106 protein-coding genes, 2 tRNA genes and 2 other RNA genes (2 of these 110 only partly in view) are annotated in these 115,343 nt (G+C 38.8%); 85 read left to right on the forward strand and 25 right to left on the reverse strand.

What is annotated here, in order from left to right; all coding sequences use genetic code 11:
- From JYB65_RS03370 to JYB65_RS03460, 19 genes are all read left to right on the forward strand, one after another.
- Positions 1–410: the 3' end of a cobyrinic acid a,c-diamide synthase CobB gene (locus JYB65_RS03370; RefSeq protein WP_206581200.1), read on the forward strand. It extends 961 nt beyond the left edge of the window; the window shows 410 of its 1,371 coding nt (coding positions 962–1,371); its start codon lies off the left edge, out of view; it ends in the stop codon at positions 408–410.
- Entirely contained in the window at positions 383–1,525 is a 1,143-nt protein-coding gene (cbiD, locus tag JYB65_RS03375) for a cobalt-precorrin-5B (C(1))-methyltransferase CbiD (protein ID WP_206581201.1), read from the forward strand. Before JYB65_RS03370 ends, cbiD begins: the two co-directional genes overlap by 28 nt.
- A 63-nt stretch (positions 1,526–1,588) precedes the next feature.
- A complete protein-coding gene (gene cobM, locus JYB65_RS03380; protein WP_206581202.1) occupies positions 1,589–2,347 on the forward strand; it encodes a precorrin-4 C(11)-methyltransferase in 759 nt (252 codons plus the stop codon).
- Entirely contained in the window at positions 2,347–3,102 is a 756-nt protein-coding gene (gene cobJ / locus JYB65_RS03385; protein ID WP_206581203.1) for a precorrin-3B C(17)-methyltransferase, read from the forward strand. Before cobM ends, cobJ begins: the two co-directional genes overlap by 1 nt.
- Positions 3,095–4,072: an adenosylcobinamide-phosphate synthase CbiB gene (gene cbiB / locus JYB65_RS03390; RefSeq protein WP_206581204.1), complete on the forward strand. Its 978-nt coding sequence runs from the start codon at positions 3,095–3,097 to the stop codon at positions 4,070–4,072. Before cobJ ends, cbiB begins: the two co-directional genes overlap by 8 nt.
- Positions 4,060–5,145, forward strand: a complete 1,086-nt coding sequence (gene cobD / locus JYB65_RS03395; protein ID WP_206581205.1) for a threonine-phosphate decarboxylase CobD — start codon at positions 4,060–4,062, stop codon at positions 5,143–5,145. The genes cbiB and cobD overlap by 13 nt, the downstream gene beginning before the upstream one ends.
- Before the next feature lie 33 nt (positions 5,146–5,178).
- Positions 5,179–6,717 (forward strand): cobyric acid synthase, encoded by a 1,539-nt coding sequence (locus JYB65_RS03400; RefSeq protein ID WP_206581206.1) that lies wholly within the window; start codon positions 5,179–5,181, stop codon positions 6,715–6,717.
- Positions 6,718–6,730: 13 nt separating this feature from the next.
- Positions 6,731–7,372 carry a precorrin-8X methylmutase gene (locus tag JYB65_RS03405; RefSeq protein ID WP_206581207.1) on the forward strand — a complete coding sequence of 214 codons (642 nt, stop codon included), beginning with the start codon at positions 6,731–6,733 and terminating at the stop codon, positions 7,370–7,372.
- Positions 7,373–7,496: 124 nt separating this feature from the next.
- Complete coding sequence (locus JYB65_RS03410) at positions 7,497–8,441, forward strand: catalase (RefSeq protein ID WP_206581208.1); 945 nt, start codon at positions 7,497–7,499, stop codon at positions 8,439–8,441.
- 5 nt (positions 8,442–8,446) lie between these two features.
- Positions 8,447–8,635 (forward strand): catalase-related domain-containing protein, encoded by a 189-nt coding sequence (locus JYB65_RS03415; RefSeq protein ID WP_206581209.1) that lies wholly within the window; start codon positions 8,447–8,449, stop codon positions 8,633–8,635.
- Between the two features lie 140 nt (positions 8,636–8,775).
- On the forward strand, positions 8,776–9,399 hold the full coding sequence (locus JYB65_RS03420; RefSeq protein WP_206581210.1) for a DUF47 domain-containing protein: 624 nt from the start codon (positions 8,776–8,778) through the stop codon (positions 9,397–9,399).
- Complete coding sequence (locus JYB65_RS03425) at positions 9,392–10,381, forward strand: inorganic phosphate transporter (RefSeq protein WP_206581211.1); 990 nt, start codon at positions 9,392–9,394, stop codon at positions 10,379–10,381. Before JYB65_RS03420 ends, JYB65_RS03425 begins: the two co-directional genes overlap by 8 nt.
- A gap of 35 nt (positions 10,382–10,416) precedes the next feature.
- Positions 10,417–11,427, forward strand: a complete 1,011-nt coding sequence (locus JYB65_RS03430) for a deoxyguanosinetriphosphate triphosphohydrolase (protein ID WP_206581212.1) — start codon at positions 10,417–10,419, stop codon at positions 11,425–11,427.
- 156 nt (positions 11,428–11,583) lie between these two features.
- A complete protein-coding gene (gene dnaG / locus JYB65_RS03435; RefSeq protein WP_206581213.1) occupies positions 11,584–13,365 on the forward strand; it encodes a DNA primase in 1,782 nt (593 codons plus the stop codon).
- A complete protein-coding gene (gene rpoD, locus JYB65_RS03440; RefSeq protein WP_206581214.1) occupies positions 13,366–14,514 on the forward strand; it encodes an RNA polymerase sigma factor RpoD in 1,149 nt (382 codons plus the stop codon). It abuts the gene before it with no gap.
- A 93-nt stretch (positions 14,515–14,607) separates the two neighbouring features.
- Positions 14,608–15,345 (forward strand): tRNA (adenine(22)-N(1))-methyltransferase, encoded by a 738-nt coding sequence (locus tag JYB65_RS03445; RefSeq protein WP_206581215.1) that lies wholly within the window; start codon positions 14,608–14,610, stop codon positions 15,343–15,345.
- A gap of 1 nt (position 15,346) precedes the next feature.
- Positions 15,347–16,138 (forward strand): Nif3-like dinuclear metal center hexameric protein, encoded by a 792-nt coding sequence (locus JYB65_RS03450; RefSeq protein WP_206581216.1) that lies wholly within the window; start codon positions 15,347–15,349, stop codon positions 16,136–16,138.
- 101 nt (positions 16,139–16,239) lie between these two features.
- Positions 16,240–16,584, forward strand: an RNA gene (gene rnpB, locus JYB65_RS03455) — RNase P RNA component class A.
- Positions 16,585–16,739: 155 nt separating this feature from the next.
- The gene (locus tag JYB65_RS03460; RefSeq protein ID WP_206581217.1) at positions 16,740–18,155 is read left to right on the forward strand and encodes an MATE family efflux transporter; all 1,416 of its coding nucleotides are present in this window, start codon (positions 16,740–16,742) and stop codon (positions 18,153–18,155) included.
- Positions 18,156–18,368: 213 nt separating this feature from the next.
- Here JYB65_RS03460 and JYB65_RS03465 read toward each other — a convergent pair whose 3' ends face one another.
- Complete coding sequence (locus tag JYB65_RS03465; RefSeq protein WP_206581218.1) at positions 18,369–18,947, reverse strand: hypothetical protein; 579 nt, start codon at positions 18,945–18,947, stop codon at positions 18,369–18,371.
- 160 nt (positions 18,948–19,107) lie between these two features.
- Between JYB65_RS03465 and JYB65_RS03470 the strand changes: the two genes are divergently transcribed.
- The 10 genes from JYB65_RS03470 (at position 19,108) to ssrS (ending at position 30,953) form a co-directional block, all read left to right on the forward strand.
- Entirely contained in the window at positions 19,108–23,355 is a 4,248-nt protein-coding gene (locus JYB65_RS03470) for a 2-hydroxyacyl-CoA dehydratase (RefSeq protein ID WP_206581219.1), read from the forward strand.
- A gap of 40 nt (positions 23,356–23,395) precedes the next feature.
- Positions 23,396–24,124: a YebC/PmpR family DNA-binding transcriptional regulator gene (locus JYB65_RS03475; protein ID WP_206581220.1), complete on the forward strand. Its 729-nt coding sequence runs from the start codon at positions 23,396–23,398 to the stop codon at positions 24,122–24,124.
- A 478-nt stretch (positions 24,125–24,602) separates the two neighbouring features.
- Complete coding sequence (locus JYB65_RS03480; protein ID WP_206581221.1) at positions 24,603–25,070, forward strand: SoxR reducing system RseC family protein; 468 nt, start codon at positions 24,603–24,605, stop codon at positions 25,068–25,070.
- 76 nt (positions 25,071–25,146) lie between these two features.
- The gene (gene rsxC, locus JYB65_RS03485; RefSeq protein WP_206581222.1) at positions 25,147–26,487 is read left to right on the forward strand and encodes an electron transport complex subunit RsxC; all 1,341 of its coding nucleotides are present in this window, start codon (positions 25,147–25,149) and stop codon (positions 26,485–26,487) included.
- Positions 26,488–26,500: 13 nt separating this feature from the next.
- Positions 26,501–27,511, forward strand: coding sequence for an RnfABCDGE type electron transport complex subunit D (locus JYB65_RS03490; protein ID WP_206581223.1), 1,011 nt, complete (start codon positions 26,501–26,503; stop codon positions 27,509–27,511).
- Complete coding sequence (locus tag JYB65_RS03495; RefSeq protein ID WP_206581224.1) at positions 27,501–28,061, forward strand: RnfABCDGE type electron transport complex subunit G; 561 nt, start codon at positions 27,501–27,503, stop codon at positions 28,059–28,061. The genes JYB65_RS03490 and JYB65_RS03495 overlap by 11 nt, the downstream gene beginning before the upstream one ends.
- Position 28,062: 1 nt before the next feature.
- Entirely contained in the window at positions 28,063–28,686 is a 624-nt protein-coding gene (rsxE, locus tag JYB65_RS03500) for an electron transport complex subunit RsxE (protein ID WP_206581225.1), read from the forward strand.
- Positions 28,686–29,267, forward strand: a complete 582-nt coding sequence (locus JYB65_RS03505) for an electron transport complex protein RnfA (protein ID WP_206581226.1) — start codon at positions 28,686–28,688, stop codon at positions 29,265–29,267. Before rsxE ends, JYB65_RS03505 begins: the two co-directional genes overlap by 1 nt.
- 30 nt (positions 29,268–29,297) lie before the next feature.
- Complete coding sequence (gene rnfB, locus JYB65_RS03510) at positions 29,298–30,134, forward strand: RnfABCDGE type electron transport complex subunit B (protein ID WP_206581765.1); 837 nt, start codon at positions 29,298–29,300, stop codon at positions 30,132–30,134.
- A gap of 641 nt (positions 30,135–30,775) precedes the next feature.
- Positions 30,776–30,953, forward strand: a non-coding RNA gene (gene ssrS, locus JYB65_RS03520) — 6S RNA.
- Positions 30,954–31,054: 101 nt separating this feature from the next.
- Here the strand turns inward: ssrS and JYB65_RS03525 are convergent.
- Positions 31,055–31,552 carry a spore coat protein gene (locus JYB65_RS03525; RefSeq protein ID WP_206581228.1) on the reverse strand — a complete coding sequence of 166 codons (498 nt, stop codon included), beginning with the start codon at positions 31,550–31,552 and terminating at the stop codon, positions 31,055–31,057.
- Positions 31,553–31,805: 253 nt separating this feature from the next.
- Here JYB65_RS03525 and JYB65_RS03530 point away from each other — a divergent pair, with 253 nt between their 5' ends.
- The 3 genes from JYB65_RS03530 (at position 31,806) to JYB65_RS03540 (ending at position 35,643) form a co-directional block, all read left to right on the forward strand.
- Positions 31,806–32,636 (forward strand): formate/nitrite transporter family protein, encoded by an 831-nt coding sequence (locus tag JYB65_RS03530; protein WP_206581229.1) that lies wholly within the window; start codon positions 31,806–31,808, stop codon positions 32,634–32,636.
- Between the two features lie 381 nt (positions 32,637–33,017).
- Positions 33,018–34,661 (forward strand): OPT/YSL family transporter, encoded by a 1,644-nt coding sequence (locus JYB65_RS03535; protein WP_206581230.1) that lies wholly within the window; start codon positions 33,018–33,020, stop codon positions 34,659–34,661.
- A 19-nt stretch (positions 34,662–34,680) separates the two neighbouring features.
- On the forward strand, positions 34,681–35,643 hold the full coding sequence (locus tag JYB65_RS03540; protein ID WP_206581231.1) for a P1 family peptidase: 963 nt from the start codon (positions 34,681–34,683) through the stop codon (positions 35,641–35,643).
- Positions 35,644–35,777: 134 nt separating this feature from the next.
- Here JYB65_RS03540 and JYB65_RS03545 read toward each other — a convergent pair whose 3' ends face one another.
- Positions 35,778–36,578 (reverse strand): histidinol-phosphatase HisJ family protein, encoded by an 801-nt coding sequence (locus JYB65_RS03545; protein WP_206581232.1) that lies wholly within the window; start codon positions 36,576–36,578, stop codon positions 35,778–35,780.
- An 81-nt stretch (positions 36,579–36,659) separates the two neighbouring features.
- Between JYB65_RS03545 and JYB65_RS03550 the strand changes: the two genes are divergently transcribed.
- From JYB65_RS03550 to JYB65_RS03695, 30 genes are all read left to right on the forward strand, one after another.
- Positions 36,660–37,235 carry an RNA polymerase sigma factor gene (locus tag JYB65_RS03550; protein WP_206581233.1) on the forward strand — a complete coding sequence of 192 codons (576 nt, stop codon included), beginning with the start codon at positions 36,660–36,662 and terminating at the stop codon, positions 37,233–37,235.
- Positions 37,236–37,308: 73 nt separating this feature from the next.
- The gene (locus JYB65_RS03555; RefSeq protein ID WP_206581234.1) at positions 37,309–38,364 is read left to right on the forward strand and encodes an anti-sigma factor family protein; all 1,056 of its coding nucleotides are present in this window, start codon (positions 37,309–37,311) and stop codon (positions 38,362–38,364) included.
- Entirely contained in the window at positions 38,325–41,069 is a 2,745-nt protein-coding gene (gene polA / locus JYB65_RS03560; RefSeq protein ID WP_206581235.1) for a DNA polymerase I, read from the forward strand. The genes JYB65_RS03555 and polA overlap by 40 nt, the downstream gene beginning before the upstream one ends.
- Before the next feature lie 9 nt (positions 41,070–41,078).
- Positions 41,079–41,672 (forward strand): dephospho-CoA kinase, encoded by a 594-nt coding sequence (gene coaE / locus JYB65_RS03565; protein WP_206581236.1) that lies wholly within the window; start codon positions 41,079–41,081, stop codon positions 41,670–41,672.
- 13 nt (positions 41,673–41,685) lie between these two features.
- Complete coding sequence (locus JYB65_RS03570) at positions 41,686–43,344, forward strand: ABC transporter substrate-binding protein (protein ID WP_206581237.1); 1,659 nt, start codon at positions 41,686–41,688, stop codon at positions 43,342–43,344.
- 86 nt (positions 43,345–43,430) lie between these two features.
- Positions 43,431–43,513 (forward strand) — tRNA-Leu (locus JYB65_RS03575).
- 55 nt (positions 43,514–43,568) lie between these two features.
- Positions 43,569–44,459 carry a DMT family transporter gene (locus JYB65_RS03580; protein ID WP_206581238.1) on the forward strand — a complete coding sequence of 297 codons (891 nt, stop codon included), beginning with the start codon at positions 43,569–43,571 and terminating at the stop codon, positions 44,457–44,459.
- Positions 44,460–44,589: 130 nt separating this feature from the next.
- Positions 44,590–44,676 (forward strand) — tRNA-Leu (locus JYB65_RS03585).
- A gap of 53 nt (positions 44,677–44,729) precedes the next feature.
- Positions 44,730–45,173: a preprotein translocase subunit YajC gene (gene yajC, locus JYB65_RS03590; protein ID WP_206581239.1), complete on the forward strand. Its 444-nt coding sequence runs from the start codon at positions 44,730–44,732 to the stop codon at positions 45,171–45,173.
- Positions 45,174–45,283: 110 nt separating this feature from the next.
- The gene (locus JYB65_RS03595) at positions 45,284–45,649 is read left to right on the forward strand and encodes a TIGR04086 family membrane protein (RefSeq protein ID WP_206581240.1); all 366 of its coding nucleotides are present in this window, start codon (positions 45,284–45,286) and stop codon (positions 45,647–45,649) included.
- A gap of 138 nt (positions 45,650–45,787) precedes the next feature.
- Positions 45,788–47,998 carry a protein translocase subunit SecD gene (secD, locus tag JYB65_RS03600; protein WP_206581241.1) on the forward strand — a complete coding sequence of 737 codons (2,211 nt, stop codon included), beginning with the start codon at positions 45,788–45,790 and terminating at the stop codon, positions 47,996–47,998.
- Positions 47,999–48,031: 33 nt separating this feature from the next.
- Complete coding sequence (locus tag JYB65_RS03605) at positions 48,032–50,227, forward strand: RelA/SpoT family protein (RefSeq protein WP_342366612.1); 2,196 nt, start codon at positions 48,032–48,034, stop codon at positions 50,225–50,227.
- Between the two features lie 81 nt (positions 50,228–50,308).
- The gene (gene dtd, locus JYB65_RS03610; RefSeq protein WP_206581242.1) at positions 50,309–50,758 is read left to right on the forward strand and encodes a D-aminoacyl-tRNA deacylase; all 450 of its coding nucleotides are present in this window, start codon (positions 50,309–50,311) and stop codon (positions 50,756–50,758) included.
- A gap of 19 nt (positions 50,759–50,777) precedes the next feature.
- Entirely contained in the window at positions 50,778–51,398 is a 621-nt protein-coding gene (locus JYB65_RS03615; RefSeq protein ID WP_206581243.1) for an MBL fold metallo-hydrolase, read from the forward strand.
- Complete coding sequence (hemZ, locus tag JYB65_RS03620; protein ID WP_206581244.1) at positions 51,391–52,791, forward strand: coproporphyrinogen dehydrogenase HemZ; 1,401 nt, start codon at positions 51,391–51,393, stop codon at positions 52,789–52,791. Before JYB65_RS03615 ends, hemZ begins: the two co-directional genes overlap by 8 nt.
- 5 nt (positions 52,792–52,796) lie before the next feature.
- Positions 52,797–54,047: a histidine--tRNA ligase gene (hisS, locus tag JYB65_RS03625; protein ID WP_206581245.1), complete on the forward strand. Its 1,251-nt coding sequence runs from the start codon at positions 52,797–52,799 to the stop codon at positions 54,045–54,047.
- A gap of 39 nt (positions 54,048–54,086) precedes the next feature.
- Positions 54,087–55,850, forward strand: a complete 1,764-nt coding sequence (gene aspS, locus JYB65_RS03630) for an aspartate--tRNA ligase (RefSeq protein ID WP_206581246.1) — start codon at positions 54,087–54,089, stop codon at positions 55,848–55,850.
- Positions 55,851–55,874: 24 nt separating this feature from the next.
- Positions 55,875–56,480 (forward strand): nicotinate-nucleotide adenylyltransferase, encoded by a 606-nt coding sequence (nadD, locus tag JYB65_RS03635; RefSeq protein WP_206581247.1) that lies wholly within the window; start codon positions 55,875–55,877, stop codon positions 56,478–56,480.
- Positions 56,458–57,036 (forward strand): bis(5'-nucleosyl)-tetraphosphatase (symmetrical) YqeK, encoded by a 579-nt coding sequence (yqeK, locus tag JYB65_RS03640; protein ID WP_206581248.1) that lies wholly within the window; start codon positions 56,458–56,460, stop codon positions 57,034–57,036. Before nadD ends, yqeK begins: the two co-directional genes overlap by 23 nt.
- Complete coding sequence (gene rsfS / locus JYB65_RS03645; protein ID WP_206581249.1) at positions 57,023–57,376, forward strand: ribosome silencing factor; 354 nt, start codon at positions 57,023–57,025, stop codon at positions 57,374–57,376. Before yqeK ends, rsfS begins: the two co-directional genes overlap by 14 nt.
- Positions 57,377–57,379: 3 nt before the next feature.
- Complete coding sequence (leuS, locus tag JYB65_RS03650; protein ID WP_206581250.1) at positions 57,380–59,851, forward strand: leucine--tRNA ligase; 2,472 nt, start codon at positions 57,380–57,382, stop codon at positions 59,849–59,851.
- 30 nt (positions 59,852–59,881) lie between these two features.
- Positions 59,882–61,558, forward strand: a complete 1,677-nt coding sequence (locus JYB65_RS03655) for a ribonuclease J (RefSeq protein WP_206581251.1) — start codon at positions 59,882–59,884, stop codon at positions 61,556–61,558.
- 80 nt (positions 61,559–61,638) lie between these two features.
- Positions 61,639–61,977 (forward strand): YlbF/YmcA family competence regulator, encoded by a 339-nt coding sequence (locus JYB65_RS03660; RefSeq protein WP_206581252.1) that lies wholly within the window; start codon positions 61,639–61,641, stop codon positions 61,975–61,977.
- A gap of 1 nt (position 61,978) precedes the next feature.
- Positions 61,979–62,665 carry a M24 family metallopeptidase gene (locus JYB65_RS03665; protein WP_206581253.1) on the forward strand — a complete coding sequence of 229 codons (687 nt, stop codon included), beginning with the start codon at positions 61,979–61,981 and terminating at the stop codon, positions 62,663–62,665.
- Between the two features lie 49 nt (positions 62,666–62,714).
- Positions 62,715–63,275, forward strand: a complete 561-nt coding sequence (gene efp, locus JYB65_RS03670) for an elongation factor P (protein WP_206581254.1) — start codon at positions 62,715–62,717, stop codon at positions 63,273–63,275.
- A gap of 110 nt (positions 63,276–63,385) precedes the next feature.
- Positions 63,386–64,438 (forward strand): endolytic transglycosylase MltG, encoded by a 1,053-nt coding sequence (gene mltG, locus JYB65_RS03675; protein WP_206581255.1) that lies wholly within the window; start codon positions 63,386–63,388, stop codon positions 64,436–64,438.
- Positions 64,438–65,139: an O-methyltransferase gene (locus tag JYB65_RS03680; protein WP_342366626.1), complete on the forward strand. Its 702-nt coding sequence runs from the start codon at positions 64,438–64,440 to the stop codon at positions 65,137–65,139. Before mltG ends, JYB65_RS03680 begins: the two co-directional genes overlap by 1 nt.
- 76 nt (positions 65,140–65,215) lie before the next feature.
- Positions 65,216–66,442, forward strand: a complete 1,227-nt coding sequence (locus JYB65_RS03685; RefSeq protein WP_206581257.1) for a peptidase U32 family protein — start codon at positions 65,216–65,218, stop codon at positions 66,440–66,442.
- Positions 66,443–66,647: 205 nt separating this feature from the next.
- On the forward strand, positions 66,648–68,024 hold the full coding sequence (locus tag JYB65_RS03690) for a hemolysin family protein (RefSeq protein WP_206581258.1): 1,377 nt from the start codon (positions 66,648–66,650) through the stop codon (positions 68,022–68,024).
- A gap of 92 nt (positions 68,025–68,116) precedes the next feature.
- Positions 68,117–68,521, forward strand: a complete 405-nt coding sequence (locus tag JYB65_RS03695; RefSeq protein ID WP_206581259.1) for a hypothetical protein — start codon at positions 68,117–68,119, stop codon at positions 68,519–68,521.
- An 82-nt stretch (positions 68,522–68,603) separates the two neighbouring features.
- Here JYB65_RS03695 and JYB65_RS03700 read toward each other — a convergent pair whose 3' ends face one another.
- From JYB65_RS03700 to JYB65_RS03710, 3 genes are all read right to left on the reverse strand, one after another.
- On the reverse strand, positions 68,604–70,148 hold the full coding sequence (locus JYB65_RS03700) for a 4-hydroxyphenylacetate 3-hydroxylase family protein (protein WP_206581260.1): 1,545 nt from the start codon (positions 70,146–70,148) through the stop codon (positions 68,604–68,606).
- Positions 70,149–70,315: 167 nt separating this feature from the next.
- Positions 70,316–70,717: a large-conductance mechanosensitive channel protein MscL gene (gene mscL, locus JYB65_RS03705; protein ID WP_206581261.1), complete on the reverse strand. Its 402-nt coding sequence runs from the start codon at positions 70,715–70,717 to the stop codon at positions 70,316–70,318.
- A gap of 91 nt (positions 70,718–70,808) precedes the next feature.
- The gene (locus JYB65_RS03710) at positions 70,809–71,933 is read right to left on the reverse strand and encodes a M23 family metallopeptidase (protein WP_245156564.1); all 1,125 of its coding nucleotides are present in this window, start codon (positions 71,931–71,933) and stop codon (positions 70,809–70,811) included.
- A 221-nt stretch (positions 71,934–72,154) separates the two neighbouring features.
- On the opposite strand from JYB65_RS03710, the gene JYB65_RS15190 reads away from it, so the two are divergent.
- A complete protein-coding gene (locus tag JYB65_RS15190) occupies positions 72,155–73,075 on the forward strand; it encodes a response regulator (RefSeq protein ID WP_206581262.1) in 921 nt (306 codons plus the stop codon).
- Positions 73,076–73,180: 105 nt separating this feature from the next.
- Here the strand turns inward: JYB65_RS15190 and JYB65_RS03720 are convergent, their stop codons facing one another.
- The 3 genes from JYB65_RS03720 to JYB65_RS03730 all read right to left on the reverse strand — a co-directional run bounded on the left by JYB65_RS03720 (position 73,181) and on the right by JYB65_RS03730 (position 75,152).
- Complete coding sequence (locus tag JYB65_RS03720; protein WP_206581263.1) at positions 73,181–73,810, reverse strand: hypothetical protein; 630 nt, start codon at positions 73,808–73,810, stop codon at positions 73,181–73,183.
- A 239-nt stretch (positions 73,811–74,049) separates the two neighbouring features.
- Positions 74,050–74,211, reverse strand: a complete 162-nt coding sequence (locus JYB65_RS03725; RefSeq protein ID WP_206581264.1) for a hypothetical protein — start codon at positions 74,209–74,211, stop codon at positions 74,050–74,052.
- Between the two features lie 116 nt (positions 74,212–74,327).
- Complete coding sequence (locus tag JYB65_RS03730) at positions 74,328–75,152, reverse strand: EFR1 family ferrodoxin (protein ID WP_206581265.1); 825 nt, start codon at positions 75,150–75,152, stop codon at positions 74,328–74,330.
- 313 nt (positions 75,153–75,465) lie between these two features.
- On the opposite strand from JYB65_RS03730, the gene brnQ reads away from it, so the two are divergent.
- The 8 genes from brnQ (at position 75,466) to JYB65_RS03770 (ending at position 83,468) form a co-directional block, all read left to right on the forward strand.
- The gene (gene brnQ / locus JYB65_RS03735; RefSeq protein ID WP_206581266.1) at positions 75,466–76,764 is read left to right on the forward strand and encodes a branched-chain amino acid transport system II carrier protein; all 1,299 of its coding nucleotides are present in this window, start codon (positions 75,466–75,468) and stop codon (positions 76,762–76,764) included.
- A gap of 335 nt (positions 76,765–77,099) precedes the next feature.
- Positions 77,100–77,426, forward strand: coding sequence for an ArsR/SmtB family transcription factor (locus JYB65_RS03740; protein WP_206581267.1), 327 nt, complete (start codon positions 77,100–77,102; stop codon positions 77,424–77,426).
- A gap of 79 nt (positions 77,427–77,505) precedes the next feature.
- Positions 77,506–77,898: an arsenate reductase ArsC gene (locus JYB65_RS03745; RefSeq protein ID WP_206581268.1), complete on the forward strand. Its 393-nt coding sequence runs from the start codon at positions 77,506–77,508 to the stop codon at positions 77,896–77,898.
- A 12-nt stretch (positions 77,899–77,910) separates the two neighbouring features.
- Complete coding sequence (arsB, locus tag JYB65_RS03750; protein ID WP_206581269.1) at positions 77,911–78,987, forward strand: ACR3 family arsenite efflux transporter; 1,077 nt, start codon at positions 77,911–77,913, stop codon at positions 78,985–78,987.
- Between the two features lie 94 nt (positions 78,988–79,081).
- Positions 79,082–79,681: a gluconate 2-dehydrogenase subunit 3 family protein gene (locus tag JYB65_RS03755; RefSeq protein ID WP_206581270.1), complete on the forward strand. Its 600-nt coding sequence runs from the start codon at positions 79,082–79,084 to the stop codon at positions 79,679–79,681.
- A gap of 32 nt (positions 79,682–79,713) precedes the next feature.
- Entirely contained in the window at positions 79,714–81,429 is a 1,716-nt protein-coding gene (locus tag JYB65_RS03760) for a GMC family oxidoreductase N-terminal domain-containing protein (protein WP_206581271.1), read from the forward strand.
- An 83-nt stretch (positions 81,430–81,512) separates the two neighbouring features.
- Complete coding sequence (locus tag JYB65_RS03765; RefSeq protein ID WP_206581272.1) at positions 81,513–81,989, forward strand: MarR family transcriptional regulator; 477 nt, start codon at positions 81,513–81,515, stop codon at positions 81,987–81,989.
- A gap of 243 nt (positions 81,990–82,232) precedes the next feature.
- Complete coding sequence (locus tag JYB65_RS03770) at positions 82,233–83,468, forward strand: MFS transporter (protein WP_206581273.1); 1,236 nt, start codon at positions 82,233–82,235, stop codon at positions 83,466–83,468.
- Positions 83,469–83,709: 241 nt separating this feature from the next.
- On the opposite strand, the gene JYB65_RS03775 is transcribed toward JYB65_RS03770, so the two are convergent.
- Positions 83,710–84,981: a RidA family protein gene (locus JYB65_RS03775; protein WP_206581274.1), complete on the reverse strand. Its 1,272-nt coding sequence runs from the start codon at positions 84,979–84,981 to the stop codon at positions 83,710–83,712.
- Between the two features lie 208 nt (positions 84,982–85,189).
- On the opposite strand from JYB65_RS03775, the gene JYB65_RS03780 reads away from it, so the two are divergent.
- From JYB65_RS03780 to JYB65_RS03795, 4 genes are all read left to right on the forward strand, one after another.
- Positions 85,190–86,011, forward strand: coding sequence for a MerR family transcriptional regulator (locus tag JYB65_RS03780; RefSeq protein ID WP_206581275.1), 822 nt, complete (start codon positions 85,190–85,192; stop codon positions 86,009–86,011).
- A gap of 114 nt (positions 86,012–86,125) precedes the next feature.
- A complete protein-coding gene (locus JYB65_RS03785; protein ID WP_206581276.1) occupies positions 86,126–86,599 on the forward strand; it encodes an SHOCT domain-containing protein in 474 nt (157 codons plus the stop codon).
- Positions 86,600–86,759: 160 nt separating this feature from the next.
- Complete coding sequence (locus JYB65_RS03790; protein WP_206581277.1) at positions 86,760–87,725, forward strand: helix-turn-helix transcriptional regulator; 966 nt, start codon at positions 86,760–86,762, stop codon at positions 87,723–87,725.
- A 182-nt stretch (positions 87,726–87,907) separates the two neighbouring features.
- On the forward strand, positions 87,908–89,413 hold the full coding sequence (locus tag JYB65_RS03795; RefSeq protein ID WP_206581278.1) for a carboxypeptidase M32: 1,506 nt from the start codon (positions 87,908–87,910) through the stop codon (positions 89,411–89,413).
- An 87-nt stretch (positions 89,414–89,500) separates the two neighbouring features.
- Here the strand turns inward: JYB65_RS03795 and JYB65_RS03800 are convergent, their stop codons facing one another.
- Positions 89,501–90,934 (reverse strand): aminopeptidase, encoded by a 1,434-nt coding sequence (locus tag JYB65_RS03800; RefSeq protein WP_206581279.1) that lies wholly within the window; start codon positions 90,932–90,934, stop codon positions 89,501–89,503.
- A gap of 242 nt (positions 90,935–91,176) precedes the next feature.
- Between JYB65_RS03800 and JYB65_RS03805 the strand changes: the two genes are divergently transcribed.
- Positions 91,177–92,094 carry a DUF2935 domain-containing protein gene (locus JYB65_RS03805; protein ID WP_206581280.1) on the forward strand — a complete coding sequence of 306 codons (918 nt, stop codon included), beginning with the start codon at positions 91,177–91,179 and terminating at the stop codon, positions 92,092–92,094.
- A gap of 639 nt (positions 92,095–92,733) precedes the next feature.
- A complete protein-coding gene (locus JYB65_RS03810) occupies positions 92,734–92,913 on the forward strand; it encodes a hypothetical protein (protein WP_206581281.1) in 180 nt (59 codons plus the stop codon).
- Between the two features lie 89 nt (positions 92,914–93,002).
- On the opposite strand, the gene JYB65_RS03815 is transcribed toward JYB65_RS03810, so the two are convergent.
- The 14 genes from JYB65_RS03815 to JYB65_RS03880 all read right to left on the reverse strand — a co-directional run bounded on the left by JYB65_RS03815 (position 93,003) and on the right by JYB65_RS03880 (position 108,244).
- Positions 93,003–93,461: a hypothetical protein gene (locus JYB65_RS03815; RefSeq protein WP_206581282.1), complete on the reverse strand. Its 459-nt coding sequence runs from the start codon at positions 93,459–93,461 to the stop codon at positions 93,003–93,005.
- 197 nt (positions 93,462–93,658) lie between these two features.
- On the reverse strand, positions 93,659–95,359 hold the full coding sequence (locus JYB65_RS03820) for a sulfate adenylyltransferase subunit 1 (RefSeq protein WP_206581283.1): 1,701 nt from the start codon (positions 95,357–95,359) through the stop codon (positions 93,659–93,661).
- Positions 95,360–95,376: 17 nt separating this feature from the next.
- Entirely contained in the window at positions 95,377–96,177 is an 801-nt protein-coding gene (gene cysD, locus JYB65_RS03825) for a sulfate adenylyltransferase subunit CysD (RefSeq protein ID WP_206581284.1), read from the reverse strand.
- 12 nt (positions 96,178–96,189) lie between these two features.
- Positions 96,190–96,501 carry a 4Fe-4S dicluster domain-containing protein gene (locus JYB65_RS03830; protein WP_206581285.1) on the reverse strand — a complete coding sequence of 104 codons (312 nt, stop codon included), beginning with the start codon at positions 96,499–96,501 and terminating at the stop codon, positions 96,190–96,192.
- Positions 96,485–98,170, reverse strand: a complete 1,686-nt coding sequence (locus JYB65_RS03835; protein ID WP_206581286.1) for an adenylyl-sulfate reductase subunit alpha — start codon at positions 98,168–98,170, stop codon at positions 96,485–96,487. The genes JYB65_RS03830 and JYB65_RS03835 overlap by 17 nt, the downstream gene beginning before the upstream one ends.
- Positions 98,171–98,190: 20 nt before the next feature.
- Positions 98,191–99,072 carry a 4Fe-4S binding protein gene (locus tag JYB65_RS03840; protein WP_206581287.1) on the reverse strand — a complete coding sequence of 294 codons (882 nt, stop codon included), beginning with the start codon at positions 99,070–99,072 and terminating at the stop codon, positions 98,191–98,193.
- A gap of 20 nt (positions 99,073–99,092) precedes the next feature.
- On the reverse strand, positions 99,093–99,866 hold the full coding sequence (locus JYB65_RS03845; protein WP_206581769.1) for an ABC transporter permease: 774 nt from the start codon (positions 99,864–99,866) through the stop codon (positions 99,093–99,095).
- The gene (locus tag JYB65_RS03850) at positions 99,799–100,638 is read right to left on the reverse strand and encodes an ATP-binding cassette domain-containing protein (protein ID WP_206581768.1); all 840 of its coding nucleotides are present in this window, start codon (positions 100,636–100,638) and stop codon (positions 99,799–99,801) included. Before JYB65_RS03850 ends, JYB65_RS03845 begins: the two co-directional genes overlap by 68 nt.
- A gap of 27 nt (positions 100,639–100,665) precedes the next feature.
- Positions 100,666–101,877 (reverse strand): ROK family protein, encoded by a 1,212-nt coding sequence (locus tag JYB65_RS03855; protein ID WP_206581288.1) that lies wholly within the window; start codon positions 101,875–101,877, stop codon positions 100,666–100,668.
- A gap of 48 nt (positions 101,878–101,925) precedes the next feature.
- Entirely contained in the window at positions 101,926–102,975 is a 1,050-nt protein-coding gene (locus JYB65_RS03860) for an aliphatic sulfonate ABC transporter substrate-binding protein (RefSeq protein ID WP_206581289.1), read from the reverse strand.
- Positions 102,976–103,250: 275 nt separating this feature from the next.
- Positions 103,251–104,675, reverse strand: a complete 1,425-nt coding sequence (locus JYB65_RS03865; RefSeq protein ID WP_206581290.1) for a sensor histidine kinase — start codon at positions 104,673–104,675, stop codon at positions 103,251–103,253.
- A 1-nt stretch (position 104,676) separates the two neighbouring features.
- Complete coding sequence (locus JYB65_RS03870) at positions 104,677–105,378, reverse strand: response regulator transcription factor (RefSeq protein WP_206581291.1); 702 nt, start codon at positions 105,376–105,378, stop codon at positions 104,677–104,679.
- A 179-nt stretch (positions 105,379–105,557) separates the two neighbouring features.
- Positions 105,558–105,773: a heavy-metal-associated domain-containing protein gene (locus tag JYB65_RS03875; protein ID WP_206581292.1), complete on the reverse strand. Its 216-nt coding sequence runs from the start codon at positions 105,771–105,773 to the stop codon at positions 105,558–105,560.
- Between the two features lie 26 nt (positions 105,774–105,799).
- Positions 105,800–108,244 carry a heavy metal translocating P-type ATPase gene (locus JYB65_RS03880; protein WP_206581293.1) on the reverse strand — a complete coding sequence of 815 codons (2,445 nt, stop codon included), beginning with the start codon at positions 108,242–108,244 and terminating at the stop codon, positions 105,800–105,802.
- A 300-nt stretch (positions 108,245–108,544) separates the two neighbouring features.
- Here JYB65_RS03880 and JYB65_RS03885 point away from each other — a divergent pair, with 300 nt between their 5' ends.
- The 8 genes in view from JYB65_RS03885 to JYB65_RS03920 are tightly spaced (at most 55 nt apart) and all read left to right on the forward strand, a layout consistent with a single transcriptional unit that may run on beyond the window.
- Positions 108,545–109,075 carry a FixH family protein gene (locus tag JYB65_RS03885; protein WP_206581294.1) on the forward strand — a complete coding sequence of 177 codons (531 nt, stop codon included), beginning with the start codon at positions 108,545–108,547 and terminating at the stop codon, positions 109,073–109,075.
- A gap of 18 nt (positions 109,076–109,093) precedes the next feature.
- Positions 109,094–110,485, forward strand: a complete 1,392-nt coding sequence (locus JYB65_RS03890) for a 4Fe-4S binding protein (protein WP_206581295.1) — start codon at positions 109,094–109,096, stop codon at positions 110,483–110,485.
- Positions 110,486–110,514: 29 nt separating this feature from the next.
- Positions 110,515–111,324 carry an electron transfer flavoprotein subunit beta/FixA family protein gene (locus tag JYB65_RS03895; protein WP_206581296.1) on the forward strand — a complete coding sequence of 270 codons (810 nt, stop codon included), beginning with the start codon at positions 110,515–110,517 and terminating at the stop codon, positions 111,322–111,324.
- Positions 111,312–112,394 carry an electron transfer flavoprotein subunit alpha/FixB family protein gene (locus JYB65_RS15195; RefSeq protein WP_342366613.1) on the forward strand — a complete coding sequence of 361 codons (1,083 nt, stop codon included), beginning with the start codon at positions 111,312–111,314 and terminating at the stop codon, positions 112,392–112,394. Before JYB65_RS03895 ends, JYB65_RS15195 begins: the two co-directional genes overlap by 13 nt.
- On the forward strand, positions 112,387–113,682 hold the full coding sequence (locus JYB65_RS03905) for an FAD-dependent oxidoreductase (protein WP_206581297.1): 1,296 nt from the start codon (positions 112,387–112,389) through the stop codon (positions 113,680–113,682). Before JYB65_RS15195 ends, JYB65_RS03905 begins: the two co-directional genes overlap by 8 nt.
- On the forward strand, positions 113,682–113,975 hold the full coding sequence (locus JYB65_RS03910) for a ferredoxin family protein (protein WP_206581298.1): 294 nt from the start codon (positions 113,682–113,684) through the stop codon (positions 113,973–113,975). Before JYB65_RS03905 ends, JYB65_RS03910 begins: the two co-directional genes overlap by 1 nt.
- A 55-nt stretch (positions 113,976–114,030) precedes the next feature.
- A complete protein-coding gene (menA, locus tag JYB65_RS03915) occupies positions 114,031–114,933 on the forward strand; it encodes a 1,4-dihydroxy-2-naphthoate octaprenyltransferase (protein ID WP_206581299.1) in 903 nt (300 codons plus the stop codon).
- A 16-nt stretch (positions 114,934–114,949) separates the two neighbouring features.
- Positions 114,950–115,343, forward strand: the 5' portion of a protein-coding gene (locus JYB65_RS03920; RefSeq protein WP_425331112.1) for a CPBP family intramembrane glutamic endopeptidase. 239 nt of this gene lie beyond the right edge of the window; the window shows 394 of its 633 coding nt (coding positions 1–394); the start codon lies at positions 114,950–114,952; its stop codon lies beyond the right edge, outside the window.

The following is a 115,343-nucleotide window of genomic DNA, read 5'->3' on the forward strand; positions in this document are numbered from 1 at the left end:
CCATTGAGAACGGTATCCCCTGTATAGCGGAATGCGGGGGCTTTATGTATCTTCATGAAAAAGTTCAGGATATCGAAGGAGATTTTTTCCCGATGGTGGGAGCGATACCTGGAGAAAGCTATTATACCGGGAAACTGGTTCGATTCGGCTATATTGAACTGAAAGCCATGACAGACAATTTGCTGTTGGAGCAGGGAGATACGATAAAGGGGCATGAGTTCCATTATTGGGACAGTACAAATTCAGGAAACAGCTATCAGGCGGCTAAGCCTCTCCGGAAAACGCAATGGAATTGCATCGTAAGCCAAGGAAATTTATATGCGGGGTATCCTCATATTCACTTTTATTCCAATAGGAAGACCGCAGAAAGGTTTGTAAACGCATGCAGAATGAAAAAGATGGAAGAATAAATCAGGGAAAGAAAACCCTTCGAAAAGGATATACCACAGGAACTTGTGCGGCCGCCGCGGCGAAAGCTTCGGCATCCCTTCACTTTGATGAACTACTGACACAAGTAAACATACAAACGCCCAACGCTACAAAACTGACTCTTGATATATTGGATTGTGTAAAAACGCAAGGAAAAACAAGCTGTGCGGTCAAAAAGGACAGCGGGGATGATCCGGATATTACAAATGGAATCTTGGTCTATGCGGAGGTGGAGCTGGACTCATCGCAGTCTCAGGAGATTGAGATTTTGGGAGGAAAAGGAATTGGCAGAGTAACGTTATCCGGACTGGCTTGCGAGGTAGGACAGCCAGCCATCAATCCAACGCCTAGAAAAATGATTCAACAAGCAGTCAGAGAAGTGCTCGATTATTACGATTATGAAGGCGGAGCGAAAGTAACCATTTCTATTCCCGAAGGAGAGGAACTGGCAAAACGCACGTATAATCCACGATTGGGGATTGAAGGAGGCTTGTCTGTTTTAGGAACAAGCGGTATAGTGGAACCGATGAGTGAGCGAGCCTTAGTGGATACCATTAAAGTAGAAATGGACGTCCGGAAGGCAGCCGGTGCCGAATATCTTGTCATCACGCCGGGGAATTACGGTGAAACTTTTTTAAAGCAGCAACTGACAGATCAAGAAATTTATTCCGTGAAATGCAGCAATTTTATCGGTGAAAGCCTTGACTATGCGCAGGAAAAGGAGTTTAAGGGAATTCTTTTTGTTGGACATATCGGCAAATTAGTAAAGGTTGCCGGCGGCATCATGAATACCCACTCGAAATATGCCGACAGCAGAATGGAAGTGTTAGCTGCTCATGCGGCCTTATGCGGCGGGGATCAAGTTTTAATCAAGCAAATCATGAATTCGATAACCACCGATCAAGCGTATGAATTGCTCCTGGAGAAGGGGCAGAATTTTTTAGAGGCAGTGATGAAATCTTTGTTAGATAAAATAGACTATCATTTAGAAAACAGAATACATCACACGATGCACATAGGTGCTATTATGTTTTCCAATAAATATGGGTTATTGGGAAAGACAAAAAATGCAGATGAGATTTTAAACAAGCTGTAATAATGCTGTGGTAACAAATTTTATAATTGAAAGCAATAAAAACAATAATGGGAGAGAAAAAATATGATAAATTTTGTCGGAGCAGGACCGGGAGCAACTGATTTGATTACGGTAAGAGGTCAGAAATTAGTAACAGAGGCAGATGTGGTTATTTACGCAGGTTCTTTAGTCAATCCTGAATTATTAACATTGACAAAAGAAGATTGTGACATATACAACAGTGCCAATATGACGTTGGAAGAAGTCATTGCGGTAATGGAGAAAGCGGAAGCAGAAGAAAAAATGACCGTGCGGTTACATACGGGAGACCCTAGTTTGTATGGAGCAATAAGAGAACAAATAGACCTCTTAGAAGCGAAAGAAATTCCCTTTAAAGTAACACCGGGAGTCAGCTCGTTTTGCGGTGTTGCAGCAGCACTGAATGCAGAGTATACACTTCCCGATGTGTCCCAGACGGTCATCATCACACGAATGGAAGGCCGGACTCCTGTACCGGACAAAGAAGAAATGTCTTTGTTAGCATCGCACCAAGCGACGATGGCCATCTTTTTAAGCACAGGTCTATTGGATTCTCTGAAATCCCGATTGCTTGTCGGCGGCTATTCGGAAGAAACGCCGGCAGCTATCGTCTATAAAGCAACTTGGCCGGAAGAAAAGGTTTTTCGATGTACGGTAGGAACGTTGCCTGAAACGGCAAAAAATAATAACATTACAAAGACTGCTATGATTGTGGTCGGCGGCTTCCTTGGAAATAATTATGAACGGTCGAAATTGTATGATCCGACTTTCACCCATGAATTCAGGGAGGCATCGAAAAAATAATGAAAAAAATATTTGTAGTAGGATTAGGACCGGGCGAATTGAATCAAGCAACCGGACGAGCTCTGGAAGCATTGGAAAACAGTGATATCATCGTAGGATATACGGTGTATATTGATTTGATAAAGGAACACTTCCAGCATAAAAAGCTCCTGTCAACGGCCATGAAAAAAGAAGCTGAACGCTGTATGTTAGCAGTGAAGGAAGCACAAGAAGGGCAAGTTGTATCCATGATCTGCAGCGGAGATGCAGGTGTTTATGGAATGGCAGGACTGATGTTCGAGGTAGCAGAAGCGGAAGGGTTATTGGATGAATTGGACATCGAGATTATCCCGGGTATTACCGCAGCGTGCAGCGGAGCCGCTGTTTTAGGCGCACCTCTTATGCACGACTTTGCCGTCATCAGTTTAAGCGATTTGTTAACCCCTTGGGAGCTTATTGAGAAACGATTGGAAGCAGCAGCATTTGCGGACTTTTCTATTTGTATATACAATCCGTCCAGTATCAAACGGCATGATTATTTGCAAAAGGCGTGTGATATTTTGTTGAAACACCGTTCCCCTGACAATGTAGCAGGTTTCGTTCAGAACATCGGAAGAGAGGGAGAACAAGGCATTGTGATGGATTTACAAACCTTAAGAAATACAAAGGTGGATATGTTTACAACGGTATTTATCGGAACCTCACAGACGAAAAATATCAATGGAAAAATGATCACGCCCAGAGGATATCACTTAAGCGGAGGAAGCAATGAATAATGTTGCCCTTTACCTGCTGCCGCTATTCATCGGATTTCTTCTGGATCTGGCGATCGGTGATCCGCATTGGTTTCCCCATCCGATTCGTCTCATCGGTTGGCTTATTGCACGATGCGAAACGGTTTGCCGGACTGTCTTTCCTAAGACAAAAAAAGGAGAGTATGCCGGAGGAATCTGTTTAACTGTTTTTGTTCTGTGTGTCTGCTTTGCAGTTCCTTCTTTTATTTTGTGGCTTGCTTATCAAATTCATTTTGTACTTGCAATCGTCATTGAAACGATTATGTGCTATCAGATATTGGCGGTGAAAGCACTGGAAACGGAAAGCATGAAAGTGTTCCGTGAGTTAGACAGAGGCGATCTTGAAGCGGCGAAGCAGAAAGTTTCCATGATTGTGGGAAGAGATACGGAGAACCTGACGGAAGAAGGAATCATTAAAGCTGCGGTTGAAACAGTTGCGGAAAACACATCAGATGGTACGGTAGCCCCGATGCTGTTTATGGCGATTGGTGGGGCGCCGCTTGGATTTTTATATAAAGCGGTCAATACCATGGATTCCATGATTGGATATCGAAACGACAGATATCTCTATTTCGGACGATTTGCGGCGAGATTGGACGATGCATTTAATTTTATTCCTGCGAGGCTGGCTGCTGTATTGATGATTGGTGCTGCTTTTCTTCTTCGACTGGATGCTAAAAACGCGGTTCGAATTTTTAGTAGAGATCGATTTAATCACGCCAGCCCGAACAGTGCACAGACGGAATCTGTCTGTGCGGGGGCATTGGATGTGCAATTAGCAGGAGATGCATGCTATTTCGGAAAGCTGTACCCGAAAAAGACGATAGGGGACGATATACGGCCTATCATCAAACAGGATATTATCTTAGCAAATAGGCTCCTTTATGGGACAGCCTGGTTGACTTTATTACTTTGTTTATTAGGAATGGGATTGGTGCGATGGCTGATTTAATACATGGTGGAGATATCTATAGTGCGAAAGAAAAAGGCATTCAGCATATACTGGATTTTTCAGCGAATATTAACCCGATGGGACTGCCGGAACGAGTGAAACAGGCCATTATAGATGGTTTGAATGATTGTGTCAATTACCCGGACCCTCTTTCCCGTGAATTGACAGAAGCGATTGCTGAATTTGAACAAATTCCAAAAGAGTTTATCCTTTGCGGAAACGGCGCGGCGGATATCATATTTCGAATGACCCTTGCATGTAAACCAAAAAAAGCATTGCTGTTAGCGCCTACTTTTGCGGAATATGAAGTTGCTTTAAAAAGCGTTGGCTGTGATGTACAGCATTATTTTCTGGAAGAGACAGAGGGGTTTCTATTAAACGAACGGTTTTTAGAGAGCTTACATGCAGACTTCGATATGATTTTTTTATGTAATCCCAACAATCCTACAGGACAATTGATTGAAAAAAAATTATTGGATGAGATTGCAAAGCAATGTGCAGAAAAGAAAATATGGTTGGTGGTCGATGAGTGCTTCCTAGATTTTGTCTTAGAAGGGGAGCAGTATTCCATGAAACCAGCTATGAAAACGAATGACTATTTGCTGATTCTAAAGGCGTTCACGAAAATTTTTGCGATGCCGGGACTCCGGCTTGGTTACGGAATGACCGGCAATCTGAACCTATTGGATAAACTGACTGATGTGGGACAACCGTGGTCGGTTTCCGTACCAGCACAATTAGCAGGTATTCAGGCATTAAAAGAAAAAGATTATTTAGAAGAATCGTTCAAGATTCTAGCACAGGAAAAAAAATATCTAGTATCAAAACTCAGTAAGTTAAAAATAAAATTCTATCATCCGGCAGCCAATTATATATTTTTAAACTTTAAAATGGCGGAAAAGCCATTCGATCATGCCAGTTTTAAAGAAAGTTTACTAAAACAAGGGATTCTTATACGGGACTGCAGCAATTATATCGGACTGGACGAAGGATTTTACCGAATTGCTGTGAAATCTCATCAAGACAATGAAAGACTGATCCAGGTTTTACATTCCATAAAATTGGGTGTTTAACATGAGAGTCTTTAATACAACGGAGGAATGGTTATGGCAAAAGCTATTATGGTTCAGGGAACCATGTCAAACGCAGGAAAGAGTTTACTTGTTGCAGGATTATGTAGATTGTTCAAGCAAGATGGATATCGCGTTGCGCCTTTTAAATCTCAGAATATGGCATTAAATTCCTTTATTACGAGGGAAGGTTTGGAAATGGGAAGGGCACAGGTCGTGCAAGCAGAGGCTGCCGGAATCGAACCTTCGGTTTTGATGAATCCGATTTTGCTGAAACCTACCAATGACATGGCTTCACAAGTCATTGTAAACGGAGAAGTGTATCGTAATATGAATGCCAAAGAATACTATCAGCATAAAAGAGAAATGGTTCCTGAGATAAAAAAAGCGTATGATACCCTTGCTTCTCAGTACGATATTATCGTTTTGGAAGGCGCGGGAAGCCCGGCAGAGATCAATTTACGAGACAATGATATCGTCAATATGTTCATGGCAAAGCTTGCGCAAGCGCCTGTATTATTAGCCGGAGATATCGACAGAGGCGGCGTGTTCGCTTCCTTAGTAGGGACGATGATGCTGTTTACCGAGGAAGAAAGAGCGATGGTAAAAGGTACCATCATCAATAAGTTCAGAGGGGATAAAACCATTCTTCAGCCCGGGCTGGATCTTTTGGAAGAGATGATACAGGTACCCACAGTAGGCGTGGTGCCTTATCTGCATGTAGATATCGATGATGAAGACAGTTTGACGGACCGATTTAAACGAAAGTCGGAAATCGGTTTGATTGATATCGCTGTCATTCGTTTGCCAAGAATCTCCAATTTTACGGATTTCAACGTTTTTGAATATGCTCAATCTGTTACGCTTCGTTATGTGGACTCTGCATCGGAGCTGGGAAATCCTGATTTAATTATCATACCGGGGACAAAAAATACGATGGAAGACCTTCTGTGGATGAGGCAATGCGGATTAGAAGCAGCTGTTATCAAACATGCTGCCTCCGGGAAACCGTTGTTTGGCATTTGCGGAGGGTTTCAGATGTTAGGTCAGGAACTGTCGGACCCTTATCATGTAGAACATGGCGGCTCGATGAAAGGTCTAGGCTTGCTCCCGGCAAAAACAGTATTTGAAAAAGAAAAAACAAGAACAAGAGTAAAAGGTCATTTTAGTACAAACGGTCAAGGATATTTTGCCGGATTGGATGGGGTGTCTCTGGAAGGCTATGAAATTCACATGGGTCAGACGATTCTTCTGGAAAGTTCGGATTCATCTGAAGTCAATCCGTTGACGGGGTTATCAGAGCTTATCCAAGAAGATGGCGGTGAAGAACCCGCAGGCATGTTTCGGGATAATGTGTACGGTTCTTATGTACATGGTATTTTTGACAGTGAAGATGTGGTTAAAACCATCGTAGCCATTTTACTCCGAAAAAAGGGCCTGGATGAATCGAGTATTGCCGGACTGGATGTGAAAGCTTATAAGGAAAGGCAGTATGACCTTTTAGCAGAAGGACTTCGAAACAGTATGGATATGGAAGCTGTTTACAGAATTTTAAATGACGGCATCAACAAATAGAGAGGAACAATTCATGAAGATAAACTTACAAAATGTATTACCGGAAGATATAGAAAAAAGAAGCTTTGAAATCCTGTCGGATGAATTGGGGGAACGATTTTTTTCTCCTGAACAGGAACCAATTATAAAAAGAGCGATTCATACGTCGGCCGATTTTGATTATGCCGATAATCTAAAATTTTCGGTGGATGCAGTAAAAAAGGCGGCATCAGCCATTCGTAAAGGTGCCTGCATTGTGACGGATACGCAGATGGCAAAGTCCGGAATCAACAAAAAAATGCTCGAAAAGTATGGCGGTGAAGTGTTTTGTTTTATGTCGGATGAAGAAATCGCTCAAAGGGCAAAAGAAAGAGGGACAACCCGAGCAACGGCCTGCATGGATAAGGCGGCGGCGTTGAACAGACCGTTGATTTTTGCGATCGGAAATGCACCGACAGCCTTGGTGCGTCTTTATGAACTGATGAGTGAAGGAGCGCTGCAGCCTGAACTGATCATTGGCGTGCCCGTTGGGTTTGTCAATGTCGTTGAATCAAAAGAACTGATTATGAGTACGGACGTTCCTTACATCGTAGCAGCAGGAAGAAAGGGCGGCAGCAATATAGCGGCGGCTATCTGTAATGCAATTTTATATATGATTCGAGATGAAAAAATTTAACGAGGTAAAACTCGTTGAAATGCACAGAGGCAAGAAAAATTTCTAGAATCGAAATTTTTCTACTTAAGCATTTTAAGGCAAAAATAAATCTGTTGCATATACTATCCTATAATGAGGTGGTAATGTGGCAGATTTTAATTTATTTAATAAAATTGCGAATATGAATAAGGAAATGATTCCTGAGCGATTAATGCATGAACGGGGCGTTGGCGCATACGGCACTTTTTATTTGTATATGCCGTTTTCTGATTATACCAAAGCAGAATTTTTATGCGATAGGGATAATTTCATCGAAGTGTTTGTTCGATTTTCTCGGGCTACGGGAAGAAGAGGTTCGGCAGAAACACTGCGCGATGTAAGGGGAATGGCTGTGAAATTTTTCACAAAACAAGGTGTCTATGACTTAATAGGTCAAAATATGCCGGTTTATTTTATTAAGGATGCAAGTAAATTCCCTGAATTATATAAAGCCTTACGGCCTAATAACGGCACGTCGTTTGATAATGATGCATTTTGGACATTTGTTGCAAACAATCCGGAAAGTCTTCATTTAATCATGTGGCTGTATTCCAATAGAGGAACCATCAACAGCTATCGATTTATGGAGGCCTATAGTGTTAATACTTATCTATGGGAAAATGAACTAAAAGAATCTTATTATGTACGATATAAATGGAATCCTCTTCAAGGGATTCGAGATATTCCTGCAAATGAGGCAGAATTTTTAGCAGGCTATGATCCGGATGCGCTGACAAATGATTTATACTCTGCGATAGAAAACGGAAACTATCCGGAATATGAATTGACCGTTCAGCTTGTACCAAAAGGAAAAGAAGCCGATAATAATGAACTTTTCGATGCGACTTTGGTCTGGCCGGAAAGAGCCTGTCCTCAGATAAAAGTGGGAAAAATTGTATTGAATCGACTTCCTTCTGATTTTCATGACGAGGTGGAGTTGGCTTATTTCAGCCCTTCGAATACAGTGCCGGGTATTTCCCTTCCAGAAGATGATTTGCTAATGACCATGTGTTTTGCCCATGATGATAGCTGGAGAAACCGCAGGAGGTAATGAAAATGGTATATAAACAGGCGAACGAAAAATTTTTATCACTTAGCATCAAAGAAAAAGAGGCCTTTATTCGGAATGTTATCGAGAGCTTGATGTTTGTCAATGAAGATACGCAAAAAAAGGTGGTTGACTGCTTTAAAAAGGTAAATGAAGAATTGGGAGTATCTATTGAAAAGCAGTTATCCTCCTTTTAATTAACATTTTCTTTACAGTTAATTAACATGCATTTAACAGTTAGACCATAAATTAAGTCTATAATGAATAATGTAAAATGAATGTAAACTGTAAAATAGCATAAAATTTAATAAATCAAGGATGTAGAAGAGAGGTAATTATGATAGGTGTAAAGAAAAAAGAGGACATTTTTTACAAACTGTTCAGTGACTATGCGGCAAAGATTGTAAAGGCTGGAGAAGCTTTCCATGATTTAGTTCAAAACTATGAAGATGTGGAGGACAAGGTTTCTAAGATTAAAGTATTCGAAACAGAATGTGACATGGAAGCACATAAGATTTTGAAAGCGCTGAATGGATCTTTTGTTACACCTTTTGATAGAGAGGATATTTATGAAGTTACAAAGCAAATGGATGATATTGTGGATTCCATTGAAGAAGTAGCCAATCGATTTATCGTTTTTGATGTACATGCTCTAAGGCCCGAGGCACTTAAGCTGGCTGATTTAGTAATGCAGAGCATACGTGAAATTGAAATATTGTTTAAGCATTTATCCGAACTGAAGAAAAATCAGGTGGTTCGTGAGCAGATTATTGAAGTAAACAGACTTGAAAATGAAGGAGACTTGATCTATAGAAAAGCGCTGACAAAGCTCTTTAAGGAAGAAAAAGATCCGATCGAACTGATCAAGTGGAAGCACTTGTTTGAACAGCTTGAAGCCAGCCTGGATTCCTGTGAAAATGTTGCAAATATCATGGAAGGCGTGGTTATGAAATATGTCTAGTATTCTAATATGTGTGCTGTTTTTCGCCCTCGTATTTGAATTCATCAACGGGTTTCATGACACGGCAAATGCCATCGCAACTTCCGTATATACGAGAGCCTTATCCGCAAAAAACGCAATTCTTCTTGCAGCCATTATGAATTTTTGCGGAGCTCTTGTGAGTGACAAAGTAGCAAAAACTATTTCAAAGGGACTTGTCAATATCCAGCTGGAGCAATATGTTATATTAGCGGCACTGATCGCTGCAATCATTTGGAATCTAATCACTTGGTGGAAGGGGATTCCAAGCAGCTCCTCCCATGCGTTGATAGGAGGACTGTTAGGGGCTACTATGGTATATTCCGGTTCTACAGAACCGATTGTATGGGACGGCGTGATTCAGAAGGTTATTATTCCGTTATTCACTTCACCACTCATAGGCTTCTTAGTAGGATATTTGTTTATGAGGACGATTTTAACTCTATTTGTCAACTGGTCTCATAACAAGGTGAATAAGTTGTTTTTAAAACTGCAGATTCTTTCGGCAGCTTTGGTGGCCTATTCCCACGGAAATAATGATGCCCAGAAAACAATGGGTATTATGACGTTGGCTTTAATCTCAGGCGGATTGTTAGACAGTTCTGCTGGTGTTCCTGTTTGGATAAAAATTGCCTGTGCTACTACCATGGCAATAGGAACTTCCATCGGCGGGTGGAAAATTATGAAAACAATGGGCGGATCGGTTACCAAGATTCAGCCTTCCAGCGGTTTTGCGGCACAGACTGCAGCAGCTTTGGTTATTGAATTCATGTCTCATTTCGGAGCACCGGTAAGTACGACACAGGTTATTACAACTTCTATCATGGGAGCTGGAAGTGTAAAAAGATTTTCCGCAGTAAAATGGGGTGTTGCTCAAAGTATTGTGGTCGCATGGGTTGTAACCTTACCAATCAGTATGTTTATTGGTGGTCTTGTGTCATTTCTGATAGGAATGTTCATGTAAATGAAGAAAAAGTAGTAGTATTATAGGAAGGATCAATGATAGGAAGAGAAGAATTAGAAAAAAGGGAATATGAGATACTTTCCCCGTTTGCTGCAAAGTCTGCCGAATCGAAAGGGCGGACTTTACCAGAAGAAAAATGTCAGGTTCGAACGGAATTTCAACGGGACCGCGACCGAATTGTTCACTCAAAATCTTTTCGAAGGCTGATGCATAAAACACAAGTTTTTTTAGCTCCTGAAGGAGATCATTTCAGGACAAGATTGACCCATACACTGGAGGTTTCTCAAATTGCCAGAACGATTGCCAGAGGGTTGAGCCTGAATGAAGACTTAACCGAGGCTATTGCGCTTGGACATGATTTGGGACATACTCCTTTCGGACATACAGGAGAAGATATTTTAAATCAAAAATACCCCGGAGGCTTTAAACATAACGTTCAAAGTCTGCGGGTTGTTGAAGTTTTAGACGGAAGTAAAGGCAAATACGGAATGAACCTGACGGCGGAAGTGAAGGATGGGATTCTAAACCATACAGGCCCGGTACTGCCGTATACACTGGAAGGTCAGATTGTAAAAATCAGTGACCGAATCGCGTATATTAATCACGACATTGACGATGCTATCCGAAGCGGCGTCATTGGACTGGAGAATCTTCCTGCGGATTGTATCGAAGTGCTGGGGGATACGCATAGAGGCAGGATTAATACCTTAGTGATGGATATGATCGTAAACAGCGATGGGCAGCAACTCATTAAAATGAGCGATCGATGCAGAGATCATATGGACAAACTGCGAACTTTCATGTTTGAAAACGTTTATCACAATACAAAAGTGAAAAAAATCGAAGACTTACATAAGGTGGAAACGGTAATCAAATACCTATATGATTATTTTTTAGAGCATCCGTACAGTCTTCCTGAAGAATGGCAAAAGATGATCGAGGAATATGGCATTGACGAGGTTGTGAAAGATCATGTGGCCGGCATGACGGATCGATATGCCTTGAATCTATATAATGAAGTAATCACATCCGGCAATTTAAGATAATTTCGACAGGCAAATATTAAATCGACAAAAAATAATAAAATAAAAAAAGGATTTTTTCAAATATGTCGTATATATAACTATAGAGTTGCCCCGTCAAGACTATTGGGGCAGCCTTAAATAAAAATTTGCAATGTTGTTATAATTACGGTGAGAAATTTGAGTGAGTCTTTTCATGATAACGCAGTAGAAGAAATTAAAAGCAGGTGTAACATTGTAGATGTTATTGGACAAGTTGTTTCTTTGAAAAAAATGGGAAACAATTTCAAAGGAGTTTGTCCTTTTCACAATGAAAAAACGCCTTCTTTTGTTGTCTCTGAACCCAAACAGATTTTTACTTGTTTCGGGTGCGGGGCTACCGGCGATGTATTTGAATTTGTGAAGAGATATTATAACCTTGATTTCCCGTCTGCGGTAGAACGTTTAGCAAAAGAGTATCAAGTAGATTATTCCAATCATTTTCATGATGACGGAAAGAAGGAACTTTATTATCAAATCAATCGCGAAGCGGCAACTTTTTTCTATAAAGCGTTTACTCAAACTCAAAATGAGGGTCTGAGTTATATGCGAAACAGAGGTATGGAACCGGAAACTTTAAAACGATTTGGGATAGGGTATGCGGATGAACAATGGGACAGTCTATATAAACATTTTATGTCGAAAAATGTCGATGTGAAAATTCTCATAGAATTGGGATTGATTTCGGAATCCAAGGGAAAATACTATGACAAATTCAGAAACCGTGTCATGTTTCCGATTATCAATACCAGAGGCAAAGTGATTGGCTTTGGTGGAAGAATCCTCGGAGAAGGAAGTCCGAAATATTTAAATTCGCAGGAATCTGCTGTTTTCATGAAAAAAAATAACTTATACGGTCTGAATATCAGCCGGCAGGAGATCAGCAAAGAAAATTATACGATTTTAGTAGAAGGATATATGGACGTGATTTCCCTCTATCAGAGCGGTATCCGAAATGTTGCGGCTTCCTTAGGAACGGCATTGACAGAAAATCAAGCGAAGATGCTGAGACGTTATTCCAAAAATGTTGTTCTCTCTTATGATGCGGATAATGCGGGAAGAGCAGCAGCGTTAAGGGGAATTGAAGTTCTCCGCAAAGAAGGGTGCAAAGCCAAAGTATTACATATTTCGGATGGAAAGGATCCGGATGAATTTGTAAGAAAAAAAGGAAAAGATGCATTTAAGAGTTTAATCCAGCAGTCTTTGGGGTATGTTGATTATAAGATTGAGAACTTGAAGAACCGGTACAATTTGGACTCTTATGAAGAAAGTATTGAGTTTTTGAAAGAAACAGCTGTTGTTTTAAGGGAATTAGGTCCTGTAGAGGCAGATGTTTATATAAAAAAGCTGGCAAATGAAATTAAAATTTCAGAAAATGCAATAAGACTAGAAATTAATGGCAATAATACACAGGTAGAGCCTATCACTACACCACCTCTATCAAAATATGGTGAAAGTGATAGAAAAGCTCAGCAAGATTTTTCCATGAGCATCTCTTTAATTGAGAAAAATCTTATTAAGCTTATGATTCTGGATTATAAGTATTATGAGATCATATCCAATTATGAGAGAGTTTTTAAGACAGATTATGCAAAAAATATTTGGAAAGCGATTACTGAGTTATATGAAGAGAATGAGGTTGATGAAAAAGAAATTGATTTGAAAAAACTACAGGATGGACTTGAAATAGCGGAAGTTAGTATATTAACAGATATTATTGATAATGTTCAACTGGCCGATAAAGAAGAACAAGTCCTGATGGAATGTATAAATAAATTTGAATGGGAAGAATTGACTGAAAAAGAAAATTCATTATTAACTAGGCTTTCTATGGCCGATGAAGAAGAAAATCAAGAGACGATAAAAGTATTAACAGAAGAACTCATGGAATTGCAGAGAAAGAAACTTGGAGGGGATAAATAAATGGGCTTTGAAGAAGGAAACGTTGAGGAAAAAAAGCTTGACTATGTACACGACTTAGCAGAAAAGGCTAAGTCCAAGGGAAGTATATCCTTTAGAGAGGTAGCAGACTACCTGGAAGGAATAGAATTAAATAAGGATCAAATGGATGAAATCTATGATTCTCTCACCGCAATGGGCGTTGAAATCGTTTCCGAGGTGGATCCGGAAGAATTTGAATTGCTGTCTATAGATGATGATGACCAAGAAGATGTGGAAGATTTATTGTCTGTTGCAGATGATGCCGGTGAAATTGATTTAGAAGCCACATTACCAAAAGGAATTGCAGTGGACGATCCGGTTCGAATGTATCTGAAAGAAATCGGTAAAGTACCTCTTCTTTCAGCGGACGAAGAAATTGAACTGGCGAAAAGAATGGAACAGGGAGATATAGAAGCAAAGAAAAGACTTTGTGAAGCGAATCTTCGATTGGTAGTAAGTATTGCAAAGAGATATGTTGGACGAGGTATGCTGTTCCTTGACTTAATTCAAGAAGGAAATTTAGGTCTGATTAAAGCAGTGGACAAGTTTGACTGGAGAAAAGGCTATAAATTCAGTACGTATGCAACATGGTGGATTCGTCAGGCGATTACCCGATCCATTGCCGATCAAGCTCGAACGATTCGAATTCCGGTGCATATGGTTGAAACCATCAATAAATTGATTCGTATTTCCAGACAATTGCTTCAGGAATACGGACGAGAGCCTAGCCCGGAGGAAATTGCCAGGGAAATGGATATTTCCGAGGAAAAGGTGAGGGAAATATTAAAAATTGCACAGGAACCTGTTTCTCTTGAAACCCCTATCGGAGAAGAAGAAGACAGTCATTTAGGCGACTTTATTCCGGATGAAGATGTTCCGGCTCCCGCAGAGGCAGCAGCATTTTCCATGCTGAAAGAACAGCTGGTAGAAGTACTTGATACACTGACTGAAAGAGAACAGAAAGTATTGAAGCTTCGTTTTGGACTGGAAGATGGACGAGCTCGTACGCTGGAAGAAGTAGGCAAACGATTTGACGTAACCAGAGAAAGAATCCGGCAAATCGAAGCGAAGGCTTTGCGAAAGTTAAGACATCCTTCCAGAAGCAAGAAATTGAAGGATTATTTAGAATAAGATGTTCATCATAGCATGGACAGATTGTGATTTTCTAGCCTAAATTCTGTCGACGGCATTAAAATGCCGGACAGAATGTTAAGAGGGAATAAGATGATTAAACTATCTGATAGATTACAAGTGATTGCCAATCTTATAGATAAAGGACAAACCATGGCCGATATAGGTACCGACCATGGTTTTTTGCCACTTTATCTGTTTGAAAGGGATATATCGCCGAAGGTCATTCTTGCAGATATCAGCAAGGGATCCCTTCAAAAAGCGATCGATAATGTAGAAGACAAAGCTTGCGAAGAGGAGAATACGGATTCCGCTTTTCAATTCAGGCTCGGCAATGGAATAGAAGTTCTGGAGGACGGTGAGGTAGATATCGTCGTCATAGCGGGTATGGGCGGCGCATTGATGACACAAATATTAGGAACCAATTTAGAAAAATCAAAAAGTTTCAAAAAAATTATATTGCAGCCACGAAATGCGCCGGGTAAATTAAGATTTTGGCTTCAACATAACGGATTTGAAATTGTATCAGAAAATCTAGTGCGAGAAGGAAAGTTTATTTGCGAGATTTTAGAAATACAACCTTCAGGCAACGAACCGGGGCAAGATCAAGTTCAAAATGGACAGGAAGACGACATAAAATATGAGGTTCCGGTGTCATTACTTATAAGAAATGGTGATTTGGCGATCGAATTTGTACAGAGAAAATTAAATACTGAAATAAATATTCTCGAAAATATGGGGAAAGCGGTTGAAATAGATCAGGAAAAAGTAGAAAAGACAAAGCAGCGAATCGACTATTTACAGAAACTATTGAATAATGAGGTAAGATAGAATGAGTATATCAAAAATTCAACTTTTAGAAGCTATCGAAAAAATTGCACCAATCCATTTAGCTGAATCCTGGGATAACTGCGGAATACAAATTGATTTAGGGAAAATTAAAATTGAAAAGATTCTTATAACTCTTGAAATTACTACCGATGTCATACGTGAAGCAAAAGAAGTCGGGGCAGATTTTATATTAACGCATCATCCGTTAATTTTCGCTCCCCTCAAGAGTATTAACCATAATAATATTACAGGAAAGTTTATTGTTTCTTTAATACAAAGTGGAATTTCTGTTATTTCTGCACATACGAACTTTGACAAAGCGGACGATGGAAATAATGATTATTTAGCTTCTTTAATGAACTTAGAAAATATCAAGTGCTTTGATGAAGGCGAAGATAAATACATCGGTGTCTATGGAGATTTGAAAAAAGAATGTACGTTATTGGACGTATGCAAGATATTAGAAAAGGGTTTGCTTCTCTCTTCCAATGAGATTCGAGCAGTCGGTCCAATGGACAAGAAATTAAGTACAATAGGTGTATGCACAGGGGCAGGAGCGGATATGCTGGAGATCGCTATTCTCAAAAACTGTGATCTGCTCATAACCGGAGATGTCAAATATCATGATGCAATGAAGGCAAAAGAACTTGGTATTTGTGTGATTGATGCAGGACATTATGGTACGGAAAAGATTTTTGTGGAAAATATGTCGGAGCAGTTAAGAAAGATATTTCATGAAGAAGTAGAAATTATTGAATCCAAAGTTAATGTAAATCCTTTTGATTTTTTGTAGATTTTATGGTATAATAAATATCCCATTGAGAAAGACAACTGTTTTATACAAGTGCGATAAGCTTGTATTGATTACAGTTTTGTGATATGATAATGTAGTTTTGGGTAAGCCAGGCAGTTGCGTGCATTTGCATGAGGAAAGTCCGGGCTCCATAGGGTGAGAGTGCCAGATAACGTCTGGCGTAGGTAACTATAGGGAAAGTGCAACAGAAACATTCCGCCGAAACAGGTAATGCTGTGGTAAGGTTGAAATGGTGAGGTAAGAGCTCACCGGCGTTATGGAGACATAACGGCCGTGTAAACCCCACTCGGAGCAAGACCAAATAGGGCACAAAAAGCGGCGGCCCGTCGCTGCCCGGTAGGTAGGTCGCATGAGCGTATCAGCAATGATGCGCCTAGATAGATGATTGCCAAATACAGAACCCGGCTTATAGACTTGCCCAAAACATGTATTTAATAATTAACTTTTTATAAATAGCATTGCTTTAATCAAGCATTGCTATTTATTTTAAGTTCTGAGTTGTTGACATAATATTTCGAAATGATATATTATGTAAGTTTAAATTTAAGTAAGTAATGGATAAAATAGGGGATTGGTATTTATGACACAAGAAACAAAAGACCGGATAGAAGGTATTGAAAAACAGAACGAAACAGAAAGGAAAGAACACAATATAAAGGAAAATAAAATGGCATCTATGCCTGTTGGAAAATTGATGTTAGGTATGGCTTGGCCGGCAATGCTTTCGATGTTTATACAGGCACTTTATAATATAGTAGACAGTATTTACGTGGCAAAGGTAAGCGAAGCTTCTTTGACGGCCGTTTCTTTGGCTTTCCCGATTCAGATGCTGATGATATCGGTTGCGGTAGGAACCGGAGTGGGTGTCAATTCGTTGATTGCCAGAAGGCTTGGGGCAAGAAGATTTGAAGAAGCGAATATGGCCGCCAGCCATGGATTCCGAATAGCCTTTATAAATTGGGCTGTTTTCGCTTTATTTGGATTTTTCTTTTCAAAAATGTATATGGCCGCTTACACGGATTCGCCATACATTCTGGAACAAGGAACTGCTTATTTGGTGATTGTTACGGTTTGCTCCTTATTTGTCTTTGTCCAAGTGAATACGGAAAAAGTATTACAGGCAACCGGAAATATGCTGTTGCCGATGGCTTGCAGTTTAACCGGAGCCATCATTAATATCATCTTAGGATATATTCTTATTTTCGGGCATTTTGGTTTCCCGGAAATGGGCGTGGTCGGGTCGGCCGTGGCAACCGTAGTCGGACAATTTATATCCATGTGCATGGGATTGGTGTTATTGCTGGGTAAAAAGCACGAAGTAACCGTCAAAATAAGAGGATTTAAATTCAGTGGGCAAATTACAAAAGACATCTATTCCGTGGGCTTTCCTTCTGTTGTCATGCAGGCAATCGTGTCGGTCATGTTGTTCTTTGTAAACGGCATCCTGGCTTTTTCAGAAACGGCAGTAGCTGTTTTAGGCATCTACTTTAAATTAAATTCGTTTATATTTTTGCCGATATTCGGATTGAACCAAGGGGCTATGCCGATCATCGGATATAATTACGGAGCGAAAAATAGAGATCGTTTAATGAAGACGTATAAACTGGGGTTTAAGATTTCACTTGTTATCATGTGCATCGGCACTTTACTCTTTCTGCTACTTCCGGCGCAGCTTTTATTACTATTCGATGCATCAGAAAATATGATAATAATAGGAACGCCTGCGCTGAGAATCATAAGCTTATGTTTCTTACCTGCAGCTTTTGGCATCATGACCTCGACTTTATTTCAAGCGACGGGTCATGGTATGCTCAGCCTTTGGATGTCACTCATCAGACAGCTTGTCGGCATTGTACCGCTGGCATTTTTGCTGACCAGTATAGGCGGCTTGGCTTTGGTATGGTGGGCGTGGCCGTTAGCTGAAATATTGGGCACCATATATTGCATCATCTTCTTAAATCGCTTATACAAAAAAGAAATTTCGACATTATCTTGATAATATAAAATAAAAAAATCATCTTCGATGAGCTTTTGGCTCGCATTCTTTCGCATTTCATCTGAAATTTTTTTGATATTCCGTCCATATCACAAGCGATATTTCCTACATAATAAAAAAAACCTGAATCTTTTCCTCCGAATAGGGTATAAAGAATTCAGGTGATTATTTATTTGATGAGAGCTTTTAAAAAAGAGCGGGATATAAAAAATTTTATTCGCAGATCACCTTGATCGTTGTTTCCATAAATTCGCGGTCATTGGAATCCATTTTTACCAGATCATAAATAAGCGGATCACGAATGAGATGCTTCCAAACGGTATAAGTTGCTTTGATGAAATGATCATTTAACTTGAAGTGCCGATCAATCAATGCACAGGAATATGGAAGCTCAGAAGTACATAAAATCAATTGTAGTTTTCCTTCAGGAGAAAAATGAGGAGCCAACGGAAAGAAGCGGCATTGCAAAGGCCGTTGCGCTCTTGGACAAATTGGCGGCGTTTTGCATCTTATGAAATAAATCTTTCCGAACCAAGATTCTGGGAAATCATAATCTTCTGCATATTCAGCGCTCCATTTCAACCATTTCTCCTTCATAGTAAACAGCTTTTCTTCTCCGGGGAGCAAATAAATTCCCAAATCGTAGTCAAGACCTTCTTCGCTTTGACTATCACCGCCGCAGGTACAACAGGCAGCACCGCAAAGTTTGCCGCAATCACTGTCAAGAGGTGACACCCTATCTAACAACCGGTAAATAGCCTTATACGTTTTTTTCTTTATCATACTTTTCATGAAAAGATTATACCATAGAAGATAAAGGGTTTGACAGTAAAAACTTACAGACAGAAAATTTGAAATTGTTTAATGAAAATGTATAAATTTGTGGTATAATGTAAATCAAACACAAACAAATATGTATAACGATAATCGATTTCTTAGAGGGGTAATGACTATGAAATTAGGCATTGATGTAGGATCAACTACCGTTAAAGTAGTGTTAATGGATGAAAACAGCAATATTCTATTTAAAAGATATGAAAGACATATGTCCAATGTATTTTCGAAAGTGGCCAGCTTAATGCAGGAGCTTCATGACAGATACGGAAATAAGCCGATACATATGACTATAACAGGTTCTGGCGGACTGTCTTTATCCAAGCTTTTGAATATTCCTTTTGAGCAGGAAGTGGTTGCGTGCAGTAAAGCTGTAGAGCATCTTATTCCGCAGACGGAGGTAGCCATTGAGCTTGGAGGAGAAGACGCTAAAATAACGTTCTATGGAGTAACTGTAGAGCAGCGAATGAACGGTACTTGTGCCGGAGGCACGGGTGCTTTTATTGACCAAATGGCCGTATTGTTAAATACGGATGCAGAAGGGTTAAATGAGGCGGCGAAAGATCATAAACTGATTTATCCGATTGCAGCAAGATGTGGCGTTTTTGCAAAAACAGATATACAACCATTGATTAATGAAGGGGCTAGTATTGCCGATCTTTCTGCATCTATTTTCCAAGCAGTGGTGAATCAAACCATCAGTGGCCTTGCTTGCGGTAGAACTATAAAAGGTAATGTGGCTTTTTTAGGCGGCCCATTATCGTTTTTATCTGAATTAAGAGCACGTTTCGTTGAAACGCTGCATTTAAATCCTGAAAATATTATATTCCCGGAAGACTCTCAATATTTTGTAGCAATAGGTGCATCTTTAATAGCTGAAAAATATCCGGTAAGAAGAATTGGCTCCATTGTTAACATCTTAAATAATGCAGATTCTTCTATTTTATCAGAAACCAAGCATATCGATCCATTGTTTAAAGATTATAATGAATATCAGGAATTTACGCTCCGGCATGATAACAATAAAATAAGCCGAAAAGATATTAAAAAAGTGAAGGGTAATGTATTTCTTGGCATTGATGCAGGTTCAACGACGACAAAAGCTGCATTAATTGACAATGACAATCATTTATTATACTCGTTTTATAGAAGCAACGAAGGGAAACCTTTGGAAGTTACGATGTCTATGCTAAAAGAACTATACAGTCTGCTTCCTGAAACCGTTGCGATATCAAATACAACCGTTACCGGTTATGGGGAAGGGCTGATTCGTACTGCCTTTAATGTAGATTTAGGTGAGATCGAGACAATGGCTCACTATAAAGCTGCGGAAGCCTTTTTACCAGGCGTAGAATTTATCTTGGATATCGGCGGACAGGACATGAAGTGCATGAAAATCCGAGACGGTGCCATTTATAATATTATGCTGAATGAAGCATGTTCTTCCGGCTGCGGTTCTTTTATTGAGACCTATGCCAAATCTGTCAATCTGGATATCAGACGTTTTGCTAAAGAAGCTTTATTTGCTAAGCGACCGGTGGATTTGGGCACCCGATGCACGGTTTTTATGAATTCAAAAGTAAAACAGTCCCAGAAGGAAGGCGCAACCATCGGAGATATCTCTGCGGGGCTATCTTATTCCGTTATAAAAAACGCTTTATATAAAGTGATCAAGCTGAGAAATACGGATGAGACCGGTGAAAAGATCGTTGTACAGGGAGGAACCTTCCTGAATGATGCCGTACTTCGGAGTCTTGAAAATATTATCGGCAAAGAAGTGGTAAGACCGGATATCTCAGGTCTAATGGGGGCCTATGGAGCGGCTTTGATCGCCAAGGAACACTATGTAGAGGGGACCGAATCTTCTATTATTAAGTTGGAAGATATGGAACTCTTTACCGTGCAAAATATGCATGCACGATGCAAGCATTGTGAGAATCAGTGTCTGCTGACTATCAACAAATTCGGCAACGGGGAAAAGTTTATTACAGGCAATCGTTGTGAGAAAGGGGTCGGCAGGGAATCAAGAGAAAACCAGCTTCCTAATTTATATGAATATAAATATAAACGAATATTCAATTATGAACCGACGGCAGAACTTTACGCAAAACGCGGTGTGATAGGGATTCCGAGAGTATTGAATATGTATGAAAATTATCCATTCTGGTTTACCTTCTTTACAAAATTGGGATTCCGTGTGGTTTTATCACCTGCGTCCTCTAAAAAAATTTATGAGAAGGGAATGGATACCATTTCTTCCGACACAGCATGCTACCCGGCAAAATTGGTTCATGGTCACGTGAAATGGTTGGTGGAGCAAGATATTAAATGGATTTTTTATCCTTGTATCAATTATGAAATGATCGAAGATCAATCGGCTCCGAATCATTATAATTGTCCGATTGTTGCGACTTATCCTGAGGTGATTGCCAATAATATGGATGATCTTTTTGCAGAAAATGATGTGACTTTTTCTCACCCGTTTTTACCGTATGACAATGACGTTGATCTCGCAAGAGAATTGCATACGATGCTGAAAAGACTTGGAATTACTGCTGCAGAAGTAGCAAAAGCAGTGAAGGAAGCAAGGAAAGAAAATAAAAAATTCCATGATGATATCAAGAAACAGGGAGCCAATGCCCTTCGTTATGCTAAAAACAATAAGAAGAAGTGCATTGTATTGGCAGGCAGGCCTTATCACTTAGATCCTGAAATTAATCATGGCATGGATAAACTAATCGAAACTTTTGATATGGTTGTTTTGACGGAGGATTCCGTAGCTCATATGTCCAAAATGAAGAGACCTCTTCGGGTACTTGATCAATGGACCTATCATTCCAGATTGTATAAAGCGGCAATCGTTGCCAGCAAAAATGAAGATATCGAACTGATTCAATTAAATTCTTTTGGCTGCGGTTTGGATGCGGTTACAACCGATCAGGTCGAAGAGATTATGAAGAAAACCAACAATATGTATACGGTATTGAAAATCGATGAAGGAACCAATCTGGGTGCGGCGAAGATTAGAATACGGTCTTTGAAGGCAGCAATTGATGAGAGGGAAAAGAACAATATCAAACCTATTGACAAAGATCTTCAGTTCGCACGAAAAGTATTTACAGAGGAGATGCGTAAACGATACACTATTCTTATACCTCAAATGTCTCCGATTCATTTTCAATTTCTTGCACCAGCACTCCGAAAATGCGGATATAATGTAGAATTACTTCCTTCTGTTGATAAAAACGCAGTGGAAGAAGGCTTACGATACATAAACAACGATGCTTGTTATCCTACTATCGTTTCTTTAGGTCAAATTATATCCGAATTGAAATCCGGTAAGCATGATTTAAACAGGACTGCCGTATTTATGTCTCAAACAGGCGGAGGATGCCGGGCAAGTAACTATGTTGCCTTACTTCGTAAAGCATTAATTGATTTAAATCTGGAAAAGATTCCGGTTATTTCATTTAATATGGTTGGCCTTGAACAAAACACAGGCTTTAAATTAACCTGGCCGATGATCAAAAGAATATTGATCAGTGCGGTATATGGAGATACCTTAATGCGTGTGCTTTATGCCACAAGACCATATGAAGCGGTACCGGGTTCAGCCAATAAGCTGTATGACAAATGGATACGAATTTTGACTCAAAATGTTCAAAGCGGAAGTATTGTAAATTTTAAACGTCTGGTTAAAAAACTGGTTCAGGAATTTGATGAACTGCCATTACTGGATATTAAAAAGCCAAAAGTAGGTGTGGTAGGGGAAATATTGGTCAAATATCACCCTACAGCCAATAATGATATTGTAAGTATCATTGAAAATGAAGGCGGAGAAGCAGTCGTTCTGGATTTAATAGACTTTTTCCTTTACGGTATGCATAGCAAGGAATTTAATTATCATCACTTATCCGGTAAATATGGTACCATGATTGCCAATAAGATGGCCATTCGTTTCATTGAATGGTTTAGAGAACCGGCTCGATATGCATTAGAGGAGAGTGAACGATTCCACGCTCCGCATCATATTGAAGATACTGCTGAAAAAGCGAGCCAACTGCTTTCTTTGGGTAATCAATGTGGTGAAGGCTGGCTTCTGACAGGTGAAATGATGGAACTGATCGACAGCGGCGTAAGCAATATTATCTGTATGCAGCCATTTGGATGCTTACCAAACCATGTGACCGGAAAAGGAATGTTAAAGGCATTAAGGAAGTACAATAGTTTTGCGAATATTACCGCGGTGGACTATGACCCCGGTGCCAGCGATGTAAACCAACTGAATAGAATCAAACTCATGATGGCAACAGCGTATAAAAATATGGAAAAGCTAGATTGTATTTCGGAAGAAGATGTAGTATAATACATGAGTTGAAATTTTTTAGAAGTTAGGAGGTGTCTCCATGGGAAGACACGGTACAATCGCAGGACGTAAAGCCTCACAAGATTCAAAAAGAGCTGCAGTATTCACGAAGTATGCAAAAGCTATTACAGTGGCAGCAAAAAACGGTGGAGATCCGGAGTACAATGCAACTCTGAAGGTTGCAATCGAAAAAGCTAAGGGCATTAACATGCCTAACGATAATATTAATAGAGCGATTAAGAAGGGAACCGGCGAATTAGCAGGGGAAACTTATGAAGAGCTAAATTTTGAAGGATACGGCGTTGCTGGTGTTGCTGTTATCGTGGAAGCATTAACCGATAACAAGAACAGAACAACCGCAGCGGTTCGGTCTACTTTCGATAAGTATGGCGGAAATCTTGGCGCGCCGGGCTGTGTATCTTACATGTTCGCTAGAAAAGGTGTCATCATTATAGAGAAAATAGACTCTATCGATGAAGATGCTCTTATGGAAGCAGCTCTTGAAGCAGGAGCAGAAGATATGATTACGCATGAAGATGCTTTTGAAGTGCGTACCGAACCGGGAGTGTATACCGATGTTCATACCGCTCTTTCTGATGCAGGCTATGAATTGATCGAATCCGACATCGAGTATGTACCTTCCATGGAAAGTGCACCGACCGATGAACACGATATCAAAAAGCTCAAGAAGATGCTTGACATCCTTGAAGAAAACGATGATGTTCAGAAAGTGCATCACAACTGTTCTTTAGATTTAGACGAAGAATAATTGTGAAATTATAATTATAAAACCATTTCAGCCACCTAAATTTAGGTGGCTGTTTTATTTTTTGAAGTAAATCGATTTCGATATGTAATTTTTTAATTATCACACTATTTTTAAAATTTCATTGCTTTTTTAAAAAGCAGTATTTGATTGTTAAATTTATGTTAATTTTTTGTACACTGTATGCAATAGGGTTGCAAAAATAAAATGAAAGCAGTAAAATGATAGGGTTTGAATGATATATTGTTAACGAAATGAACAGAAGTTTAGCAAAATATCGATTTAAACTGAGGGGATTTAACCCGAATAATATCGAATTCAAATTGTAAGGAGTGCCAAAAATCAAGCCTAGAACGTCCGAGCAGAAAAATTAGGCAGGCTAACGTTGTTGAACAAGGAGGAGCAATTATGAAAAATATGAATGTATACCAGTCTGATGGATGATAAACAATTAACTAACAATATATGGAGAAATCGATACATGAAATATAAATTTATAGATGCGAATACTTGTAAAGGGGGATGTAAAGTGTCAAAAGAAGAAGACGGAATTATCATTGAAACCTGTAAGGAAAATATGGCGAAAGTCAAACTGGGCAGACACAATGACTGTAAAAATTGCGGTGCATGCCCAGGTGATAATACATTGATAATAGAAGCTCAAAACTTAATAGGTGCGAAATCAGGACAGAGAGTGATCTTAGAAGTAAAGGAAACAAACATGTTGGTCGCTGCTTTTGTGGTTTATATAGTGCCTCTTTTGGCTATTTTAGCAGGTGTTATGATTGGACATGAAATAGCTGTAAAACTGGGGTATTCGATACAGAGTTTTGAAATCGGAGGAGGCATTTTTGCTTTTTTATTATCTGTATTGAATATAAAAGTTTTTGATAAATTCGCTCATAATAGTAAAAAAATGCAGCCTACTATTACTCGAATCTCATCTTAGAATAGAGTATTTTTAGAAATTTATTTGACTATAATTCATGGTATTTTTAAATAAGCTAGAAGGAGAGAGTAAAAAAGTGTTAAAGAGTTTTCGTGGAGGTATTCATCCAAAAGATTCTAAAAGTTATACGGCTGATAAGCCGATAGAAATAGCCCCACTGCCGAATAAAGTTATCATTCCTGTAAGGCAGCATATCGGGGCCCCTTGTTCACCTATTGTGAAAAAAGGGGATTTAGTCAAGAAAGGACAGATCATAGCCAGCAGCGCTGATTTTGTTTCTAGTCCGGTACATGCGTCTATATCCGGTACGGTGTTGGATGTGGCAGAATATCCGCATGCCATATTCGGAAAGTGCCTTTCTGTTGTTATTGAAAGCGACGGTCAAGACACGTTTATAGAAGGAATTCCTTTTGAAAGAGACTGGCAGAAGTTAAAGGACAATGAGTTAAGAGATATTATCAGAGAAGCCGGTCTGGTTGGAATGGGAGGAGCTACTTTTCCTACCCATGTAAAATTAGCACCGCCGAAAGAAAAGAAAATAGATACGTTTATTTTAAATGCGGCAGAATGTGAACCGTTTTTAACAGCAGATTACAGAATGATGTTGGAGTATTCCGATCGAATTCTTACCGGGGTCCAAATAACGATGAAGGTTCTGGGCGTTTCAAAAGCCTACGTGGGAATTGAAGATAATAAACCCGATGCGGTAACTGCCATGCAGAAAGCCTTTGCAGGAACTAGCGTGGAAGTGAAAGCCATACCAACAAAGTACCCGCAAGGAGCAGAAAAGATGCTCATTAAAGTGCTGACAGGAAGGGAAGTTCCTTCCGGAGCGTTACCTGCGGATATTGGAGTAGTGGTTCAAAATGTCGGTACGGTAGTTGCCATTTATGATGCGGTGGTAAAAGGGATCCCGTTAATCCAACGAGTAACAACGATAAGTGGAAGTGGCATAAAAAATCCTAAAAATCTTTTGCTTCGAATTGGGACAACCTTTTCAGAGGCAGTAGCGCATTGCGGCGGGTTTTCAGAAGAACCGGCTAAACTCATCATGGGTGGTCCGATGATGGGATTTGCCCAATCTAATTTAAATATTTCGATCATTAAAGGGGTTTCCGGTATTCTTGGATTAACCAAAAAAGATGTTCAAAATGGTAAGGAATCTGCCTGCATCAGCTGCGGAAAATGTGTACACGTATGCCCGTGCGGACTAAATCCAAGCATGCTGAGTATTTTGGGACAGAAGAATTTCTATGAAGAAGCAAAAGAAGAACAAAGTCTGTTCGATTGTGCAGAGTGCGGAAGTTGTGTATACGTATGTCCTGCAAAGAGAAATATTGTTCAGTATATTCGATATTGTAAGATGAAAAATGCTGCCAAGGCAGCACAAAAGGCTGCGAAGTCTGTGACAGCATAGGAGGTGACCGTTTATGAACCGTGAAATCAGCATACAAGAGAATTATTTTGCCGTTTCGACATCTCCGCACATACGTGGAGATGAATCTGTTTCTAAAATAATGTGGACGGTAAGTTTGTCGCTGGCACCTGCTGCGCTGTTTGCTATTTATAACTTTGGCATTTCCGCATTAATCATACTGCTGACAGGGAGTCTGTCTGCAGTTGTGTTTGAATATCTCGTACAAAAATTCAGAAGAAAGCCGGTGACCGTTTCGGATGGCAGTGCTTTTTTATCCGGCTTGCTTTTAGCAATGTGCCTGCCGCCCACCATTCCACCCTATATGGCAGTAGTGGGTTCCTTTATTGCTATTGTGATCGCAAAACATTCGATGGGAGGCCTAGGATATAATATTTTTAATCCGGCACATATCGGTCGGTCAGCGCTTATGTTGTCATGGCCTGTATCCATGACAACATGGACAGAATTTAAGACAAATGTAGATGCAGTTACCACTGCAACGCCTTTAAATATGTTAAAGCACCAAGGCTACGAAACACTGATAGCGACCTTTGGCAGTGCGCCTGACATGTATAAAGCCATGTTCATCGGTACTCGAAATGGAAGTATTGGTGAAACTTCAACGATCCTGTTACTTCTAGCTGGTACATATCTAATCTATAAAGGTTATGTAAATTGGATCGTTCCTGTGTTTATGATTGGAACGGTAGGACTTTTAACTTGGGTTTTCGGACCGGCAGGGCTTTTTACGGGAGATCCTCTCTTTCATATGATGGCCGGAGGTTTAATCATAGGAGCCTTTTTTATGGCTACGGATATGGTGACCAGTCCCATTACAAAGAAAGGTCAAATCCTATTTGCCATAGGTGCAGGAATGCTTACGGTCTTAATCAGACTAAAAGGCGGATATCCGGAAGGAGTTTGTTACTCCATCTTGTTAATGAATGCGGTTACACCGCTTATTGACCGATTGGTAAAGCCGGTTAAATTCGGGGCAAGGAGGGTAGTGAAACATGTCAAATAATCACAATAAAGAGTACAGTATCTTTCAAATCGCTATGAATTTAACGGCTGCTTGTTTCATATCAGGTGCCATTATTGCCGTAACTTATCTGGTAACTACACCGGTTGCGGCGGAAAAAGCAGTGATGATGAAAAATGATACCATGAAAGCATTGGTAGAGGATGCGGAAAATTTTGAACCCATAGAAGGAAAAGAGGACTGGTTTTCTGCTCAAAAGAATGGGGAAGTCATTGGTTATGTTGTTCCGGCAGAGAGTAAAGGCTACGGAGGAACTATAAAAATACTGGTAGCAGTGAGTCCTCAAGGGGAAATTATTGACTATGACATATTAGCCCATAATGAAACACCCGGCCTTGGAGACAATGCCGGTAAGGAGCCTTTTAAAAGTCAATTTAAAGGTAAAACAAGTAAAGATTTAGAAGTCGTAAAAGATGTTTCTAAAAAGAATAATATTCAAGCCATGACAGGAGCTACTATTTCATCCAAAGCGGTAACCAAAGGGATCAGAGAAGCAGTAGAACAAGTTGAGCAGTTTGAGGGGGGGAAATAATATGAGAGAACTTTGGAATATATTTAAAAAAGGAATTATTTCAGACAATCCGATTTTTGTCCTCGCACTGAGTCTTTGTCCGGCTTTAGCGGTAACAAGCAGTGCAATCAATTCGCTGACCATGGGGCTTTCCGTTATGTTTGTTATTACAGCCAATAATACGGTTGTATCCCTTACCAGAAAAGTGGTCAATCCGAAGGTTCGTGTACCGGTGTATATCACGTCGGTAGCAACGATCGTTACAGTAGTACAATTAGTATTGCAAGCATACGCCCCTATGCTGTATAAGGAATTAGGGATCTATCTCGCACTGATTGTTGTTTTTGCTATTATTTTGGCCAGAGCGGAAGTGTTTGCTTCAAAGAACTCAGTGGTTCCATCCTTTTTCGATGGACTGGGGATGGGCTGTGGTTTTGGTCTTGCCATGCTGGTGATCGGCATCATTCGAGAACTTTTCGGGGCAGGAACCATATTCGGCATCCAAGTATTCGGCTCTTGGTATAATCCTGCGCTGATTATGATTTTACCGGCAGGTGCATTTATACTCATCGGTTATATGGTAGCCGGAGTCAAGATGCTTAATGATCATTTGGAAAAAGTTAAACTGGAAAGAGGTGAGGCATAATGGGTGAATATTTGACACTGTTTGTCAGTGCGGTCGTTGTAAATAATTTTGTTTTAACACGTTTTTTGGGACTTTGTATTTTCTTCGGAGTGTCAAACAGTTTAAATGCTTCCGTTGGTATGGGGATGGCTGTAACATCGGTTATGACGTTGAGCTCTATGCTCGCTTGGACGGTGCACCACTTTGTTTTGGCACCCTTTCATTTAACGTTTTTAACAACAGCGGTATTTGTGCTTTTAATCGCAAGCTTTGTTCAGCTTTTAGAAATGATTATAAAAAAGCATGCACCTACTTTATACAATATGTGGGGCATTTACTTATTATTAATTGCGACAAACTGCGTTGTGCTGGGTGTACCGCTTTTAAATGCAGAGTCTAATTTTTCTTTTATAAAAAGTGTAGTACATGCCGTTGGATCCGGTATGGGATTTGCGCTGGCTATTATCCTAATGGCAAGTTTAAGAGAAAAATTAAGGTTGGCAGATGTACCTAAATCATTAGAAGGGCTGGGTATTGCATTTATTTTGGCCGGAATGCTTGGCTTAGCTTTTATGGGATTTTCCGGCATGATAGCGGTATAGAAAGGGGCTGAAAAAATGGATATGAGTATTATAAGCATTGCAATTTCAGTGTTAGTTGTAATGACATTAGTTGGATTGGTATTTGGTTTCATATTGGCAGCTGCCAATAAAAAGTTTGCCATTGAAGTCAATCCCTTAATTCATCTTGTTGAAGATATATTACCAAAAGGTCAGTGCGGAGCCTGCGGCTATGCCGGTTGTATGGCCTATGCAGAAGCTGTGGTGATGGATCCGGATATATCACCAAACCTTTGTATTCCGGGGAAAGCAACTGTTGCGAAGCTGGTAGGCGAACTAACCGGCAAAGTAACCGCTGAAATGGAACCAAAAGTAGCCTATGTGAAGTGTAACGGTACAGCAAGCAATGCAGTTAAAGCGTATCAGTATAGTGGCATACAAGATTGTGCGGCAGCAACCTTACTTCAAGGAGGTCCGAAAGGATGTCAATATGGCTGTATCGGGTTTGGAACCTGTGTTAAACATTGTCCTTTCGATGCTATGACTATGAGCGAAGAAGGCTTGCCTATTATTAATTCAAGCAAATGTACGGGCTGCGGAAAATGTGAAAGCGTCTGCCCGAAAAAAGTGATTGAATTAGTTCCTATTGGAAGTCCTGTAACAGTGAGCTGCAACTCAAAGGATAAAGGGGCTTTGGCACGTAAATTGTGTCGAGTTGCCTGTATTGGATGCGGAATCTGTGCTAAAAATTGTCAGCACGATGCAATAAAGATAGAAAATAATCTTGCGATAGTCGACAGCACTATCTGCAGTACAAAATGCAGTGAAACAACTTGCCTTTTTAAATGTCCGACGGGAGCAATCAGAATACAGAATAGTGTTGAGACTGTGGAAAGGTCTGTAAGCTAGTTAAAAATTATTCAAAGACTCCTGGATTCATTCTGTTATCATAGGAGTCTTTTTACGATTTCCTTCCTAATTATTTTATTATTTTACATAGACAACGTCTAAAACAAAAGATAGAATATAAATATAAAAGGTAGTCATATGTTGAGTGGGGGAATCATTATGCGTTGTATACATTGTGGGAAAGAGGTACGAGACGGCGTCGTATTTTGTATTCATTGTGATAGACCGGTTAAGCGGGAATATGCGCACTATGCATGCGAATTTTATGATTCCGTTTCTGTGAGGGAAAGATTGTTCAATATTCTTACTGGGATTTTTAGTTCAGGTAATACTCAAAAGGAATTTAGGAAATATAAGCATCATTCGAATAGGGTAAATAATAAATTAAACCTCAATCAAAAAGTGCATTCAGCCAAAAATGCTTATGGGCATTATTTAAAGTCAATCAGTAATATAAACAGCTCATCTATTTCCTCCAAAAGTGAAGAGAGCATCAACTTGGAAGATTTAGTGAAAAAAGGGAAAAATCTATGGAAATATCTCTCCCAATAAATAGACACCAGTTTAGGGAAAATATACTAGCGTTAAATGCTTGCAAAATTCGAATCAAATAGTATAATATACATATAATAAAGTTGTAAAAAATCCTGAAGTGTTTGTTAAGGTATTATAATTCAACCTACAAAGTGACATTGGGAATTCGAGTTTTTGACAGCCTATGTCAAGCCTCCGTTGCAGTGGAAGACAGAAGCGGAAACAGAGTACCCCCCTATCAATGATAGGGTGTGAATTATAACCTGACGGCATGTTGGGATTTTTATTTTTTTGATCATTTTATAGTACAAGTGATATGTTGGACATGACAAAAGACTATCACTTGAACCAAGTCGATAGTCTTTTCGTATGAAAGTTGAAATTATTTAGTTGTACATCCCATGCTGAGCCATGTAGTTATAAATTTTTTCGCCGTGCTCCTGTTCTTCTTTCTGAATATGATTCAGAACCTGTCTGATACTTGCATCTTTAAATTCAAAAATGGCTGTATCATAAACAGCAGAAACATGTTTTTCGGTAGAAAGCGCATCCGTACAAAGATATGCGTCAGATTTCGATTGATTTCCAGAAACAGCAGACTGAGCCTGTAATTGTGGCATTGCCTGCATCTTTTGTTGCATTTGCTGCTGCATTTGCTGCTGATTACCTTGTCCGCCTGCGTTGACGTTTGGAACCGTTCCGCTTAAGATTTGGTTAATAGAGTTTAAATGTTCTCTTTCTTTGCTGCCTAACTGGCGGAAAAGATCTTGTAACTGCGGATCAGATGCTTCGGATGAATATCTTTCATATTTTTCTATGCAAATTTCTTCCTGTTTCTTACTGTCCTGCAATAACGACGTTTCTTTTTGTGTTAATGTTATCATATAAATCACCTCAACTATAATATGTACCGTATTCATTAAAAAATGTAAAAAAATTTTACAATAGAGGAAATTTCAAATGTTTACTTTTGGTATATGATCTTGCAAATTGCCGGCACTTACACTATAATTAACCTCGAGTCTCTTTCCATACTATGGTAAAGAAGAAAAAACATTGTAAATGTTGTTATAATCGGATGAAGAAAAATTGGATTTTATTTTGTTAAAGATATGATTTATTATCGATGGAGGCGAAATGATGAAACCCTTAAAACCCGCAGAAATCCTGGATTATACGATTGAAACTTCTGTTGCGAAATCTGGTGGCAGCTTTTTAAAGCTATTGGTTCTTGGCATTCTGGCAGGAGCATTTATCGCGTTTGCGGCAGAAGGTTCGAATATGGCGGCTTTTAACTTGTTCTACGATCCTACGACTTACGGGTTAGGGAAAGTGTTGGCCGGTTCTATTTTTGGAACGGGGTTAATGTTAGTCATTCTTTGCGGAGGAGAACTATTTACGGGAAATACCTTGATTTTAGCTGCAGTAGTTGAAAAAAAGGTGACTGTAAGCAAGATGCTTCGAAATTGGCTCATTGTATATATCGGGAATCTAATCGGATCCCTTTTGATTGCTTATATGATGTATCATTCCGGACTATTTGCGAGCGGAGCCGATGTACTTGGGGCCGTTACGCTGAAAATTGCCGTTTATAAAGTGAACCTTTCTTTTTTACAGGCATTTTATTTAGGAATTATGTGCAATTGGCTCGTTTGTTTGGCTGTTTGGCTATCTTTTGGGGCGGAGACCATGGCCGGAAAGATACTGGCTATATTCTTCCCGATATGGCTCTTTATCACTTCGGGTTTTGAGCACTGCGTTGCCAACATGTATTACATTCCGGCGGGGATTCTAGCGAAGGCCAATCCTGATTTTGTGGAATTGTCCCATGTTACTTCGGAGGCACTGAATGCATTGACTTGGAGCGGATTCTTTATAAACAATCTGTTGCCGGTAACGCTTGGGAATATCGTCGGAGGAAGCATTTTTGTGGGTCTGGCATACTGGTTTATTTACAAAAAAGCTTAAATTGATAATGGTATAGATCATTTTTATTGGTGCAATGGGCAATTCTTTATGGAAAATATTGAATTGCTTTTTTTATTGTGATATATTCTTTGTTGCAGACAGTATATCGCGTATAACTGTACTGTGCGACCGAAGGGGAACGAAGACTCCCCCGGAGGAAATTTTTATCTATTTTTTTGAAGCCTATATCCGAAGGAATGGGACTGACGTGTATTAATTTAGAAAATCAATGATTTTTTTGAATTTTTCAGTTCAATGAATATAGGCAGCTGATTGGGCATCAAGCTGCTTTTTTAGTGGGCAGAAAAAATCGTTCGTTACTTCTATTCATTTTTTGTGGCGATTTAGGTGGGCATTTTCGTAGTTGAGAAGGAGTAGAATATGTTGAAAGAAACTACAAAAGTAAATTATGCAAGGTCTTTTAGAGAACAACTCACAATCCGAGGATTGCTGATCGGTAGTATTGGTACGGTTATACTGACGATGAGCTCCATGTTTGTGGCACTGAAACTCAGTTCGCTGCCGTGGCCGATCATGTTTGTGGCGCTGGTATCCATGTTTGCACTCAAGGCCTGCGGTAAGACAAACATCAATGAAATTAATGTAACCCATACTGCCATGTCTGCCGGTTCCATGGTAGCAGGCGGATTGGCTTTTACACTTCCGGGAATTTGGATGCTCAATCCGCATGCGGAAGTGAAAACACTTTCTTTGATTGTGGTAACCGTTTCAGGCGTTATTTTGGGATTGATTTTTACGGCAATGATCCGAAAATACTTTGTGGTAACCAAAGAGCTACCTTATCCGATGGGACAAGCTGCTGCGGAAGCATTGATTGTAGGGGATGCGGGCGGTAAAAAAGCAATCCTGTTATTTGCGTCGATGGCTCTCAGTGCTATTTTTACGCTGCTAAGAGATCAATTTATGAAAATTCCGGCCACCTTTATGAATGCCAAGATGATTTCATTTGGTTCGTATGGCGGGATATGGCTTTCGCCGATGCTGATTTCCGTGGGGTATATCATAGGCCCTGTTTTTATCGGCGTATGGTTTTTAGGGGCAATTATCGGCGACTTTGGCATCTTAATAGGAGGACAGTCCTTTGGCTTATGGGATGCTGCGGCGGCAGCTTCGGTTAAGGCTTCTTTAGGAATCGGGTTAATGGTTGGAACCGGCGTCGGTATTATTGTGAAAGGCATTCTGCCAAAGGCAAAAGAAATCTTTGCACCGATGTTTTCGAAGGACAACATAGGAGACAGCATTATCCGTCTTCGTTGGGCACCCATCGTCATGGTTGTGATTGCATTTTTATTGACGGTTATCACCGGAATGGGTATTGTAGCTTCTATTGTGACCATTGTAGGAGTATGGCTTGCAACTTCTATGTCTTCTCAATGTGTAGGCCAATCCGGTATTAATCCGATGGAAATCTTCGGTATCATCGTACTGATCGCTGCAAAAGCGGTATCCAGCGTAGGTCAAACCGAAGCTTTTTTCGTGGCGGCAGTAGTAGCTGTGGCATGCGGTCTTGTGGGGGATGTCATGAATGACTTCAAGGCAGGATACCTATTAAAGACAGACCCGAAAGCACAATGGATTGCCGAGGCAGTAGGTTCGGTCATCGGTGCCTTGGTGTCGGTGGGTGTATTATTAGTCATCGTCAATGCATACGGTGCAAATGTATTTGGAACGGAAGTATTCCCGGCGGCTCAGGCAAGTGCAGTAGCAGCAATGGTGGGAGGCATTTCAAATATGCCGGCGTTCCTCATTGGGTTAATCGTTGCAGTCATTCTTTATTGTGTAAACTTTCCGGTAATGACGCTGGGATTAGGGGTATACCTTCCGTTTTATTTGTCGGCAACTGCATTCATCGGCGGAATGCTTCGATGGGTAATCGACAAGTTTGCACCTGAATTTGAGAAAAAAGGCACAGGCTCGATTATCGCAGCAGGATTGCTTGGCGGAGAAGCGATTGTCGGCGTTATTTTGGCTTTGATTGTTGCTGCCAAAATTATGTTGGGCTAATAGCCTTTGGGAGGATAAAATGAAAGAAATAAGCGTGAAGGACATAAGAGGCATTCGAGTAGGCCATGCTCAAAACCGAACAGGCGGAACAGGCTGTACAGCTATTATCTGCGAAAACGGCGCATGGGCCGGTGTAGATGTTCGAGGCGGCGGGCCGGCTACCAGAGAAACCGACTTGTTGAAATCCGAGAATCTGGTTCAGCAGATTCACTGCGTGATGCTAAGCGGAGGGAGCGCGTATGGTCTGGATGCTTGTTCCGGAGCGATGCAATATTTAGAAGAACGAAATTGTGGTTTTGATGTAGGCGTAGGGGTGGTCCCTATCGTTTGCGGAGCTTCCTTATTTGACTTGGTGGTAGGGGATGCAGGCTGCAGACCTGACAAAGCCATGGGATATGAAGCCTGTAGAAACGCTGAAGAAGGTATAACGGCAGAGGGAAATGTCGGAGCCGGAACGGGTGCTACGGTGGGGAAATATTTAGGAAGAGAGCGGCTCATGAAAAGCGGACTGGGTATCTATGCCGTTCAAATCGGAGAAGTACAATGTGCGGCAGTTGTTGCCGTGAATGCGCTTGGTGATGTAATAGATATCGAGACGGGAAAAAGACTCGCAGGCATCCTCAATGAAGACAAGACTGCTATCAGTAATACAGAAGAACTTATGTATGAGGAAATCGCAGATACGCGAAACGTTTTCAGCGGAAATACGACAATCGGATGTATTATAACCAATGCGAAAGTGACAAAGCCGCAGGCGAATAAGCTGGCAAGCATCGCACACAATGGGTATGCAAGAGCGATCCGTCCGGTTCATACTTCGGCAGACGGAGACACCATCTTTGTGATGGCAACCGGAGAAGCGGAAGTTTCACAGGAAGCGTTAGGTGCCTTGGCCGCAGAGGTCATGGCAAAAGCCATTAATCGTGCGGTTTTAAACGCCGAATCCGCTTATGGCATCAAAGCAGCCAAAGACTTTCTTTAAATGAAATTTTTTAGCAACAGTAGTTTAAATGTATTTATATGTAACAGGCAACACAGTGTTCAAAATATCCGTCTGTGTTGCTTGTACAAATAAATTATTAAAATATTTTCGCTGTAAATTTCTTCTATAAGTTTTTACAGTTTTACGAAGTCCGGCTTTCGATTTTCAAAGGTTGTTAAGTATTTAAATCCAATATTTTTAAGCATCTCCATGACTTCATCAAAATGATCGGCGATATTTGCGGTGTTATGGGCATCGGAGCCATAGGTGAGGATTTCTCCGCCTAAATCTTTGTATAAGGTGAGAATTTCTCTCGATGGCGTTGTTCTTCCGTCTTTCAAGTATCGGAAGCAGGAAGCGTTGAACTCAATCCCTTTGCCGTTTTCAATTAATAACTTCAAAATAGCCTCTATTTGATCCATATAAGGCGCATAATTTGGTATTTCTTGATTCGGTGCATAACGATCGATCACATTGATGTGCCCCAATACATCAAAATCCTTATATTCCTTTAGGCAGTCGTACACATATTGATAACATCTTTCAAAGCCCTCATGAGTCGTTCGGATCCCGTCAAAATAGCCCGTATATAAGTCCAAATTATCAACACAATGAAAGGAACCTATAATAAAATCATAGGTGAAATCATTGGCTGCTTTTCTGCACTGCGCTAAGGTCTGTCCATGCTGAATGCCAATCTCGATACCTTTTATGATTTTTATTTGATTTACATATTTTTTTTCGACATCTAACAATGTTTCATAATATTTATCAAAATCTATCAAAAAAGGAAAATGAGGATCGGGATAGTCCGGGTCAAAATGATCGGTTATCGCCAATTCCTTGACACCCTTGCGAATAGCAGCTTCTATCATGTCTTGGATAGGGGTTGTGCAATCATCAGAAAAAAAAGAGTGGGTATGATAGTCGTACATTTATGTTATTCTCCTTGTTTATTTGATCTAAATTTTGTATAATAGCTTATCATAAATTGTCGCATTTGAAAAGAGCACTGTATGATGAATTTAGATGAAGAAAAGCGTTTAATAGAACAGGCAAAAAATGGAGACGAGGGTAGTTTTGAGACCCTCATTTTGTCGTGTAAAGGAAAAGCATACAATATAGCGTTTCGGTATATGAACAATGAAAGTGATGCGTTGGACGTCATACAGGAAAGTTTCATCAAAATGTTTCGGCATTTGCCTAAATTTAACGGGGATAGTAAATTTGATACATGGGCCTATCGAATTGTGGTAAATACCTGTCATGATTTTTTGAGAAAAAGTAAAGATAAATATAGGACTGTTCCCCTATTCAGTTCCGAAGAAGAGGAAGAACCTCCGCTCGAAATAGAAGATCAATCACCCAAGCCGGAAGATGTGCTGCTTCATAAAGAAGAAAGTGCATATATTATAGGCTGCTTAGAAAAAATAAATTCGGAACATAAAGAAATTATTATTTTAAGAGATGTAAAAGGCTTTTCCTATGAAGAAATAGCTGAGATTCTGGAATGCAACATAGGAACTGTCAAATCGCGCATATCGAGAGCAAGAAACAAATTAAAAGAAGTATATTTAGCAAATAGAAGCTAAATGAAGGAACTTTTGAGATATATTTTTCGTCAAATAAGTAGATTGATTAAAAAAGAAAGGAAGGAAGTGTCATATGAATTGTACTGAAGTAAAAAAGCGATTGCCTTTATACATGGATCATATGCTTGAATCTCATCAGATGGATCAAATAGACGATCATTTGAATGTTTGTGATGACTGCAAACGGGAACATGAAGAAATGATTCAGATGCTTTCTTTGTTATCAACGATAGAAGACGTTCCGCTTCCTGAGGGATTTGATTTAAAACTTCGTATGGAACTTAAGAAAGAAGCCGAAGAGATTAGGAAGGGTAGACCTGCGTCGCATAAAAAAACAAAATGGAGCGGATGGAGACGATTCACTTCTATTGCTGCAGTTTTTGTGGTTGGTTTATTCTCCGTATTCCTGTATAATAATGTTGATGGGTTCAATTTAGAGAACCTGGGGGATTCCTATCATGCAGTGAACCTGTCGGATCAAGCTTCAAAATCCACTTCGGAAGATGTGAAAGCTTTAAAGAAGGCAGAAGTAATGTCTGAAGATGCGGATACGGATGTAAAATATGATATAAATGCAGCTTTAAAAAATAGTATGGTTCGATCTTCAGCAGAAGACTCAGGTATAAATTCGAAGCAGGAATCCTCAGAAAATGCAGCTTCTGATCAACCCTTTGTGGATGATTCGCAAATGACATTGAAATCTGCGGCGTTAACTGAAAATGCAGCTTCTCAGAGTACCGGCAGTGCGGCAGAGGTTGTGCCGGATGATTCGCAAACAAGGAAAAACTATGCTTTAGCGGAAAACTTTAATCCAAGTCGATTTTTGGAAACGTTAAGTCAAGAGGATGCTCAAATTTATAAGAGACTTCTCAATGCAAATATTTTCCTATCCTCCGGAAGAGATTCCAATGCTGTCATTTATTATATCAAACAAATGAATAAAGTTCTGGGCGATTGTGATTATAAACTAGTATCATGCTACCAAGAGCCGGAAGGACTGTGGAATATAGAGATTTCCATTACTACCACAGACGAGAATGGAAATGAAGTCAAAGAAGACGTAACTTATTGCGGCAAGGACGGAGAACTATGGAAAAAAGAATTGTCATTATCGACGGAAACAGTTTAATTAATCGAGCTTATTATGCCATGCAGCGACCAATGATTACAAAAGAAGGACTGTACACTCAAGGGGTGTACGGTTTTCTTAATATGCTGGCTAAAATTAAAAATGATTATGAACCAGGCTATATTGTAGTCGCTTTTGATAAAAAAGCACCTACTTTTAGACATTTGGAATTTGACGCCTATAAGGCAGGGCGAAAACAGATGCCAACCGAATTGGCGATGCAAATGCCGATTTTAAAAGATGCTTTAGATGCATTAAACATCAAGATGGTTGAATTGGAAGGTTTTGAAGCGGATGATCTGATCGGCACCATCGCAAAGGAAGCAGAAAGATCTGATTTGGAGCCTCTCATCATTACCGGCGATAAGGATGCACTGCAACTGGCTACGGATAAGACGAAAGTTCTGATCACCAAGAAGGGGATTTCAGAATTCGAATTGTTTGATGAGAATTCATTTCATGAAAAATACGGTTTTACTCCGTTACAGTTCATTGATTATAAAGGCTTGATGGGGGATCAATCCGATAATATTCCGGGACTCCCCGGAGTTGGTGAAAAAACAGCACAGAAATTGATTTTGGAATTTGGTTCGATTGAAAATTTAATTGCCAATACGGAACAAATCAGCAATGAAAAATTGAGAGTGAAGGTGGAAGAAAACGCACAGCTCGCTACGATGAGCAAAATGCTTGCCACCATCCATACCAATGTGCCGATTGATATGGATTTTAGCCAGTATTTATCGGAAGAACCAGACTATGAAAAATTAATTGAAATCTATACAAAACTTGAATTCAACAGTTTTTTAAAGAAACTGAAAAATACAAACTTAAATGAAGCGAAAAAAATAAATCAAGGAGAGGCGACTGGCGAGGACGAAGCTGCTGGATCCCCAAGAAATCAACGGAAAAGTTTGATTGTCTGTTCGGAAGCTGAGCTTGCTGACGTTCTCTCAAAACTGAAAGAACAAGAAGAAATACTCCTAAAGGTCTATTCGGACAAGAATCATCGAAATATACCATTGGTTTACGGTATTGGAATTACGTCTACAGAATTCGTCATTTATGTAACCTGCAATCAGGATGAAGCGATTATTCCGACTTTACTCCGGACTATCGTGGAGAAACAATTAAAGATCATCGGGTATTATTTGATTTATGATTATTATGCGCTGCTGTCCAATTGTCTGCATGACGGTTTTCATGTAACGGCATCAAAGGAAGGGTATGTATTTAATACGGTTTTTGATTGTGCCATTGCTGGATATGTTTTGGAACCATCCAAAAGTAACTACGATTTAAAAACCATTGTATATGAAACCCTTCATATCGAGATGGAAAATGAAGATGAATTCATATCGGCAAACGGACAGATGAGCTTACTGGCTGATACAAGTGAAAGCTATTTGGCGTATACGGAAAAATGGGCACAAGCTATTGAAGATATTCGGTTTATTCAACAGAATAGGCTGAAACATGAGGACTTGGAAGAAGTTTATTATACCATTGAACTGCCTTTAATCGAACCGATGGCGTCTATGGAGGTCTATGGGTTTAAACTGGATAAGCATGAGCTGATTACAGCAGGAGAATCGATAGCCCTTCAAATCCACGAACTGACGGCTAAAATTCATGAATTGGCAGGGGAAGAGACATTCAACATCAATTCTCCTTCTCAATTAGGCGTTATTTTATTTGAAAAGATGGGACTGCCGGCTGGCAAAAAAACCAAGACGGGGTATTCAACCAATGCCGAAATTTTAGAGAGAATCAAGGATGAACATGAAATCATTCCTTTCATTTTGGAATATAGGATGTTATCCAAATTAAAAAGTACCTATATTGACGGGTTATTGCCGTTGGTACACGAAGATGGGCGTATTCATGCACATTTCCAGCAGACGGTAGCGGCTACCGGAAGGCTCAGCTGTACGGAGCCGAATCTGCAGAACATCCCGATTCGTCAAGAACTGGGACGTAAATTGCGAAAAGCGTTTGTTCCCAAAGAACATTTCACTTTAATCGGGGCAGACTATTCTCAGATTGAGCTTCGAATTTTAGCGCACATGTCGGACGAAGAGCATTTAATCCATGCGTTTAACAACCATGAAGATATTCACAGGGCGACAGCATCCAGAGTATTCGGAATTCCTGAAGATGATGTAACCCTATTACAGCGAAGCAACGCTAAAGCGGTTAATTTCGGCGTTATTTACGGCATGAGCGGATTCGGACTGTCAGAGGAATTGAATATTACGCGAAAAGAAGCTGAAAAGTATATCAATGAATATTTCAAGACCAATCCGAAAGTCAAAGAATTCATGGATAGCCAAATTGAATTTTGCAAACAAAATGGGTATGTGACGACTTTAATGGGAAGAAAAAGGACAATTCATGAAATCAATGCCAGCAATTATATGGTGCGTCAATTGGGAGAAAGATTAGCCATGAACAGCCCGATACAGGGCAGTGCAGCAGATATCATAAAATTGGCGATGATAAAAGTTTACCGTGAATTAAACAAAAGAGGAACGCAATCCCGATTGATTTTACAGGTTCATGACGAATTGATTATAGAAACGGCTCAGGATGAAGCAGAAGAAATAAAGGAATTATTAGCCGCTTGTATGGAAAGTGCTATGTCTTTAAAGATCAAACTCGCGGTAGAAGTAAATCAAGGAAAGAATTGGTATGAATTAAAGTAAGGGGCAGTAATGAAAGTAATTGGTTTAACCGGAGGAATTGGGAGCGGCAAATCCACCGTCTCCAAATATTTAATGAGCAAAGGCTACGAAATAGTGGATGCCGATCAGATCGCCAGAGAGCTGGTGGCACCTCATTCTGAAACACTTGAACGAATTCAAACTGCTTTTGGAAAAGATATTTTATTGAATGATAACAGTTTAAATCGAAAAGCTCTTGCAGATATCATTTTTTCCGACCCTGAGAAAAAGAAACAATTGGATGAAATCATGCACCATGAGATCATACGAATTATTCGTAAAAGGCTTGATGATGCGAGAGCAAAGAGTCAAGGCAAAGCCGTATTTGTTGATGCTCCTTTACTGTTTGAAGTGGGATTGGAGCAATATGTAGAACAAACGTGGGTCGTAGATGCCAGTGATGAGGTTCGAATAAACCGAGTGGTGGAACGGGACCAGACGACTCGGGCAATGGTACGGGCAAGAATTGACAATCAGATGAGCCGTGAAGAAAAAAATCAAAAGGCTGATATCGTTTTAGATAATTCCACCACAAAAGAGAAGCTATATGAACAAATTGAAAATTTACTTTTACAGTTAGAATGAAGGTTTAGCAAAAATGATAAAAAAATTAGTTTCAATAATAGCATGTTTGACGATTGCATTTTCGTTTTCGGCATGCCGAAATGCTGCCGACTTCTTTAAAAGCAATGATGAAGAGAAGGTTACCTATACCGAGTCCAATACGGTTAATCTGCAAATGGAAAAAGCAAGAAGTCTCAATCCGGTTATTTCAAAAGATGAAGATACATTTCAAATCAGTAAACTGATTTATGAAAGCTTGTTTACTTTTGATAAAAATCTTTCCTTAGTCAACAATTTAGCAAGTGACTACGTCTATAGTGCGGATAAGTTATCGGTATCGATTACTATAAAAAATAATTCTTATTTCAGTGACGGAACCAATCTAACAGCTGATGATGTGAAGTTTTCCATCGAAAGTTATATGGATGCCGCCGCAAGCAATAACACGATTTATAAAGATTATGTATCGAATATCAAATCGGTATCTGTAGAAAAAGGTAATAGATATTTAGTTAAAATTAAATTTAAGAATACGAATAATGTGGCGATGGATCATTTTACGTTCCCGATTTTGCCGGAGCATCTTTTTAAGAAAGGCTCTGCGGCTAAATCGACTTCCAGTAACTTTATTCCGGTAGGATCTGGGCCTTATAAGGTGGAGAGTTATAATGATATTTCAGAACTTAAATTGGTAGCCAATGAAAACTATAATGGAACAAAGATAAAAAATAACTTAAGCTTTACGGTATTGCCGGAAAGAGAGGATGTAATCCCGCTGATTGAGGTCAATAACATTTCGATCGGATTTTTAAATGAGATGTCTCGAGATACTTTAATTGCAGACAAGAAACTGAACAAAACGAATTTGCTGTCCAATGAAGCGGAAGTGATTGGTTTTAATTTTGCCAAAGAAAACATGGCCAATAAAAAACTCCGTCAAGCGATCGCCTATGCTTTAGATAATCAAGCCATTAACGAAAATGCTTATTATAAAAACGGCGTGCTTTCGGACACCATTTATTACCCGGGCTATTTGGGCACAAAAAATACAGGAGATCATTATAAATTTGACCTTGAAACTGCTGCCAAGCTTTTAGTCTCTGCAGGTTTCGCAGATAGAGACGGAAATGGTTACTTGGAAGGTGCAGATGACAAAGAACTTTCTATCGATATTTTGGTAAACAGCCAGGATCAAAACAGGGTGATTGCCGCGGAAGCGGTAAAATCTTCTCTTGATAAATTAAAAATATTCAACCGGATTGTATATGCCAACGGTATGGATGAGTATAACGCTAAATTAAACAGTGAAAACTATGATATTTTTATCGGTGGAATGAAGATCAATGAAATGTATGATCTAAGACCTTTGTTACATTCCGATTATTCCAATTTGATTGGTTATTCCAACAAAAAGGTGGATACGCTTTTAGATAAATTAAAATCCGGTATTTCTGCGGAAGAACAAATAAAAACAGTGGAAAGCCTTAAGGAAATATTAGAGGAAGATCTGCCGTATTACTGTATTATCTATAAAACCTATGGTGCTTTAACGGCAAAATGCTTACAAAGCAATGAAAAAGAATACTCCTTTAACAATTTGTACAGGGGCTGTGAAAAGTGGTACTGCAAATATGTGGTGACTAAAACACCACAAGTAGTAGACTCGACTGACACGGAAGAAGAGCCTGTATAACGCGTTAAAGAGAGCAAAATAGTTTTCTCATTTTATCTTTACTTATTTTAGAGAGTATGCTATTCTAGTAAAGGTAATTTGAGTATGCGCCCGTGGCGGAATCGGCAGACGCGCACGTTTGAGGGGCGTGTGAGCAATCGTACCAGTTCAAGTCTGGTCGGGCGCACCACAAAATAAACGGTTGGATGATATCCAGCCGTTTTCTTTCGATAGAGGAAAATAAAATGACGGGAAAAACAAAAGCATATATATATCTTATATTAGCAACGGTAGGTTGGGGCACACTATATGTGGCGGGGAAATATGTATTGGAGGTTGTGCCAAGCTTTACTCTTTTATTTTTTCGTTATTTGATTGGTATTTCAACGCTGCTGCTTTTCTATAGGAATAGGCCGAAAACGAAGATTGCAAAAGAAGATTATAAAAAAATTGGGGCCATTGGTGTGGTAGGTTATTTTTTAGGCATTGCCTTTCAGTTTATCGGAACAAATTACTGTTCCGCTTCTATGGCTTCCATTATAAATTCGGTGAATCCGGTATTTATTATTCTTTGTGCTGCTCTGATGATTAATGAAAAGCCTACCAAAAACCAGATTATTTCAGTAATAATTGCTTTAATAGGCACGGTTGTAATTATCGGAAATATCGGAGAAGGAAATGAAACCATTGGAATCCTATTTTCTTTTGGCTCGGTTGTGACTTGGTCGATTGCGTCGGTCTATATCAGAGAAATATGTCAGAAATATGATACTATTTTAATTACCATATATGCCATGGGCATTGGATTTATTTGTGATATTCCTTTTGCCTTTTATTCTTATATAAGCGCAGGACTCACGCTATCCAGTTTTTCTCTTCCTATAATATTGTGTATCTTATATATCGGTACAGTTTGTACCGCAGGAGCTTTGACTTTTTGGAATAAGGGGCTTGAATTGTTAGATTCCTCCACCTGTTCCTTGTTTTATCCGCTTCAGCCGCTCACTTCAGCGGTTTTAGGAGTAATTTGTCTAAATGAAGCATTAAATCTTAATTTTATTGTTGGGAGTATTCTGATAATCGGTGGAATTGTTTATGCTGTTTTAGCGGACAGGAACAAATTGGAAAAACTATAAATAGTATACATAATGGATATAAATGGAGTCCATACAACAAGATGCTGAGTGGGGTTTGTTAAATAATTTTTAAATTTATAAAAAATGGACTTGAAATCCTGTTCGTCCTATGCTAGAATTTAGCTAATGCGCCGGCGTGATGGAATTGGCAGACGTGCGGGACTCAAAATCCCGTGGTGGCAACACCGTATGGGTTCGACCCCCATCGCCGGCACCATTTTTTTGGGATGGAAATCGTGTTTATGATATTACATAGGGAGGAAATTACTAATGAGTAACAGTACATTAATACAGTTAGCGCCTTTAGCTTTTTTAATATTTATCATGTATTTTTTATTAATCAGGCCTCAGAAGAAAAAAGAAAAAGCTGTTAATGAAATGAGAAACAACGTAAAGGTTGGTGATGATGTCATCACAATTGGCGGCCTTTGTGGTAAAATTGTTAAGGTGAAAGACGAAACGATTGTCATTCAAGTTGGAGCTGAAAAACTTAAATTTGAAATGATGAAATGGGCTATTTCTAAAGTGGTAAGCAGCAATGAATCTAGAGTATCTTCTAAGAAAGCCAGACCTGATGAACTATCAGAAGATGAAGACACCTCGAAAAAAGCTCTGCCAAAGAGAATGAAGAGACTTGGTTCTGAGGAAGCTGATTCGGAAGAAGCTGTGGAACCGATCGAAGATGTGCTATCAGAAAACACGGAAGAAAAATAAATAAGCGTATTTCCCCGCAGAATTGCGGGGATTTTTTTAGTTCTTATTTCCCGGAATAATCAATATATTTATATTGCAATATTTAAAATATTGTGATAGGAGGAAATAGGATGAACTATTTTGCTAAAATTTTAAAAGGCTATTTACTGGCTTTTTTTATCTTCTTTTTATTTACGGTATTCATTACTTTGTTGATAAAATTTACTGCAGTTCCAGAGTCACAAGCGGCTCTTTATTTACTTGCAGGCTTATCTTTGTCTACGATTTTCCTAGGACTATATATGGGAAATTTAATAGGTAAACATGGTTTAATGGTTGCCTTAGCATTCTCACTTTTATATACGTTTTTAGTGTTATTTGCCGTACTTTGTGCCTATTCAAAGCCAATTAACCCTCAATCTTTTGATGTGAAGTATGCGGTTCCTGTTTTGTTGGGAGGAATAGGAGGAATAATTGGGGTAAACTTAAGAAAATAGCGAATCAAACGGGATTTTTACTTGTGAAAATGTTCAAAAAGTAATATAATTATGAGAAGTGCTTTTTTGAGTATTTAATTACAAGTACCCATTTAGGTAATTATATAATTTAAGCTATTAATAGAGGTGAACAAAAAAATGAGTGTACAAATGAGAAAATTTTTAGCTGCTGTTTTACTGATTTTCATCGTCTTCGGATGGGTGGTAACTATATTTGGCGCAGGGCCGATACCAACCTTAAAAGAAAAAATCAAGTTAGGTCTTGATATCGAAGGCGGCGTTTATGTAGTTATGGAGGCTAAGACTGATTTAACCGGCGATAAACTGAAAAAATTAATGGAACAAACGCAGGCGGTTATCGAACAAAGAGTAAATCAAATGGGATTATCGGAGCCTATTGTTACCATTGAAGGGGAAAAAAGAATCAGAATTGAATTGCCGGGAGCTCAAGATTCTGATGAAGCCATTAAAACAATAGGTAAAACAGCTCAATTGCAATTCATGCTGGCGGACGGTACAGTGGCATTGGACGGCAGTATGGTAAAAGATGCAGGGATTACATCGGATACTCAAAACGGGGGATATGCAATCTCTTTAAAATTTAATTCAGCAGGAACAGCTGCTTTTGCTAAAGCAACTGAAAAAGCCCTCAGCGGTACGGTGACGCCAAAAATAGATGGCGTTCTTCCGAATGCGATTGCGATTACACTGGACAACCAAATCATTTCCGCTCCATCTGTTAAAGACAAAATTTCCAATGGAGAAGCGATCATAACCAGTGGAACGGGCGGATTCTCACAGGATGAAGCAACGAATTTATCGGCTTTAATCCGCGGAGGCTCCTTGCCGGTTGCATTAGAAGAAGTGAATACGTCAACCAGAACTGCAACCATTGGATATAATGCATTTGAAATGAGTGTCATTGCAGGTATCATAGCAGTTGCATTAATTATAATCATCATGCTTGCATTTTATGGAATCATGGGTGTCGCAGCAAACATTGCCTTACTGCTTTATATCATACTGGTTCTTTGGACAATGGTTCTTTTGGGCAGTGTTTTAACGCTACCGGGCATTGGCGGTATCATTCTTTCGATAGGTATGGCCGTTGATGCAAATGTTATCATTTTCACAAGAATCAGAGAAGAAATTGAACATGGGAAATCTTTAAGAGTTTCTGTACATTCAGGTTTTAAAAGAGCTCTAAATACAATTATAGACTCACACGTTACGACAATCATTGCATCATTGGTATTATATCAATTAGGAACAGGTCCTGTTAAAGGATTTGCATTAACACTAATGCTTGGTATCATTGCAAGTCTTGTGACCGCAACGGTTGTTACACAGTTATTCCTAGACATATTCTGCGAGTCAAAACATTTCAGTGCTCTTAAATACTATGGAATGAATGAGGACAATACCCCTAAGTTTAAACTGAAAAGAAAATTTTCGTTTATCAAGCATAGAAAGATATTTTATATCATTTCAATAGTAATCATCATTAGCGGACTGGCTGTCGGCGGGATAAGAGGCTACAATTATGGTATTGACTTTACCGGCGGTACGATGATGCAGTTTGACATGGGAAAACAGGTAGAACTATCAAAGGTAGATGACACTTTAAATGCAGTTGGTATTAAAGCATCTGAATTAGTATATGCTGGTAAAAATAATACGGAGATCATCATCAGAACGATGGATTCCTTAGATAATGAGGCAAGAAATCAGGTTATAGCGGAGTTTAATAAAGACTTCGGTATTACGGAGAAAAATGTATTGTCTGTGGAGCAGTTCGGACCTTCTGTCGGTAAAGATCTGCGGATGAATGCGTTAAAGTCGGTATTAATTTCTTGCATAGGCATGTTGATTTATATTATTCTCAGATTTGAATTGAAATTCGGTATTGCCGCTGTTGCAGGCGTGTTACACGACGTTTTGATCGTTATTTCATTATATGGTATTTTCCATGTAACGATAAATAATCCATTCATTGCAGGTATTTTGACCGTTTTAGGTTATTCTATAAATGATACCATTGTAATATTTGATAGAATCAGAGAAAATTTAGGCATTATGAAGAAGAATAAATTGGAAGAATTACTGGATGTAAGTATTAACGAAACCCTTGTACGTTCGATTATGACTTCATCAACCGTTTTAGTCGTTATGATTCCTCTTTTTGTTCTGACCTCAAATACGATCAGAGAATTTATGCTGCCGCTTTTCATAGGTGTTGTTGTCGGAACAATGTCATCCATTTTTATGTGCAGCCCAATTTATTATGATTTATGTCAATTGTCAGGAGGCACTAAATATAAGGGCATAAAATCAAAAAAAGCAAATTAAAATGAAGTTAAAATTTGAATTAAGGAAATGTAGATGTTAATTATGGAACAATTTATTGACGACCTTTTAGCAATTAATCCTAAATATGATATTGAATTAATTAGCAGGGCCTATCATAAGGCCGAAGAAATGCATGAAGGACAATTGAGAAAATCCGGAGAACCGTACCTGATTCACCCTGTAGCGGTGGCCAAAATATTAGCAGAATTGGGTATGGATGAACAAACCATTGTAGCCGGATTGCTTCATGATGTCGTCGAAGATACTCCATATCCAAAAGAAGATTTGGCGAAGGAATTCGGAGAAGAGATTATGCTGCTTGTTGACGGCGTAACGAAACTGGGTTCCATCGTCTTTGAAAGCAAAGAAGAAAGACAGGCCGAAAACTTACGAAAAATGTTTTTGGCCATGTCTAAAGATATAAGGGTTTTAATTATCAAATTGGCGGACAGACTGCACAATCTGAGAACTATCAATTATATGAGCGAGAACAAGATTCTTGATAAATGTAAGGAAACCCTTGAAATTTACGCCCCGCTTGCCAGCAGACTGGGTATTTACTCGTTAAAGTTTGAGCTGGAAGATATCGCTCTTAAATACTTGGACAGTGAATCCTATTACTATTTAGTAAAAACAGTAAATGCAAAGAAAAATGAACGAGAAGCCGTGATCAATCAAGTGATTACTGAAATTCGAGAAAGTTTAGACGACTTGAAAATTCATTATGATATCACCGGGCGGTCAAAGCATTTTTACAGCATCTATAAAAAGATGAAGTACCAAAATAAACAGATTGATGAGATATTCGATTTGACTGCCATTCGTATCATCGTCGATACGGTTCGGGACTGTTATGCGGTTTTAGGTATTGTTCATACTATGTGGAAACCGATTCCCGGACGATTTAAAGACTATATCGCTATGCCGAAACCGAATATGTATCAATCTTTGCATACAACGGTCATTGGGGATAACGGAAATCCGTTTGAAATTCAAATTCGGACCTATGATATGCACAAAATCGCAGAACTCGGTATCGCTGCACACTGGAAATATAAAGAGGGCATAGCATCAAAAGAAATTAATAAAGAAGAAGTTAAATTAGCTTGGTTAAGACAAACACTTGAATGGCAAAAAGAAGTGAATGATCCGAAAGAGTTTATGGAAACTCTGAAGGTGGATTTATTTGCCAGTCAAGTATTTGTATTTACTCCGGGAGGAGATGTTATTGAACTTCCAGCGGGCTCCACACCATTGGATTTCGCTTTTAAGATCCATTCAGCCGTAGGTTACAAATGTGTAGGAGCAAAAGTAAACGGCAAGATGGTACCTATAGATCATAAATTAGAAAATGGGAATATTGTTGAGATTGTTACTTCTGCCAATTCAAAAGGACCTAGTGCAGACTGGCTGAAAATTGCTCAGAGCAGTCACGCAAAGAGTAAGATCCGTAATTGGCTGAAGAAAGAGAATAAATCCGATTCTGCTGAAAAAGGAAAAGAACTGCTGGAAAAATATGTGCGTAAAAAGGGCTATGATCCAACGCATGTTCTAAAAAATTCGCACATCAATAAACTGACCAAAAATCTTGGTATTTCTTCAGCGGAAGATTTCTATACCCAGGCGAGTTATGGCGGTGCATTTTTAGCAAAAGCTGCGGTTACTCTGATCGGGTATTATCACGAAGAGAAGCAGGAAGAACTGAAGAAAAGTGAAAATGATATTAAAAATCTGAATATCACCGACAGAAAAAAGAAAGTTAATAAAGATCGGAGCCAAGCAGGTGTATCCGTAAAAGGGGTAGACAATCTGTTGATCCGATTCTCCAGATGTTGCAATCCGGTTCCCGGAGATGAAATTATCGGCTTCATCACAAAGGGCAGAGGGATTTCCGTACATCGAAAAGATTGCGTGAACGTTCTTTCACTTCCTGCGGAGGAGAGAAACCGGTTCATTGAGGTTGAATGGGATGCAAATGAAGAGAATCAATCGTACAATGTTGATATTTGTATCTTATCGGAAGACAGAAAAGGGCTGTTCTCAGACTTATCCAAGGTCTGTGAAGATATGGATGTCCATATTACCGGCGTGAATGCGAAGAGTGCCAAAGATGAAATTGTCAATATTACCATGACACTTTCCATCTCCAATACCAATCAAATGCAGAAAGTATTAAGATCCCTTCGCAATGTACCCGGCGTAGCAGATGTATATCGGGCGATTATCTAAAAAAACCATGTTTACTAAATATAATTATTGTAAACATTTAAACTGTACGTTTATATTGAACACAGAACTGGTGGAGGAAAAATGAGGGCAGTCGTACAAAGAGTAATCAACGCAGACGTTCAGGTGGAACAAGAAATTACCGGAGCAATAGAAAGAGGCTTTGTGGTTCTCCTAGGAGTGGAAGAGGAGGATGATATCAACGATGTCAAGTACATGGTCGATAAAATTTCCGGCCTTCGAATCTTTGAAGATGAAGATGAAAAAATGAACCTTTCCCTTCAAGATGTAGGGGGTCAGGTTTTAGCGGTCTCACAGTTTACGTTGCTTGGCGATGTCCGAAAAGGTAAGCGTCCTAGTTTTACCAAAGCGGCACGTCCGGAAAAAGCAAAAGGACTCTATGATGAATTTGTGAACCAAATGAAAAATAAGGGTATTCCTGTCGGAGAAGGAATCTTTCAAGCGGATATGTTGGTTCGTATCTATAATGACGGACCGGTAACAATATTATTGGACAGTAAAAAATTATTTTAAAATGGGTGAGGGTGAGCGAATGCAAATTAATTGTATACCTAGCGGCGCATTAGGCGTCAATACGTATTATGTAAGAGATGAAATTACAAATAAAGGATTTATTCTTGATCCGGGTGGTTTCAGTCCCAATATGCTGAATCTTATTAAGCAGGATGACTGCACTATTCAATATATTATTTTAACCCATGGTCACGGCGATCATATTGGTGGTGTTCAGCAGTATATGGAGGCATTTCCGAATGCTCAGTTAGTTGCTTGCATCCATGAAAAAGCACTGTTGGCAGATCCACGTTTAAACATGTCAAGAGAGTGCGGCGGTGCTGCAGTGGCGCTAGAAGCTGATCTGTGGGTAGATGACGGTGAAACTCTTCAAATTGGAGAGATGTCTTTGAAATTCATTCATACACCTGGTCATACAGAAGGCGGTATGTGCATTTTAATTGACAACATTCTGTTCAGCGGGGATACATTATTCCAGCAATCGATCGGAAGAACAGATTTTCCCGGCGGCTCATTTACCGCTATAAAAAATTCTATTCATAACAAACTATTTGTGCTTCCGGACGAGACGACGGTTTATCCGGGGCATATGGGTTCCACCAACATAGGATTTGAAAAGAGGAATAACCCTTTTGTATAAAATAATATTAAATGGCATTACAAATAAATATGAATATGATGAACTCATCAAGGTATTTTTAAAACCCAATCAATATGAATTGGTTTGTGATTCGGACTTCGTTTCTGATGAACAAGGGAAAACGGGTGCGGAGCAGGACGAGAAGGAATTTGAAATGATCTTGGTATTTGACAAAAATGAAAAAAATGTACTCCTGCGAAAAATTTATTTAAGTCTTTCAAAGCTAACCGGCAAAACACCAACATGGGGGATTCATACCGGCGTCCGACCGCTTAAACTGGTCGGAGAACTATACAAGAAATTTGGTTCTATGGAGCAGGTAACGGAGCATCTGAAAGATTTTTACTTGTTTAGTGATGAAAAAATTGCTTTGCTTCGTGATACGTATGCAGTTCAGCAAGGTATACTTGGAGAATCGGATGTCAATGCGGTGGGAATCTATATCGGCATTCCGTTTTGTCCGACTAGGTGCCTCTATTGTTCGTTCACGTCCAATCAAGTAGGCGAACAGCTGATTCAAGCTTATTTGGATGCGCTTCATATAGAAATGGAACAGGTCGGAAAAGGGATGGCGGAAAAGGGATGGATTCCGGAATCCATTTATATCGGAGGAGGAACGCCTACCACTATTACGGCAGAACAGCTGGACAAGCTTCTAAAAGCGGTCCATGCTCATTTTGATTGTTCAAAATTACGTGAATTTACGGTTGAAGCAGGGCGTCCGGATACGATTACCAGAGAAAAATTAGAAGTCATTAAAAATAACGGAGTGAAACGAATCAGCATCAATCCGCAGTCTATGAATGACCAGACCCTAGAATTAATCGGACGTTCCCATAATAGCGATGAAATCTTGAATGCCTTTGACCTCGCACGAGAAGTCGGCATTTCGAGTATCAACGCAGATATTATTGCGGGCCTTCCGGATGAAGACCTAGGTGATTTTGAAAAAACGCTGGATGCCATGATCGGTCTTTCGGCAGAAAATATAACCATACATACGTTGGCCGTAAAACGAGCATCAAAACTGATTGATTTGGACAGTGATTTTCACTATAAACAGGCCCAAATTGTCAATCAAATGTTGGACTTATCGAAAGAAAAATTATCGGAGCATGGCTATATACCCTATTACTTATATAGGCAGAAGCATATGGCCGGTAGTCTTGAGAATGTGGGCTATTCAAGACCGGGTTTTGAAGGCATCTATAATATTCGCATTATGGAAGAAAGACAGACCATCATTGCACTTGGAGCCGGTGGTATCACAAAAGTGTATTATCCGGATGAAAATCGATTAGAGCGCATTCCAAATGTGTCTAATTATGAGATTTATGTAACCAGATTGAACGAAATGATAAAAAGGAAAGACGACAATTTATTTAGGAGGTAATTTGAATGTTAACCATTGCACCAAAGGGGACCAAAGATGTTATGCCGAGTCAGGTGTACAAGTGGCATTTTATTGAGAAAGCTTTTGCTGAAATATGTGCAAAATATGGATACAAAGAAGTACGAACACCAATTTTTGAACACACTGAATTATTTGCAAGAGGTGTTGGCGATACTACGGATATCGTAGAAAAACAGATGTATTCTTTTGAGGACTATGCAAAAAGACCGATCACTTTAAAACCGGAAGGTACTTCTTCCGTCGTTCGTGCATTTGTAGAACATAAACAGTATGCAGAAGTTCAGCCGACTAAAATGTACTATGATATTCCTTGCTTCCGATATGAAAAACCTCAATCAGGACGATTAAGAGAATTCCACCAATTTGGTGTGGAAGTTTTTGGAACAAATAATATGATGGCGGATGCAGAAGTAATCAGTCTGGCAAATGATTTTTTAAATTCTTTAGGAATTGAAGATTTGGAATTAAGGATCAACAGCATCGGATGTCCGAAGTGCAGAGAAAAGCACAGACAGGCATTGAGAGAATTCTTAAAACCTAAATACGATCAGCTTTGCAGTACCTGCAAAAGTCGATTTGACCGAAATCCAATGCGAATTTTAGACTGCAAGTCCGAGATTTGTCAGGAACTCGTTCAGGGAGCCCCTATCATGCTCGACTACTTATGTGAGGAATGCAGCACTGCATTTGACGAATTACAAAATGATTTGACAGCAATGGGTGTTGAATTCATTGTAGACTCCGGTATCGTAAGAGGTCTTGATTATTACACGAAAACAGCTTTTGAATTTGTTTCCAATAAGATTGGTGCACAAGGTACTGTATGCGGCGGCGGTCGTTACGATAACCTGATTGAACAGCTTGGAGGACCGGATATTCCGGGTGTTGGTTTTGGTTTAGGAAAAGAACGGTTATTGTTGATTTTAGAGGCAAATGGTATTGACATACCGGAACCGGATGCAACAGACGTATTTATTGCCGTTATGGGAGAACAATCCAAAGCTTATGGTCTATCCTTGCTTCGAAAGCTTCGCTTAGAGGGCATTAAGGCAGAAATGGATTTATTGGCACGAAATTTCAAAGGACAGTTCAAGTATGCGGATCGAATTAATGCAAAGTATACCATTGTCATCGGAGAGAATGAGCTGAATGAAGGAAAGGTTGCTATCAAAACGATGGCAACTTCTGAGCAGAAGCTAGTCGACATCAACGACATCATCAGTGAATTAAAATAAAAAACGATAGATAAAAGAAGAGAATAGGAGAGCATAACTATGAGCAATGTATTTAAACGAACACACATGTGCGGTATTTTAAATTCAAGCAATATCGATGAAAGCGTTGTATTAAACGGATGGATTCAAAAGAGAAGGAATCTGGGCGGGTTGATTTTCTGTGATGTAAGAGATAAGACCGGTATCGTTCAAGTCGTTTTTGATGATAAAATCCCTCAAGAACTTTTTGAAAAAGCAGATACGCTGCGAAGTGAATATGTTGTCGGCGTAAAGGGAATCGTAAAGGAAAGACAATCCAAAAATCCGGAGCTGCCAACCGGGGATATTGAAGTTTTTGCAAATGATCTTGTAATCTATTCGGAAGCGGAAACTCCTCCGATTTATATTAAGGACGATGATAACGTAGATGATAACCTACGATTAAAATACAGGTATTTGGATCTGAGAAAAGTCAAGATGCAGAAGAATTTAACCTTTCGGCATAACATCGCTAAAATAGCCAGAGAATATTTTGATAGTCAAGGATTTACGGAAGTAGAAACCCCTATATTAATCAAGTCTACTCCGGAAGGTGCAAGAGACTATTTGGTACCAAGCAGAGTAAACCCCGGTCAGTTCTATGCTTTGCCTCAATCTCCGCAGATGTTTAAGCAGCTGCTCATGGTTGGCGGAACCGATCGTTATATTCAAATTGCAAAATGTTTCCGTGATGAAGATTTAAGAGCCGACAGACAGCCTGAATTTACTCAGATTGACCTTGAAATGTCTTTCGTAGATGAAGATGATGTCATTGAGATTCAAGAGGGTTTTTTAAAGAAGTTAATGAAGGACGTCATGAATGTTGACGTTGTCACTCCTTTTCCAAGAATCCCTTATAGCGAAGCGATGGAACGTTACGGCAGTGATAAGCCGGACACCAGATTTAGCTTCGAATTAAAAAAACTGAACGATGTGGTGGCAGGATGTGATTTTAAGGTATTTACGGATGCCCTTGAGAAAGGCGGAGACGTTCGCGGTATCAACATTGACGGAGGCTCCGAAAAGTTCAGCAGAAAAGATATCGACAAGCTGCAGGATGCGGCAAAACATTACGGTGCAAAGGGGCTTGTTTGGATGAGAATCGGTGAAGAAGAAATCACTTCTTCCGTAAGCAAGTTCTTTAATCAGGATCAATTAAAAGAAATCGCAGCTGTTTTTGAAGCAAAGGCAGGCGACTTGATTCTCATTGTGTCTGATAAAGCGAAAGTTGTGTTTGACAGCTTAGGCTTCTTAAGAAGAGAAATCGCCGGAAGACTCAATCTGTTGGACGACACGCAATATAATTTCTTGTGGGTAGTAGATTTCCCATTGTTTGAACAGGATGAAGAGACCAATTCGTATTCCGCTATGCACCATCCGTTCACATCACCTAAAATGGAAGATTTGCACCTGTTGGATACAGATCCCGGCAAAGTACGGGCAAAAGCGTATGATATCGTATTGAATGGCGTAGAACTTGGCGGCGGAAGCATTCGAATTCACGATAAAGATCTTCAGGCAAAAATGTTTGAACTTCTTGGTGTCTCTGATGAGGATGCCAATGAAAAGTTCGGATTCCTATTGGAAGCATTCCGATATGGAACGCCTCCTCACGGTGGATTAGCTTATGGTTTAGACCGATTGGTTATGTTGCTTTCCTGGCAGCACAGCATCCGAGAAGTCATTGCTTTTCCTAAGAATCAGGCAGCACAATGCATGGTATGCGAAGCACCTGCACCGGTAGAAAAAACACAGCTTGAGGAACTTGGAATAAATATAAAATAAAATTTCTTAGATAATGGAGACAGAATGAAAAAGATAGGGGTATACGGAGGAAGTTTCGATCCTATCCACGTAGGACATATCGAATTAGCAAAACAGGCAAGAGATGAACTGAATTTAGAGAAACTTCTTTTTGTTCCTGTAAAAAATCAACCTTTTAAATTAGGCCAATTGATGAGCTCCGATGAAGATCGAGTGCGTATGCTCAAGCTCGCTCTCGAAGGAGAAGAAAAACTCGAAATTTCCTATGCGGAACTTGAATCAAACGAAATCTCTTATACGTTAAATACATTGAGAAAAATTCGCAGCCAATTTGACCAAGATACAGAGATATACTTTATCTTGGGTACCGATTCCTTTTTAAAGATCGAAATATGGCATGATGCTCCGGCATTACTAAGTGAATTTTCTTATGCTATCGGCGCACGGCCCGGATATAGAGAAGAAGAATTAAAATCTTGTATAGACCATATCAGAGAAGTCTATAATACTACTGTGGTATTATTAAACAATGAATTACTTCCGATTTCCTCTACTGAAATCAAAGAACGGCTCTATAACGGTGAAGAAATAGATACGCTAGTGCCTTTGCCTGTAGAAAGGTATATTTATGATAACGGATTGTATCACTAATTATATAGAAATTAATCTTTCATACAAGAGAAAGCACCATATTTATGGAGTCAAGGATACAGCTATCCGGTTAGCAAGGTTTTATCATGAAGACGAAAACAAAGCGGAATTAGCCGCCTTGTTTCATGACATGTTTCGAGGTGCTTCTGAACAAACGTTGAATGATTATGTAAAGGAGTTCGGCCTTGCAGACAAATATTTGAATAACAAAAATCTTGCTCACGGAAAGATTGCAGCTTGTGTCATGAAACGGGATTATGCGATTCAAGATGAAGAACTTTTAAATGCGGTTTCTTTTCACACGACTGGCAGAGCAGGGATGTCTACGCTGGAGAAGATTATCTATTTAGCGGATGCGATCGAACCGAACCGTTCTTATCCGGGTGTGGATGAACTTCGAAAGCTTGCCTTTCAAAACCTTGATGATGCGTGTATCCTGTCTTTATCCAGAACCATCGATTTTGTGAAAAGCAGAGGTTTATTTTTGGATGAAGATACGGTAAAAGCGAAAGATGATTTAATAAAAAATAAGGAGAACATGAATGAACAACAGTAAAGAAGCTGCTCTATTGGCGGTAAAGGTTTTAGATAATAAGAAAGCACAGGATATTGTGGTAATTGATATTAGTGTAAAATCTTCATTTGCAGATTATTTTGTGTTAGCTTCCGGCAGCAGCGAACGACAGATCAGTGCACTGCGAGATGATATTGACGAAGAATTTGCTAAAGCAAATATTGCTTTAAAAGGGATAGAGGGACAACCGTCCTCCGGCTGGATTCTGATGGACTTTGGTGATGTCATAGTAAATTTACTTACTGTGGAAATGCGTCAACGGTACAATATTGAAAAGGTTTGGGGAGACTGTGAATTTTTAGAACTTGATTTGGAGGATTAATCGATGTTAGAAAAGTACAATTTCGGCGAGATTGAAAGCAAATGGCAGAAATACTGGGAAGACGAAAAAATATTCCGCACTTCTGAAGTCGAAGGGAAAGAAAAATATTATGTATTGGAGATGTTCCCATATCCATCAGGGAAATTACATATGGGTCATGTAAGAAATTATTCCATCGGTGATGTAATCGCACGATATAAGACGATGGCCGGTTTTAATGTTCTTCATCCAATGGGATACGATTCCTTTGGTCTGCCTGCTGAAAATGCGGCAATAAAACATGGGATTGCACCAGCTATCTGGACGACGCAAAATATTGCTGAAATGACAGAGCAGTTAAAAGAATTAGGCTTTTCCTATGATTGGGATAGAGAAGTGGCTACTTGCCGCCCTGACTATTACAAGTGGATGCAATGGATTTTCATTCAATTTTACAACAAAGGATTGGCTTATAAAAAAGAAAATCCGGTGAACTGGTGTCCAAGCTGTCAGACCGTACTTGCCAATGAACAGGTTGTGGATGGCTGCTGTGAACGATGTAAATCGTTAGTAGGCAAAAAAGAATTATCTCAATGGTATTTTAAGATTACGGATTATGCAGATAGATTGCTGGATAATCTTGAAGTCTTAGAAGGCTGGCCTGCAAAAGTAAAGACCATGCAGAAAAACTGGATCGGGAAGAGCATCGGAGCCGAAGTGGACTTCGACATTGAAGGATATCCTGAAAAACTCAAGATTTTCACAACGAGGCCGGATACGTTATATGGCGTGACTTATATGGTACTTGCCCCAGAGCATCCTTTTGTTAAAAAATTAGTTGAAGGAACAGAATATGCTGAGGCAGTAGAAGAATATTTGGATAAAGTTCAGCATATGTCCGATATTGAAAGAACTTCAACCACAAATGAAAAAACTGGCGTATTTATTGGTAAATATTCTATTAATCCATTGAATGGGAAAAAAGTTCCGATTTTTATCTCTGACTATGTATTGATGGATTATGGTACTGGTGCTATCATGGCAGTTCCTGCTCATGATGAAAGAGACTTCGCATTTGCAAAGAAGTTTGACTGCGAGATTATACCGGTAGTTGAATCTGCTGATCCAGCTATTGATATCAATAATCTGAAGGAAGCATTTGTTGCGGAAGGTAAAATGATTAATTCTGAAATGTTCACAGGGTTGAACAATAAGGAAGCAATCATTAAAATTATAGATTACCTTGAAGAAAAAGGAATAGGTAAAAAGTCCATCAACTATCGTCTAAGAGATTGGTTAATTTCAAGACAGCGGTATTGGGGTACTCCTATTCCGATGATTCACTGTGAAGACTGCGGATGGGTTCCGGAGAAGGAAGAAAATCTTCCGGTATTGTTACCTACAGACGTAGAATTTACAGGAAAGGGAGAGTCTCCGCTTACAACAAGCAAGACTTTCGCAAAAACAACTTGTCCTACGTGTGGAAAAGAAGCAACTAGAGAAATGGATACCATGGATACTTTCCTTGACTCTTCTTGGTACTTCTTACGATACACGGATGCGAAAAATGACAAAGAAGCATTCAATAAGGACAAACAAAAATACTGGATGAATGTAGACCAGTATATCGGAGGCGTTGAGCATGCAATTCTTCACTTAATGTATGCGCGATTCTTCCAGATGGCACTTTATGATCTGGGTTATACGAGTCATGAAGAACCGTTTGCAAACTTGTTAACACAGGGTATGGTTATAAAAGACGGCAAAAAGATGTCTAAATCCATCGGAAATGTAGTCAGCCCTGAAGAAATTATTAAAAAATACGGAGCAGATACAGCAAGATTGTTTATATTATTTGCGGCACCGCCGGAAAGAGAATTAGACTGGTCTGATGCCGGAGTAGAAGGAAGTTTCCGATTCATAAACAGAGTATACAGACTTGTTTATGAATTGAGAGATTTGGTTCAAGATGCCCCTGAATCTTATATTTTAGAAACAGAGGCCGATAAGTCTTTAGCATACGAAATGAATACAACCATTAAAAAGGTTTCGGAAGACGTAGGCGGAAGATTTAGTTTCAATACAGCAATCAGCTCGATCATGGAAATGGTTAATGAAATGTATAAATATAAAGAATACGACGACATTAACCTTGGATTGCTAAAAGCAGCTGTCAATAATCTTGTGCTAATCCTTTCCCCATTTACTCCTCACATTTGTGAAGAAATGTGGCAGAACCTTGGTCATAATGAGTCTGTTTACAAGACGAGCTGGCCAAAATATGATGAATCTGCTCTCGTAAAAGACACTGTGGAAATCGTTATCCAAATAAACGGAAAAGTAAAAGAAAAGATGAATGTTGCAAATAATTTAGATAAGGCAGCATTTGAAAAGATGGCTATGGAGAACGATAAAGTAAAAGCATTAACAGCAGGCAAAACGATTGTTAAGATTATTGCAGTGCCGAACAAGCTGCTTAACATTGTCGTTAAATAGCTCCATAGCAACTTTTAGAACGGAGACAGAATGAGAAAAAGAAATAGTAAGAAGGGTGGCAGCCTACGCGTTATTCCTATAGGCGGACTAAATGAGATCGGAAAAAACATGACGCTTTTGGAATATAATGACGATATACTAATCATAGATTGCGGTATGTCATTCCCCGAAGATGAAATGTACGGAATTGATATTGTTATACCAGACTTTAGCTATATCATTAAGAACAAGGAAAAAATAAAAGGTATGGTATTGACACATGGTCATGAAGACCATATCGGAGCGATCCCTTATTTGTTGAATACGACTCGGGTACCGATTTACGGAACCCGTTTAACGCTCGGCTTAGTTGAAAATAAACTAAAAGAGCATGGGATTAAGGCCGATTTAAATACAATCGCCTCAGGAGATAAGGTTCAGCTTGGGTGCTTTAATGTAGAAGCGATTCGAAGTACCCACTCGGTTGCCGATTCGATTTGTTTGTCCATCGATACACCGGTCGGAAGAGTGTTCCATACAGGGGACTTTAAGATCGATTACACCCCAGTGGACGGTGCCCCTATTGATTTTGCAAAATTAGCCGAATTAGGCTCAAAAGGTGTGCTGCTTATGATGTGTGACAGCACAAATGCTACAAAACCAGGCTATTCGGCCTCAGAGCAAACAGTAGGTGTGGCTATTGAAAATATATTTAGAGGCTCGGAGGCGAGAATCCTTATCGCAACTTTCTCGTCCAATGTGCATCGCGTACAGAAGATCATTGATACGGCGGTTCTGTTTAACCGAAAGGTTGCCGTATCCGGCAGAAGTATGGTCAATGTTGTAACCATTGCGATGGAACTGGGTTACTTGAAAGTTCCGCCAAATGTATTGGTTGATATCAATAAAACCAAAAATATTCCGGATAAGGAATTGGTTATCATAACAACAGGAAGTCAGGGAGAACCAATGTCTGCACTAACCCGAATGGCGAGCAACGATCATAAAGCGGTTACCATCAAAAAAGGCGATATGGTTATCTTATCGTCCAGTCCGGTACCGGGCAATGAAAAGACGGTTTCCAATGTTGTCAATAAGTTATTTGAAAAAGGGGCCGATGTAATCTATTCAGACATAGCGGATATTCACGTATCCGGCCATGCGTGTGAAGAAGAGCTGAAGTTGATGCATTCGCTCATAAAGCCGAAATTTTTTGTACCGGTACACGGTGAATACCGGCATTTAAAGAAACATTCCAATATTGCAGAAAAATTAGGCTATGATCCTTCTCATATTTTCATCCTTGAAAATGGAAATGTGTTAAGCCTTACTTCAAACAGTGCAGAAATATTGAAGGAAGAAGTTCCGTCTCAAGCTATTTATGTAGATGGCTTAGGCGTAGGGGATGTAGGCAATATTGTTTTGCGAGACAGAAAATTGCTTTCGGAATCGGGACTGATCATTGTTGTGGCAGCCATTGATAAAGCAAGCGGTACAGTTTGCTCCGGACCGGATCTGATTTCAAGAGGATTCGTCTATGTAAGAGAAAATGAAAATTTAATTGATCAGGCACGAGCAATCGCCGCAAAAACGCTGGATAAGTGCTGTGAGGAAAACATCAAAGATTGGAATGCATTAAAAACAGCAGTTCGAGATGATTTAAGAGGGTTTATTTATAAACAGACAAAAAGAAGCCCTGTTATTTTACCGATTTTCCTAGAAGTTTAATAAATAGTAGTTAATTACCGCGAGTTTACTGAATATAATTACAGTAAACTCGCAAAAATAATAAACATAAAGGAGACTCTATGAACGTATATGATGCTGCCAGAGAATTGGCAACCGCGATTAAGAATTCAGAAGAATTAAAGCAGTACGAAGATATAAAGGCACAAGTTTCACAACATGGCGAATTGACCGATATGCTGAATGATTTTCAGGCGAAACAAATTGAGATGCAAACAAGACAAATGCTCGGTCAGGAAATGGATGAAGAGTTTACTTCTCAAATCCAGCAGCTTTATGGAATCATGATGGCCGATCCGCTTGCGGCACAATATTTACAGGCTGAATTAAGATTTTCACTGATGATGAATGATGTATATAAAATATTGGGGGAAGTGATTAGTCTTGGAAACCAGCAATAAAATGATCAAAACACCCGAAGAGATTTTGAATATTATGAAAGCTTCTGCCATAGGAGATCTATGTTTTTCTCATATCCTTGGTTTTGTTCGCCCTGGCATGACGGAGCTTCAGGTTGCTGATGAAATCGAACGGGTTTTAAAATCCTTGGGAGCCGAAGGGCTTTCTTTCCCAACCATTTGCGTATCCGGTATAAACACGACTTTACCTCATGGAGAACCCTCTGATAAGATCATCGAAGAGGGCGATCTCTTAACGATGGACTTTGGAGCTATTGTAAACGGTTACTGTGGAGATATGACAAGAACCATTGGGATCGGACATCTGTCAGCAGAACAAAAAAAAGTATATCACATCGTTTTAGCCGCACAGCTTGCGGCTATTGATGCTTGCAAAGCAGGTGCAAAGTGCTTTGACGTGGATAAGGCTGCAAGAGATATCATCGAAGAGGCTGGCTATGGCGAATATTTCATTCACGGCACCGGACATGGAGTAGGTACCGAGGTTCACGAGAATCCGTATCTCAATACCAGAACCGATGAAATTTTAGAAGAATATATGCCTGTCACCATTGAGCCCGGTATTTATATTCCTGACAAATTCGGTGTTCGAATTGAGGACTTGGCAATTGTGACATCTTTTGGTATAATAAATACCGTAAAATCAACCAAAGAATTGATAATTCTCTAAATTTGAGGGTTTTGAGTTAATTTTGAAAACAATATTAAAGGAGTAAAGTATGTTATACGCAAGTGACTTTAGAAAAGGCATGACATTTCAATTAAACGGTGAACCACATGTGATTTTGGATTTCCAGCATGTAAAACCAGGTAAAGGAGCAGCTTTCGTTCGAACCAAATATAAGAACATTCTTACCGGAGCTACCAGAGAAGAAGCTTTTAATCCAAATGACAAGTTCCCAAAAGCACACATTGAAACAAAGCAAATGCAGTATTTATATAATGATGGTGAATTATACTACTTCATGGATCAGGAAAATTATGAACAGGTTCCTTTGATGGCAGAACAGGTAGAAGAGGCGATGAAGTACTTAAGAGAAAATGATGAGGCTACCATCAAATTCTATAACAATGCAGCTTTCTTAGTAGAAGCTCCTAACTTTGTAAACCTAAAGGTTATTGAAACAGAACCGGGCGTAAAAGGGGATACAGCTACAAACGTAACAAAAGCGGCTATTGTTGAAACAGGTGCAACAATTCAGGTTCCTATTTTCATTGAAGAAGGCGAAGTAATTCAGATCGATACAAGATCCGGAGAATACTTAGGCAGAGCAAAATAACGGGGTGAAAATATCTCCCGTCTCGTTGCAACGTGCCAACTGAATAAAGAATAATCAATGGGGACGTTATTTATACGTCCCTTTTCATAGCTTAACAAAAGAGGAATACTATGGGGAAAAAAAGAGAAAGCACGAAAAAAAATAATGTATTTGCAAAACTAGGCATTGTACTTATCGTTTTAATTGTTATTATTTCCGGCGCTGTCAGCTTGTATTTAGGCAAAGCAGCAAAGCCGCTCAACGCAGACACTACCGATACGGTTTTAATATCCATCCCTAGCGGTTCAGGAACCGGAACAATAGCGGAGATTTTAGTCTCCAATAAGATAATCAATAGTGCTTCTAATTTTAAACTATTATCTAAAATTGAGGGAAATGACGGAAAATTTAAAGCAGGTTCCTATTCCTTATCACCGTCTATGTCCTATCAAGAAATCGTCGATTCACTGATATCAGGTAATTCAGCTACCACTCGGTTTACCATACCGGAAGGATTAACGCTTTCTGAAACAGCTGATAGGCTTGCAGACAAAAATTTAATTAATACAGATGCGTTTATGAAAGCAGCTGAATCCAGCAATTTTGATTATAAATTCATGTCACTTTTACCGAACGGCTCAAACCGTCTGGAAGGATTCTTATATCCTGAAACCTATGATGTTTTTACAAATGCCAGCGAGGAAGATATTTTAATCCGCATGCTTTCTCAGTTCGATAAACTTGTAACAGAGGAGTACTATACAAGAGCAGCCGAATTAGGCTATGATATGTACGATATCGTTACCATCGCTTCTTTAATTGAAAAGGAAACCAGAGTTTCCGCTGAAAGGGCGACTGTTGCCAGTGTGATCTATAATCGAATGGCAATCAATATGCCGCTGCAAATTGATGCAACCGTACAATATGCGTTAGGAAATCACAAAGAACGATTGGATTACAATGATACAGAAGTTGATTCTCCTTATAATACGTATCAACACATAGGACTGCCGCCGGGGCCAATTTGTTCGCCAAGCATTGATTCCATTAAGGCGGCTCTTTATCCTGATACAACAAACTACTATTATTATGTACTCAAACCGGAAATGAACGGAGCACATAATTTTTCGAATACGTATGAGGAATTTTTAAAGAATAAAAAAGCCTATCTTAAGGCGCTTTAATAGACAATAGACAAAAATATGTTTCTTTTGGAGATACAGTTATGAAAAACATTACGAATGAAAAAATAACCGAATTTATAGATGGCCTTTACAAACCGTTAACTTCAGAATTGAGTGAGTTAAGAGTAAAATCGGAAGAAGAACATGTACCGATCATTCTTAGGGAAACGGAAACATTGCTGCTCCATTTGATTCGTCTGAAGAAACCGTCCCGAATACTAGAAATCGGAACAGCTGTCGGATATTCGTCTTCTTGTTTTGCGCAGGTGTGTCCTGCGTGCACGATTGCAACGATCGAATATAATGAAGAGACATATCATACCGCTATAGAAAACATCAAACGGCTTGGATACGATAATCAGATAAAAGTTTATTTAGGCGATGGCGGAGAAATATTAGATCAATTTCATGAACAGGGCAATGCCGGATTTGATATGGTTTTTATTGATGCATCGAAAAGTCATTACAGACGGTTTTGGGACGGTGCAGTAAAACTTTGCAACGATGAGGCCTTGATTGTATCCGACAATATCTTAATGAAGGGTATGACTGTCTCAGAAGAATACGACTATAAGGGAAAGCATAAGACAAATATTCGGAACATGCGCGATTATTTGGCGTATATCCTAAGTTTAGAATATGCTAAAACTTCTATCATTCCATCAGGAGATGGTCTTGCAATCAGTATCATAAGTAAGTAATACCGATATTTGCTGCTACGTAAAAAAACGAGAATGGATTATTCACTTTTAGCAAAAAATACAATTGAGGATTATAATGAAAAAAATTGAATTACTAGCACCTGCGGGTGATTTAGAAAAATTAAAAATTGCGATCGACTACGGTGCAGATGCCGTTTATTTCGGCGGAGAAATGTTCAGCCTTCGGGCAGGTGCAGGAAACTTAACGGTAGATGAAATTCGTGAAGGAATTGAATATGCACATTCCAAAGGCAAAAAAGCGTACTTAACTGTTAATATTTTTGCACATAATGAAGATATCAAACCGTTTGAGGAATATTTAAATAAAATGAAGGACCTTCCTATTGATGCTTTTATCGTTTCTGATCCGGGAATCATTTTATTATTGAAAGAAGCCATACCAAATGCGGAATTGCATTTAAGTACACAGGCAAACATGACGAACTATAAAACAGCTGAGTTCTGGTACAAAATGGGCATCAAGCGTATCGTATTGGCAAGAGAAATGACTTTTTCGGAAATCAAGCAGCTGCATGAAGTGATGCCGGACGATATGGAGTTGGAGGCTTTTGTTCAAGGCGCCATGTGTATTTCCTATTCCGGAAGATGTTTATTGAGCAATTTCATGATTGAACGGGATGCCAACAGGGGCCAGTGTGCCCATCCTTGCAGATGGAAATACCATTTAGTGGAGGAACAGCGTCCGGGGGAATATTTCCCCATTGAAGAAGATGACAGAGGAACCTATATTTTAAATTCAAGAGATTTATGCATGATTGAGCATATACCCGAATTGATCGAATCCGGTATCCTGTCCGCTAAAATAGAAGGGCGAATGAAAAGTATTTTCTATGTGGCGACGATCGTCAGTGCATATCGCAAGGCAATTGATGCATACTATGAAGACCCACAGCATTATAACTTTAATGAAGAATGGCTCAATGAATTAAAAAAAGTAAGCCATCGAGAATTTACAACCGGTTTTTATTTTGATAAGCCTACGAATAAAGATCAGAACTATCAAACGAGTGCCTATACCAGAGATTACTCGTTTGTGGGGCTGGTAAAAGCGTATGATTCGGAAACAGGATTGGCTGTCGTAGAGCAGCGGAATAAAATGAGTGTAGGGGAAGAAATAGAAGTGTTTGGACCTTATACCGATTATTTCTCACAGAAAATTGATGAGATGCTCAATGAAGAAGGGGAAGCCATCGAATCAGCTCCTCATCCACAGCAAATCGTGCAAATAAAGATGTCAAACCCCGTAAAAGCAGGTTTTATGATTCGTAAATACAAAAAATAATATTATTTTAACAAAGTTTTATGGTAACACATAGCATATAACATAAAAAAGTCCTCTTTGAGGAGCTCGCATTTTATCAGTAGAATTTTTTGATATTCCGGAAATATCGCTTGCGATATTTCCTACATAATAAAAATAGTGGATTATACCACATAAAGAAGAGGGTATAATCTACTATAAAAATAATACAAAGGAGATAATGAAAATGGCTTCAGGCCCTGATCCCAGTTTGCCGCTAGCGGCACAAATCATTTTTTTAATCATTTTAATTCTAATCAATGCTTTTTTTACGGCAGCAGAAACTGCTATTGTCTCCGTCAATAAAAATAAAATCAAGCAGCTTGCTATTGACGGAAATGAAAAAGCTAAACTATTGCTCCGCTTATTGGAAGAGCCTCATCGATTCTTATCCACTACGGAGGTTTTTGTGACTTCTTCTACGTTTATTGTCGGTGCAATAGGGGCTGCAGAGCTTTCCGGAACGTTAAATAACCGATTTATTGCACTTGGCTTATCAGCCTTTCAAGCACACTATCTGTCTATTGCTGTTTTTGTCGTTCTTTTAGTGGTGATCAATCTTCTTTTCGGCATTCTTTATCCAAAAAGAATTGCGCTGCAGCATTCAGAAGGAATGGCACTGACTTTGGCTAAGCCGATTACTTTTATAACGATTGCGGCTTCTCCAATTGTGCTTATCTTATCTAAAATGGTTCATTTAGCTCTTATCATAACTCGACAAAAGACTGCTATTGAAGATGAAGAATTTTCCGAAGACGAAGTGATGTCTATGTTGGAGGTAGGTCAGGAAACGGGTGTACTAAAAGAAGAAGGCAAGAAGATGATCAATAGTATTTTTGCCTTCGACGATAAGCTTGCTTATGAAGTTATGACACCGCGGACAGATGTATTCTACATTGATATCAACAGCTCCGCAGAAGATTATATGGATGACCTGATGGAAATGAGATATTCCAGAATCCCTGTTTGTGAAGATGATCGTGATAATATCATCGGCATTGTACACATAAAGGATTTTTTAATAAAAGCAAGAGAAAATGGTTTTGAGGACGTCGATTTACGTTCGATATTGAGAAAACCATATTTTGTTCCTGAAACGAAAAATATTGATTCACTCTTTTTTGATCTACAAAGTTCGAAACAGCATATCGCTATTCTCATTGATGAATACGGTGGTTTCTCAGGTATTGTTACGATGGAAGATATCATCGAGGAAGTAATGGGGGACATTGATGACGAATATGACGAAGAAGAATTACCGATTGAAAAGATAGACGATAATACTTTTATAGTTGATGGTTTGATTAATTTAGATGACTTAGACGAAGAATTAAACTTAAATCTTCAGTCAGAAAACAGTGAGACATTAGGTGGATTAATCATTGATATTCTCGGAGAAATCCCAGATGAAGACGAGCCTGAGGAACGTATCATAGAATATGAAAACTGTATATTTAAAATTGAATCCGTAAAAGAGCGGCGAATCGAAAAGGTTAAAATATATATTATTCCGACTCAAAAAGAGGTTTCTGATGAAAACACAGAAAACCTTAAAGAAAATTGATATTTTCCCTTTTATAAATCTTCCATTTCACGTTTTAATTTAACACTTCATACAATGGAGTATCAAATTAAAACTTAAGAATGGAGGAAATTATGCCAAATTATAGTATACAGAAAATGGATCCGTATTTCTACAGCCAATCCACAGCAAATCCATCCACAATGACTTGTAATCTTGTTTACCCGGAGGTTTACTATAAAGTTCAGCCTTTTGTCATGTTCGCTTGTGATCAAATGCAGAATTGCGGAAATGGTATCAATCAAAAAATATTGGATCAGGTGGGTGAAAACATCTATACAAATGTATGTGTGATGCATCCCGATATAGAAGAATATGCGAATAGCTGTCAACCTCAAAAGTATTCCATACGGGCATTGGAACATGATGTAGAGATACAATCGAACGGGGGACTTTTTAGACGCCGAGGATTATTTCAAGATTTTGTCGATTTATTATTACTTAATGAATTGGTACGACGCGGTACATCGTTTTTTTAGTTTAAAGCTGATTCATAAATGGAAAGACATAAAAAAAGAGTGTTTAGATCTTTGTCTAATCACTCTTTTTATTTTAACGTTCTTAATTCATTTTTTTCTTTTTATCATCTGCTGTCTTATTTTTTTCTTTCTTCTTATCTTTAGATTCTGTACTTTCTGCAGTGCATTGTTCATTTTTCTCATCATCTATCTTTGCAATATTCTTCGCTAACTGTTTTTTATGATCAAAATTTCCTAATCTAGAAATCATGATTCGTTGGGCCTGAGGAGAACCTGCACCATGCATGGATTCGGTCAAGTAACCAACCGCACCTGTTCCCAGCGTCAGGTTTTCAATCAAACGCAAAATTCGCATACGATTTTCGGTACATACCGAGTTTACTCCACGCAAGTATTTATCCACATAATGTCCAATCTCTTTACTGTTTAAATCCTTTGCTGAAGGTTGAGATACCATGATACCTCCTGCAATATCTTGAGCAAGGCGCCCCATCTCATAAGGGAATCTCGTTACATTTTGTTTGCATACATTTGCCAGCATTAAATCGATCAAATAAGCACCCGAAGGTGTAGGGGAACCTTCATAGGCGCAAGCTAACGCAGAGGAGTAGATCGTTTCATTTAATTGAGTCATTTCAATCAGCTTATCTTTAATATGAGAAGCTTTTGCTGTACCAGTATAATCAGCAGACAATGCACTGGCACCGATTAGCACATCACCTACGCCAACTTTACAAGCATAGCTTGCTCTATGATGCCCCCCAAAACGTTCTACCAGCATGCCGCTGAATTCTGTTTCACCGTTTAAGAATATACGATCATTTGGAACAAATACGCGATCAAAAACAACAATGGCCTCATGGCCACCAAATTGACTGTTCCCTACATCAATATCATTTTCTTCCATCTTTCTCGTGTCAGAGGATTGACGACCATAGATAATGGTTATGCCTTTTGTGTCTGTTGGAACTGAAAAACAAATCGCATAGTCTTTATCTTCCGGCTTCATGGCCATGGTAGGCATACAAAGTATTTCATGGGAATTTACTACGCCTGTTTGATGTGCTTTACAACCAGTAACATACACGCCGTCTTTTGTTTGTTCAACGACATGCATATAAAGATCCGGATCAATCTGCTGGCTTGGTGATAAACTACGATCTCCCTTTGTATCTGTCATCGCTCCATCTACAATTAAATCTTCCTCCTGAACATAATCTAAGAATTTGACGAAGTTATCCAAGTAATTAGTACCATGTTTCTTGTCAACTTCATAAGCCGTGCTATAAACGGCATTAAAGGCGTCTTGTCCTACACAACGCTGAAAGCAAGAGCCTGTTTTCTGTCCTAACATTCTTTGTCTTTTAACTTTTGTAACTAGATCCTCTTTGCTTTGAAATATATGATTAAATCGGTTAATCTTATCCCCTGTAAGGTGTGATTTTGTGGTCATTAAATCCTCATAAAGAGGGTCTAAAGCTAAATCATATGTTAAAGCAACTGCATTTAATGAAGGTTTGATAATAGGGTGATCTACGGGATTCTTCACCTTTTCTCCGAACATGTAAACATTTAAATCTAATTTCCGCAAACTATCAATATATTCTTTTCCGGTTTTCATTGTCATGACAATAATTTTCCTTTCTCATAAACTTTACAAGCATTCAATTTATTTATAGTTATTATTTGTTAATATTATTTTGTCATACTAAAAAACCGTTATTTTTTTATTTATATGGAGAAAGATAAAAAAATGGCTCCCATTGGAACCATTTCGCATTTGAATTCTACTATTTATAGTTGTTTTTCTTTCAATAGGTCACGTATTTCTTCCAGCAGCAGCACTTCTTTTGTCGGAGCAGAAGGGGAGGGCTCCGGTGCTGGTTCCTTTTTTTTGAAAGAAGTGATTAATTTAATGAAAATAAAAATAGAAAAAGAAATAATAAAAAAGTCAATTGTTGATTGGATAAATGAGCCATATCGAATGGCTACTTCTGCCACATCGCCGTTGGCAGGTGTGATAACCCATTTTAACTCTCCAAAATTGATTCCTCCGATGAGAATGCTCAATATCGGCATAACGACATCGTTGACCAGTGAAGTCACAATTTTTCCAAAAGCACCGCCTATAATAACAGCTACTGCCAGATCCATCACATTGCCTTTAACAGCAAATTCTTTAAATTCTTTAAGCATAAGACCTCCTATATTGATTCATCTAAATACAATTTTTGCAATTAGAGATGCTTAAGAATATTTTATCATGGTATCCTCTCAATAGAAATATTTATTTCTTAGCCGTATTGATTTCCATAAAATCATATTTTCTGTAATATTCCTTTGTATCCTCCTCTTTATAAACAGGACTTTTATTTTTTGAGAGCAGCCTGGTAATGCTGTACATATCAACCCAGATTTGGTTTGGGCTGTCTTTTAGGCTTTCATCAAAAATGAGCTGCAATCCAACATGCAAATGCGGTGTATCAATATTATTGACATTTTCTTTAACACTGTATCCGGTTCTGCCGGAATACCCGATAACCTCTCCCGCCTTTACTTCTTTTCCAACAGCTAAGGTTGCACTGTACGGGCGATCTTTTCTGAGATGCGCATAGTAATAATACCGTTGCTTATCGTAGCTTCTGATTCCAATACGCCAGCCGCCATATTGATTCCATCCCATTGCTTCTACGATGCCGCTTTCAATAGCAATGATAGGTGTACCGGTGGATATCATCAAATCATGCCCAAAATGCTTTCTATTATAGCCATAGGTTCTGCCTGCTCCGAAATCATCATAATCCGTATACCAATATCCTTGTGCAACAGGGGAAAAGGCTTTCAGTCCATATTTAGTCTGCCATTCCAGTTTGGGATTCATTGAACTTTCCGTATTTTCTTCATTCGCTGAAGCCGTATTTTCAGAAACAGGAACCTGTATTTTATATTCTCCTAAAAATCCGCCTAAAACAGCGGTATAGGCTTTTTTATAATAGTTGTAGTATTTCATATCTTTTGTTACATGCTCTATTGTTTCTCCGTCATTTAATTTCTCCGCTAAGTTATCTAAATCTTTTGCTTTATAACGATCAAACTCTCCGCCGTATTTAGCTCCTAAATAAGCCAGAAGTTCCGTCCAAATCAGATGATTTTCACTACCATAGGTATCCATATCCATATTCATCGCTTTTTCTAACGCGCTGTAAGGTACATCAAAATCGACCCATTTAATAGTTTCCTCATTTTTGGATTGAAGAGTAGGGAGGTTTGGGGGTAATATATCGAAGATTAAAAAGGAAAAAGTGATCAATAAAATAAGTACTCCCAAAACAGCAAGTCGAACATTTCTTATGTAAATAAACATCCATTTAAATTTATGCCATTTCTTATTTCTCTTTTTTCTCTTTTTCAAAATATATGCTCCTCATTTTAATCATTATCATAAAAGGATATGCATGAAGGAGTTTTGTTATGAGTTGATACAGAAATTTGCAAAGAAATCACCGCTTGTAACGGTAAAAAAGTTGAATGATAAAAAAATATAGAGTACAATAGAACTGACAATAACCTATTTCAGAATTTTTCTCAAAATACAAAAGAATTAAGTAATTCAATATTGGAAGGGTGTCTAACGTGTTTCAGAAAAAAATCCTAATCATAGACGATAGCGATTTCTTTGCTAAATATATAATGGATATTCTCATTCCGGAAGGATATGCTGTCATGCATGCCAAAATGGGAAAAGAAGGATTAAGGATGGTCAGAACCGAAAAGCCAGACTTAGTGCTGCTTGACTTGGTCATGCCGGATATGAATGGATTCGAAGTATGCCGTATTTTAAGGGAATCTGAAAGTAATAATTTAATGCCTATTATTATATTGACTTCTCAAGACAATCAAGATGATAAATTGATTGGTTTAGAATTGGGTGCGGATGATTATATCACAAAACCTTTAAACGATAGGGAACTGCTCATCCGGGTCAAAAATACACTGAAACGAATTGAACGTAACAGAGGAGCAAACCCCTTAACAGGGTTGCCCGGAAATTTAGAAATCCAAGCAGAAATCAACGCGAGGATTGAAAAAGAAACTCCGTTTGCAACTGTCTATGCGGATTTAGATAATTTTAAGGCATATAACGATGCGTATGGTTTTGCAAAAGGGGATATGGCTATAAAATTAACCGCGGATATCATAATGGATGGAATTCAAGCCCATGAAAATAAAGATGATTTTATCGGCCATATCGGAGGAGATGATTTTATTTTCATTACAAGCCCTCATATAGCAGAATCCATATGTAAGAAGGTCATTTTTCAATTTGACAAAAGGATTACGGAACTATACAACAAAGAGGATTTGGAAACCGGATATATTATTACAGTAAATCCCTTAGGAAAGCGAACAGAATATCCGATTATGACGATAAGTTTAGCACTGGTTAACCATCAACCAGGAATCTACTATAATCATATTCAACTGGCTGAAATTGCAGCAGAACTGAAGAGAAGAGCAAAAGCAAAATTGGGCAGTAACTTAGTCAAATGTTAATTATTTAAAATGCTGTCCAGAATTTCATAATAAATTAATAAAATACCATGGCATCTCACCATGGTATTTTTATGTGCTTTGGTTATAAATGTAAGCTCTATATTTTTATTCAGCCTCAATAGAATCAAAAGACTCTCCTATATCTGCCATATCATTAGCAAAATCCACCATACCGCCGGATATCGCATTCATAAATTCTTCATTATCCTCATAATCGTCCATGATCCATCCGTCTTTCGTTTGGGATAAACTAATTGTTGCCGTACTTTCATAATCAAAAGTAGCTGCATTGAGCTTTTCGGTCATCGTTTCTTCCATCATAGAATTCATTTCTTCTTCCGAAACATCAGAAAATATCATACTAAAAGCTTGAGTAAAATAGTCGGCAATAGCATCTTTGAAAGCCGTATGAAAATCATAAGTTTTAATGGTAACATCCACTGTTGCAGTATCTCCATCAATTTTTTCATTTGAAACAGTATATTCAAATTCTAAAAACTTACTCTTTATAAGATTTAAAAAATCATCACTTAAAACATCAGTTTCTACAGTATTCATACCAAGGCTTGCAATATCAGTTGTTCCGGCATATAGCCCTGACATCGTTTCGATGTCATCCGCTTTAAGCGCTTTAAAATATGAATTCGCTACTTCTGTGGGAGACGGGGTACTTTTACACCCTACAGCCGCTATACATAATACCATAACAAGTAAAATCGAGAATATTTTTTTCATCTTTTCCTCCTAAATCTAAATACACACTACAACTTTTATCAGGAACCATATTATTAAATAATATACAAATTATGTATATTACATATCCTATTATAATATATCTAATTTCTTATCAGATTGCAATAATTAAGCAAAATTAGAGGACATATATCAAAAAATAAAAAAGCTAATGTTTTGAAATACATTAGCTTTTTTATTTTCACTGCTTCATTTAATTCATTAATAGGAGAGTCTTAGTCTTATCTCTGTCTATTGTTTGTGTTTGCACTCTGAGCAGTATTCTGATCTTCATGATCGGATTCATCTGAATTAGCCTTACGAGGCTTATTGCTTGCAGCACTCTGAGCGTTATTCTGATCCTCATGATTTGAATTATAAGTGTTGTTCATATTATTTTCCATATTATCACCTCACCTCAATAGCAGTATGTACTATTTTAGTGAAATTATTCTAAATTATAGAAAAAACAAGACAAATTAAATTTTACAAGCATTATCTTCATTGAAATAAGAGATTGCTATATAAATAATTCCGGTTCCGCTCTCTGTGTGAAATCACGTTCCAGCATCAATTGGTGCGATAAAAATGCTTCATCGTCAAAATATTTGGCTTTTTTCTCACACTTTTTAATACAGGCATGACATTTGATACAGGTTCCAATGATTTCGGAAGGATTTTCTGCTGCAATAGCGCCCATTGGACAGGCTTGAACACAAATACCACATTGATTGCATTTTGCCAGATCTGTCTTCGGTTTTGCTTTTAAGAAAACTGTCGGTTTTCCGTCTAGCCCTTTTGGGGTATAATAAATCTCCGGCGGATTGGTGCCTCTTACCTCAATGGGTGGCGTATATGTTTTCAACTCCTTTACTTTTTCAGCTATTTGGTTAGAAAACTGTTTTAGCTTCTCCATATCGCCCTGATCAGGCCGACCTGCGGCTAACGTTTGTGAAAATGCATGCTGAGCAATAAATCCAGCTCCTGCAATAGTATGAAAACCGTTATTCTCCAGCATGTTTCGCAATTCAATTAACGCATCATCAAAATTTCGGTTGCCAAATACGGCAACTGGAACGGCTAAAGCGCCATTTCCTTTAAAACAATCCTGTCCATAAGACAACAGTTTATTTGGCATTCTGCCGGCATACACAGGGGTTCCCCATAGTACCAAATCTGTATTCGTAAATGCATGTTCTTTTGTTCGTGCAGCAGGTAATGTATAATCCAGTGTTTCCACTGACACCTCTAAAGTTCTTCCAATGGTTTCTGCCATAGCGGTAATGATTTTTTTCGTATTACCGACAGGACTAAAATATACTGCCCAGATCTTCTTGATTTCCATTTTCCATACTCTCCTTGATGATTAATACTTTTTAACATAATTGTAATCCTAAAAATGATTTAGTACAATGCCATTCATTCTTCCCTTTGATTTTACCAGAGCAAACATTCAGATATTGAAATATAGCAAATTTTATAAAAAAGTCCTCTTCGAGGAGCCTTTAGCTCCCATTCGGTCGCATTTCATCAGTGGACTTTTTTGATATTCCGTCAATATCGTAAACAATATTGCCTATATAATAAAATAATCATACAGTCTGGACAATTCGAACAATTTCAATTATAATTATATCTTGTGTCATAAGGAGGAAGTAATGATTAAAGAAAATAGAATATATAAGGATATCTTTATTTTAGGGCTTGCATTGTTCTCAATGTTCTTTGGTGCAGGAAGTATCATCTTCCCGCCATATTTAGGGTTGATTTCAGGTAGTAGTTGGCTCTCATCTTTTAGTGCTTACTTTATTGCCGATTTTGGATTTGCAGTACTGGCACTATTTGCTATACTCAAAACAGGTGGAGACGTGGAACTTATTACGGGCAAAATGGGGAAGATCCCAGGCATCTTATTAACATCAACTATTATTTTGTGTATCGGACCGCTGCTTGCCATTCCACGTACAGGTGCAACGACTTACGAGATGAGTGTAAAGGTACTTTTCGGAGATAGTACAACGCTTTCGGTTATTACTTCTATCGTTTATTTTGGTATCATTTTATTAATGACGCTGCATGAATCAGCAGTAGTAGATATAATAGGTAAATATCTCACGCCGATTTTGTTTATCGGTTTGATGGCTGTTATTATCAAAGGTATTATCACACCAATAGGCCCCATTGCACAGGAGCCTCTTATTAATGATGTCATTAAAGAAGGAATTTCAGCTGGATATCAAACAATGGACGTACTGGCGGCATTAGCTTTTGGTATCATCATTATAAAGACAGTCGCTCAAAAAGGTTATCATAAAGATAGTGAAAAACGAAAGATTGTTGCTTCTGCGAGTTTAGTAGCGGCAGCGGGCATGTTTATCATATTTTTTGGACTAGCTTATTTAGGGGCAACAACATCAACTCTCTATGGAATAGAAATCGGAAGGGCAGAACTATTAACGAATATTATTCAAAACCTGATGGGAAATGGCGGCAATATACTGTTAGGAATAGTCGTATTTTTAGCTTGTTTAACGACAGGAGCAGCATTAACTAGTACAACTGCAGAGTATTTTTCCAGCCTTTCAAAAGGTAAAGTCGGATATAAAACTTTAATCGTAATCATTTGTATTTTTAGTGCTATTATCACAAATAGTGGATTGGACTTTATCATTTCTTTTGCTGGACCGATCTTAAATATTGTATATCCGGCAGCGATTGTGTTGATTATACTTGCATTTTTTCATAACTATATACGGAATATTTACGTGTACCGATTTGCAGTTTTAGCCGCAATGATTGTAAATATAATGGAGATACTGGAAAGTGCCGGAAAAATAAATTTCTCCATTGCATGGCTTCCATTTTCCCAATATAATTTTCCTTGGATCGTGCCGGCCATCGTGTGTGGGTTCCTTGGTGCTTTAGTGCCGGGAACTGGATTGAAAAACAAGAACTAGAAAAATTTATATGAGTTCGTTTTAAGTACTGAACCAAAACTTCCTTACTATGTAGTAATTGTAGAGGAAGTCAGGTTCAGTACTTTTTTTATTTGATCAGTCTTTTAACCAACATTATAAAAAAGGGAATAGAAACATCCGAATTCAGGGAAGACATTGATCCCGCCGTGGTTGCATTGTCCATTATTCCGTATTCCCGACAGGGCTAAAATAGATGTCATACAAGCAGCATTACAGGGATGATTCAAATAAAATCAGCAGAACATATTGACATTCATCGATATGAACAATATAATCTATCATATCGATAAATATAGATTTGAGAGGGGATTAGAATGGAAAACAAAAATGCTGATATTGCAAAAGTATTTAAAGCTTTCTGTGATGAAAATAGAATCACCATTTTACACATGCTGCAAAGCGGGGAGAAATGCGCCTGTATCTTGCTTGAAGAGCTTGCAATTTCGCAATCTACTCTTTCGCACCATATGAAAATACTGGTGGAAAGCGGTGTGGTGAAAGCGAGAAGGGAAGGGAAGTGGACTCATTATTCCATTTCAGAAGAAGGAAGCAAAAAGGCCGAACAATGGTTAATTAAGATCACGGCTGTCAATGAGGTAATAGACGAAAATCAAAGTGGAGCTTGTCAAGTATGCAGATAATCAAAAGAAAAAAAGAATGGATTTCGAACGGTTTGATTCTGTAAAGTAATATTGTTAGCTTAGAGAAAGGAGATATAAAATGAAGAAAGTAGCTTTTATTTGCGTACATAACTCTTGCAGAAGTCAGCTTGCCGAAGCTCTTAGTAAATTTTATGGAAAAGATGTGTTTGAAAGTTACTCAGCAGGTACAGAAGTGAAGGATAAAATCAATCAAGATGCTGTACGGTTGATGAAAGAGAAATACGGCATTGATATGGAGAAAACTCAATATTCCAAATTGATCTCAGCTATTCCAACCGTTGATATTGTTATTACAATGGGTTGTAATGTCAGCTGTCCGTATCTTCCATGTGAAGAACGTTATGACTGGGGCCTGGATGATCCCACAGGGAAAAGTGATGAGGAATTTTTATATACTATTTCACTGATTGAGACTAAAGTAGCAGATTTGGTCGCACGGTTGAAGCAATAGATAGGAGACAAAATGAATTCAAAACGAAAATCTAAACTATCATTTTTAGATCGATATCTTACCCTTTGGATATTTATGGCCATGGCGATAGGAATCCTGTTTGGTTATCTTTTTCCGCAATTGGGGGGGACTTTTGAAGAAATGAGTACAGGAACTATTTCCTGGCCGATTGCGATTGGATTGATCGTTATGATGTATCCACCGCTCGCAAAAGTAAAGTATGAAGAAATCGGAAATGTTGTAAAGGATAAAAAAGTATTTTATTTCTCATTCATTCAAAATTGGATCATTGGCCCTGTGCTGATGTTTGTTTTGGCAATCCTATTTTTACCCGATTTATCAGGCTTTGCAATGGGATTAATCATCATTGGTTTAGCCCGATGCATTGCTATGGTCATTGTATGGAATACGCTTGCAAAAGGAGATAACGAATACTGCGCAGCGTTAGTTGCTGTTAATTCTATTTTTCAGATTTTACTTTATACTGCCTACATTTATTTTTTCATTACTTTATTGCCTGATTGGCTTGGATTCTCATGGGGAGGTCAAGATGTTCACATATCCATGGGGCAAGTGGCAAAAAGTGTACTCACCTATTTAGGGATCCCGTTTGCTGCCGGATTCTTCACAAGGTCTTGCTTAATCAAAATAAAGGATAGGGAGTGGTATGATAACCTATTTATTCCTAAAATTTCGCCTTTGGCATTGATTGCATTGCTTTACACAATAATAATTATGTTCATCACGAAAGGTGAGCAAATTATTCAGCATCCTGCTAATGTCATTAGAATTGCTATACCGTTGCTGATCTATTTCACCATTATGTTCTCTGTAAGTTTCATTATGTCTTATAGAGGCGGATTTAAATATGACCGAACGGTAACGCTTGCGTTTACGGCGGCCAGCAATAACTTTGAGCTTGCCATTGCGGTAGCGGTAGCTGTTTTTGGAATAGCTTCAGATCAGGCCTTTGCAGCTGTCATCGGTCCATTAATTGAAGTGCCGGTTATGATAGGATTGGTAAATATCTCATTATTATTAAAGAAGAAATATTTTGATGAAAACCAACTGCCTAAAAGTATAAAATAATTGAAGCTTTCAGGCTCTTCGTTTCTTTTAATAGAGTGAATCTGTAATAAAAAACATTTGCTGTCATACTATTTTTAAAAAGGTAGGTGGGGAAATGTATGGAATATTCTATAATCCTAAAATAATAAACTTTCAAATTAGTGATTTTTCGCAACATACACAAGAAACGTTTAAAGCTTTTGTTGATGCAATTATTCCAAGGTCACCTAAACTAGCCGAAAAATATGGTAAAATACAGTATTTTGGCGCATTGGATTTACATACAGATGAGTATATGATTTTATCACTTAATAGTCATTATATACCGTTAGCTAAACCCGTGGCGGAAGTGTTAGATATAGTTTCTGAACAATTAGTAATTTTAGACAGAAATAGTTCCATGTATCCGGAAGGAGGCACATTTGCAGCACTTATCCCCAGTGACCGATTCCGTGCATTAATGCTGCTGGAACAAAACAAAGACTATTTTATCGATTTATTGACACCATCTCAATATTATCCGGCCTATTTATTTTCTGTCATAAGTAATTTAAATAGATTTACTATGATGGGATATTATTCTGAATGGTCCGGCTATGGCTCTACCCGTTTAAATGCACCCGATCAGCGTAAATTGGAGTTTTTTCCATTAAGCTGGAAACAGGTCGGATATCCCGGGCCTTCACTTGGTTATCGTTCTTTACGAAACCCATAGCGATAGAAAATACTACATAAGGAGAGATGTGTATGAGTAATGATGCAGATGTAATCGTAATTGGTGCAGGTGGCGGCGGTGCAGTTGTTGCAAAGGAACTTGGGGAGAAAGGTGTTAAAGTGCTGCTGATAGAAGCTGGACCCTGGTATGGGAATAGTAAATGGCCAAACCCAAACACCGAACAAGGTGCTGTGAGCAGTTCAAGTTATGATGATTTGAATATCGATATACTGAAAAAAAGTTTTACCGATTTAGAAGATGATATGAATGATTTTGTGTCCGGTAAATTTCGGTGGGGACCAGCAAACAGAGAACAAAGCCCATGGCCTAGAGATATTACTCAAGGAGGATTTGCATGGCAAAATGCGGGTGTGGGAGGGAGTACTCTTCATTATTTTGGAAATTCACCTCGAGCTTTCCCTCAAGCAGTAGATAATATTTGGCCTATCTCCTATGAAGAGCTTATTCCTTACTATGAAAAAGTAGAAACGACCCTGCCCGTTACGACTGCGCCCTCCACGGCAAAGGAGGACTTATTTTACTATGGTGCGGGAAAAGCCGGCTGGCAACTTTTAGAAACACCAAATGTCACTAGTCCCGGATTCAGGCCGCAGCCAAATGCCATATTACGCCCAAATCCAAACTTGAGTGATCCTAATTATGATTTGCAAAGCAATCGAGCCGTTGGATGCACTTTAAGAGGACATTGTGTGAATGGGTGTCATATAGGGCCAATTATAGAAGGGATTGCCAAGAGATCTACTTTTGTGAGTTATGTACCACGTGCGCTTCGTACAGGGAATGTAGAGGTTAGGCCAAATACATTTGTAACAAAGGTGTTGACGGAAGATAATAGCATGAAAGGATTACATGCCGTTGGTGTATTGTATAGAGACACATGGACAGGGGAAACGGGAGAATTACGAGCTCAAGTTGTCGTGATGGCTGCAGGCGGTATAGAGACTCCCCGTTTGTGGTTAAATTCACAATTACCGGATAACGGATGGATTGGAAAAGGACTAATCAATCACTGGTTTGATTGTGTTGCAGGTATTTTTGATGAACAAGAATTGATGAATGTGCTGGGCGTTTCAGATGTGAAACCATTTGTCGGTCAGAATGCGGCGGCAAGGTTTGATTACCCCGGACTTGGCGTGATTGAGACTTTTGGAATGAGTCCCGGTTTATATGCCTCCATGATATACGCCACCAGCAATAAAGGGTATGACTTCTTGAATCAATCGAATACAAAAGTAACTTGGGATGTGGAAGGACTAGTAGTTGGAGATCAACTGAAAGAATTTATGAGAGATTATCCAAGAACATTAAGTGTTTTAATATTTACGGATGATGAGGTAAATCAACGAAATGGAATTACACTTGACACGGAGCGTAAAGATGAGAACGGGTTTATACCGGTTATATCCTATCAACCAACTGAGAAAGATCAGGAGAAAAGGGATACACTAGCTACTATTGCTTCGGATATTTTAAGAAAAGCCGGTGCAAAAACAATTATACGTTCGAATTGGCCCCCTGATGTCTTAATTCATATTCAAAGTACGATGCGTATGGGATATGTAACGGATACTAATTGTGAAGCACATCAAGTTAAAAGGTTATATATTGCAGATAATAGTGTGTTATATAATGGGTTGGGCGGACCGAATCCTACACTGACCACTCAGGCGCTAGCGACACGTACATCTGAAAAGATTGTAAATAAATATTTTAGTGAATTCAATTGAGTGAAATATTGTTGAAATAGAAACAAAGATTTAATATAATTAAGCTAATATTGTTACTGCACAAACGGATGGGAGGACAGGCCATGAACAAAGAAGAACAGGTCATAACGAATTTCAGGGACTTAAATAACAAGATGGCTTGGCTTAATAAGTTAAAGATGGCAGAAAGTCTGAAAGGTTATAAGTCTTCCGAAGTACATTATATCGAATACATTGGAAGAAATGGTGATCTCAACGTGACAAAACTTGCGGAGACCTTTTATATGACTAGGGGAGCCATAAGCAAAATGACCAAGAAACTCATAAAAAAAGGTATCATTGAAAGCTATCAGAAGCCAGATAATAAGAAAGAAATCTATTTCCGGCTTACTGAACAAGGGCAAAAAATTTATAAAGTCCATGAGGAACTGCATAAAGAATTTCAAGATCGGGACAAAGCCGTATTTGAGCAGGTAACCGAAGAACAATTTGACAGTATGCTTAGGTTTGTGGAAAAATATAGCAGGCATTTAGATGCAGAAATAAAGAAGGTAGATATAGACATTAATAAATCGGAATAAATTTGAATAAGGACAATAAAACCACAGGCAGCCCAATTCTATTGAGAACAGGCTGCTTTTTTATTTATGCAACTAGCTCCGTTTGTGAAGCAAACGTCGGCAGGCGCTATACGGAAATTTCACAATCTCCGATTAACAGAAATTTTTCCGTCTCCATTGTTTTGTTGACAAAGAAACAAAAAGATGATAGGATAAATATGTTTCTAGGGAAACAAAATACTAACTTTCGAGAGGAAAATTCAAATGTTCAAATTTAGATCACACAATGAACAGAACACAGAACAAACCGTAGATAAAAAGGCTTTACTATTCGGTCTTATGTCTGTGTTTCTTTGCGGAATAGGCTTCAGTATTATAACACCTGTCGTTCCATTCTTAGTACAGCCTTACATAAGCAATCCGGGAGATCAAGCTATAGTTGTTACACTCCTGACCTCTGTCTATGCCGTTTGCGTGTTTTTTGCGGCACCCGGACTTGGTGCTCTGAGCGATAGATATGGCCGTCGTCCATTGCTTTTAATATGCCTTTTTGGTTCTGCAATCGGGTACTTCATTTTTGGCATGGGAGGCGCTCTATGGGTACTATTCGCTGGGCGCATAATAGAAGGTATAACAGGCGGGAGCATAAGCACTATCCTCGCCTATTTTGCAGACATCACTCCCAAAGAACAGCGAACCAAATACTTTGGGTGGGTGAGTGCGGTTGCAGGTGTAGGCTCCGCCATTGGCCCAGCTCTGGGTGGACTGATTGCCAATTTTGGTTATTCTGCACCTCTGTATTTTGGAGCCGGAATAACGCTATTGAATGTTATTTTTGGATTCTTTTTTATGCCTGAGAGCCTTGACAAGAATAATAGGCTGCAAAAGATTACCTTTATAAGACTGAATCCATTTACACAGCTTGTGAACATCCTTTCCATGAAAAACTTAAACAGGATGCTCGTCTCAGCGTTCTTACTTTGGATACCCAACGGATCGTTACAGGCAGTTTTTTCACAATTTACAATAGATACTTTCAATTGGGCGCCTGTACTAATCGGACTTATGTTTTCAATTATGGGCATCCAAGATATCATTTCACAAGGTTTCATCATGCCAAAGCTTTTGCTGAAACTTAAGGATTCACAGATAGCAATTCTTGGAATGGTTTCCGAGATTATAGGCTATAGTCTCATTGCAGCATCGGCTTTATTCTCATTCTATCCACTTCTTATCGTTGGAATGTTTATATTTGGTTTTGGTGATTCGATCTTCGGGCCTTCATTCAATGGAATGGTCTCCAAGTCTGTTGATTCGAGTGAACAAGGAAGGATTCAAGGAGGAAGCCAATCGATTCAGGCGTTAGCAAGAATAATTGGGCCTATCATTGGAGGTCAAATCTATGTATCACTTGGACATGCCGCACCTGCTTTTATGGGTATGATTCTTATAGCAGCTGCAATACCGGTTTTGTATAAGGGTACACATGTAAAAAGGTAAAATGCACGGCACTTTGGCGTTACTTATCGTATTCATTCCGCTTACACTTAATGCGTATAAGCGCAAGGCGTAATTCTTGAATACTTTTAAAGCAACGAAGAAAACAGCACATAATTAAGATGAGCCAGCACCAGCTCAATAGTAGTTGATGTTGGCTCATCTATACTGTATCTCCTCCTTACGGATAAAATACATGATTTAGAACTAAGATTGAATGCCTGTATGTACAAATAAATGCCTATTATGCATTTGGAGATGTTCCTTCAGCATTTGATACCACTACATCGATTTGAATTAAAGCGTCCTTAAGTAAAGCGGCTACGCCAACGATTCTTCGTGCAGGTACGCCACCTGGGAAGAAAGTTGTGTAAACTTCGTCTACAGCATCTATATCTGCGATATTCTTCAGGAAGATATTTACCTTAACCACATCCGCCATAGCATGATCGATACTTTCTACAATAGCTTTTATATTCTTTAAGCACTGTCCAGCCTGCTCTTTTACGCCACCGGCTACCATCTCGCCCGTTTTTGGGTCCAATGGTAATTGGGCTGAAAGGTGATTGTAGTGCGAAAAAGCTACCGTCTGTGTGGAGAGAGAACTCTTTGGTGCATTTTCTGTATTGTTTGCCTTAATCACGATTCCATGTCTATCTTCAATCGCTTGTGGAGGTGTACCATCTCCGTGTGACACAACAGCTTCAATTTGTACCAATGCATCCATCGGTAAAGCGGAAGCTGCAACTACTGTCTGTGCGGGAACATAAGCTACAGCTCTAGCGATCGCTGAGTCTGGGAAAAATGTTGTATATACTTCGTTTACGACTTCAATATCCGAAAGGTTTTTAAGGAAGATATTAATTTTAACGATGTCGTCAAAAGGGACGTCGATACTTTCTAAAATGGCCTTGATATTCTTTAAGCACTGTCCAGCCTGTTCTTTTACACCCCCAGCTACCAATCTACCCGTTCTTGGATCGATCGGTAATTGCGCTGAAAGATTATTGTAATGAGAGAACGCTACCGTTTGTGTGGATAGAGCACAGGTTGGTGCATTTGCAGTGTTATTTGTAAGCTTGATGAGGTCGCCTGATTGCGGAGCATTTGGAATGGTGCCTTCACCGTTTGTTACAAGTGCTTCAATTTGCACCAAGGCATCCATCGGTAAAGCTGCAACAGCCACTGTCGTACGTGCAGGAACATAGGTTGGGAAGAATGTTTTATATACTTCGTCTACCGCGTCAACATCTTTGATATTCGTAACGAATACAGTAATTCTGACAATATCGCTCATCACATGATCAATGCTGTCTAAAATGCCCTTGATATTTTCAAAGCACTGCTGCGCCTGCTCTTTTATACCACCAGCTACCAATTTACCAGTTTTGGGGTCGATAGGTAATTGAGCTGAAAGATTATTGTAATGAGAAAAAGCTACAGTTTGTGAATATGGACCGATACCTTTTGGTGCATTTTCCGTATTTCTTGCTAATACTGCGTTATAGTTGCTCATGATAATATTCTCCTATTCAACTTTAAAATTTATTTAAGTGAATCATAAACCTTTGACTAACTCCAAAGTCAATAGATTTTTTTGTATAATTCAGTCTAAATTCTTCATTCAGCTGAAATAAGGCCCTTCCGTATTGCCGATACAGTATTCCTCCTGTATAATAGCCATTACCTACGCAGGATACTAAGAAAAATGAAGGAAGATTAGTATGAAAGATAAATTTTTAATTGGAGAGCTGTCAAAAATATTTAATATTAGTTCCGACACCCTAAGGTATTATGACAAAATCGATCTAGTTAAACCGGAATATGATGTGCATAACGATTATCGCTGCTATAGCATCCGGGATTTCTTTAAATTAAGTAGAATTCTTTTCTTAAAAAATCTGGATATTTCATTGAGTGAAATAAAAAAATACATGGGTAACAAAAATACAAACAATCTACTTAACCTGCTAAAAAAGAAGGAAGAGGAGATTGATATAAAGATAAATAAGCTGGTAAATTTGAAAAAGAAAATTCAAACAAAACTTGAGTTTTTTGAAAATATAGAAGGCGAGCTGGATCAAATAATCGTCAAGAAAATTCCCCGAAGAATAGGGGAGTTCATCGATGTGAATCATCTCAAAACTGATTATGAAATGAAGCAAACCTTAAAGAGAAATGTAGATTATTTAAAAATAAGTTCTTGGCTCATTGAAGGGCAGATTTATACCTCATTGGCCAAGGAAGATATGGACAAGGGTATTTTCACTCAATTTAGATATTTTATTGAAATTGTGCCAATAGATTCGGAGTTTTCTAAGCAATTAAAGGTCATTCCTGAAGGTGAGTATGTTTGTATTACATTTTTAGGACCTTATAGTGATATGGTCAAGCATTATCAACTACTTGTACGATGGATTGAAGAAAATGGATATCAAATCGCAGGAGATTCTATTGAAAAGAATATCGTGGATTATGATTTTTCGGATTCTGAGAATGAGTATATTTCGGAGATTCAGATTCCGATTGTTAAAACACAACATTAATTGTAAATATTTAAAAAATAAAATAAAAAGGGAATTGTTTCCATATAATACTTGTTGAGAGCCCATGGTAAGAGTATAATTTAATAAAATATTGTTGATTTTAGGAGTATAATTATGAGCGAGTTTTATAACAAGGAACAACTTAATGAAAAAAAGGCTAAGAAAATAATTAATGCAGCAAATATTTATTTCTCTCTTAATCCAAATGATACCATAGAAGCTATATTAGGACAATCATCGCCATTTATAGTTGTTACAAATAATGAAGTACTGTATTTGGGTGGTATGTTTGAACAAAAACGATTTTCTATTTCCTCAATAACCGGTGTGAACATTACATCTTCATTATTTGCTAAGATTGAACTAACCATTGGTGGTGGTAAATCTGAAGTTTTAGATACACTTTCAATGATGTATGAAGCGACACTCATGAGAGATTTCATTTTAAGCAAAATAAATAATCAGGCTATTAAAAATAATGGGATTTCCGCAAGTGATGAAATAAGTAAATTTTTTGATTTGAAAGAAAAAGGTATTATTACAGAGAAAGAGTTTCAAGCAAAAAAGAAGCAGTTATTAAACTTATAAAATCATAGATTAATATTTTTGAGATTTAAAAGCCGTAACGAACATAAATCATTTGTTACGGTTTTATTATAGATTTCAAAAAGGTTAGCAACTAAAATCAAGCAATAATCTCTCTATGTCTTTAAAATAAGGGTAGGGTGGCTGAAATGAGGTGAACGAAATGTACGAATGGCAGCAACAAATCCAACTAATCGTTGATGAGATTGACAAATGTATTAAAGATCATAACGAAGATGCTTTGACACTAAGTTTTGTATCTTGCAGACTTGGTTATTCTGAATTTTATACAACAAGAAAATTTAAAGAAATATCGGGTATACAATTTAGAGATTATTTGCGGCATAGAAAATTGGCCTTTGCACTAAAAGAGGTTCGGGATAGTGAGAAAAGTCTTATTGAGATTGCTTTTGACTATGGCTTTTCATCACATGAAGCTTTTACAAGAGCTTTTAAGGCAGCCTATAGTGTTACGCCAAGTGAATATCGAAAAAATCCAAAGCCTGTTGTTCTTCGTACAAAAATCAACCCTTTTGACCGCTACTTTTTAGGATTGGGAGAGATTGGAATGATAAAATCTACAGGTCATATTAATATTTATTTTGTAACCATCCCTGCGCATAAGTTTTTGCATATAAGAAACTACGAAAGTAATGGGTATTGGGATTTCTGGCAAAAGCAAAGTCTTATTCCGGGACAGGACTGTGAAACAATTTGCGGATTACTGGATAGTATCAAGGATAAGCTGGATGACGATGGCGGGAGTGAATCTAACAGTGGCAGCGGCCAAATTATGGCCTACATCAATGACCCTGACGGCAGGCTCTGCGATTGGGGTATACCACGTACAGAATGCCATGGTGTACGGCTTCCTTTTGATTATGAAGGGGAAGTACCATCACAGATGCTTATGATGGATGTTCCTGAAGCAGAGTATATTGTTTTTGAACATGGCCCGTTTGATTATGAACAGGAAAATCGCAGCGTAGAAGAAAAGATTGAAAAGGCAATGGCAACTTTTGATTTTACAGACACTGGTTACTGCTTTGATACGTCTCCTGGTAGAATTATTTACTTTTATTTTAATCCGGAACGGTATTTTAAATATATCAGGCCCGTACGGAAGTAACTTAATATATATGCTATACCTCGTTCCTCATATTTGGGTGTTTCTAAACTTAATCTTTCTTTTAAATATTGGGATTATGCAATATTGTTATTGTATACACCAGCAGCAGACTGTAGTAAAATGATAGCAATTTGATAATTAATTCCAAATCAAACGGGTATGGAATAATAAAGGAGATTAACATGAATGAAATAACCATTGCGAAAATTGAGGAATTAAAAGAATATCTTAAAAAAATAGAGTATCTGGGTAGTTCTATTTCATTATTGCATTGGGATAGCCTTGTTTATATGCCGAAAGAGGCAATTGAATACAGAAGCGAAATGATCGGATACTTGACAGGGGAGAGCTATAAGCTTACTACGTCAGCAGAAATGAAAGAGTTTATCGATTATTTTAATGGAATTGATGATTTAGATCAATTAACCAAAGCTATGATAGAAAATATAGAGAAAGACTATAACTTGGCAACGAAAATACCTGAAGCAGAATACGTTCAATTTGAAATTGATAAAGCACTTTCGCAAAGTGCATGGGAGGAAGCGAAAAGTAAAAATGACTTCTCGATTTTTAAGCCGCACCTTGCTAAAATGATCGCTACTAATAAAAAGTTCTCTGAATACTGGGGTTTTATCAATAAGTATGATGGTCTTTTAGATATCTATGAACCTGGTATGACAACAGAAAGGCTTGATGGTTTATTTGGAGAATTGAAAGGATTTATTGTTGATTTACTTCAAAGAATTAAAAATTCAAATATGAAAACGTCTGATACCTTTTTAAAAGGAAATTACTCTGTTGAAAGCCAGAGAAAACTAGGAGAAGCCATTTTAGGACAGATCGGTTATGACTATGAAAGGAAAGGAAGAATCGATGTATCTGAGCATCCATTTACAACGAACTTTGGGAATAAAGATGTCAGAATAACCACAAAATACGAACCTTCTGATTTCAGACCTGCCATCTTCTCTTTGATTCACGAAGGTGGCCATGGAATCTATGAACAAAATATTCCGAACGAACTTGAAGGTACTTCTTTAGCTTCAGGTGCATCAATGGGTATGCACGAATCCCAATCACGGTTTTATGAAAATATCCTTGGGAAAAGCCTGGCGTTTTGGCGCTATTTTTACCCCGAATTTCAACAAACCTATAAAGAACTAGAAAGGGTGGATTTGATATCATTTTATAAGGCAATTAACTGCGTTGAGCCATCTTTAATCAGAATTGATGCAGATGAATTGACTTATAGTCTCCATATCATCATTCGCTATGAAATGGAAAAGCTCCTGATAAACAGTGATATTGACATTGATGACGTTCCAAAGCTTTGGAATGAAAAATATAAGGAATATTTGGGTGTGGAACCACAAAACGATGCGGAAGGAATATTACAAGACGTTCATTGGTCTGGCGGTGATTTTGGGTATTTCCCAACCTATGCCCTTGGAAACTTATATGGATCACAAATCTTCAATAAGTTGAAAGAGGAAATTCCAGATTGGAATCAAAAAATCAACAGTGGAGACTTTTCGTCTATTACTAAATGGTTAAATGAAAATGTACATCAATATGGTTCCATATTCAAACCGGCTGAATTAATTAAGAAAATTACAGGGGAAGAACTGAGCGCAAAATACTTTATAGAATATCTCAACGATAAGTTCGGCCAGATATATGATTGTTGACCTCTTGTCATGGATAAATAAAAATTCAATGAATAAAAGATAATTTAAAAGCCGTAACAGTATGCATTGTTACGGCTTTATGATCAATTACTGCTTATAAAACGTCTTATATGCCTTATAGGACATATACACATCGGCTTTACTGCATATTTCAAAAGGGGAGTGCATGGATAACAGTCCCGGGCCCACATCTAAAACATCCATCCCATATTTGGTTAAATGCATAGCGATGGTTCCGCCGCCGCCAAGATCGACTTTTCCCAGTTCTCCGCTCTGCCAAGTCACGTCATTCTTATTGAAAAGATTGGTCACTTCAGCCACAAATTCGGCATTGGCTTCACTGGAGTCTGCTTTGCCGCGAGCACCACTGTATTTCATAATTACGACACCATTTCCAAGGTAAGCCGTGTTCCTTTTATCATCCACATCGGCATAATTCGGATCAAATAATGCCGTCACATCTGCAGAAAGGCATTTTGAGTGATTCAGCGTGTCTTTTAAAAGAATATCCGAGTAATGATCGGAAGATAAGTTGCATAATTTTGCAACCGTATTTTCGAAGAAAGGGGACTTGATTCCAGTGTTTCCTTCACTTCCGATTTCTTCTTTATCAATCCAGATGCATAGGGCGGTTTTATCTATTTTTTTGGCCTCTAAAATAGCTTGGAAAGCCGTATACGCACACACTTTATCATCTTGGCCGTATCCACCAACCATGCTCCGATCCAGTCCCACATCGCAGGCTTTAATGGCAGGTACTAACTCTATTTCTGCTCTTTGAAAATCCTCTTCCTGTAAATCATATTTTTGTTGCAACAATTCTAAAATATTAGTCTTAATTTTATTTTTTAAATCTTCTTCGTCATATGGAATGCTCCCAAATAAAACTGTCAATGATTCGCCGTCGATGCCGTTTGCCATCTTTTTTTGCATTTGCTCCTGTGCAAGATGGGGCAATAAATCGCATATACAAAACCTTGGATCGTCGTCATTTTCTCCGATATTTAAGGTCACTTTATCGCCATTTGATTTAAAAATCACGCCATGAAGGGAAAGGGGAGTGGTAACCCACTGATACTTTTTAATTCCCCCATAGTAATGAGTTTTCAAAAGGACCAATTCTCCGTCTTCATAAAGCGGGTTGGGTTTTAAGTCAATTCTAGGGGAATCGATATGTGCGCCAATAATGTTGATTCCTTCTTCCAATGGTTTTTTCCCGATCACTGCGAAAATAATATTCTTATTTCTGTTGATGGCATAGATCTTATCTCCCGGACGAATCTTTTGATTTTTTCTAACCATTTCATCCAAAGAAATAAAACCATTTTTAATGGCTTCTCGTTCAGCCCATTCAACAGATTCTCGTTCCGTTTTGACGCTATTTAAAAACTGAATATAGGACTGACAGAATCTAAAGGTCTGATCCTGTTCTTTTTGATTCATTTTTAGCCATGCGTTCTTATACTTATATCCCAGCTTTTCCTGAATCTTTTCACCTTTTGTTTTTTCTGATTTGCTCATTTATTTTTAAACTCCTTTATTTTAAAGTTGACATAATGTTTTTATTGGATACAATTAGTTTTTAATCAACATAAATGTATTATTTACTAATAGTTAAAAAAAATTCAATAGGGCTTATATCCGTAAAATCGAGAATGATAAAGCAATTGTATGAATTCTGTAGGGACTAATTTCTTTATATGGAACATTTTATAAAGAAAATTAGTAGTATATAACATAAATATATAAATTGGAGGTTTTTTATGTTAGCTGCCATTGAATATGTACGGCGATCATTAGAGTTGCATTTGTTTTTTATTAGAATAATGAAGGAACATTCATTTTTTTTGGAGATCGGATTTACTCCGAAGAATAGCGATTTTATAGAAATCGCAGATAATTTTAGAAAAGCATTTGATTTAGTTTTAAGAGAGGCTATTACGCTTTCAGATGGAATAATCGATCCGGACTTTCTTAATTCAGGAGAAGTCATTACACCTTATACACTAAAAGCGGAAGAAGTTTCCACATATTATACCGGGGTACCTATCAATACTGAACTTACAAAGATGGAAGAAAACCTGTCAGAAGGGACTCCAACTAATTTGAATATGCTGGGTCAAAGAGTGCATACGCTTAATTGCAGGGTAATGGATCTACTAGATGAGCTCATACGGTTTAAAACAAGAGTTTTAAGAGATGTAATCACTTGTAATATGTTTACCGTAAATTATCCACTTTTAATAGAACATATTTTACGTGAAGCAAAATTATATAATTTATTAATTCAAAGGCTTGAGGGAAAAGAAGAAATGAACATGGAACAAGAGGGAATAGAGCAGGAACTTTTTTGGAATAGAATTATGGCTGAGCATTCACTTTTTATACGTGGTTTACTCGATCCAACAGAAAATGAATTAATCATTATGGCAAATAATTTTGGAAATGAATTCAATCAATTATACGAGGAATCAAAAGAAGCTATGGATCAGACATTGCCTTTTTCGCAGGTAACGAACGATAGTTTGAAGGCCACAATAGATGTCCGTAATTTCAATGAGCAAGGTACTCAAGGACTTCTGAATTGTAAAGTTAAATCAATAATTATACCGCTATTAGGAGATCATGTATTAAGAGAGTCAAATCATTATCTGCGTTTATTAAAAACTTATACGAAATAAGTAATCACATAATACATAGAAGCGTCAAATAAAATAGACTGCAAAAATCTGTTCACAATTGAGCAGATTTTTTATTTAAAAACAATTGTAGGCTAAGAGAATGATATAAGATATTTTTAAAAAGTACTAAATAATGGTCAAATATAAAAGTAAAGTAAAGTAAAGATAATCGGACATGAGTAAAACTATAAAAATACCTCAAAAGGGGTGCTTTCATACCAGCCATAACTATTCCTAAAATTTAAGTTTTCGGAATAGTTATGGCTGATTAAGGTCATCTGACTATACTAATTGATATTTGCTGTCAACTGAACTGTCAAATGAACAAATTCTTGTTAATTGATTCTAGCCATATAATAATATATTATCTTTTATATTCTCGACAATTATGAAAACTAGGAACATTTCTTCATACCTCATTTTATATCCGGAGAACGGAAAATCATCTTTATCTTTTGAAATAAAGATTTTTTTATCTAATAGTATTCGGTATTAAATGTTTGAAAGATAAACTCGATGAAATCATTACCAATACTGTCCTTTTTTAAGATTCCATATTCTATAAATAGCGATAAAAAGTTTGAGAAGAGTGCATAATAAGTACATAAGTACAATAGAGCAGATTGGAGATAAGTAATTATGAAAAGCAGAATAATCATTTATATTTCGATTTTCGGATTTCTAACCGCTATCATTCTGTCGAACATTAAAGAAATTCAAAATAATGAATATATCGATGACGGGATGCAACAGGTTAATGGTCAATTAGAAGAGGATGATTCAACTACCTTATTTAAGTATCTTCCGGTTGAATGGTAGCCTCCTACCCTTTGCTATTTTTGATATCTTACATCAATTTTTAGAGTTTATACAAAACTTGGGATAGTCACGGTGAATTAAGATTATTTCTATTTTCTAATAACTGTATCTTTCAATCGAATTTCATTTCCTATACGTATTAGAAATACTATCACAGTTGCAGACATTAATAGGGAGATCAACAATATTATACTATTAGTAACCGTATAGTTATTGATAGAAAAATCTAGACCATACCATTGTCCTAAAAAACAAGCTACAAAAGGTAATCCAATGCTTGGAGAATGATCCGTTATATTAGCATATGTTGCCATACCAGCTGCAAATAAGGTTATTAACCAAAATGCTAAGGAATATTTTAAAAGAATTTTGCTTTTAAGTTTTATACCAATCACAAGAAATAATATCCAAAAGATGATATATAAAAAAGTCACCATTACATTTTTAATATTTGCAGGGCTTCCCATTAAGAATTCATTAAAATTTAATATCCCACTACCAATTATAACTACAATTGACGATAAAACTAATAATATCTTGTTCCTCATTTGTCTCCCCTAATTCAAATCAATAAACTTGCTTATGTATTCCTATCCTTGTTTCTTATTTATGAGGGTGGTGTTCCACTAACTTTTACATATCATATCAACATAATACATTTTTGTAAATATAAAGTAGGAACATTTAAATTTTAACGTTCCTACTTTATTAAATTGTTGTAATTAAGCTTAAGAGCTTTTCCTCGCTATAAGTAATACTCCATATTATGAGAATCCTGATTGATAATCTTAATGTTTTTATAAGCCGTAACATGCAACCACCGGTTTAAAGACTGCTCATCATTTTGGAATTCATTTTTAAACTTCGTTAAATCATCCTTTGAATTAATTTTGAGTTCTAATCCTCTGCTATCTATAATGGCGATATTTTCATACTCATACGAATCCAGCGGGATAATTCTTATAAGGCTTTCTTCCCGGATTTGAGCCACCGTCTTTTTATTTAAGTCGACAATATCTATATCCAACGGATACCTGAATGTATCCCCTGTCAAGTTGATTTTATCGCCGACATAATAAACATTTGCGTTTGCCGCAGCTTTTTTGATCGTATTTTCAGGGATAACAAAGTAAAAGTCATCCAGGCATTCAAGCTGTATTTCCTGTTCGCCATCTACCAATAAGTTAACAAATGGAGTTTTGATCTCTCCGGACGAAATAATGCCGCCTCCGGCTACGTCATATCCATCGACAATAACAAACCGGCCGGTAATATGATTTTTCTTAAATTCATCAAAACTGATGGTTTCTTTCGTGCGAATCGTAACTTCCGCTACATCGTTCAGTTTTACCTCGGATGCATTTTCAAGGGTCGCTAAGGTAGTCGCATCAATTACTCTATTGATTGTTTCAATTTGGCATTCCACTTCCTGTGTAACCAACTTGATTTTATATTTTTTGCCTCTGGCCAAATTGGTTTTGCCGAGCCAGAACAGATTCGCTTTAAACACATTTCCGGTCTTAGGGGAGTCTATTTCATGGGAAATCAATTCCCCTCTTTTATTAAAGAATTCATCTTCAACAGTGATTCCGACAGACATTCCGGCACTGACCGTATCCGTCTTGTCTTTTTCCTGCCAGTATTCGATCGTTTTAACGCGAGTCGTTTTATTGCTCGGATTGATTAATATTTTGTCACCGACATTCAGCTTTCCGGCTTCAATTCTTCCCACGATAATCCGTCGATTATCAAATTTATAAACGTCTTGTATCGGAAATCGCAGCGGTTTATCTTCTAAGCCCTTATCTTTTTCAAAAATATCCATGGCTTCAATGATAGATTCTCCTTTATACCAAGGCATCTTATTCGATGAAAAGGTCATGTTTTCTCCGTTGAAAGCCGAAATCGGAATATATTTTAACGGATATACACCCAAATCATTCAAAAATTGGTTCATTTCATACTTGATTTGATCAAATTTCTGCTCGGAATAATCAATCAAATCCATCTTGTTTACAATGACGTAGATTTTCTGAATGCCCAATAAGGAAAGGATATATCCATGCCGCTTCGATTGTTCCTGTATTCCTTCATTTGCGTCAATGAGGAGAAGTGCAGCTTCCGCATTGGCCGCTCCGGAGATCATATTTTTAAGAAATTCCTTGTGTCCCGGTGCATCAATAATCACGTAATCTCTTTTTTCCGTTTGAAATTGCAATTGCGTCGTATCGATGGTGATCCCCTGCTTCTGCTCTTCCTCAAAGGCATCTAAGAGATACGCATATTCAAAGGGCTTTCCTTTTTCCTTCGAAATGCGTTTCACTCGTTCGATAGCCCCTTCCGGAATAGACTTTGTATCATATAGCAAACGGCCGATTAAAGTGGATTTTCCATGATCGACATGGCCTACTACAACTATTTTTAAAATTTCTCTATTGTTTTCCATCCTCGTCAACCTCTTTCCTACATATATCCGTCTTTTCGCAATTTTTGCATGGCATACGCATCTTCCTGATCCTGTGCCCTGCCTGCTCGTTCACTGGTGTTGGTATTTTTTAATTCTTCAATGATTTCATCTATGGTAATAGCTGTAGAGTCGATTTTTCCGGTACATGGAGCACAGCCAAGACTTCGATACCGCTTGCCGTCTTTTGCAAAATAGAGATCGACGAGCGGAATATTTTCTCTTTTAATGTAGGCCCAAATATCAATTTCGTTCCAATGCAATATCGGATGAACTCGAATATGATTTCCTTTTGGAAAATCTGTCTTAAATTGATCCCAGAGTTCAGGAGGCTGATTGGTATAATCCCATTCCGAATCCTTGTTTCTTTCACTGAACACACGTTCTTTTGATCGAGAACCCTCTTCGTCTCTTCGGATTCCAAGAATCAATCCTTCAAATTCATAATTTGTCACTACCTGCTGAAGTCCATCTGATTTTAAAGCCTTGCAGCAAACTAACCTTCCATGGTCCGGCCCCATCCCCTGCTTTAACGCTTCTTCATTCTTATGTACAATTAAATCCAGATTATATTCTTTTGCGATTTTATCCCTGTATTCGATCATCTCCGGTATTTTATAGGTTGTATCCACATGGATAAAAGGGAACGGACAATGTCCGAAGAAAGCTTTCTTTGCCAGCCATAGCAGCACGGTTGAATCTTTTCCGATTGACCATAGCATGCCTAATTTCCCAAATTTTTTATAGGCTTCTCTTAAAATAAAAATGCTTTGTGCTTCTAATTGGTCTAAATGATCCATTTCACTGCCCTCCTAATAATTATTTGATTCCAGTTGGTTAATAGTAATAATTTCTTCTGTATTCTCTTTGACAATATGCCAATGTAAAAAATGACGATCTTTTTTGGTATATAAATACGACCCGTTGCCGCCCATATCTGCTCCCAGATAGTAACGGATTGCTCCTGCCTGACATTCTTTCAGACAGGAAGTACAACCCCAGCAATCACGAGGATATTTGATATCACTCTTATTTTCCTCATTTTTAACAATCAAACTTCCGGGACATACTTCGCAGCATTTGCCGCATCCGATACACTTGTTGGGATCAATTCTTATGCTCATAATGCTCATCTCTCTTTACTAAATCTCGGTATATCAGCTTTATTTCACCATTTTCAAGGCGGCTATTAACATACTTTAAAAAGTTTATATCATCCTTTTGCGGATAATCGGCATTTTCTTGAAAGCTATGCCATCTCGTTTCTTTCCTGCCTTCTAAGTGCTTGATCAGAACCTTTGCCACATAGAGCCGATCCATCAATTCATAAATGTACATCAGTTCATGTTGATCCTTCGCTCTTAAAGAATGGCTTAATTGGATCAATTCATCGATACGCGCTGAAGCTATTTTCAGTTTTTCTTTGTTATATATATAATGAGTAGAAAGACCGCCTGCATAATCATCCATTGTTTTCTGCATGGCTTCTTCCAAATCTTCTATACTAAAATCAGAACTGCCCTCAAGCAATTGATTGACGGATTTCAATTTCCATTCCGTTTCTGCTAAATCCGGTGTTGTTACGGCTTTATGCTTTACGTATTCCAATGCAGAAAAAGCAGCAATCTCTCCTTCCACCAAAGCACCGGTGACATATTTCTGAGGACATCCCCCGGCCACATCTCCGGCGGCATAAAGTCCTTCCAGGGTGGTGCCTCTTTTTGTATCCACCCAATAACCGCTGGCGGTATGCCCGCCTACAATATAGGGCTCTGTACCTTCAATTTCAACATTCTCAGAAGAAGGTCCCTTCCCTTTCTCAATCCATCGTAACGTTTGGGCCGGTGCCATATTCAAATAGGCCTTATATAAGTCCTTTTCCTGCTGTTCCGTGATGCCGACCGTGTTTAAATAACAGGGTCCCTTGCCCTTCCCATTTTCCATCACTGTTGAATATAATCGGTTGCAGGTTTTAAAGGAACCGTATTTTTTTTCGTATTCCTCGCCGTCACTATTGATTTGCTGCGCTCCGACGCCCTGTGCGATCGTTCCCGTAGGGGCAATGGTATCCTTGCATCTGAGTGCGATAAACCGCATTTCAAAAGTCGTCATTTCTGCACCTGCTCGGATCCCCATGGCATACCCCGCTCCTGTGTTGAACGGTGAATACCACATTTTATGTCTTGAAAATCCCGGGTTATTCGGCCTATAAATGCCTGCCGCACCACCGGTTGAACAGATGACGGCTTCGGCATGGATTACGTAAAACAGATTGGAATCCAACGAAAAACCATACGCTCCGATTACTTTTTCATCCTTAACAATATAATCAATTATGTTAACCTGATTCAATACGGTAATATTTTGCTTTTCTGTTACTGCATCAGCTAAAATAGGTTTTATATTTTCACCGTTAATTTTAATATTTCTCTTTCCTCTTGACACATAGTGGCCCTTTTCATCTTTCAGGATAACGAGTCCCAACTGTTCCAGCTTATGCGTCACCTGATTGAGCTTCTCTGCCATGGTCAATACTAAATCTTCCCGAACAATCCCCTCCGCGTCATGAATCACATAATCCAAATACGACTCCGGGGTTTCTCCTTGTATAATGTAAGCATTTAACGCATTCACACCCGCCGCCAAGCATCCGCTTCGTTTGATATTTGCTTTTTCTGCTATGATCACCTTTCGGTCCGAGTTTTCTGCGGCAGTCAGCGCTGCGAAACAACCGGCTGTTCCTCCTCCGATAATGAGTAAATCTGTCTTCAGTATTTCTGTTACAAGCTTCACGGCTTCACCTCCCTGAAAGATTAGTCCTTTTTATGGTTTTTAACGACTTCGTTCAATTCGTCAAAAAGAGGTTCCCAACCGATTCGATTTAACGCTTTACCCAGACGTTCTCCTTTTTTTCCATGGGTCTTAAAAAATTCTATAGTCGCTTCTATGATTGCGTGTAGTTCCTCTTTTGAATAAACGATCGGCACAGCCTGCCTGCCTATCTGTATACTGTTTCCGAAAAGTCCTCCGATATAGACCTTAAATCCAGGCTCTCCTGTCCATGCTTGAACAGGGCAGGCTTTGACGCATTTTCCGCATAGAATGCAAGCCGATTCATCATGAACCAATGTCTTATTTTGTTTATCCACGTGAATAGCTCCATGACGGCATTTGCTTTCACACAATCCGCAATACGTACAAGTTTCTTTGTTCCAAACAGGTTTCATCGCTCCTTTGATACCCAGATCATTTTCTTCTGCTTTCAAGCAATTATTATGGCATCCTGTAATACCGATTTTAAATTTATGAGGTACTTCTCTTCCATAATAAAGTGCATCAAACTCCTGCGCCAAATCAGCCGAATCGATCAAACCGCTCTGACATACGGTGCAGCCCTGACAGGCCGTTATAGTTCGGACTCGTGCTCCGCAAAAGCCTCCTCGAAGACCAGCTTCCTGCATTTCCTTTTTAATGGCATCCAGCTCTTCAAATTTTAAAAAAGGGATTTCAATGCTCTGTCTTGAAGTAAGATGGATATAGCCTTCTCCATATTTTTCCGCCAGTTCATAAACCTTCTTTAAATCCTGAACCCCTACTTTTCCGCCTGCTATTCGAAGCCGGAGCGAAAAACGGTCTTTATCTGCCTGTCTCATAAAACAATTATTTTTTAGTTCTTTATAGTCCATCTGTCCCATCTTTTTTTCCTTTCATTCTTTTAAGCTCGATCCAGTCCCCATCGTCGTCTTACATTATCTTCTATTCGGCCAAAGAGAAGTTTATCTACGGTTAATCCAAGAACGATAATGACTACCATAACCGCCATGACCTGACTGATATCCGCCAAATCTCTTCCTATCATCAATACTTGACCTAACCCCTTTGTTGCCGTTAACATTTCACCAGCCATCAAGGCTCTCCAAGCAAAGGACCATCCCTGCTTCATTCCGGAAATCACACCGGGAAGGGCTGCCGGAAAGATAACATTCCAATAGATTTTTAACCCGTTAGCCCCTAATGTACGGGCCGCTCTGACAAAAAGAGGATTGACATTTTTGATACCCGATACAATAGCAATACTGACCGCAAAGGTCGAGCCAATGGCAATAACAAAGATGATCGCACTCTCATTTAAACCATACCATAAAATCGCAAATGGGAGCCAGCAAATACTGGGAAGCGTTTGCATTCCGAGAATTAATGGACTTAGATTCTCATCTAAATACTTGAATTTCGTCATCAGCAACCCAACCATGACGCCTAGCAGAACCGAGAGGGAATATCCGACCAGGATTCGTTTCATGCTGGCCAGAATAGCTATCCCCAGGGTATTATCCGATATTAATCCGATTAACGTTTGAAATACTGCAAGGGGAGATGGAAAGGTATAAGGTTTCCAAATTTCCAACGATTCTACGCCTACCCTATATATCAATTCCCAGATTGTTATTAATATCAGATAAAACAGTATCTTTTTTAATAGACCAGTCATTGTCATACTCAGCTTTTGCAACTTTCTCCACCTCCTCTTTCAACTCTTTCATAATTTTAGCAACCATATATGTTACGTCTCCGCTTTCGATCTGCCTTGGCCGTGCCAATTCGATCTTAAATTCCTTTTTTACCTTCCCGGGATTTGCTGCCATAACGACTACTCGATCGGAAAGCAATACCGCTTCTTCCACATTGTGCGTAACAAAGATGATCGTCTTTCTGGTCTCCAACCATATCCGTTGAAGCTCTAGCTGTAAAATATTTTTCGTCTGACTATCCAATGCGGCAAAAGGTTCATCCATTAATAAAACTTCCGAGTCTAAGGTTAATGCTCTCGCTAAAGCCACCCGCTGCTTCATTCCGCCTGACAGTTCATGAACGTAAGCCTGTTGAAATTTTGTTAGATGCACCATTTTCAAATATTTCAGCGCTTTTTCTTTTCGGTCTGCCGCATTTATTCCGGCCATTTTCATTCCGAATTCCACATTATCAATAACCCTTAACCAAGGAAATAATGCAGATTCCTGAAACATTACTGCCCGGTCAGGACCGGCCCCCTTAATTTCCTTACCATTTAACAAGACTTTACCTTCAGAGGCTTTTTCCAATCCCGCGATGATATTTAACAGGGTTGACTTCCCACAGCCAGAAGGACCCAATATGCTGATGAATTCACCTTGGTTTATTTCAAGATTAATATTGTCTAGGGTATGGGTCTTGTTACGGTCTGTAATAAATCTTTTTCCGACGTTTTCGATTCTTAAATTCACGGTCTCACCACCTCTCATTCTTTCCATTTATTTGACAACCTTACTGGTTAGACAATGTTCCAGACCCATCACGGCAGAACCCACAGCAATCGCATGGTCATTGAAATGACCGCCTCTCATAAAAATAACTTTAGATCCATTATTGCCGTAACACCTTTTTTCGGCTGTTTCTGTGCATACATTATAAAATAGCTGTGATTTGTTGATTAATGGGCCGCTTAAAATAACCAAACCGGGATTTAAAATATTGATAAAATTCGCCAGACCGGTTCCTAAGATCATTGCCGAACGGGTTAAAATTTCTATAGCCAAGGAGTCACCGTCCGATACAGCATGACAAATGTCCATATAGTGAATATCCTTTAGGTCTTTTACAATGGTTGAACGTCTCCCCTTCTTTACCTCAGAAATATATTTTTGTGTGATAGCATGAATAGAAGAATAGCACTCAATACAACCATAGTTCCCGCAAGCGCATTGTTCTCCATCTACATCGATAACCATATGCCCAAATGCATCTTCCGCGTTATTTGCGGTTCTAATAATGGTCTCGGAAGAAATCGTTCCTGTTCGAATACCGATTCCACAGTGAAAATAGACCAGATTTTTATATCCTTTACCGACACCGAAAAGCATTTCCGCTAACACCGCTGCATTTGCACCATTATCGACGAAAACAGGGCATTCAAAACTCCGTTGCATCAGTTCTTTCATAGGAACATCCTGCCATCCGGCTGCTCCAAAATGAGCGGGGTTAATGAGGACTCCCTTTTCTATATCTAACGGCCCTACGGTACCTATACCGATTGCCATTAATTTTTGTTTATCGGCGGAAAGGCTTTTTAATCCAGTGTCGATAATTTCCAGAATAGTTGCTACCGTTTTACTCGGAGAATGGGATTTATTCATATTGAATCGATATTGATATAAAATCTCAATCTTCAAATTTGTGATGATAATCTCCGTATAGGTTCTTGAAATATCAACACCCACCAGATAACCTTTTCCGGCATGAATATCGTATACGATAGGCCTTCTTCCTCCTGTGGATTCTCCGATTGTCGATTGCATGATATAGCGGTTTTCCTCAAGAGGCTCTATGATACGGTTTAAAGTCGTCAGTTTTATATCAGTAAGCATCGAAAGTTCATTTTTTGTTTTGGGTCCTTGTTTATGAATAAGATTAAATACTTTTTTCGTATCATAATTCAAACTATTTAATTCATTATAAATATTCATTTAAACCTCGCTGCCATTTTTGAATAGTTCCATGATCGTTCCATTGAACTATTGAATCTCCGGCTTTCCTTGCTCTTTTAAAACCTTATTTAATAACTCAAGATTAAACAACTGATCAACGTTTGGCTTTTCCTTCAGGAATCCTGCTTCATACGATAAGTTTGCAAAGCCTACAACAGATTCGGTTCGAGGATCATACGTCACCTTAAGCCGGTCAAATGCTGCATCTAACACATCCGCAGGCAGTTCTTTCTGAGTTAGTTCCTTGATTTTTGCATTGACGGTTGCCTTTGCCTGATCCGGATTGTTATTGATATAATCGGTCAATTCAACATGAGCTTTTAAGAAATTTTCAACAACATCCGGATGTTCTTCTATAAATTCCGTTCTTGCCACCACGACTGCCGTTGAATATTCTCCGTTTTTCCAAACCTGATCATAATCCAACACGACATTTGCATTCACTTCTTTGACCAATCTGGAACCCCATGGCTCAGGAACAAATGCAGCATCAATTTCTCCGCTGTCCAATAATGTCTTTATATCGGGGTTATCCGCCTGAATCACTTCGACTGTCCCGCCCTTGGTTGTCTCTTTTAATCCATTTTCCTGCAATAGGTTAAGCAATGATAAATGTTGCGTGTTTCCAAACTGAGGCACCGCTATTTTCTTACCGCTCAGGTCTTTTAAGCCTTTAATCTTTACATCTTGACGGGAAACCAAAATAGCTCCTGCTTCCGTCGCACCTGCGATAATCTGTAAATCACCGTTCGATTTTATGTATCCGTTGATTGCCGGACCGGGTCCGATATAACCCAAATCAATTTCTCCTGCGAAAAAGGCTTCTATTTCAGCAGGTCCCGCATTAAAGGTTTTCCATTCGATGGTAGTATTCTCCCCTAACGCTTTTTGAAACTGCCCTTCCGTCGCACCAACTAAGGCTTGAGAATGGGTTATATTGGGAAAATTTGCAATTCTCATAGTCAATTGATCACCGTCTTTTTCTCCTTGTTTTTGAGACGAACAACCTGTAAAAATACCCATTGCCATCGTAACCATTAAACCCACTGCAATAAACAAGCTTTTTTTACTTTTCATCTTCTAACCTCCCATGATTTAAAAATAGATTTTTGTAGCGAATAAGGATTCCTAGAAACTTTTAACCATTTTTGTAATAAGTACTTAAAAAAATATCATTAACACATCTTATTATCAAGCGGATATTAACAAGTATTAATATATGTTTACTATGTTATTGCTTAAATTTTTACCCTCACCTTTCTAGATGAGGGTTTAATGTGAAGCTGTAGTTTCCTAGTAATCTTATATGTTTTATATTATACTACTATGTTTCCAAATAGTTGTCAATTAATTTAATAATTATTTTTACTAGGTAAATCTATTTCATTCAATTTAGGTAGGGTCACAATAAAACAACTCCCCTCATTTAAACGGCTTTCTACCTCAACCTTCCCCCCATGTGCGGTAACAATTGATTTAACGATTGCAAGCCCAATTCCGGAACCTCCCATCAAACGGTTCCGAGATTTATCCGCTCGATAAAAACGTTCAAATATAAAAGGAATTTCATTCTCCGGGATACCGATCCCATTGTCTTTAATGCTGAAAACTACAGTATTCTGCGTTTCCGAAATAGTAACCTGCATTTCACTGCCGTCCGGCGAATATTTTACGGCATTGGATATCAAGTTGATTAAGACTTGGCTTATCCTCGCTTTGTCCGCAAAAATTTCCGAAGCGCTGCCCGTAACAGAAGTCTTTTGATGTTTATTTTTTAACTCTGTTTCAAAATTCTCCAGCACTTTTTGTGAAAGTTCTAAGGGGCTTATCCATGTTTTATCAAGCTTAAAATTATCGCTCTCTACCTTTGCGAGACTTTCTAAATCGCTTACCAACTCACAGATTCGACTCATTTCATCATAACAGCTTTGTAACCGTTCCATTGTTGGCTCCCACACCCCTTCCATGATAGCTTCAAGGTGTGTTTGGGCAGTTGTTAATGGGGTTCGCAGCTCATGGGCCACATCGGTAGTCAGCTGTCGTCTTAACTTTTCTTGACTTTCAAGGGTTCCTGACAAATGATTAATGGATTCGATTAATTCTTGTACTTCTTTTGTACTGGTCTTTTCTTCGATCTTTACCCCATAATCCCCATTGGAAATTTGTTTTGTTAACCTCACTGTTTCCATAATCGGCTGACTTAAACGCTTAGCCAATAAGAATCCCACTATGATAGAAATGAGAAGCGATAGGAGACCGATACTGATTAAAATCTTGTTTAATGAATCTAAAAACTGAAAATCATCTTTGCTTAGAAAAAATGGTCCGAAAGAACTGATCTGTACCGTTCCCACCTTCTCAGTCTCTTGCATAGCAGAGAATTCCTTTGTTGTAAATTGCCCGTTCATCTCCGGATATTCCATCATCATCCTGTGCGATATATCATTCATCACTTCAGTACATAACTTCATATCGGAAGTTTCGGCATCCCATATGACCTGTTGTTCCAAATCATACACTTTGACAATATAGCCATCGTATAGGGCATACATCCCTATCGTATGTAAGAAATCCACATCCCATTTCTTTGATTGTGTATCATATTGCTGGCTTATTCTATTCACAATTTCCTGGGTGCTCTTTTGCTGTTGGTTCGTAATATATCCTTTAAATTGGTTCCCAATAAAAATATTGGCCAACAAACTGATTAATGCTACAGTAAGCAGAACTACCAGAGCAATAGCTAATGAGAGCTTCGTCTTTAAACCGTACCTCATACTATTTCCCTCCAAACTTATATCCTACACCATATATTGTTTGAACATATATTGGTCTTTTAGAATCGCTTTCTATCTTTTGCCGTATATTCTTAATATGAGTATCTACTGTTCGGTCAAATCCGTCAAACTCATCACCAAGGGCTGTTATTATTAATTCCTCCCGTGTAAATACTTTGTTCGGAAATTTTATCATAGCTGCCAATATCTTAAATTCATTTGCAGTAAGATTTACTTCCATTCGATTTTTTTTGACAGAATGCCCCTCGAAGTCGATCTCTAAATCCCCTTCATTAAAAGAAATTTTTTTATATAATGGTACCAAGTCATCCGTTGATCTTCTTAAGATTGCTTCCATTCTTGCATTCAATTGTTTTAAACTAAAAGGCTTGGTAATGTAGTCATCTGCCCCGATTTCTAATCCCTCAAGGATCGCCTCCTCATTCACTCTTGCAGTCAGCATAATAATCGGTACTCTCGATTTCTGCCGAAGTGATCTGCAAATATCTTCACCCGAAACATCAGGCAGCATGAGATCTAATATCACTAATGAAATGTTTTCTTGATCAAAGATAGAAAAAGCTTTTTTTCCGCTTTCTGCAGTAAAAACAATAAACCCTTTGCTCTCTAAAAAGGATTGAATGACCTCTAAAATTTTAGTTTCATCATCAACAACCAGAACCTTTTTTTTGTCATTTTTCATCCTCCATCATTCCCTTCTTCTTTTCATACTCTCTTAAAATTAAAGCAGAAAGATATGTAGATTTTATGGAGTAAAATATCCCCGTCAGTCAAAATCATCTCTTTGATTTAGACTGACGGGGATATTTATTGCGATAGATTTTTTATTTATACTATTTGAAAATGGTAGTTAAAAGGAATTTACAGCGTCTCAATATTCGTTACACTGTAATCTACTTCTTCAATTGTCTCCTTAAGCTGTTCATCACTTACTTCATCATTTGTTTCAACTATTGCATAATTACCGGCTAGATTCACGTCGACACCTTCAACCCCTACTACCTCGCTTAATGCGTCCTTTACATGTTTTACACAATGTTCACAGGACATGCCTTCAATAAATATTTTTTTCTTCATTTCTCTATTCTCCTTTTAAACTTATTTTAAAATAACGGTTTGAAGTTTTTTAACCGCAGCGCATTGGTCAAAACCGATACGGAGCTTAAACTCATCGCTGCTGCCGCAATCATCGGATTGAGCAAAGGACCTCCAAAGAGATGTAGGATTCCCATTGCAACCGGTATCCCCAATATGTTATATCCAAATGCCCAGAATAAATTCTGCTTGATGTTTCGGATGGTTTTCTTACTTAAATCAATGGCCGTCGGAACGTCCATTAAATCACTTTTCATGAGGACGATATCTGCGGATTCCATGGCAACGTCTGTTCCGGATCCGATGGCAATCCCGATATCTGCTTGTGCTAACGCCGGCGCATCATTGATTCCGTCTCCGACCATAGCGACTTGTTTTCCTTCTTGCTGAAGCTTCTTCACTTCACTCGCTTTATCTTGCGGTAAAACTTCCGCTAATACCCGGTCGATTCCCACTTGTTTGGCTATCGCTTCCGCTGTCCGTTGATTATCACCGGTAATCATCGCTACTTCAAGCCCCATTGCATGGAGCCGTTCAATGGCCTTTTGACTGTTTTCTTTTACCGTATCTGCCACTGCAATAATTCCTGCCATTTCATTATTGATTGCAATGTACATCGGGGTTTTTCCTTCCCTCGCCAGTTTGTCTGAAGTTTCTTCTAAGCGGCCTAAAGAGATATTTCTGTCTCGCATCAATTTTCTATTGCCAAGCAAAACTTCCTTTTCATCTATTTTTACTTCTATTCCATGACCCGGAATGGCCTTGAAAGAGTCCAATTGCTTAAAGGCTAACCCTTTTTCTTCCGCACCTTTTACAATGGCTTCTCCCAGCGGATGCTCGGAACCTTTTTCTGCGGAAGCCGCCAACTGTAACAATTCGTCTTCGGCTATATCGGTGGATACCACCACATCGGTTACTTTTGGCTTTCCTTCGGTGATCGTGCCTGTTTTATCAAAAACAATGGTTTGAATTTTATGCGCCGTTTCAAGGGCTACACCACTTTTTATCAAGACACCATATTCTGCCCCTTTTCCGGTCCCTACCATAATGGCGGTTGGCGTTGCCAATCCTAAGGCACAAGGACACGCGATAACAAGAACCGAGATAAAAATGGTTAATGCAAATATAGCGGTTTGTCCGGTTAAATACCATGCCAGTCCGGAAATAACGGCTAAGACAATGACAGTGGGAACAAAATAGCCGGCGATCACATCCGCAAGCTTTGCAATGGGAGCTTTTGAGCCTTGCGCATCTTCTACGAGCTTAATAATCTGAGCCAGTGCGGTATCCTTACCCACTTTTGTTGCTTTATACTTGATCGAACCATTTTTATTGATGCTTGCGCCAATAATCGGATCGCCGATCCTTTTTTCTACCGGAATACTTTCACCTGTCAGCATGGATTCGTCCACAGAGGTATTTCCCTCAACCACTTCGCCATCTACCGGCATCTTTTCACCCGGTTTTACAACGATGACATCTCCCACCTCTACTTCTTCAATGATCCTCTCAATTTCCTTGCCGTCCTTTATAATAATGGCTGTTTTAGGAGCAAGTCCCATCAGTTTTTTGATCGCTTCTGAGGTTTTTCCTTTGGAAACGGCTTCTAAATATTTGCCAAGTGTGATGAGGGTTATAATGACACCTGCGGATTCAAAATACAGATTATTGACGTAATGGGTATTTCCCTGGAAAATTTGTACTACGGCGAAGATTCCATAAAGGATTGCGGCAGAAGTACCTAAAGCTATGAGCGAATCCATATTGGGACTCCTTCTCCATAAAGTCTTATACCCCACTGTATAAAAGCGGTATCCGACTATTACTACGGGTAAAGTCAGAATCAACTGTATGAAAGCAAACGCTTTAGGGCTCGTCATCGGCATAATGGAATGAGGGAGCGGAAGCCCCACCATATGGCCCATGGCTATATAGAACACCGGAACCGTGAATAGAGCGGAAATTAAAAACCTTCTCCAAAGAGATTGGATCTCCTGATCTTTTTTCTGCTTGTCCGTATCCATAGAAGTTTCTTCTTCGATTGCCTTATACCCTGCTTTTTCCACAGCTTTTTTAATATCCGTTACCGTTAACTTGGCGGGTTCAAAACGAATGGTTAGCTTTTCTGTAGCCAAATTGACATTGGATTCCGCCACGCCGTCCAATTTTCTCGTTACCCTTTCCACTGCTTTTGCACAGGATGCACAAGTCATCCCTTCTATTTTCATTGTTTTTATAACGGCATCGCTTAAAGCCTTATATCCTGCTTTTTCCACAGCTGCTTGGATTTCTTCCACGGTAACTTTGGATTCATCATAGTGAATACTTAATTTTTCTGTCGCAAGGTTTACATTGGATTCTGTTACGCCATCTATTTTTTTTGTAGCTCTTTCCACCGCTTTTGCACAGGATGCACAGGTCATTCCTTCTATTTTCAATGTCTTATTGATCATTTTTCCCCTCCTTCAAAAATGGTAAGAAGTTCTCGCTTTTTAAAGATTAATACCCATATAATTCCCTGTCAATCTTATTTTATTAAAATTTGGCAGGGAAATGAAATGGGATGACCGCTCATTATCCTGCCTTAAATTTATGTAACACAGAGATACCCCTACATAAATTCTTCATAAGTACCTGTTATTTATAGTATCAACAACCTTTCGTTAAAGGCAAGTTTTCATTCTTTATAAATTTGTAAAGAAAAACTACGCCCATTAACGAAATGATCTCTCACATAAGAAAGGGGATAAAAAATGAAAAAGATTATTTCAAAAGGATTCCTAGGCAGCTTGGTTATCATCATGCTTCTTTTTAGTACAACGTTTGCCAGTACTGAAAATGCCGGTATCGAAAAGCAAGTGAATGGCATGAATGTCAATCTTACTTTTATGTCAGATGACGTGGTAACAGGAAGCAATGACCTAATGATTCAATTACATGACAACAATGATAAGCCGGTAGATAACGCTACTATTCGTGTTTTGGCAGATATGGACAGAACCGACGATCATATGGATATGTCGGATACGGAACCCCTGCAAACAGATCTTGAAGCCAGTCATGAGGCAGGACAATACATGGGGACTCTCGAATTTACTGATTCAGGGGAATGGATGATAAAAGCTTATATCACCATTGACGGAAAAGAAAGTGTGGCGGATTTTACTATAGCGGTAGCTGAAGGAGGGCCAAATTGGTATATCATCGGCGGATTCCTAGGGGTTATTACCTTTATCATTGTATTGGCAGCGATCAATAAAAAAAGAAAATCTATTCGCACATAAAAAGAAAGGAGACCGATCATGTCAAATGCTGATAAAAAATCGCAAGAATGTCCTTCCTTTCCAATAGAGGAAACGGATTTTTTAAAAAATAAATTCTTGAAAAAATTTATAAAAAGTAAGTGGTATCCACTCGTATTCCAAATCCCTACCGCAATCGTGTTTACCTTTATTATAGTGGAGTTGTTGGCCGGTCCGTCATCGCCGCACGATAACTTCGGAACGGCAATGACTTGGATACTTTGGTGGCCGATCATACCGATTATTTTTTTACTGTTTGGCCGATTCTGGTGCGCCGTATGCCCTTTCGGAACGCTGAACGATGTCATTCAAAAATATGTCGGCAGCAATAAACCGGTGCCCAAATTTCTTAAAAAATACGGGATATGGATTATCGATGCGACCTTTATCCTAATTACGTGGAGTGACCACGTCTTTGGTATCGTTGAATCCCCCAGAGGCTCCGCCGTTGTCTTACTGCTGATCACAACAGGGGTGGTTGTTTCAGGAGCCTTATGGGAACGCAGAACTTGGTGCCGTTACCTTTGCTTCTTGGGAGGGGTATCCGGAAACTATTCCAGAGCCGGCATGCTGGAACTGAAAGGAACACCTGAAAAGTGTTCAAAATGTAAGGTTGCAGCGTGTTATAACGGCAATGAAAAAGCACCCGGCTGTCCCATGTTTGAATTCCCAAGAACCATGGAAAGTGTGGCAAATTGCAATCTCTGCGGACATTGTGTAAAAAGCTGCCCGAATGATTCGATCCGGATAGCCCCAAGGATTCCAACGAAAGGTTTATGGTTCATCGGCAGAGCAAAAATAGAAGAATCGTTTTTAGCAGCAGTCATTATGGGCATTGTATTTGTTCAAAATATTACCATGATTGATATCTGGGATGGTATGTTAAGTAAGCTTGAAGCCATGGTGGGAACCGATAATTATTTCGTTACGTTTACCATAACATTTATTATCGCTATGTCCATTCCGATTGCCATGCTGGCACTGACCGGTTATATCGCAGGAAATTTCAAAAAAGAATCCTTGGTAAAGAATTTTGCCCGGTTCGGGTATAGTATCATACCACTTGACGTAGCCGGTCATATTGCGCACAATCTGTTCCATTTGCTTGCAGAAGGAAAATCTATTTTCTATACAGCGATCGGCTTATTCGGAATCGAGCCTGCAAACCCCTCTATGGCTATCGTAGATAATATGACGATTCAAGTTTTACAGTATATTTTAATAGCATTCGGAACAATCGGTTCGGTCTATACCGCTTACCGGCTTACAAAAAGCAACCCGGATAAGGAAAACAATACCCTGCGTACTTTTATACCGTTTGCGGTCTTAATGATTGTGTTTGCTGTGATAAACATTTACCTATTCTCCGTACCGATGGAGATGAGAATGTAAATAAGAATTATTAAAAGGAGTTGTTAATTTTGCATATTTTAGTTTGCGTAAAGCAAGTACCAGATACCACAGAAATAAAAATGAATCCCAAAACAAATACACTGGATCGTTCCAGCGCCCCTACCATCCTGAATCCATATGATGCACACGCTGTTGAGGAGGCTGTTAAAATCAAAAATCAATTGGGCGGAAAAGTATCTGTTTTGTCCATGGGCCCATTACAAGCTCAGGAAGTCATTAAGAAATGTATTGAGATGGGAGCAGAGGAAGGTTATCTTCTCTCAGATCGTTCCTTTTCCGGCTCTGATACGTTAGCCACCAGTTATATCCTCTCCATGGGAATCAAAAAAATCATGGCAATGGATTCAGTAGACATGGTATTTTGCGGGAAACAAGCCATCGACGGTGATACGGCTCAGGTAGGACCCGGCATTGCCTGCCGTTTGGGAATCCCTCAATTAACTTATGTTGAGAAAATCAATTCCGTTGATATCGAAAAAAACGTTGTGGTGATACACCGTAAAATGGATCGTGGTTATGAAGTGGTGCAAGCCCACCTCCCCTGTTTGATGACTATCGAAAAAAGCATCAATGAATTAACTTATGTTCCTTTAAAAAATATGATCAACGCAGCACGATATCAACCAATCGTGTGGAATATCAGTGATTTGGAAGCGGATTTAACTAAAATGGGACTGAAGGGTTCCCCGACTCTGGTACGCAAAGTCTTCCCACCTCCTCAAAGACCAGGCGGTGAGCTATTGCAAGGTACTATCGACGAAGCCGTGGATACCTTGGTTCATAAATTGAAAGGAGGAATACTTTCGTGTCAGTCTTAATCCAAAACTCTAAAGAGAATGAAATAAATAATGGCGGTGTTTGGGTGTTTGCAGAACAATTAGAGGGACAGTTTGCTTCCGTTACACTGGAGCTGCTGGGTTCCGCAAAAAAATTAGCCTCCCAATTGAATGTTCAAGTAGGTGCGGTACTCATTGGAGAAAAGGTAGAACCTTTAGTTTCAACACTCTATAGGCACGGTGCAGATAGCGTATACCTCGTGGACTCGGCCGTATTCCATCATTACAGAACAGAAACCTACACGAGTGCCTTTTGTCACTTAGTAAACAAGTATCATCCTGAAATTGTATTAATGGGTGCAACCACCACGGGCAGAGACTTAGCCGGAGCTGTGGCTACTTCCCTGCAAACAGGTTTAACAGCAGATTGCACCGCGCTGGATATTGATATGGAAAAAAGAATTTTATTAGCCAGCCGGCCTGCTTTTGGAGGAAATATTATGGCAACCATTGTATGCGAAGATCGTCGGCCTCAAATGGCAACGGTTCGTCCAAGGGTTATGCCCGCAGGCATTTCTCAAATGAATGGAACCGGAAAATTAATCAGAGAATCTTTACAAATCGAAGAAGAAACTTTACGCACCAAAGTTCTTGAGATTGTTACAGAGCAGGTTGAACAGGTGAAGCTTGAAGACGCTGCTATTATTGTCAGCGGCGGACGAGGCATACAAAATGAGCATGGGGTTGCCCTGCTCCATCAACTGGCTAAGGTCTTAGGCGGTGTCGTCGGAGGCAGCCGAGGCGCCGTTGAAAAGGGTCTGATTGATCCAAAACGGCAAATTGGTCAAACCGGTACGACGGTAGCCCCTCGACTCTATTTTGCTATCGGGATTTCAGGTGCCATCCAACACATTGTTGGTTTACAAGGTTCCGACACCATTATTGCCATTAATACAGACCCCGACTGCCCTATCATGAAGCTTGCTACCTACAGCATTGTCGGCGATGCTTTTGAGATCGTGCCGAAATTAATAGAGGGTTTTATAAAGGTATTCACCGACAGTCCTATTACAGGAGTACAAAACGCAGAAGGAGGCGAGTTCATTGTCTGAGAAATTTGATGCAATCATCGTCGGAGCCGGAGTCGCAGGTCTTGCGGCAGCCTATACGATGGCCAAAGAAGGATTACATGTTATTGTCCTTGAAAAAGGTCAGCATCCCGGTTCAAAAAACGTGATGGGCGGAGTACTATACCGTCAAATGATGGACGAGATTATACCTGACTTTTGGAAAGAAGCACCCATCGAGCGTCCGATTGTTGAACAGCGTTTCTGGATGCTGGCAAAGGAATCCGTTGTACAAACAGGTTATCGGGGGATGGAATGGAGTCAGCCTCCTTATAATAACTTCACCGTTTTTAGAAGCAAATTCGATCATTGGTTCGCCAGCAAATGCGTGGAAGCCGGTGCACTGATTATCTGTGAGACCACCATAAAAGAATGTATTATTGAAAATAACCACGTAATCGGTGTTCGTACAGACCGACCGGATGGAGACCTTTATGCAGATGTGGTTATTCTTGCAGATGGCGTGAATTCACTGCTTGGAAAAAGTCTTGGGTATCATCGAGAATGGCGCAAAGATGAAGTAGCTCTTGCTGTGATGGAAGAATTAAAGCTGCCGTCACAAAAAATAGAAGACCGGTTTAATTTAGATAAAGGCATGGGGGCAACCATTGAAATATTTGGAGACGGTACCCTGGGAATGGTGGGAACTGCGTTTATTTATACCAATAAAGAGCACCTTTCTATCGGCTGCGGTACGTTGCTTTCAGAAATGAGTAAAAAGCAAGTGAAACCGTATGAATTACTGGATTATTTAAAGCAGCACCCTATGATAAAACCTCTGATTGCCGGTGCGGAGCCTTGTGAATATTATGCTCACTTGATTCCTGAAGGTGGCTACAAGAGTATTCCGAAGTTGGTTGGGGACGGTGTTATAGTAGTCGGAGATGCCGCTCAGTTTGTCAATGGGATTCATCGGGAAGGCTCAAATTTAGCGATGACATCCGGCCGATATGCGGCGGAAACGGTTATTCGGGCTAAAAAATTGGGTAGCTTTAATGAGTCTGCCCTCTCCTATTACAAAGATCTAATTTATCAAAGCTATATTGCTAAGGATTTAAAAAAATACAAAAATGCTTCTCATACGATGGAAACAAATCCGGCAATCTTTAACCATTATATCCCGGCGGCAAACAAAGTAATGAGCGAAATGTTTACGGTGGACGGTATATCAAAATCGCAAAAGCAGAAACTTGCCATGAAACATATAACCAAAGAGCGCTCCTTGCTGCGGGTAGCAATCGATGGCATCAAAGTACTGGGGGCGATGAAATAATGAAAGATAACAACAAAAAAGGAAATATTGATAACAAACTCTTCATGAATAATTATAAAGTAGATTCCATGTCTCATTTAACTATTAAAGATCAAGCAGTGTGCGAAAAATGCGAAGATAAATCTTGCACGATTCTATGCCCTGCTCATGTCTATGAATGGAAAGATGAACAGATTATGGTTAGTTATGAGGGCTGTCTGGAATGTGGCGCCTGCCGAATTGCATGCCCTCATGATAACATTGACTGGAATTTCCCACGCGGAGGTTACGGTATTCAATTTCGGTTAGCATAGTTAAATCCTTAAAAATGTGAATTTTTCTATATCTATTGAAAAAAGGAGGATGGGAATGAAACAAAATAAAGCAGGGAAATGGCTGCAAGCAATTCGGCCATTTTCCCTCAGCGGCTCTGTGGTTCCGGTCATATTAGGGGCCATATTGGCAATAAAAGAAGCTCCCTTCCATGTGGACTATTTTGTTCTATCGGTTATTGCTATTGTTTTACTTCAAGCAGGTGTCAACTTGCTCAGTGATTATGATGATTATGTAAATAAAGTGGATACGAAAGATTCTTATGGTTCCAGCGGTGTTATCTTTGAAAATTTACTAGCACCGTCTGAAGTACATAAAGGTGGATTAACGCTGATGGTGTTAGGCTCTCTCATAGGATTGTATCTTGTTTATCAACGAGGATGGGTTGTACTTTTACTGGGGCTCATTGGTGCGCTGGGAGGCTATTGTTATACCGGCAAGCCCTTAGGTCTTAAGTATAAAGGATTCGGGGCTCCGTTAGTCTTTCTGCTCTTTGGTCCGTTAATGGTTTTGGGTTCCTACTATGTACAAGCTCAAACGATGAGTTTCGCAGCATTTTTAGCTTCTATTCCGGTTGGATTCCTTACAACGGCAATCCTGCATGCAAATGATATAAGGGATATAGAACATGATAAAAAGGCGGGCATTAAAACGCTGTCCATTCTAGCAGGACGAAGAAAGGCAATCATCGTATATTATGGCTTAATCATTTTATCCTACAGCTTCCTGCTGCTAGGGATAGTAAGTAAAATCATACCTTATTGGAGTTTATTATGTTTCGCAACAATCCCGGCTGCAATAAAAATGATGAGCAAATTAAGAGCATCTTCTCAAGATGTAACAGGAATTATTGCACTTGATAAAGAAACCGGCCGGCTGCAAGCTCAGTTTGGATTCCTCTTTGTTTTATCCTTGCTGCTTTCGTTGATACATTTCTAGGTTAGGAGGAATGAAATTGGATAAAAAAAATACGACAAGCAATTTTTACATAGCCTTTACCTTGCTTATTTCCGCAGTTTTATGGTTTTTGATGTTCATCATCAAGCCAATGAATTTTTGGATTGAAATGTCCCTGTCCATATCCATTCTAGTAGCTTTATCCTACTGGGTAAAAAGAGATTTATTTCAATTGAGTAAGATCACTTGGCGGGCGATAATCATAGGAATACTGTCAGCGATCATCCTATATGCCGTGTTTTATGTTGGAAATATTGTATCAGGTTATTTGTTCCCTTTTAAAGAGGCACAAGTTTTATCTGTTTATAGCAATAAATCACAAGGAAGTCCTCTTCTGATCGGTTCCTTGCTTTTGCTGCTGATCGGCCCCGGTGAAGAACTCTTTTGGCGGG

The organism is Clostridium aminobutyricum (assembly GCF_017255415.1).
Classification (GTDB): Bacteria; Bacillota; Clostridia; order Peptostreptococcales; family Anaerovoracaceae; genus Aminipila; species Aminipila aminobutyrica.

Coding starts and splice junctions, on each gene's coding strand:
- cbiD (WP_206581201.1), top strand. CDS start 383: ATGCAGAATGAAAAAGATGGAAGAATAAATCAGGGAAAGAAAACCCTT.
- cobM (WP_206581202.1), top strand. CDS start 1,589: ATGATAAATTTTGTCGGAGCAGGACCGGGAGCAACTGATTTGATTACG.
- cobJ (WP_206581203.1), top strand. CDS start 2,347: ATGAAAAAAATATTTGTAGTAGGATTAGGACCGGGCGAATTGAATCAA.
- cbiB (WP_206581204.1), top strand. CDS start 3,095: ATGAATAATGTTGCCCTTTACCTGCTGCCGCTATTCATCGGATTTCTT.
- cobD (WP_206581205.1), top strand. CDS start 4,060: ATGGCTGATTTAATACATGGTGGAGATATCTATAGTGCGAAAGAAAAA.
- JYB65_RS03400 (WP_206581206.1), top strand. CDS start 5,179: ATGGCAAAAGCTATTATGGTTCAGGGAACCATGTCAAACGCAGGAAAG.
- JYB65_RS03405 (WP_206581207.1), top strand. CDS start 6,731: ATGAAGATAAACTTACAAAATGTATTACCGGAAGATATAGAAAAAAGA.
- JYB65_RS03415 (WP_206581209.1), top strand. CDS start 8,447: ATGGTATATAAACAGGCGAACGAAAAATTTTTATCACTTAGCATCAAA.
- JYB65_RS03420 (WP_206581210.1), top strand. CDS start 8,776: ATGATAGGTGTAAAGAAAAAAGAGGACATTTTTTACAAACTGTTCAGT.
- JYB65_RS03425 (WP_206581211.1), top strand. CDS start 9,392: ATGTCTAGTATTCTAATATGTGTGCTGTTTTTCGCCCTCGTATTTGAA.
- JYB65_RS03430 (WP_206581212.1), top strand. CDS start 10,417: ATGATAGGAAGAGAAGAATTAGAAAAAAGGGAATATGAGATACTTTCC.
- rpoD (WP_206581214.1), top strand. CDS start 13,366: ATGGGCTTTGAAGAAGGAAACGTTGAGGAAAAAAAGCTTGACTATGTA.
- JYB65_RS03445 (WP_206581215.1), top strand. CDS start 14,608: ATGATTAAACTATCTGATAGATTACAAGTGATTGCCAATCTTATAGAT.
- JYB65_RS03450 (WP_206581216.1), top strand. CDS start 15,347: ATGAGTATATCAAAAATTCAACTTTTAGAAGCTATCGAAAAAATTGCA.
- JYB65_RS03460 (WP_206581217.1), top strand. CDS start 16,740: ATGACACAAGAAACAAAAGACCGGATAGAAGGTATTGAAAAACAGAAC.
- JYB65_RS03465 (WP_206581218.1), bottom strand. CDS start 18,947: ATGAAAAGTATGATAAAGAAAAAAACGTATAAGGCTATTTACCGGTTG.
- JYB65_RS03470 (WP_206581219.1), top strand. CDS start 19,108: ATGAAATTAGGCATTGATGTAGGATCAACTACCGTTAAAGTAGTGTTA.
- JYB65_RS03475 (WP_206581220.1), top strand. CDS start 23,396: ATGGGAAGACACGGTACAATCGCAGGACGTAAAGCCTCACAAGATTCA.
- JYB65_RS03480 (WP_206581221.1), top strand. CDS start 24,603: ATGAAATATAAATTTATAGATGCGAATACTTGTAAAGGGGGATGTAAA.
- JYB65_RS03490 (WP_206581223.1), top strand. CDS start 26,501: ATGAACCGTGAAATCAGCATACAAGAGAATTATTTTGCCGTTTCGACA.
- JYB65_RS03495 (WP_206581224.1), top strand. CDS start 27,501: ATGTCAAATAATCACAATAAAGAGTACAGTATCTTTCAAATCGCTATG.
- rsxE (WP_206581225.1), top strand. CDS start 28,063: ATGAGAGAACTTTGGAATATATTTAAAAAAGGAATTATTTCAGACAAT.
- JYB65_RS03505 (WP_206581226.1), top strand. CDS start 28,686: ATGGGTGAATATTTGACACTGTTTGTCAGTGCGGTCGTTGTAAATAAT.
- JYB65_RS03525 (WP_206581228.1), bottom strand. CDS start 31,552: ATGATAACATTAACACAAAAAGAAACGTCGTTATTGCAGGACAGTAAG.
- JYB65_RS03530 (WP_206581229.1), top strand. CDS start 31,806: ATGATGAAACCCTTAAAACCCGCAGAAATCCTGGATTATACGATTGAA.
- JYB65_RS03535 (WP_206581230.1), top strand. CDS start 33,018: ATGTTGAAAGAAACTACAAAAGTAAATTATGCAAGGTCTTTTAGAGAA.
- JYB65_RS03540 (WP_206581231.1), top strand. CDS start 34,681: ATGAAAGAAATAAGCGTGAAGGACATAAGAGGCATTCGAGTAGGCCAT.
- JYB65_RS03545 (WP_206581232.1), bottom strand. CDS start 36,578: ATGTACGACTATCATACCCACTCTTTTTTTTCTGATGATTGCACAACC.
- JYB65_RS03550 (WP_206581233.1), top strand. CDS start 36,660: ATGATGAATTTAGATGAAGAAAAGCGTTTAATAGAACAGGCAAAAAAT.
- JYB65_RS03555 (WP_206581234.1), top strand. CDS start 37,309: ATGAATTGTACTGAAGTAAAAAAGCGATTGCCTTTATACATGGATCAT.
- polA (WP_206581235.1), top strand. CDS start 38,325: ATGGAAAAAAGAATTGTCATTATCGACGGAAACAGTTTAATTAATCGA.
- coaE (WP_206581236.1), top strand. CDS start 41,079: ATGAAAGTAATTGGTTTAACCGGAGGAATTGGGAGCGGCAAATCCACC.
- JYB65_RS03570 (WP_206581237.1), top strand. CDS start 41,686: ATGATAAAAAAATTAGTTTCAATAATAGCATGTTTGACGATTGCATTT.
- JYB65_RS03580 (WP_206581238.1), top strand. CDS start 43,569: ATGACGGGAAAAACAAAAGCATATATATATCTTATATTAGCAACGGTA.
- yajC (WP_206581239.1), top strand. CDS start 44,730: ATGAGTAACAGTACATTAATACAGTTAGCGCCTTTAGCTTTTTTAATA.
- JYB65_RS03595 (WP_206581240.1), top strand. CDS start 45,284: ATGAACTATTTTGCTAAAATTTTAAAAGGCTATTTACTGGCTTTTTTT.
- secD (WP_206581241.1), top strand. CDS start 45,788: ATGAGTGTACAAATGAGAAAATTTTTAGCTGCTGTTTTACTGATTTTC.
- JYB65_RS03605 (WP_342366612.1), top strand. CDS start 48,032: ATGTTAATTATGGAACAATTTATTGACGACCTTTTAGCAATTAATCCT.
- dtd (WP_206581242.1), top strand. CDS start 50,309: ATGAGGGCAGTCGTACAAAGAGTAATCAACGCAGACGTTCAGGTGGAA.
- JYB65_RS03615 (WP_206581243.1), top strand. CDS start 50,778: ATGCAAATTAATTGTATACCTAGCGGCGCATTAGGCGTCAATACGTAT.
- hisS (WP_206581245.1), top strand. CDS start 52,797: ATGTTAACCATTGCACCAAAGGGGACCAAAGATGTTATGCCGAGTCAG.
- aspS (WP_206581246.1), top strand. CDS start 54,087: ATGAGCAATGTATTTAAACGAACACACATGTGCGGTATTTTAAATTCA.
- nadD (WP_206581247.1), top strand. CDS start 55,875: ATGAAAAAGATAGGGGTATACGGAGGAAGTTTCGATCCTATCCACGTA.
- yqeK (WP_206581248.1), top strand. CDS start 56,458: ATGATAACGGATTGTATCACTAATTATATAGAAATTAATCTTTCATAC.
- rsfS (WP_206581249.1), top strand. CDS start 57,023: ATGAACAACAGTAAAGAAGCTGCTCTATTGGCGGTAAAGGTTTTAGAT.
- leuS (WP_206581250.1), top strand. CDS start 57,380: ATGTTAGAAAAGTACAATTTCGGCGAGATTGAAAGCAAATGGCAGAAA.
- JYB65_RS03655 (WP_206581251.1), top strand. CDS start 59,882: ATGAGAAAAAGAAATAGTAAGAAGGGTGGCAGCCTACGCGTTATTCCT.
- JYB65_RS03660 (WP_206581252.1), top strand. CDS start 61,639: ATGAACGTATATGATGCTGCCAGAGAATTGGCAACCGCGATTAAGAAT.
- JYB65_RS03665 (WP_206581253.1), top strand. CDS start 61,979: ATGATCAAAACACCCGAAGAGATTTTGAATATTATGAAAGCTTCTGCC.
- efp (WP_206581254.1), top strand. CDS start 62,715: ATGTTATACGCAAGTGACTTTAGAAAAGGCATGACATTTCAATTAAAC.
- mltG (WP_206581255.1), top strand. CDS start 63,386: ATGGGGAAAAAAAGAGAAAGCACGAAAAAAAATAATGTATTTGCAAAA.
- JYB65_RS03685 (WP_206581257.1), top strand. CDS start 65,216: ATGAAAAAAATTGAATTACTAGCACCTGCGGGTGATTTAGAAAAATTA.
- JYB65_RS03690 (WP_206581258.1), top strand. CDS start 66,648: ATGGCTTCAGGCCCTGATCCCAGTTTGCCGCTAGCGGCACAAATCATT.
- JYB65_RS03695 (WP_206581259.1), top strand. CDS start 68,117: ATGCCAAATTATAGTATACAGAAAATGGATCCGTATTTCTACAGCCAA.
- JYB65_RS03700 (WP_206581260.1), bottom strand. CDS start 70,148: ATGACAATGAAAACCGGAAAAGAATATATTGATAGTTTGCGGAAATTA.
- mscL (WP_206581261.1), bottom strand. CDS start 70,717: ATGCTTAAAGAATTTAAAGAATTTGCTGTTAAAGGCAATGTGATGGAT.
- JYB65_RS03720 (WP_206581263.1), bottom strand. CDS start 73,810: ATGAAAAAAATATTCTCGATTTTACTTGTTATGGTATTATGTATAGCG.
- JYB65_RS03725 (WP_206581264.1), bottom strand. CDS start 74,211: ATGGAAAATAATATGAACAACACTTATAATTCAAATCATGAGGATCAG.
- JYB65_RS03730 (WP_206581265.1), bottom strand. CDS start 75,152: ATGGAAATCAAGAAGATCTGGGCAGTATATTTTAGTCCTGTCGGTAAT.
- brnQ (WP_206581266.1), top strand. CDS start 75,466: ATGATTAAAGAAAATAGAATATATAAGGATATCTTTATTTTAGGGCTT.
- JYB65_RS03740 (WP_206581267.1), top strand. CDS start 77,100: ATGGAAAACAAAAATGCTGATATTGCAAAAGTATTTAAAGCTTTCTGT.
- JYB65_RS03745 (WP_206581268.1), top strand. CDS start 77,506: ATGAAGAAAGTAGCTTTTATTTGCGTACATAACTCTTGCAGAAGTCAG.
- arsB (WP_206581269.1), top strand. CDS start 77,911: ATGAATTCAAAACGAAAATCTAAACTATCATTTTTAGATCGATATCTT.
- JYB65_RS03755 (WP_206581270.1), top strand. CDS start 79,082: ATGTATGGAATATTCTATAATCCTAAAATAATAAACTTTCAAATTAGT.
- JYB65_RS03760 (WP_206581271.1), top strand. CDS start 79,714: ATGAGTAATGATGCAGATGTAATCGTAATTGGTGCAGGTGGCGGCGGT.
- JYB65_RS03765 (WP_206581272.1), top strand. CDS start 81,513: ATGAACAAAGAAGAACAGGTCATAACGAATTTCAGGGACTTAAATAAC.
- JYB65_RS03770 (WP_206581273.1), top strand. CDS start 82,233: ATGTTCAAATTTAGATCACACAATGAACAGAACACAGAACAAACCGTA.
- JYB65_RS03775 (WP_206581274.1), bottom strand. CDS start 84,981: ATGAGCAACTATAACGCAGTATTAGCAAGAAATACGGAAAATGCACCA.
- JYB65_RS03780 (WP_206581275.1), top strand. CDS start 85,190: ATGAAAGATAAATTTTTAATTGGAGAGCTGTCAAAAATATTTAATATT.
- JYB65_RS03785 (WP_206581276.1), top strand. CDS start 86,126: ATGAGCGAGTTTTATAACAAGGAACAACTTAATGAAAAAAAGGCTAAG.
- JYB65_RS03790 (WP_206581277.1), top strand. CDS start 86,760: ATGTACGAATGGCAGCAACAAATCCAACTAATCGTTGATGAGATTGAC.
- JYB65_RS03795 (WP_206581278.1), top strand. CDS start 87,908: ATGAATGAAATAACCATTGCGAAAATTGAGGAATTAAAAGAATATCTT.
- JYB65_RS03800 (WP_206581279.1), bottom strand. CDS start 90,934: ATGAGCAAATCAGAAAAAACAAAAGGTGAAAAGATTCAGGAAAAGCTG.
- JYB65_RS03805 (WP_206581280.1), top strand. CDS start 91,177: ATGTTAGCTGCCATTGAATATGTACGGCGATCATTAGAGTTGCATTTG.
- JYB65_RS03810 (WP_206581281.1), top strand. CDS start 92,734: ATGAAAAGCAGAATAATCATTTATATTTCGATTTTCGGATTTCTAACC.
- JYB65_RS03815 (WP_206581282.1), bottom strand. CDS start 93,461: ATGAGGAACAAGATATTATTAGTTTTATCGTCAATTGTAGTTATAATT.
- JYB65_RS03820 (WP_206581283.1), bottom strand. CDS start 95,359: ATGGAAAACAATAGAGAAATTTTAAAAATAGTTGTAGTAGGCCATGTC.
- cysD (WP_206581284.1), bottom strand. CDS start 96,177: ATGGATCATTTAGACCAATTAGAAGCACAAAGCATTTTTATTTTAAGA.
- JYB65_RS03830 (WP_206581285.1), bottom strand. CDS start 96,501: ATGAGCATAAGAATTGATCCCAACAAGTGTATCGGATGCGGCAAATGC.
- JYB65_RS03840 (WP_206581287.1), bottom strand. CDS start 99,072: ATGGGACAGATGGACTATAAAGAACTAAAAAATAATTGTTTTATGAGA.
- JYB65_RS03845 (WP_206581769.1), bottom strand. CDS start 99,866: ATGACTGGTCTATTAAAAAAGATACTGTTTTATCTGATATTAATAACA.
- JYB65_RS03855 (WP_206581288.1), bottom strand. CDS start 101,877: ATGAATATTTATAATGAATTAAATAGTTTGAATTATGATACGAAAAAA.
- JYB65_RS03860 (WP_206581289.1), bottom strand. CDS start 102,975: ATGAAAAGTAAAAAAAGCTTGTTTATTGCAGTGGGTTTAATGGTTACG.
- JYB65_RS03865 (WP_206581290.1), bottom strand. CDS start 104,675: ATGAGGTACGGTTTAAAGACGAAGCTCTCATTAGCTATTGCTCTGGTA.
- JYB65_RS03870 (WP_206581291.1), bottom strand. CDS start 105,378: ATGAAAAATGACAAAAAAAAGGTTCTGGTTGTTGATGATGAAACTAAA.
- JYB65_RS03875 (WP_206581292.1), bottom strand. CDS start 105,773: ATGAAGAAAAAAATATTTATTGAAGGCATGTCCTGTGAACATTGTGTA.
- JYB65_RS03880 (WP_206581293.1), bottom strand. CDS start 108,244: ATGATCAATAAGACATTGAAAATAGAAGGAATGACCTGTGCATCCTGT.
- JYB65_RS03885 (WP_206581294.1), top strand. CDS start 108,545: ATGAAAAAGATTATTTCAAAAGGATTCCTAGGCAGCTTGGTTATCATC.
- JYB65_RS03890 (WP_206581295.1), top strand. CDS start 109,094: ATGTCAAATGCTGATAAAAAATCGCAAGAATGTCCTTCCTTTCCAATA.
- JYB65_RS03910 (WP_206581298.1), top strand. CDS start 113,682: ATGAAAGATAACAACAAAAAAGGAAATATTGATAACAAACTCTTCATG.
- menA (WP_206581299.1), top strand. CDS start 114,031: ATGAAACAAAATAAAGCAGGGAAATGGCTGCAAGCAATTCGGCCATTT.